Origin of the sequence: Paraburkholderia sediminicola (genome assembly GCF_046027355.1) — a bacterium.
GTDB lineage: Bacteria > Pseudomonadota > Gammaproteobacteria > Burkholderiales > Burkholderiaceae > Paraburkholderia > Paraburkholderia sediminicola_B.
In genome coordinates this window covers 1-114168 of sequence record NZ_JAQQEK010000004.1, presented here as the reverse complement: position 1 = coordinate 114168, position 114168 = coordinate 1, and the positions used below count along the sequence as shown (strand labels likewise).

Annotated in this window: 101 protein-coding genes, 3 pseudogenes and 1 riboswitch (1 of these 105 only partly in view); of the genes and pseudogenes, 60 read left to right on the top strand and 44 right to left on the bottom strand. The window is 61.3% G+C overall.

The annotated features are described in order from the left end of the window. Together PQR42_RS08855 and PQR42_RS08850 are read left to right on the top strand one after the other, a co-directional pair. Positions 1-203, top strand: the final stretch of a protein-coding gene (locus tag PQR42_RS08855) for a glutamate cyclase domain-containing protein (protein WP_408386280.1). It extends 2119 nt beyond the left edge of the window; 203 of the gene's 2322 nt are visible here — the last part of the coding sequence; the start codon falls outside the window, past its left edge; the stop codon is at positions 201-203. 79 nt (positions 204-282) lie between these two features. Next, on the top strand, positions 283-678 hold the full coding sequence (locus PQR42_RS08850) for a CesT family type III secretion system chaperone (RefSeq protein WP_408212550.1): 396 nt from the start codon (positions 283-285) through the stop codon (positions 676-678). 107 nt (positions 679-785) lie between these two features. Here the strand turns inward: PQR42_RS08850 and PQR42_RS08845 are convergent, their stop codons facing one another. Further along, the gene (locus tag PQR42_RS08845; protein WP_408386282.1) at positions 786-1412 is read right to left on the bottom strand and encodes a hypothetical protein; all 627 of its coding nucleotides are present in this window, start codon (positions 1410-1412) and stop codon (positions 786-788) included. 358 nt (positions 1413-1770) lie between these two features. On the opposite strand from PQR42_RS08845, the gene PQR42_RS08840 reads away from it, so the two are divergent. The 5 genes from PQR42_RS08840 (at position 1771) to PQR42_RS08820 (ending at position 6043) form a co-directional block, all read left to right on the top strand. After that, positions 1771-2196: an HrpB1 family type III secretion system apparatus protein gene (locus tag PQR42_RS08840; RefSeq protein ID WP_408212556.1), complete on the top strand. Its 426-nt coding sequence runs from the start codon at positions 1771-1773 to the stop codon at positions 2194-2196. A gap of 289 nt (positions 2197-2485) precedes the next feature. After that, positions 2486-3259 carry a response regulator transcription factor gene (locus PQR42_RS08835; RefSeq protein WP_408212559.1) on the top strand — a complete coding sequence of 258 codons (774 nt, stop codon included), beginning with the start codon at positions 2486-2488 and terminating at the stop codon, positions 3257-3259. Positions 3260-3365: 106 nt separating this feature from the next. After that, positions 3366-4427 carry a cupin-like domain-containing protein gene (locus PQR42_RS08830; RefSeq protein WP_408386284.1) on the top strand — a complete coding sequence of 354 codons (1062 nt, stop codon included), beginning with the start codon at positions 3366-3368 and terminating at the stop codon, positions 4425-4427. Then, positions 4424-5332 (top strand): phosphotransferase family protein, encoded by a 909-nt coding sequence (locus PQR42_RS08825; RefSeq protein WP_408386286.1) that lies wholly within the window; start codon positions 4424-4426, stop codon positions 5330-5332. Before PQR42_RS08830 ends, PQR42_RS08825 begins: the two co-directional genes overlap by 4 nt. Before the next feature lie 54 nt (positions 5333-5386). Next, a complete protein-coding gene (locus PQR42_RS08820; RefSeq protein ID WP_408386288.1) occupies positions 5387-6043 on the top strand; it encodes a class I SAM-dependent methyltransferase in 657 nt (218 codons plus the stop codon). Here PQR42_RS08820 and PQR42_RS08815 read toward each other — a convergent pair. Then, positions 5948-6688: a hypothetical protein gene (locus PQR42_RS08815; protein WP_408386290.1), complete on the bottom strand. Its 741-nt coding sequence runs from the start codon at positions 6686-6688 to the stop codon at positions 5948-5950. The genes PQR42_RS08820 and PQR42_RS08815 overlap by 96 nt on opposite strands. 873 nt (positions 6689-7561) lie before the next feature. Here PQR42_RS08815 and PQR42_RS08810 point away from each other — a divergent pair. Further along, the gene (locus tag PQR42_RS08810) at positions 7562-10516 is read left to right on the top strand and encodes a hypothetical protein (protein WP_408386292.1); all 2955 of its coding nucleotides are present in this window, start codon (positions 7562-7564) and stop codon (positions 10514-10516) included. Positions 10517-10577: 61 nt separating this feature from the next. Here the strand turns inward: PQR42_RS08810 and PQR42_RS08805 are convergent, their stop codons facing one another. Next, a complete protein-coding gene (locus PQR42_RS08805) occupies positions 10578-11510 on the bottom strand; it encodes a LysR family transcriptional regulator (protein WP_408386294.1) in 933 nt (310 codons plus the stop codon). Positions 11511-11856: 346 nt separating this feature from the next. Here PQR42_RS08805 and PQR42_RS08800 point away from each other — a divergent pair, with 346 nt between their 5' ends. From PQR42_RS08800 to gcvA (PQR42_RS08770), 7 genes and pseudogenes are all read left to right on the top strand, one after another. Then, a complete protein-coding gene (locus tag PQR42_RS08800; RefSeq protein WP_408386296.1) occupies positions 11857-12627 on the top strand; it encodes a putative hydro-lyase in 771 nt (256 codons plus the stop codon). A gap of 105 nt (positions 12628-12732) precedes the next feature. Further along, positions 12733-13968: an MFS transporter gene (locus tag PQR42_RS08795; protein ID WP_408386422.1), complete on the top strand. Its 1236-nt coding sequence runs from the start codon at positions 12733-12735 to the stop codon at positions 13966-13968. 24 nt (positions 13969-13992) lie between these two features. Continuing rightward, positions 13993-14193, top strand: a pseudogene (locus PQR42_RS08790) (hydantoinase/oxoprolinase N-terminal domain-containing protein); the annotation flags it as partial. Between the two features lie 191 nt (positions 14194-14384). Beyond that, positions 14385-15233 (top strand): autoinducer binding domain-containing protein, encoded by an 849-nt coding sequence (locus PQR42_RS08785; RefSeq protein ID WP_408212580.1) that lies wholly within the window; start codon positions 14385-14387, stop codon positions 15231-15233. A 33-nt stretch (positions 15234-15266) separates the two neighbouring features. Further along, positions 15267-16163 (top strand): LuxR C-terminal-related transcriptional regulator, encoded by an 897-nt coding sequence (locus PQR42_RS08780; RefSeq protein WP_408386298.1) that lies wholly within the window; start codon positions 15267-15269, stop codon positions 16161-16163. Positions 16164-16398: 235 nt separating this feature from the next. After that, the gene (locus tag PQR42_RS08775) at positions 16399-17145 is read left to right on the top strand and encodes an SDR family oxidoreductase (protein WP_408212586.1); all 747 of its coding nucleotides are present in this window, start codon (positions 16399-16401) and stop codon (positions 17143-17145) included. 238 nt (positions 17146-17383) lie between these two features. Next, the gene (gene gcvA / locus PQR42_RS08770) at positions 17384-18298 is read left to right on the top strand and encodes a transcriptional regulator GcvA (protein ID WP_408386300.1); all 915 of its coding nucleotides are present in this window, start codon (positions 17384-17386) and stop codon (positions 18296-18298) included. A 65-nt stretch (positions 18299-18363) separates the two neighbouring features. Here gcvA (PQR42_RS08770) and catC read toward each other — a convergent pair whose 3' ends face one another. The 3 genes from catC to PQR42_RS08755 form a co-directional block, all read right to left on the bottom strand. After that, positions 18364-18642, bottom strand: coding sequence for a muconolactone Delta-isomerase (catC, locus tag PQR42_RS08765; RefSeq protein ID WP_408212591.1), 279 nt, complete (start codon positions 18640-18642; stop codon positions 18364-18366). 94 nt (positions 18643-18736) lie between these two features. Further along, complete coding sequence (locus PQR42_RS08760; protein WP_408212594.1) at positions 18737-19864, bottom strand: muconate/chloromuconate family cycloisomerase; 1128 nt, start codon at positions 19862-19864, stop codon at positions 18737-18739. A gap of 105 nt (positions 19865-19969) precedes the next feature. Next, the gene (locus PQR42_RS08755) at positions 19970-20893 is read right to left on the bottom strand and encodes a LysR family transcriptional regulator (RefSeq protein ID WP_408386302.1); all 924 of its coding nucleotides are present in this window, start codon (positions 20891-20893) and stop codon (positions 19970-19972) included. Positions 20894-21067: 174 nt separating this feature from the next. On the opposite strand from PQR42_RS08755, the gene catA reads away from it, so the two are divergent. From catA to benD, 5 genes are all read left to right on the top strand, one after another. Further along, on the top strand, positions 21068-22003 hold the full coding sequence (gene catA, locus PQR42_RS08750; protein ID WP_408386304.1) for a catechol 1,2-dioxygenase: 936 nt from the start codon (positions 21068-21070) through the stop codon (positions 22001-22003). A gap of 120 nt (positions 22004-22123) precedes the next feature. After that, a complete protein-coding gene (locus PQR42_RS08745; protein WP_408386306.1) occupies positions 22124-23482 on the top strand; it encodes a Rieske 2Fe-2S domain-containing protein in 1359 nt (452 codons plus the stop codon). Next, on the top strand, positions 23479-23967 hold the full coding sequence (benB, locus tag PQR42_RS08740; RefSeq protein ID WP_408386308.1) for a benzoate 1,2-dioxygenase small subunit: 489 nt from the start codon (positions 23479-23481) through the stop codon (positions 23965-23967). The genes PQR42_RS08745 and benB overlap by 4 nt, the downstream gene beginning before the upstream one ends. Before the next feature lie 39 nt (positions 23968-24006). Further along, positions 24007-25029 (top strand): benzoate 1,2-dioxygenase electron transfer component BenC, encoded by a 1023-nt coding sequence (gene benC / locus PQR42_RS08735; protein WP_408386310.1) that lies wholly within the window; start codon positions 24007-24009, stop codon positions 25027-25029. Continuing rightward, positions 25026-25802, top strand: coding sequence for a benzoate diol dehydrogenase BenD (benD, locus tag PQR42_RS08730; RefSeq protein ID WP_408386312.1), 777 nt, complete (start codon positions 25026-25028; stop codon positions 25800-25802). The genes benC and benD overlap by 4 nt, the downstream gene beginning before the upstream one ends. Before the next feature lie 113 nt (positions 25803-25915). On the opposite strand, the gene PQR42_RS08725 is transcribed toward benD, so the two are convergent. Continuing rightward, on the bottom strand, positions 25916-26812 hold the full coding sequence (locus tag PQR42_RS08725) for a LysR family transcriptional regulator (protein WP_408212611.1): 897 nt from the start codon (positions 26810-26812) through the stop codon (positions 25916-25918). A 108-nt stretch (positions 26813-26920) separates the two neighbouring features. Here PQR42_RS08725 and mdlC point away from each other — a divergent pair, with 108 nt between their 5' ends. The 5 genes from mdlC to PQR42_RS08700 all read left to right on the top strand — a co-directional run bounded on the left by mdlC (position 26921) and on the right by PQR42_RS08700 (position 33752). Next, positions 26921-28501 carry a benzoylformate decarboxylase gene (gene mdlC / locus PQR42_RS08720; RefSeq protein WP_408386314.1) on the top strand — a complete coding sequence of 527 codons (1581 nt, stop codon included), beginning with the start codon at positions 26921-26923 and terminating at the stop codon, positions 28499-28501. A 19-nt stretch (positions 28502-28520) separates the two neighbouring features. Next, complete coding sequence (locus PQR42_RS08715) at positions 28521-29708, top strand: alpha-hydroxy-acid oxidizing protein (RefSeq protein WP_408386316.1); 1188 nt, start codon at positions 28521-28523, stop codon at positions 29706-29708. Next, positions 29705-30784, top strand: coding sequence for an enolase C-terminal domain-like protein (locus tag PQR42_RS08710; RefSeq protein WP_408386318.1), 1080 nt, complete (start codon positions 29705-29707; stop codon positions 30782-30784). The genes PQR42_RS08715 and PQR42_RS08710 overlap by 4 nt, the downstream gene beginning before the upstream one ends. 109 nt (positions 30785-30893) lie before the next feature. Beyond that, complete coding sequence (locus PQR42_RS08705; RefSeq protein WP_408386320.1) at positions 30894-32243, top strand: MFS transporter; 1350 nt, start codon at positions 30894-30896, stop codon at positions 32241-32243. Positions 32244-32288: 45 nt separating this feature from the next. After that, complete coding sequence (locus tag PQR42_RS08700; protein WP_408493617.1) at positions 32289-33752, top strand: benzaldehyde dehydrogenase; 1464 nt, start codon at positions 32289-32291, stop codon at positions 33750-33752. 113 nt (positions 33753-33865) lie between these two features. Here the strand turns inward: PQR42_RS08700 and PQR42_RS08695 are convergent, their stop codons facing one another. After that, the gene (locus PQR42_RS08695; RefSeq protein WP_408212624.1) at positions 33866-34789 is read right to left on the bottom strand and encodes a carbon-nitrogen hydrolase family protein; all 924 of its coding nucleotides are present in this window, start codon (positions 34787-34789) and stop codon (positions 33866-33868) included. 81 nt (positions 34790-34870) lie between these two features. On the opposite strand from PQR42_RS08695, the gene PQR42_RS08690 reads away from it, so the two are divergent. The 3 genes from PQR42_RS08690 (at position 34871) to PQR42_RS08680 (ending at position 37231) form a co-directional block, all read left to right on the top strand. After that, entirely contained in the window at positions 34871-35782 is a 912-nt protein-coding gene (locus PQR42_RS08690; protein WP_408386324.1) for a LysR family transcriptional regulator, read from the top strand. Positions 35783-36192: 410 nt separating this feature from the next. Next, the gene (locus PQR42_RS08685) at positions 36193-36921 is read left to right on the top strand and encodes an SDR family oxidoreductase (protein WP_408212629.1); all 729 of its coding nucleotides are present in this window, start codon (positions 36193-36195) and stop codon (positions 36919-36921) included. Positions 36922-36949: 28 nt separating this feature from the next. After that, the gene (locus PQR42_RS08680; RefSeq protein WP_408386326.1) at positions 36950-37231 is read left to right on the top strand and encodes a hypothetical protein; all 282 of its coding nucleotides are present in this window, start codon (positions 36950-36952) and stop codon (positions 37229-37231) included. 33 nt (positions 37232-37264) lie between these two features. On the opposite strand, the gene PQR42_RS08675 is transcribed toward PQR42_RS08680, so the two are convergent. Continuing rightward, positions 37265-37609: a hypothetical protein gene (locus PQR42_RS08675; RefSeq protein WP_408386328.1), complete on the bottom strand. Its 345-nt coding sequence runs from the start codon at positions 37607-37609 to the stop codon at positions 37265-37267. 283 nt (positions 37610-37892) lie between these two features. After that, the gene (locus tag PQR42_RS08670; protein ID WP_408386330.1) at positions 37893-39884 is read right to left on the bottom strand and encodes an acyl CoA:acetate/3-ketoacid CoA transferase; all 1992 of its coding nucleotides are present in this window, start codon (positions 39882-39884) and stop codon (positions 37893-37895) included. A 605-nt stretch (positions 39885-40489) separates the two neighbouring features. Here PQR42_RS08670 and PQR42_RS08665 point away from each other — a divergent pair. Next, a complete protein-coding gene (locus PQR42_RS08665) occupies positions 40490-40744 on the top strand; it encodes a hypothetical protein (protein ID WP_408386332.1) in 255 nt (84 codons plus the stop codon). 204 nt (positions 40745-40948) lie between these two features. On the opposite strand, the gene PQR42_RS08660 is transcribed toward PQR42_RS08665, so the two are convergent. The 3 genes from PQR42_RS08660 to PQR42_RS08650 form a co-directional block, all read right to left on the bottom strand. Continuing rightward, positions 40949-41233 carry a hypothetical protein gene (locus tag PQR42_RS08660; RefSeq protein ID WP_408386333.1) on the bottom strand — a complete coding sequence of 95 codons (285 nt, stop codon included), beginning with the start codon at positions 41231-41233 and terminating at the stop codon, positions 40949-40951. Positions 41234-41459: 226 nt separating this feature from the next. Next, positions 41460-42014 carry a fasciclin domain-containing protein gene (locus PQR42_RS08655; RefSeq protein WP_408386335.1) on the bottom strand — a complete coding sequence of 185 codons (555 nt, stop codon included), beginning with the start codon at positions 42012-42014 and terminating at the stop codon, positions 41460-41462. Positions 42015-42722: 708 nt separating this feature from the next. Then, entirely contained in the window at positions 42723-42941 is a 219-nt protein-coding gene (locus PQR42_RS08650; protein WP_408212647.1) for a hypothetical protein, read from the bottom strand. 465 nt (positions 42942-43406) lie between these two features. Here PQR42_RS08650 and PQR42_RS08645 point away from each other — a divergent pair, with 465 nt between their 5' ends. From PQR42_RS08645 to PQR42_RS08620, 6 genes are all read left to right on the top strand, one after another. Then, positions 43407-44186 carry an acetoacetate decarboxylase gene (locus PQR42_RS08645; protein ID WP_408212649.1) on the top strand — a complete coding sequence of 260 codons (780 nt, stop codon included), beginning with the start codon at positions 43407-43409 and terminating at the stop codon, positions 44184-44186. 18 nt (positions 44187-44204) lie between these two features. After that, complete coding sequence (locus tag PQR42_RS08640; protein ID WP_408212652.1) at positions 44205-44987, top strand: 3-hydroxybutyrate dehydrogenase; 783 nt, start codon at positions 44205-44207, stop codon at positions 44985-44987. A 10-nt stretch (positions 44988-44997) separates the two neighbouring features. Continuing rightward, entirely contained in the window at positions 44998-46275 is a 1278-nt protein-coding gene (locus tag PQR42_RS08635) for a DUF3734 domain-containing protein (protein ID WP_408386337.1), read from the top strand. A 259-nt stretch (positions 46276-46534) separates the two neighbouring features. After that, a complete protein-coding gene (locus PQR42_RS08630) occupies positions 46535-46816 on the top strand; it encodes a hypothetical protein (RefSeq protein ID WP_408386339.1) in 282 nt (93 codons plus the stop codon). A 163-nt stretch (positions 46817-46979) separates the two neighbouring features. Further along, positions 46980-47651: a DUF429 domain-containing protein gene (locus tag PQR42_RS08625; RefSeq protein ID WP_408386341.1), complete on the top strand. Its 672-nt coding sequence runs from the start codon at positions 46980-46982 to the stop codon at positions 47649-47651. Between the two features lie 1035 nt (positions 47652-48686). Continuing rightward, positions 48687-49736: a LysR family transcriptional regulator gene (locus tag PQR42_RS08620; RefSeq protein ID WP_408212663.1), complete on the top strand. Its 1050-nt coding sequence runs from the start codon at positions 48687-48689 to the stop codon at positions 49734-49736. A 72-nt stretch (positions 49737-49808) separates the two neighbouring features. Here PQR42_RS08620 and PQR42_RS08615 read toward each other — a convergent pair whose 3' ends face one another. The 4 genes from PQR42_RS08615 to PQR42_RS08600 all read right to left on the bottom strand — a co-directional run bounded on the left by PQR42_RS08615 (position 49809) and on the right by PQR42_RS08600 (position 54007). Beyond that, the gene (locus PQR42_RS08615; protein ID WP_408212666.1) at positions 49809-50780 is read right to left on the bottom strand and encodes an ornithine cyclodeaminase family protein; all 972 of its coding nucleotides are present in this window, start codon (positions 50778-50780) and stop codon (positions 49809-49811) included. A gap of 48 nt (positions 50781-50828) precedes the next feature. Beyond that, positions 50829-52172, bottom strand: coding sequence for an MFS transporter (locus PQR42_RS08610; RefSeq protein ID WP_408386343.1), 1344 nt, complete (start codon positions 52170-52172; stop codon positions 50829-50831). Between the two features lie 76 nt (positions 52173-52248). Further along, positions 52249-53805 carry a M81 family metallopeptidase gene (locus PQR42_RS08605; protein ID WP_408386345.1) on the bottom strand — a complete coding sequence of 519 codons (1557 nt, stop codon included), beginning with the start codon at positions 53803-53805 and terminating at the stop codon, positions 52249-52251. 64 nt (positions 53806-53869) lie between these two features. Further along, on the bottom strand, positions 53870-54007 hold the full coding sequence (locus PQR42_RS08600) for a hypothetical protein (protein WP_408386347.1): 138 nt from the start codon (positions 54005-54007) through the stop codon (positions 53870-53872). Between PQR42_RS08600 and PQR42_RS08595 the strand changes: the two genes are divergently transcribed. Next, positions 53973-55061, top strand: coding sequence for a class II aldolase/adducin family protein (locus tag PQR42_RS08595; protein ID WP_408493616.1), 1089 nt, complete (start codon positions 53973-53975; stop codon positions 55059-55061). The two genes, PQR42_RS08600 and PQR42_RS08595, sit on opposite strands and share 35 nt — an antisense overlap. 11 nt (positions 55062-55072) lie before the next feature. Here the strand turns inward: PQR42_RS08595 and PQR42_RS08590 are convergent, their stop codons facing one another. From PQR42_RS08590 to PQR42_RS08575, 4 genes are all read right to left on the bottom strand, one after another. Continuing rightward, on the bottom strand, positions 55073-56020 hold the full coding sequence (locus PQR42_RS08590) for a LysR substrate-binding domain-containing protein (RefSeq protein WP_408386350.1): 948 nt from the start codon (positions 56018-56020) through the stop codon (positions 55073-55075). Between the two features lie 80 nt (positions 56021-56100). Continuing rightward, positions 56101-57393, bottom strand: coding sequence for an MFS transporter (locus tag PQR42_RS08585; RefSeq protein WP_408386352.1), 1293 nt, complete (start codon positions 57391-57393; stop codon positions 56101-56103). 252 nt (positions 57394-57645) lie between these two features. Then, positions 57646-58533: an amidohydrolase family protein gene (locus PQR42_RS08580; RefSeq protein ID WP_408386354.1), complete on the bottom strand. Its 888-nt coding sequence runs from the start codon at positions 58531-58533 to the stop codon at positions 57646-57648. An 11-nt stretch (positions 58534-58544) separates the two neighbouring features. Next, positions 58545-59798 (bottom strand): MFS transporter, encoded by a 1254-nt coding sequence (locus PQR42_RS08575; RefSeq protein WP_408493615.1) that lies wholly within the window; start codon positions 59796-59798, stop codon positions 58545-58547. A 125-nt stretch (positions 59799-59923) separates the two neighbouring features. Here PQR42_RS08575 and PQR42_RS08570 point away from each other — a divergent pair, with 125 nt between their 5' ends. After that, positions 59924-60826, top strand: coding sequence for a LysR family transcriptional regulator (locus tag PQR42_RS08570; protein ID WP_408212691.1), 903 nt, complete (start codon positions 59924-59926; stop codon positions 60824-60826). 33 nt (positions 60827-60859) lie between these two features. Here the strand turns inward: PQR42_RS08570 and PQR42_RS08565 are convergent, their stop codons facing one another. Next, positions 60860-62284 (bottom strand): MFS transporter, encoded by a 1425-nt coding sequence (locus PQR42_RS08565; protein WP_408386358.1) that lies wholly within the window; start codon positions 62282-62284, stop codon positions 60860-60862. A gap of 207 nt (positions 62285-62491) precedes the next feature. Between PQR42_RS08565 and PQR42_RS08560 the strand changes: the two genes are divergently transcribed. Next, positions 62492-63409 (top strand): LysR family transcriptional regulator, encoded by a 918-nt coding sequence (locus PQR42_RS08560; RefSeq protein WP_408386360.1) that lies wholly within the window; start codon positions 62492-62494, stop codon positions 63407-63409. A 182-nt stretch (positions 63410-63591) separates the two neighbouring features. On the opposite strand, the gene PQR42_RS08555 is transcribed toward PQR42_RS08560, so the two are convergent. Both PQR42_RS08555 and PQR42_RS08550 read right to left on the bottom strand, forming a co-directional pair. After that, on the bottom strand, positions 63592-64188 hold the full coding sequence (locus PQR42_RS08555; protein ID WP_408386362.1) for a hypothetical protein: 597 nt from the start codon (positions 64186-64188) through the stop codon (positions 63592-63594). A gap of 440 nt (positions 64189-64628) precedes the next feature. After that, entirely contained in the window at positions 64629-65846 is a 1218-nt protein-coding gene (locus tag PQR42_RS08550; protein ID WP_408386364.1) for an FAD-dependent monooxygenase, read from the bottom strand. A gap of 173 nt (positions 65847-66019) precedes the next feature. On the opposite strand from PQR42_RS08550, the gene PQR42_RS08545 reads away from it, so the two are divergent. Further along, on the top strand, positions 66020-66964 hold the full coding sequence (locus PQR42_RS08545; RefSeq protein WP_408212706.1) for a LysR family transcriptional regulator: 945 nt from the start codon (positions 66020-66022) through the stop codon (positions 66962-66964). Between the two features lie 198 nt (positions 66965-67162). Here the strand turns inward: PQR42_RS08545 and PQR42_RS08540 are convergent. Both PQR42_RS08540 and PQR42_RS08535 read right to left on the bottom strand, forming a co-directional pair. Further along, a pseudogene (locus PQR42_RS08540) lies at positions 67163-68040 on the bottom strand (SDR family oxidoreductase). 73 nt (positions 68041-68113) lie between these two features. Beyond that, entirely contained in the window at positions 68114-68839 is a 726-nt protein-coding gene (locus PQR42_RS08535; protein WP_408386367.1) for a GNAT family N-acetyltransferase, read from the bottom strand. A gap of 149 nt (positions 68840-68988) precedes the next feature. Here PQR42_RS08535 and PQR42_RS08530 point away from each other — a divergent pair, with 149 nt between their 5' ends. Beyond that, complete coding sequence (locus PQR42_RS08530) at positions 68989-69951, top strand: GlxA family transcriptional regulator (RefSeq protein ID WP_408386369.1); 963 nt, start codon at positions 68989-68991, stop codon at positions 69949-69951. A 12-nt stretch (positions 69952-69963) separates the two neighbouring features. On the opposite strand, the gene PQR42_RS08525 is transcribed toward PQR42_RS08530, so the two are convergent. The 5 genes from PQR42_RS08525 to PQR42_RS08505 all read right to left on the bottom strand — a co-directional run bounded on the left by PQR42_RS08525 (position 69964) and on the right by PQR42_RS08505 (position 75219). After that, positions 69964-70785 (bottom strand): TetR/AcrR family transcriptional regulator, encoded by an 822-nt coding sequence (locus PQR42_RS08525; RefSeq protein WP_408386371.1) that lies wholly within the window; start codon positions 70783-70785, stop codon positions 69964-69966. A 145-nt stretch (positions 70786-70930) separates the two neighbouring features. Beyond that, positions 70931-72295: an MFS transporter gene (locus tag PQR42_RS08520; RefSeq protein WP_408386373.1), complete on the bottom strand. Its 1365-nt coding sequence runs from the start codon at positions 72293-72295 to the stop codon at positions 70931-70933. A gap of 166 nt (positions 72296-72461) precedes the next feature. Next, the gene (locus tag PQR42_RS08515) at positions 72462-73727 is read right to left on the bottom strand and encodes a CaiB/BaiF CoA transferase family protein (protein ID WP_408386375.1); all 1266 of its coding nucleotides are present in this window, start codon (positions 73725-73727) and stop codon (positions 72462-72464) included. Between the two features lies 1 nt (position 73728). After that, on the bottom strand, positions 73729-74505 hold the full coding sequence (locus tag PQR42_RS08510; RefSeq protein ID WP_408212725.1) for an enoyl-CoA hydratase/isomerase family protein: 777 nt from the start codon (positions 74503-74505) through the stop codon (positions 73729-73731). Between the two features lie 417 nt (positions 74506-74922). Further along, positions 74923-75219 (bottom strand): DUF1330 domain-containing protein, encoded by a 297-nt coding sequence (locus tag PQR42_RS08505; RefSeq protein WP_408212728.1) that lies wholly within the window; start codon positions 75217-75219, stop codon positions 74923-74925. Between the two features lie 161 nt (positions 75220-75380). On the opposite strand from PQR42_RS08505, the gene PQR42_RS08500 reads away from it, so the two are divergent. The 3 genes from PQR42_RS08500 to PQR42_RS08490 all read left to right on the top strand — a co-directional run bounded on the left by PQR42_RS08500 (position 75381) and on the right by PQR42_RS08490 (position 78551). Then, positions 75381-76787, top strand: coding sequence for an NAD-dependent succinate-semialdehyde dehydrogenase (locus PQR42_RS08500; protein WP_408212730.1), 1407 nt, complete (start codon positions 75381-75383; stop codon positions 76785-76787). A 117-nt stretch (positions 76788-76904) separates the two neighbouring features. Then, positions 76905-77789 carry a beta-keto acid cleavage family enzyme gene (locus PQR42_RS08495; protein WP_408386377.1) on the top strand — a complete coding sequence of 295 codons (885 nt, stop codon included), beginning with the start codon at positions 76905-76907 and terminating at the stop codon, positions 77787-77789. Positions 77790-78119: 330 nt separating this feature from the next. Further along, positions 78120-78551 (top strand): tautomerase family protein, encoded by a 432-nt coding sequence (locus tag PQR42_RS08490; RefSeq protein WP_408212735.1) that lies wholly within the window; start codon positions 78120-78122, stop codon positions 78549-78551. An 86-nt stretch (positions 78552-78637) separates the two neighbouring features. On the opposite strand, the pseudogene PQR42_RS08485 reads toward PQR42_RS08490, so the two are convergent. The 4 genes and pseudogenes from PQR42_RS08485 to PQR42_RS08470 all read right to left on the bottom strand — a co-directional run. After that, positions 78638-78825, bottom strand: a pseudogene (locus PQR42_RS08485) (LysR family transcriptional regulator); the annotation flags it as partial. Between the two features lie 85 nt (positions 78826-78910). Then, on the bottom strand, positions 78911-80263 hold the full coding sequence (locus PQR42_RS08480; protein ID WP_408386379.1) for a dicarboxylate/amino acid:cation symporter: 1353 nt from the start codon (positions 80261-80263) through the stop codon (positions 78911-78913). A gap of 433 nt (positions 80264-80696) precedes the next feature. After that, the gene (locus tag PQR42_RS08475; protein WP_408386381.1) at positions 80697-81218 is read right to left on the bottom strand and encodes a cytochrome b/b6 domain-containing protein; all 522 of its coding nucleotides are present in this window, start codon (positions 81216-81218) and stop codon (positions 80697-80699) included. A gap of 15 nt (positions 81219-81233) precedes the next feature. Continuing rightward, positions 81234-81497: a PepSY domain-containing protein gene (locus PQR42_RS08470; RefSeq protein ID WP_132374980.1), complete on the bottom strand. Its 264-nt coding sequence runs from the start codon at positions 81495-81497 to the stop codon at positions 81234-81236. A gap of 200 nt (positions 81498-81697) precedes the next feature. Here PQR42_RS08470 and PQR42_RS08465 point away from each other — a divergent pair, with 200 nt between their 5' ends. Continuing rightward, positions 81698-82423: a haloacid dehalogenase type II gene (locus PQR42_RS08465; protein ID WP_408212744.1), complete on the top strand. Its 726-nt coding sequence runs from the start codon at positions 81698-81700 to the stop codon at positions 82421-82423. A 161-nt stretch (positions 82424-82584) separates the two neighbouring features. Here PQR42_RS08465 and gcvA (PQR42_RS08460) read toward each other — a convergent pair whose 3' ends face one another. After that, the gene (gcvA, locus tag PQR42_RS08460) at positions 82585-83469 is read right to left on the bottom strand and encodes a transcriptional regulator GcvA (protein WP_408386383.1); all 885 of its coding nucleotides are present in this window, start codon (positions 83467-83469) and stop codon (positions 82585-82587) included. A 300-nt stretch (positions 83470-83769) separates the two neighbouring features. Here gcvA (PQR42_RS08460) and PQR42_RS08455 point away from each other — a divergent pair, with 300 nt between their 5' ends. From PQR42_RS08455 to PQR42_RS08445, 3 genes are all read left to right on the top strand, one after another. Continuing rightward, complete coding sequence (locus tag PQR42_RS08455; RefSeq protein WP_408386385.1) at positions 83770-84894, top strand: aminotransferase class I/II-fold pyridoxal phosphate-dependent enzyme; 1125 nt, start codon at positions 83770-83772, stop codon at positions 84892-84894. Between the two features lie 15 nt (positions 84895-84909). Then, positions 84910-85332 (top strand): tautomerase family protein, encoded by a 423-nt coding sequence (locus tag PQR42_RS08450; protein ID WP_408386387.1) that lies wholly within the window; start codon positions 84910-84912, stop codon positions 85330-85332. A gap of 149 nt (positions 85333-85481) precedes the next feature. After that, a complete protein-coding gene (locus PQR42_RS08445; RefSeq protein WP_408212755.1) occupies positions 85482-86432 on the top strand; it encodes a GGDEF domain-containing protein in 951 nt (316 codons plus the stop codon). Positions 86433-86486: 54 nt separating this feature from the next. Here the strand turns inward: PQR42_RS08445 and crcB are convergent, their stop codons facing one another. Together crcB and PQR42_RS08435 are read right to left on the bottom strand one after the other, a co-directional pair. Further along, positions 86487-86867, bottom strand: coding sequence for a fluoride efflux transporter CrcB (gene crcB, locus PQR42_RS08440; RefSeq protein WP_132374975.1), 381 nt, complete (start codon positions 86865-86867; stop codon positions 86487-86489). A 78-nt stretch (positions 86868-86945) separates the two neighbouring features. Next, positions 86946-87007, bottom strand: a riboswitch (Fluoride riboswitch). Between the two features lie 143 nt (positions 87008-87150). Then, positions 87151-88338, bottom strand: coding sequence for an ammonium transporter (locus tag PQR42_RS08435; RefSeq protein ID WP_408212759.1), 1188 nt, complete (start codon positions 88336-88338; stop codon positions 87151-87153). Between the two features lie 403 nt (positions 88339-88741). Here PQR42_RS08435 and PQR42_RS08430 point away from each other — a divergent pair, with 403 nt between their 5' ends. Further along, positions 88742-90487 (top strand): sensor histidine kinase, encoded by a 1746-nt coding sequence (locus tag PQR42_RS08430; RefSeq protein ID WP_408386389.1) that lies wholly within the window; start codon positions 88742-88744, stop codon positions 90485-90487. A 3-nt stretch (positions 90488-90490) separates the two neighbouring features. Here PQR42_RS08430 and PQR42_RS08425 read toward each other — a convergent pair whose 3' ends face one another. Continuing rightward, complete coding sequence (locus PQR42_RS08425) at positions 90491-90814, bottom strand: hypothetical protein (RefSeq protein WP_408212764.1); 324 nt, start codon at positions 90812-90814, stop codon at positions 90491-90493. 126 nt (positions 90815-90940) lie between these two features. After that, positions 90941-91522: a DJ-1/PfpI family protein gene (locus PQR42_RS08420; protein ID WP_408212767.1), complete on the bottom strand. Its 582-nt coding sequence runs from the start codon at positions 91520-91522 to the stop codon at positions 90941-90943. A gap of 120 nt (positions 91523-91642) precedes the next feature. Here PQR42_RS08420 and PQR42_RS08415 point away from each other — a divergent pair, with 120 nt between their 5' ends. The 5 genes from PQR42_RS08415 to PQR42_RS08395 all read left to right on the top strand — a co-directional run bounded on the left by PQR42_RS08415 (position 91643) and on the right by PQR42_RS08395 (position 96742). Further along, positions 91643-92134, top strand: a complete 492-nt coding sequence (locus tag PQR42_RS08415) for a GNAT family N-acetyltransferase (protein ID WP_408386391.1) — start codon at positions 91643-91645, stop codon at positions 92132-92134. Then, positions 92131-92604, top strand: coding sequence for a BCAL1086 family glycoprotein (locus PQR42_RS08410; RefSeq protein ID WP_408386393.1), 474 nt, complete (start codon positions 92131-92133; stop codon positions 92602-92604). Before PQR42_RS08415 ends, PQR42_RS08410 begins: the two co-directional genes overlap by 4 nt. Before the next feature lie 87 nt (positions 92605-92691). Then, the gene (locus tag PQR42_RS08405) at positions 92692-93147 is read left to right on the top strand and encodes an Rrf2 family transcriptional regulator (RefSeq protein WP_408386395.1); all 456 of its coding nucleotides are present in this window, start codon (positions 92692-92694) and stop codon (positions 93145-93147) included. Positions 93148-93291: 144 nt separating this feature from the next. Then, positions 93292-93939, top strand: a complete 648-nt coding sequence (locus PQR42_RS08400) for an NAD(P)-dependent oxidoreductase (protein WP_408175782.1) — start codon at positions 93292-93294, stop codon at positions 93937-93939. 178 nt (positions 93940-94117) lie between these two features. After that, on the top strand, positions 94118-96742 hold the full coding sequence (locus tag PQR42_RS08395; protein WP_408386397.1) for a mechanosensitive ion channel domain-containing protein: 2625 nt from the start codon (positions 94118-94120) through the stop codon (positions 96740-96742). Between the two features lie 46 nt (positions 96743-96788). Here the strand turns inward: PQR42_RS08395 and PQR42_RS08390 are convergent, their stop codons facing one another. Then, complete coding sequence (locus PQR42_RS08390) at positions 96789-97457, bottom strand: cysteine dioxygenase family protein (protein ID WP_408386399.1); 669 nt, start codon at positions 97455-97457, stop codon at positions 96789-96791. 138 nt (positions 97458-97595) lie between these two features. Here PQR42_RS08390 and PQR42_RS08385 point away from each other — a divergent pair, with 138 nt between their 5' ends. Together PQR42_RS08385 and PQR42_RS08380 are read left to right on the top strand one after the other, a co-directional pair. After that, on the top strand, positions 97596-98069 hold the full coding sequence (locus PQR42_RS08385; RefSeq protein ID WP_408212806.1) for an Lrp/AsnC family transcriptional regulator: 474 nt from the start codon (positions 97596-97598) through the stop codon (positions 98067-98069). Between the two features lie 205 nt (positions 98070-98274). Next, a complete protein-coding gene (locus PQR42_RS08380; RefSeq protein WP_408386401.1) occupies positions 98275-98487 on the top strand; it encodes a hypothetical protein in 213 nt (70 codons plus the stop codon). Positions 98488-98620: 133 nt separating this feature from the next. Here PQR42_RS08380 and PQR42_RS08375 read toward each other — a convergent pair whose 3' ends face one another. After that, positions 98621-101131, bottom strand: a complete 2511-nt coding sequence (locus PQR42_RS08375; protein ID WP_408212809.1) for an FUSC family protein — start codon at positions 101129-101131, stop codon at positions 98621-98623. 203 nt (positions 101132-101334) lie between these two features. Between PQR42_RS08375 and recC the strand changes: the two genes are divergently transcribed. From recC to PQR42_RS08360, 3 genes are read left to right on the top strand one after another with little or no spacing between them, the layout of a single operon-like run. Further along, positions 101335-104709 (top strand): exodeoxyribonuclease V subunit gamma, encoded by a 3375-nt coding sequence (gene recC / locus PQR42_RS08370; protein ID WP_408386403.1) that lies wholly within the window; start codon positions 101335-101337, stop codon positions 104707-104709. After that, positions 104706-108398 (top strand): exodeoxyribonuclease V subunit beta, encoded by a 3693-nt coding sequence (gene recB, locus PQR42_RS08365; RefSeq protein ID WP_408386405.1) that lies wholly within the window; start codon positions 104706-104708, stop codon positions 108396-108398. The genes recC and recB overlap by 4 nt, the downstream gene beginning before the upstream one ends. Continuing rightward, entirely contained in the window at positions 108395-110647 is a 2253-nt protein-coding gene (locus tag PQR42_RS08360) for an AAA family ATPase (protein WP_408386407.1), read from the top strand. Before recB ends, PQR42_RS08360 begins: the two co-directional genes overlap by 4 nt. 184 nt (positions 110648-110831) lie before the next feature. On the opposite strand, the gene PQR42_RS08355 is transcribed toward PQR42_RS08360, so the two are convergent. Next, positions 110832-111473 (bottom strand): VC0807 family protein, encoded by a 642-nt coding sequence (locus tag PQR42_RS08355; protein WP_408386409.1) that lies wholly within the window; start codon positions 111471-111473, stop codon positions 110832-110834. A gap of 153 nt (positions 111474-111626) precedes the next feature. On the opposite strand from PQR42_RS08355, the gene arfB reads away from it, so the two are divergent. Then, positions 111627-112031, top strand: coding sequence for an alternative ribosome rescue aminoacyl-tRNA hydrolase ArfB (gene arfB, locus PQR42_RS08350; RefSeq protein WP_012432640.1), 405 nt, complete (start codon positions 111627-111629; stop codon positions 112029-112031). Here arfB and PQR42_RS08345 read toward each other — a convergent pair. Then, on the bottom strand, positions 112028-113347 hold the full coding sequence (locus PQR42_RS08345; RefSeq protein ID WP_408212798.1) for an EAL domain-containing protein: 1320 nt from the start codon (positions 113345-113347) through the stop codon (positions 112028-112030). The two genes, arfB and PQR42_RS08345, sit on opposite strands and share 4 nt — an antisense overlap. A 518-nt stretch (positions 113348-113865) precedes the next feature. Between PQR42_RS08345 and PQR42_RS08340 the strand changes: the two genes are divergently transcribed. After that, positions 113866-114156: a putative quinol monooxygenase gene (locus PQR42_RS08340; RefSeq protein ID WP_408386411.1), complete on the top strand. Its 291-nt coding sequence runs from the start codon at positions 113866-113868 to the stop codon at positions 114154-114156. The last annotated feature ends 12 nt before the right edge of the window (positions 114157-114168 follow it).

Here is a 114168-nt window from a genome sequence, read left to right as displayed (position 1 = left end):
AATCGGCGAACGCGGTATTGGGTAACGGCGCGAAGGTGTTCCACGTCAACGGGTTTGGCCGGAGATTCAGTCTCCGCGTCCTGCCGCGACTGCGGGAAAGCGAAGAACGCGTAGCACCATCCGTGCGGCAGCCGCGCCGGGCGCCGGCTACGCGGCGCCTGGGCCAGGAGGGCGGTAAAGGTCCGGAAAACCGCCCGCAGTAACGTCTCTTCCCGCTGACCTGACACTCGATGCGCCGCCCCCGGCGGCGCATCGTCAATATATCCATCCTGGTGAACTCCCATGAATATTTCGCAATTCCAACGTGTCGTTGAAGAACTCTGCCAGGTGGTCGGTTTCGAATCGCCAGAGGCGCTGATCGAGGGCGGCTTTCTGCAGGTCGACGACAATTTCGTTTCGATGTTTTATAACGACGCGCTCGATCCCGACGTGATGCAGGTATTTATCGACCTGGGACCGATGCCTGATGCGCATGCCGATGCGTACAAGACGTTCATGAAACTCAATTTCGAACTGAGTGCCGGGCAGCGCGGCGCGCTCAGCCTGCATCCGAATAACGGCAATCTGTTTTATTCGTTTCGCTATCGCCTCGACGAGGAGGCCTCGGGACAGCGGCTACTGGATGCATTGATCCGCTTTGTCGCCGATCTTGGCGTTCAGGCGTTGGCGCTCAGCTAGAACCCGCGGCAGGTTCATCAAGGCCGATTACGCCGCGCGCTTCGTGAGGCGCACGGCCGGCAGGAGAGTTTGTCTGGCGGCGGCGTTCGCCGCCGCCAGCTTAAAGCTTAAACCGACACGTTTGCCTGCAACGGAACTTCGATCGGACCGGTCGTCGGGGGCGTTGACGTACCTAGCTGATCGGGAGGCAGATTACCTGGGCCAACCGTGACCTGGCTTGACGAGAAGGTTTCGTTACCGCCGTCGCCGCCTTTGGGGTGGATGTAGGTAAGCCAGGAATTCGGATGAGAGCCGACAGTCAGTGCGGAGATGTCTTTCGCCGCATCCTTGCCGGAATTAAACGTGACACTGCCGTCGCTATTGACTTCACCAACGGATTTACCGTCCTGGTTGTACAAAAAGCGGCCTTTTTGCAGAAGGTCCACTTCTCCGCCATTCGCCGAGGTGATCTTCACTGACTCTGGTTTTTGCCCGAAACCGAAACTGGAGCCGCAACCGCAGCCTGGCTGTGTGCCTGTCACCCCGCCGGTGCCGGGCAAGCTGCCACCGCTCGACGCACCACCGAAGTATTGTTCCAGCAATTCGAGTAGCTGCTGATCTGAAGTCGAGGAGGATCCCTGCAGGACTGAAGTTCCCGATGAATCCAATGGGCCCGATGAACCCCAAGGTTCCGTACCCAGTGGAGATTCAGTGCTCAGCGACGAAAGGAAATCCGCCGAAATCGTATTTGACATGGTTTTCTCGCAGGTTAGTCATGCAAGTCACAGGAGATCGACCAAGCATTCAAGCCGCATCGATTTCAATCCATAGAGTATGAGTACGCGCTCGTCCATGATCGGCTGGACGCGAAGCGAAGCGGCAAGGAGCGAATCTTCAGTGCATGCCTTCGGGTTCCATTGCGGTTCTTCGCATGTCCGGCACGGCGCGGAGGTTTGCCCTTGAGAATGGAAGCATGTCCATTTTCCCTGATCGAACGTATCGATTGCAGCGGACGTGCATCGTTCGTGGCAGTCGCTTGCGCACCGGGTCTCCGGATTGCCATTTCTTCTGGCCGGCCAGATCGGCACTGCGATCTGGCCGCGAATACGAGTCATGAAAGACACTCATTGCAGTTCGGCAGCGCTCGGCCTGTTGCTATCCATCTTTGCGGTAGGGCTCAGCGTCGGGGCGCTGCCGGAACTCGAGGAGATGCTATTTGCGCTGCGTTTGCTGCATCCGAGCCAGTCGGTGGTCGATATATGCGAGGTCAGGTTGCTGGTCCATTCACGTCAATGGATGGATGCGTTGCGCCTGCTGACGCAGATCGACGAGCAGGGCGGCGGCTCGCCGATCGTGTGGGCAATGCAGGGATGGTGCCTGCGCCTGCTCGGCGACCGCGACTGGCGGCGTTGCGTCAACGCCGTGCTGGGCAGCGGCGATGCCGCGGCGATCGCCATCACCGCGAAATTTCTCGATATCAAAGGCATGGATGCGTTGCCGGCGCGGATCATGGCGATCGTCGGCGATGAGCATTTATGACCGGCTCAGATGCGTGATCGGTAAAAATATCCGACGTCAGTACCGCTAAAAATCCTGCCAACCCTCGTGTCCTTGCGGTCAGGCTACGAATGAATCTCCCCTGTTACTACGGCTTTTTGGAATATCCGAAAAAAATCACGCTTCGTACAATGACCCCGGTGTTGCACGCTCTCTCACCAATATTCATTCGATACGCGGGCGTGACTCTTCGTCGTTTCCGACAGTTCGAGCGCCGGGCGCTAACCAGTGGCGCGATGGTGGCACGGTAAGCGACCACTCGGAGAAGAAAATGAAACTTGCGATATTGACGAGAAACGCCGATCTTTTCAGACTGATTTGCGAGTGTTTTGTCAGCGCAACCTGCACGAAGTTCGCGGATGATCTTACGCTTGCGAGGGCACTGTATCGCGACGAATACAGCGCAATCATTATCGACGCCGATACCGGGGTCAACGCTTTGCGCCCCGTGCTGGCGCGGCGCGCCTGTTATGCGGACCGGCGCGCGCCGCTCATCGTCGTCGGTGCAAAAGAGGATCGCCATAGCATTGCGCAGTTGCTCGATGCAGGCGCGGACGATGTCGTGCTCGCGCCGATCGATACGCGCGAACTCGCGCTGCGAGTGTATCTGGCGTGGCGCCATTTTTCTCCCGCCGAAACCGCCGAGCTAGGCGATCATCTTGAACGCGGCGTTTACCGGTTCGATCGGCACGCCTGTTCGGTTTTCGTCTCGGGCGAGCAGTTGCATCTCACGCCGCGTGAATTCGCCATTGCGTGGCTGCTGTTCCTCCACGCGGGCGAGTACGTGAGCCGTCGCCAGATCGCCAGCAACGTATGGGGCGATCAGGAAGACATTGTTCGGCGCACGCTCGAGCAGCATATTTATAAGCTTCGCAAAAAACTCGGGCTCGACGGGCGGCATGGCGCAACGCTGCGGACCATGTATGCACATGGTTATCGCGTCGAGATCGTCGAGGCCGTGGTGCGTCCGCAGACCGACACGGCTAGTGCGGGCATGCCCCGTTCGATGGCTGGCGACACGTTCGCCGAGTTCGTCGGCATTTAGGCGGGGTGGTCACGGCGCTATGCGAGCGACTGCGTCAGCATCGATAGACCCACTCGACGAATGGCTCAGTCTGCTCGCGAGTCGACTTGCGGAGCACTATGTACCATTGCGTCGAGCGGAAGCGCTCGATCTCGTGATCAGCGACGTCGCGGGTTTACGCTGCCGCTTCGACTTTGCGCAGCGCATCGAAATGGCTACGCGGTGGATCGCGCCGGTCGCCGCCGACGCGACCATCACGCTGCGCACGGACATGTTGATAGCGATACTGAGCAATCCCGGCGGTTTCGATCTGCGCAGCGCCCAAAGCATGCGTTTGGGCGGCGCGCGAATAGAGGGATCGCGCCGGCTTGCGGCCTACTGGTTTCAATTGCTAAAGCGGCCGGACGCAACGCAGCGCGCATCGTTGGCGCGCGCACGGGCCTGCGCGCCAACGTCACTGCCTTGCGTGCCGCAAATGGCTCACGGCGCGGACGCCGCGCAACAAACCGAGAACGTTATCGAAGCGCTTAGGCGCAGCGTTCCTCTGCATCTGCGCGGCGTGCTGAACTGGCCGGAAACCGGCTGGTCGCTTGCCGATTGGCGCAACCGCGAAGGCGCGACCGCGTTATCCTTGCGATCCGCCTCGGGGAGTGCCACGACTATTGGGGAGTTCATCGATACTTTTACTAGCGCCGCCGAATCCCAGTCACCACAGGATCGGACCGAGGCACCCTATACCGACGGATGCCTCTTGCCGGCCGCATGGGACGTACGTTTCCGGATGCCGGTCCTGTCCGCGTCGGCATTTGGCGACGCACAGCTATGGTTCGGCCAGCGTCGCGAATGTGCACTCGTCACGCGGCTGCATTGTGATCTCGCCAATTCGTTTCTCGCGCATATCTGCGGCCGCAAGCGCGTCCGTCTATATGACCCGTCGCAGGAGCATGCGCTATACGCGCTCAACACATTCAACAGTTTCAGGCCTTGCCGCGTCGATGTCGCGGAGCCCGACCTCGTGCGCTTTCCCCGCTTCGCAGAGGCACGAGGTATCGACGTATTGCTCGAACCCGGCGACTTGCTGATCATTCCGACCGGATGGTTTCACTGCGTCTGGGCACTGGACGCCGTGCTGTCGGTCAGCCGTTTTGTCAGCGATGAGACAGTCGCGCAATTGCGATCGACTCCATGAACGAAGCGCTCGCCGATCCCGCCGTCGCTCTCGCGCCGGATGAAGTACCGCTGGGTTCGGGTTGTACGTCGGACGTGTTCGCGTGGTCGGCGGGTTGGGTCGTGAAGCTGTTTCGCGAAAATTATCCGCTGCGGCACATTGAGCACGAAGCGTGCATAGCCGGTCATGTATTTGCGCTATGCAAGGGCGCGAGAGGGTTTCGCGTGCCGGCAGTCGGCCGGATTGTCACCGTCGGGCGGCGCTCGGGTTTGCTCTACGAAAGCGCGAATGGGCAGCCGCTTTTGCGTGTACTGCGCGAACAGAATGGCCCGGCGATGTTGGCACGCTGCGGCCGGCAACTGGCCGAGCTGCACGCAATGGTCCATCGAAGCTGCGCTGACAGTATCGCTCGATGCGGCCAGTTACCCTTGCAGCACGAGACGCTTCGCGTCTCGATCGAAGCCGCGCCAGGTCTTTCCGACCGCATCCGCTGTGCCGCGCTTCGCTCGCTCGACGAGATGCGACCGCGCTGCCAGACGCTCTGTCACGGTGATTTTCATCCGTCGAATGTTTTGCTATCGGGCGACGGCGGTTTCGCCGTGCTGGACTGGGTAGCGGCCGGGCGGGGCGAGGCTATGGGCGATGTCGCGACCACTTCCTTGCTGCTGCGTTTCGGCAGGTTGTCGCCAACACGTGTTTTTACCTGCGAAGAGCAGGCCGCGCGTCTGCAGGTTCACGACGCTTATCTGCAACGCTACTTCGAAACAAACCGGGCGGCGGGCGGAGCCGAACAACTGGGACGTTGGCTGCCGTTAGTGGCCGCGGCCCGTCTCAACGACGCCGCGATCGGCGACGCCGAGCGGCGCGCGCTGATGCGGGTTGCCAACACACTGGACGCGCCGGCTCAGGCGCCTCTTCAACCATGAAAACGGTGGGTCGCCGAATACGAAGGGCCACGCACCGTTTAAGGAGAGAATGTTATGTCTGGGACAGGTGAACACGCGGATTATTATGCTGCGCGCGCCGCCGAGTACGACGCCTCGGTGGGTTATGGGTCGCCGAGGGTGGAGGCGCATCTTGAGCCACTCAAGACGCGGCTGCGGGGCATGGTCGCGGGGCGTGACACGCTCGAAATTGCTTGCGGCACTGGCTACTGGACTGAGGTGGCGTCGGCCAGTGCGCGCTCGATCGTCGCCACCGATCTCGACCCGACGTCGGTCGCGTTAGCACGGGCGAGAGTCGCCTCGCGAGACAGCATTCGCTGTCAGCTTGCCGACGCTTATTCGCTGGAGGGCGTGACCGGCCATTTCGATGCGGCGTTTTCGATGTTCTGGTGGTCGCACATACCGAAGTCGCGATTGCCGTCTTTTCTACGCACCCTTCACGGCAAACTGCAGCCAGGCGCTACCGTCACGTTCGTGGATCAGTTGCCCTACGCATGGAGCGGCAAACGCAGATTCGACGGCGAAGGCAATCTGATCGAGGAACGCATGGTATCCGGCGGCGCACGGTTTGAAATCATCAAGAACTTTCCCACCGAATCAGATCTCGTCGATGCGCTGGCCGGTTCCGCCCAACGGCTGGTCTACGCGGTGTGTCCGGACAAGCGATGGTGGATGATTACTTACCAGACGTGAAACCTCCTGAGGCACACAACTGAGGTCCGCTCCGCCAGAGTTTCCGTTTGGCGTCAAAGTTTTACGGAGGTGCTCGAATTCAGCGATTTCCGCAGGATGAATAACACTATGTGCTCGGGCGAGCGGTGCGGCAGGCAGGTTGCCGTCGCGCATGATTACCGCGAGTTTATTCAGCTTGACTCTGCGCTCCAGATAAAACAGCTTCCTTCTAAGGCGGGGAGCCTGGATATCGTATTTGCGGATAGCCATCGATGCCGGCATACCGTTTTCCACGTCTGCGTGGACCCCTTCCAAAGCGGTAGCTATGGTTGGGTTCTCAGGATCGCGTTCACGACTCACGAGCGCTTTCAGTGTGTTGGCGTCGATTCCGTATAAGGCCGATGCAGTGGCTTCGTCCATATCGCCATGCGTCACGGCGCAGACAGCGCGCGCCTCCAGATCGCGTTGTTTGACAGCGCCCAGAATAGTTTTCATGTCTCTGAAGCGCGGGAGTTCGTACCTCGAGATGACGTCCTCAACTGAATGACCGTTGACGATATCCCGAGCAGCACGTTCGATATCTTGTTCAACACCGAGAGAGTGAACCATTTCCATTTCGTCGTTGGAGATGTCCGTGATCTCCCGCAGCCTTGTGGTCACATCCATCTGGCTCGGGCCGAAAGTCGTGCCACGCGCGATTCTCGCCTCACCAGGTATTTCAGTGCCGCGGGCCGCAAAACTTGTAAGCGCACCTATTAGCCCCGATCCCACTCGCCCGGTAGCCACGACAGGCGAGCGCGTCACGGGACCGCTTTCGTCCGGCTCGTGCCTGACAGTGGGTGTTTCGCCGACACGGTCGGTCCCCCGTGTTGTAGACATAGCGATCCACAGGATAAGAATGATCATCGCGTTTTAGCAGATCGCAATGTCGTCACGCGCTGGCATTGCGAAGAATCCGCCCATGCAGCGAAGTTTCATTAGTGGCGACGCGCTGGAATGGAGCTTGTGAATGCGCGTCCAATCCATGTTTCTTTTCTAAAAATAAATGATTAGAAGTACGACTGTTAGGGGGCGGTAAAATCGCCGAATACGTAGCGGATCCGATTCGCAAAGCGCAACTTCCATCCGGCTGAGAAAATGCCGGAGCACTAACCACCAGGATGACTGATGACTAACGGTATCGAGCGCGCGCATGACGCTGCAGATCGCGGACATGTTCCCGGAATCGAGAGCGAGACGGGAGCGAGGCCGCAGAGCGGTACTCCAACATTTGCGCGGTCTCGCAGCGCCCCGTCAGAGGGACTGCAGACGCTTGCCTCGCGACCGAAAGGCGCCACGCTGGACGGACGGTGCGCGCCGTTGGATCGCGGTGGCGTATCCGCGACAGCACCTGTTATCGATCCGCGCGCGGGTCCCGGCGTGGGTTTGCGCGACCGGTCGCAACGCGTACGACTCACATCGCAGGGCTCCTCACCGGCAAGTTCCAGTAAGCCAGTCGATTCAGGATTATGGCTTCCGCCGCATGCGCTCACGCCGCTCGTGACCCCTGCGAACACCGGCGATATCGTTCAAGGCACGCATCCGGTGTTGCAGGCATTGCTGGATCAGCATATGCCTGGGCAAAAGTTCGACAAGGTACTCCTGGTGTTTGCTCACCCCGACGATGAAACGATGATGCTGAAAACCATCTGGCAGTTGTTGATGCTGGGTGTCAAGGTGCATGTCATCGACGTGACCCAATCGAATGGCGGTACCGGCTTCACCAGCAAGTCGGGGATACAGCGTCCGAAGTTTGCCGCGACAGGGAAGGAGGAATTGTTTTCCAGGCTGTATGGAGCATTGCGCATTGGCCAGACGGAGGGTTTTCTTGGTGATCTGACGCCCAACCTCGACTTGTTGCGAATCGACGTGTTGAGCTACCCGGACAGAAGTCCTTTCAACAAACCGGCGGAGCGCAGTATTCGTTATTACCAGATCGCCGATTGGAATCGCGAAGAGATCGTCGATTTTATCGTGGGACGATTGGTCATCGGCGAGTACGCTGCAGCCATAAGCCTTAGAAATGAACGCGCCGTTCACGCAGCTCACAGGGAATCCTCCAGCTTGTTCGACGATGCTATCGTCGAGTACGAGAACTTGCCCGGCAGTCGCGCACCGCTTCGTATTTCGGCTGTCGAATCGGGTTACTACGATCCGAAGGATTTGCGGCCTATCGATCCGGCTCGCGCGGTTAGAACGAATTTGACTCCCGACGACGTGGTGGCCGCGCGCGAGCTATTGGCGAGATGGTTCGGTCGTGCGCCCGACCACCTTCCGCCGAACGAATGTGAACAGCCGCCGGGCTGCAAGCCGCAGTGGGACGCGGAGCGCGATCACGAAGACATGGAAATGGGGTTGGGCACCGCGCCCAATGCAGTCGCATTTCTCAACGCGGTGGTCAATGCGAAGTTGCCGACCTCGCTCGCGGAATGGCTCGCACCCAGACTGGCGGAAGAGGGCGCCAGCAGGCAACGCCCACTCGCCCTGGTTCACGACCCCAGGATCCCCGCGGGTTCGTCGTCGCAAGGGCGCAGGGCTGAAGGCGTCGAGCCGATGCGGCCTTCCGGATGGACCCGTCACAGCGGACCGCAAACTCCGGCAGCGCTGACGGCGCTACCCAATGAAGTGCTGCGTGCGCGCCGGGGGGACGGACCGCAACCATACGCTATGACCGACGATGATGCGGAAGGGCTCGTCGCATTCAAAGCCCCGCCTAAGTATGTCAGCGCGCACGTTTCGTTGAGGGATCGCGTAGCGAATCTGAAATCGGGTCGGCGCCGTCAGGGACATGGATTCATTGGCGGGCCGAGACGGGATTCGGTCGCTTACGCGGTGTCTCCCGACCAGTCGCCACATCACGTCGTCGGAGACAAGGGGCGCGCTTTGCATCTGAACTCAGGCACCAAGGTCTTCGCGAGTCTCGATAGCGCGAGAGAGTACGCGGTGCAGCTGTTGCGGGAAGATCCAGAAACGGATATAGGCGTTTTTAGGCTTAACGGGCCGGCAAATGAAATACGGGCCGCGATTCGCAAAGACGCGATCGATGAGCAAATTGTCGACCGCGTGGCGATGATTCTCGATGAAAACGGAACCCTGCATCCAGCGACAGTCGCGAACCCTGACGCTAAATACCGCCTGCAACCGGGCGAGCAATATGCCGCGCCGCCTGTCACTGGGATGCCGGTGAAATACAAGCGGCTCGCAGCCGTGCAGAGCGTCGGTAAGATCGCTGCGACGGCGGTCACCAGTTATGTGAGCTTGCGGTTCGGGCTCGGTTTGTCGCACGAAGCCACCATGGAAACGATGCTTCAGACTGGCCGCATCATGTTCGGCGTCCGTGCTTGGATCAATGCAAGCAAGGCGATATTGGAAAAGCGTCTCGCGCGATTGAACGAAGTTGCCGGTTCCGAACGGGCAGAACGTGCTGAGCTTGCCATCGCCCAAAGTACAGAGGCGCAGAAGCCGGCCGGATCTGTCGCAAGTCCCGCGCTCGACAAACTGGAGCGTCGCACGACGGGCATGCGCGGGATCATGCGGGGCTTCACACGACAAAGCCGCGCGGAAATACAGCTGCTTGCCGACGTGCTGCGCCAGGCGCCGACAGATGAGGATGCCTACAGGAAAATCGACGAACTCGTCAGCAATGGCATGTTTGCAAGCGACAGCGTGGTCGAGCGCATGCGCCGTGTGTTGTGGGGACTGAGCTACGCGCCGAGCGATATTGCGGCGGCCGGTATCTGGATGGACCCGGAGATCATGCTGACACCGATCGACTCCTTGCAGCACGCATCGGAGTGGCTTGCCAACTTCTCGACGTTGATGTTCGTTCCAGTCCATCTGATGGGTAATGGCGGACAGCGCCTGGACCGCGCAATTGAAAAGATCGGCAGAAAGCGTGATTTGGACCCAACGGTGCCCGCAGCCGGTGAAAGCCTGCCGGATTACCTGCCTGGCAACGAGCATCGGCTATGGGCAAGGAAGCTTCCGTTCGGCAAGCTTCTCGTCTATCCGCGCATACGTCCAGACACGGGAAGAATGTTCAGGCCGCCGTTATTCCAGCGCTTGCCCGAATTTCAGATGCTCGGCGCGAGCATCGCGTCAGTGCCGTTCGGCGCAGCCAACGCGGTTGCGGCGGCGCATTCCTTCATGACGGGCGACGTGGCGACAGGCGCGCTTCAAGCAGGCCTGGTCGCCGCCGACGCGACGTTCACGCGAGGGTTCTGGCATAGCTACGAAGATACGCACGCACGCAATCACGGCAAGGGCCCCGTCGTGCGAAGAAGCAGATTCATACCTTGGATCAAACCTCCGCTCAAGGGCGCTGAGGCCGAGCCGCGCGACATCACGCAGCCGAAATTGGTGGACGGCGGCGTGTTGCGCGGCCTCGACCCGAACGCCGTGATCGGCGGTGGCATGGTCACGCAGGTGGTGCTGAACCTGTTTCAGCCCAAGTGATTGACTGAAGCCCGTCGTCATGGCGGGATTCGGCAAACCGGACGAGGAGAAGTCGCGACGCCTACAGCGCCTCGATCAGTTCCTTTCTCATAGGCATGCAGTAGTCCGAGCATGCGACGTGCGCAGCGTCCGCCGCTGCGCGCACCATTGGGCTCGCATTGACGGGCAGGCAAAGCGATACGACGATGGGTGGCGGCATCGGCCTTAACGGCAGCTCGACGAATTCGCCACTTTGCAGCGCGTCGGACACGATCAGGCTCGGGATGCCGGCGACGCCATAACCGTCGCGCACGAGCTGAACGATCGCCGCCACCGACGGCGAGCAGGTGATCCGGATCTGCTCTGTTGGCATTCCCGCCTGGCGCGCCAGCATATGAACGATGCTTTGCAGCGCCACTTGCGGAGCGGTGCCGCGTCCGAACGTCAGCACGGGACGCTTCAATACACGTAGCGCAAGATCATGCGCGCGCGGCGATAGCATCCCGCGTTTGGCGATCCACCGGACTGGATAACTGGCGATCGCGCTCGATACGATTTGCGTGCTGTCGATCCCCTCGAGCCGTATCGCAATGTCCAGCTCTCCGCTTAGCAGGCGTCGCTGAAGTACCGAGCTCGAATCGACGGTGAGATCCACTTCGATATGCGGAAACGTCGCGTTCAGATGCGTGACGTAGTGCGCGAGCCAGCTATGCACGACAGTTTCGATGACGCCAAGGCGCAGCTTGCCGCCCACCTCCACTTCGCGCACCGCGGCCTCGCGCAACGCGAGCGCAGCATCCACGACGTTTTTCGCCAGCAGGAGCAGGCTCTGGCCCGCGGGGGTCAAGCGGAATGCTGCCGTGGAACGGTCGACCAGTTCGGTTTTGAGTTCGTCCTCGAGCGAACGGATGCGCAATGAAATCGCCGCTGGCGTCGCATGCAGGGCGCGAGCGGTAGCGCGAAAGCTTTCGAGCTGCGCGAGCGTGACAAATGTCTCCAGAAACCGGATGTTCATACGCGCATGGAAAAGGATTGGCGGTAAAGCAGCGCTGAGGCTTGCCAGGCGGCGCCATCGTTTTTAAACCATATCCTAAAGATATTTCTAATGTCAGCCGAAGTTGACACCGTGCAAACGAAGCGAACGAAGTGACCCGACCTGAGAAATGGGCTAAAACTTGCCGGTCGGCTCCCACAGCCCGTAAACACGGCGTGCAGCGTGTCCTGGGATTTACAAATAACCGTAGAAGCGCACAGATGTCCGTTCAGAAAAACTTGACACATGGGTCCGGAATTACTCGCTGGCGCTGGTATTTATTCGCCTCTAATCTATTTTGAATCGTTCAGATCGGAGCAACCGTTTCATGCCATATCACTTTCGTCAGAGCGTGCGGAATCGTCAATTCAAAGGACCGACCGCGGGTCATTGCGGCGAATATGCTCAGGCTAATCTCGCGATTCTTCCGCGCGCTTACTCGGAAGACTTCCTGCGATTCTGTGTCGGCAATCCTCGTGCATGTCCGCTGCTTGCCGTCGGCGAGGCGGGGCAGTTCCATCTCCCGGCGCTGGGCCGTGAACTCGACGTGCGCGTCGATGTTCCTGGTTATAACGTCTACCGCGACGGAGTGCTAAGCGAACAACCTGCCGACATCCGTGAGCTTTGGCGCGACGACCTGGTGGTCTTCGCGATCGGCTGCTCGTTTTCATTTGAGCAGATGCTCGCACACGAACGCATTCCGCTCCGGCATGTCGATGAGCGCGTCAACGTGCCGATGTTCCGCACCAATTTACCGAATCGCGCCTCCGGTCCTTTCGGCGGCCACATGGTGGTGTCCATGCGACCCATGACCGGCGCGCAGGCGATTCGCGCCGTCCAGGTGACCAGCCGTTTCCCATCGATACACGGCGCGCCGGTGCAGATCGGCTATCCGGCGGCGCTTGGTATCAAGGACTTGTCCAAACCGGATTTCGGCGATGCCGTGTCGATCCGCGAGGACGAGCTACCGGTCTTCTGGGCATGCGGAGTGACCCCGCAAAGCGCTATCGAAAGCGCCCGCCTGCCTTTCGCCATCACGCATCGGCCCGGACACATGCTGATGACGGATATCCGCAATGCCTCGCTGGCCGTGATGTGAGACGGCGGGCGGTACTAATAGAACTAATGGAGAAGACGAATGAAAGTTGAAGGGCAGTATTTGCGAGAGGACCTCGGCGCGAATTCAGAAGGTGAAGTGGGTGGAATGTTCGGCTGGTACCGTTATACGAGTGCGAACGAGCGGCGCGCATTCTGGAGCTGCAAGATCGGCTATGGTCTCGACGCAATGGATACGCAGTTCCTGAGTTTCGTGATTCCGACGCTGATCGCCACTTGGGGTTTGAGCAAGGGGCAGGCCGGCCTGATCGGCACGGTGACATTGCTGACGTCCGCGGTGGGCGGTTGGATTGCGGGGATTCTTTCGGACCGGATCGGCCGGGTCAAGACGTTGCAGATCACCATTATCTGGTTTGCGTTTTTCACGCTCCTTTGTGCATTCGCCCAGAACTACGGTCAGTTGCTGGCTGCGCGCGGTTTGATGGGTTTCGGGTTCGGCGGCGAATGGACCGCTGGCGCCGTGCTGATCGGCGAAGTGATCAGGCCGCGCGATCGCGGCAAGGCGGTCGGCATGGTGCAGGCAGGATGGGCACTGGGTTGGGCGGCTTCGGCGGGGCTTTATACGTTGTTCTTTTCGTTGATGCCCGGCGAGCTGGCATGGCGTGCGCTTTTCGCCATCGGGATTTTGCCGGCGCCGTTCGTGATCCTGATCCGTCGGCTTGTCGATGAACCCGAGATTCACAAGCAGCAGAAACAGCAGCAGCGCGACACTAACGCCGGCTATGGTTTCCTGGAAATCTTCGGACCGGGTGTGTGGTGGACGACGCTTCGAACGGCGATACTCGCTACCGGCGTGCAAGGCGGTTATTACGCCATCACGACGTGGTTGCCGACTTATCTGAAAACGGAACAGCATCTTAGCGTCGTCGGCACCGGAGGCTATCTCGCGGTGGTGATCGCGGGTTCCTATGCGGGTTATCTGTTCGGCGCGTTCTTTAGCGATCGCTTCGGCAGAAAGGTCAGCTTCATTGCATTCTCGCTGGCGTCGATGGCCATTGCGCTGATCTATACGCGCATGCCGTTGACCAACGTGATGCTGCTGGTGCTGGGCTTTCCGCTGGGCTTCTTCGCATCCGGCATATTCGCGGGCATGGGCGCATTCATGACCGAATTGTTTCCTACCCGCATTCGCGGCTCGGGTCAGGGCTTTTGCTACAACTTCGGTCGCGCCGTCGGCGCCACATTCCCGTTTCTCATCGGGTTCGTCGCGCAGAAGATGGCGCTGGGCGCGGCAATCGGCATATTTGCCGCCGCCGCCTACGGCGTCGTCATTCTCGCCGCGCTGACGTTGCCCGAGACGCGCGGCGCGCGCCTCGCTTCCTAACCTCTGGTCAACGGAAATTCGATCATGAAACAAGCAGCCACGAGCCCGGCTCCGCACGATCGGCGCCGGCAATTCTGGATCGAGCGCGGGGGCACGTTGACCGATATCGTCGCGCGTCGGCCAGATGGCCGGATCGTCATGCACAAACTGCTTTCGGAAAATCCAGGCCGCTACGAAGACTCCGCCGTGCACGGTATGCGAGAGCTGCTTGGGGTTGCGGCCGGACGTGTTCGTTATTCAGACGTCTGGCGGTAGTGGCTGTGGGCCCGTGCGCGAGTAACCGGATCGCAGGTGGCGGCTATTCGCATTGAGTCTGGTTGTCCTCGCTCGTTCGGGGGCGGCCGACTCACGCGTAGCCGCCCAGGCGTGTCACGCGCTGATGTCCCGGATTGCCGGGCGCAGAGATTCAACGCGAGGTGAATGTGATCTTCACGATATTGCCGGTCGAGTTTTCTGTTTGCGAGACGCCGGATTCCGGCGAGCTTTCCACCACCGGGCGGGAGCGCATTTCTCGCACGTCAGGCGGCGTCAGCAGGTTGTTCGAACCTTCCGCATTCCGTGACAGCGCGACATGGACCGCCGCGGTGCACGCCGCGGTCCGGCGGATCGGCTTCGATACGCTTTGCTATTGGCGCGTACGACTGGTGGGTAAACGTTTGACGCACGTCGTCTGGTACTCGATGTGTTCACCTCGAGGCTGGGCGACACATTACGAAAGGGAGAGATTGTACGAGATAGATCCGTGTCTCGCGGCCGCGTGCCACTACGACTGGCCTAACGTATGGGATCTCGATTCCATTTTCCGCACACAGGCCGGCTCGTGGAGCGCAGCCCAACGACATCGTTATCTCTCGAGCGCATCGAGCTTCGGGATAGGCTCCGGGGTAACGTTTGGACTGGTCGGAAGGGATCCGTTCGAGCGAGCGGTTGTCTCGCTGTCCAGCACGCGGATGAACCGCGCGTGGATTGTCGATACTGCTGTGGGCAGCGCGTACGCGCTCGCTACAGCAGTCGATGCCCACATCAAGCCATGCGTGGGCGAGTGCTTGCCCCGTCATGCAGGGGGCGATCTGAGCGCGGTTCACGCCAAGTTGCTGCGTTTCATCACGGACGGTCTGAGCAGGCAACAGATGGCGACCCTGCTCAATCTGTCCGCGGACACTGTCGGTTACCACCTGTCTCGGTTGGAGCAGGTCTACGGCGCGAGTAACCGTACGCAATTAGCCTACATGGCGGGCCGAACGGCTCTCACGTGCGCGCCTTGACGTCGATGTCCAACTTGTTTCGAGGGATAATTTATGTCCGGTTTCGATGCGATCGCGCCTCACGAGCTCTCTCTGGTGCAGGCTGCTGAACGCCGCTTGCCGTCTGGCCCAGTCGGCGACAGAGGCGAACACACTGAAATGGTCTATATCGATGAAGATGACATCGAAGACGGCGTGCATGAGGAATTGGGAAACGAAACGGCTATCGCGACCGAACTTGGCGCGGCGCGCACGGCTAAGGAGCGTGTCGCGATCGTGCGCGGCGCGCTGCGAATCGCCGGCTTTAGCAGCTTTGGCTATGCGGCGTTTGCACAGGGCGCTGACGGACTACCGAGTCGTGTCTATCTACTGCGAAACTATTTTTCCAACGCATTGCTGCCGGGCTCGTTGTCATGCGCGCATTTGAGAGGGGACTGGCGGATCAGGAGGGCGTTGCATACCGGTCAGCCGCATATCTGGGATATCGACTCGTTGATCGAGACATCTTGCGGGAACGATTCCGCACATGCGATGCGCCGCCACTTCGAGCACATGCGCAATCGCGGCGTTTGCAGTGGTGTGAGCTTCGGATTGCCGATTCACCGAACGCCGTTGCGGGCAATGTTCGTTTGCGCATCCCCGCTGGAGACCTGTGACTGGATCACTGAAAACGTGCTTGCGCAGGCGATCAGTTTGGGGCTTTCCTTGCATCAACGGTGTTCCGCCTACGTCCGTGCAGTGCATCGGGATACTGTGGCCGGCAATCTATCGGACATGCAGCAACGGCTACTGGATCTGGTTGTGGACGGACTGACGGACAAGGAAATCGCGCAGCGTCTGAACACGACGACGCACAACGTCGATTACCATTTGCGGCAGTTACGCGACAGATGCGGCGCGAAAAATCGGAGTCAGCTCGCCTACATTGCCGGATTGATGCAGGTGGTTTAAAGGGTGGATAGTCAAAGCGGCGCCAGGCGGGGTAGCGGTGTTCGCTAGCGAGCATGGCCAACTGTGCATCAAGCTGCCGCAATCCAATGCCGGCAAGGATTCCCAAACCCCACGCTAGTTTTTCTACTCCGCTTCGCGAGTTCTTCTCATTTGTCCGACGTCGTTCCAAAAGCCATATTGCATCCATCGAGGACGCACAACGGTTCTCGTCACCTAACCCTCGAAGGAGAACGACATGAAGCTGCAAAACAAGGTTGCTTTTATTACTGGTGGCACGTCGGGCATTGGACTGGAAACCGCGAAGCTCTTCCAGGCTGAAGGCGCGAAAGTCATTGTCACGGGTACCAACCCGGAACGCCTTGAAGCGGCAGGAAAGGCTTTGGGCGGCAATGCGCTCGTGCTCTGCGTTGACCTGCGCAAGCCCGCTGAAATCGAGCGTGCGGTCGAAGAGGTGCGTGCCAGATACGGCCGCATCGATGTCGTCTTCGCGAACGCAGGCGCCGGCACGGCCGCGCCGCTGGAATCCGTCACGCCGGAACAGATCGACGAGCAGTTTTCCCTGAATTTCAGTGGGCTCTTTTTCACGATTCAAAAGGCCGTGCCTCTCATTCCGAAGGGAGGCAGCATCGTGGTGACAACGTCGTTCCTGAATGCGGTCGGTACACCGGGGCTGTCGATTCTGTCAGCGACAAAGGCAGCGATTCGCTCCCTCGTTCGCTCCATCGGCGCTGAGCTTGCTCCGCGCGGCATTCGGGTGAACGCTGTTAGCCCGGGCCCGATTGCGACTGCGTTCCACACCAAGCTCGGGCTGACCGAGGCGCAATTGACGGAAACGGCGACAGCTATTCAGGCTCAGGTGCCGCTGCAACGATTCGGCGAAGCCGTCGAAATCGCCAGGACGGCATTGTTCCTCGCGAGCGACGATTCGTCCTTCACGACGGGCGCGGAAGTCGTGGTCGATGGCGGCTTAACGCAATTCTGATGTCACTAAAGCGATAGACTTTGCGAGCCCTCGAAGCTGAAAACGGTGGTGACGAACTGGTGCTGACGCACACTTCCAAAATCGACGAGGCTTGGACTTTTTGCCGACGGGAGCGCATTTTGATACGCCCACGTTCGGGCGGTGGTATCGCACCGCTTTAGTCCAAGCCGCAGCAGTGTTGACGACAAATTGCAGGGCTGGGAAGATAGGCCAACCGGACTTGGGCCCATCCAGCAACATGCGTGCACCGAACAACCTGAATGCACTCCGTGCCTTTGAAGCGGTATCGCGTCATCTGAGCTACCCGTCGGCCGCCGAGGAACTCAACGTCACGCCTGCGGCCGTTGGCCATCTGATACGCGGGCTCGAAGACACCCTAAATGTCGAGCTGTTTCATCGCGCGACATCGGGACCGACCCGGCTGACCTTGACCGACGCCGCACGGTCAGTCCTGCCCGCACTGCAGGCGGGGTTTGATCTGTTGTCCGAAGCCGTTGAGCAATTGAAGGCGAGCAAATCGCGCATAGCCTTCACCGTGACGATACCCGGTGCGTTTGCTGACAAATGGTTGTTGAGACGCGTCGAGCGGTTTCAACAGAGGCATCCGTATTACGACCTTCGCATAGACACCAGTAACCGGATTCTTGACTTCACTGCTGACAGGATTGATGTCGGCATTCGCTATGGCGCGGGCGTATGGCCAGGCCTGGTATCGACCTTTCTCATGCGAGACGAGTTCTTCCCGGTATGCAGTCCCGCTCTTTTGAAGGGTAAATATCCGCTCAGGAATCCCGCCGATCTGAAGCATCATCTGCTCATTCATGATGTGTCGATGCAAACATCCGGTGTCTTCCCGACATGGCGCTCATGGCTGCAAAAAGCCGGCTGTCGCAACGAAGTCGATTGCAATCGCGGCATCCAGATTGACGACTCCGCAGCGGCACTGCAAACAGCCATTTCAGGAAATGGTATTGCGCTGGGCAGGACCACGCTGGTTGAACATGACCTCGCGGAAGGGCGGCTTGTGCGTCCGTTCGAAGAATCACAAAGCTGCGAGCTGGCCTACTACCTCGTCCACAAAAAAGAGCGCGAGAACTCCGCGCCAGTGGTTGCCTTCAAAGAATGGCTGATTTCAGAGGCAGGCGCCCGCTAGCGCTCGCACGCGAACGCCTGCCCAAGGTGGCCGAGTTGCCGCGATTCGTGGCATCCGTTGCGGCTTCAGCGGATGGACGACGGGTGGCGCGCGAGCGCGTCCACCTTCATCGTCATATACGGAAACAGCGGCAGACCTGAGAGGATAGTGTGCAGTTCGTCGTGCGAGTCGACGTCGAAGACGCTGTAGTTCGCATACTCACCGACCACGCGATGTAGTTGCTGCCATTTGCCTTGCCGCTGGAGCTCTTGTGAATACGCCTTTTCTCGTGCCTTGATTTCGTCAGCCTGAGCCACCGGCATATCGTGTGGCAGGTGTACATCCATTCTTACGAGATATAGCATGTGTTTCTCATTCAAAGAAGTAGGGGGTCACTCAGGTCCACCAGCACAATAGTTGGAATGGGGCGATGCGCCTGGTGCTGGATCGACTGCGTGCTCAGCTATTTTTGTCGCGACGATAGAAAGCGAGCTTTTCCTCGTCGATATGCAGGCCCAGGCCTGGCCCTTCCGGTAGATGAAGGTCGAAGTCCCGATACTGGGGGCGAGCAGTGACGATGTCGTCTTTCAACAGGAGTGGTCCGAACAACTCTGTACCCCAGGCAAGTTGCGGGAGAGCGGCGAATCCGTGTGCCGATGCAATCGACCCGATGCTGCCTTCAAGCATCGTGCCGCCATACAGGGACACGCCGGCTGCATCCGCAATGGCGGCTGTGCGCATCATTCCGTAGATTCCGCCGGACTTCGCAATCTTCAGCGCAAAGACGTCCGCACATGCGCCGCGCACAAGTTCAAGGGCATCCTCCGGGCCTGTCACTGCTTCGTCGGCCATGATGGGGACGATGAAACGCGATGCAAGCCTGGCGAGTGCTCCGCGCTGCTCTCGCGGAGTGGGTTGCTCGATGAGGTCAATGCCGGCAGCTTCAAGCGCTTCGATTCCCAGCGCTGCGTCAGCCTCGTTCCAGGCCTGATTCACGTCAACCGTGACTTTGGCGCGGTCGCCGAGCGCGGCTTTGATTGTCGACACGTGCGCTACGTCGTCACGAACACTGCGTCGGCCAATCTTCAGCTTGAAAGTATTGTGGCGACGTTCGGCGAGCAGCGTTTCTGCTTCATCGATGTCGCGTTGGGTATCGCCACTTGCGAGCGTCCACAGGACCGGAAGCGTCTTGCGGACAGCGCCGCCAAGAAGGGTTGAAACAGGAACGCCCAGGCGCTTGCCCTGAGCGTCCAGCAAAGCCGTCTCGATTGCGCACTTGGCAAACCGGTTTCCCCGCGCAACCTTGTTCAGTTTGAGCATTGCGTCGTTGATGTTGGTCGCGTCTTGCCCAACGATTGCAGGTGCAAGATAAGTATCGATGGTCAGCTTGATGCCTTCGGGACTCTCGTCGCCGTACGACAGACCGCCAATCGTAGTCGCTTCGCCAAGACCCTCGATCCCATCGCTCGAGCGCAGACGGACGATGACTAAGGTTTGCTGCTGCATCGTCGCCATGGCTAGCTGATGCGCGCGAATGGTTGGGAGGTCAACCAGAATCGCTTCAACGGAGGTGATTTGGGCGTTCATACCTGGAATGTTGGAGTTGAGGGGTTGCTGAAGTATTGCGTGCCCAATAACCCCCTGTCCAACACCGTCGACGTCTAGTGCCATACCTCCTGGGTATGGCGGATATCACCGCCCAAGATCGTTGCGAGGTGCATGGGGTATCTTTTCCTCGTCGTATAGCCGATAGATGAGTTCAAGCATTTCCCGAAGGTCGCGCGACTCGTCGAGCGCACGCATGCTCATGATGATGGGGGAAACCAGAGTGGGGTCGTCCAGTTCCTTGTAACTCACGTCGTCTCGCTTCAGGCCGTACACACTACTCGGAACGACAGAAATTCCTTCCCCCGCTGCTACGAGGCCGAGCGCGATCTGCAACTCTCGTACTTCATAGATCCGGCGAGGCTTGAGGCCGCGATCTTCGAATGCCGACAGCACCTGGTCCGCGTAACTGGGGCGCGGCGCCTTGGGGAAAATAATCAGCGTCTCGTTGACCAGGTCGCTGAGAGCGAGGACGGGCTTGGCCAGTGAGAGTGGATGGCCCTCCGGGAATGCGACGATCATCTTCTCTTCGCGAAGAATCACCCGGCGGATGTTTGCGTCCTCGTGCCGAATACGGCCGAACCCGACATCGATCTGACCGTCCTTCAGCGCTCGAATCTGATCCATCGTCGACATCTCGTGGAGGCTGAGTTCGACGGTAGTGTTCTCGTCGCGGAAGCGCCGGATGATTTTGGGCAGCATTCCGTACAACGTCGAGCCCACGAAACCGACAGAGAGGCTGCGCTCGATGTTGCCCACGCGCCGCGTCATGGATTCGAGTTCGGACGTTTGAGCCAGCAATTGGACGGCATGGGCATAGAAGAACTTACCCGTCTCGGTGAGCTTCAACGGGCGCGAGTCGCGCTGGAATAGCTGCACCTCAAGAATCTCTTCAAGCTGCTGTATCTGACGGCTCAAAGGCGGTTGGGCCATATTTAGCCGCTGTGCCGCGCGCGTGAAATTGCGTTCCTCGGCTACGGCGACGAAATAGCGAAGATGCCGCAGTTCCATTTCGATACCTCGTGGATATAGACCGATACTAAATCAGTGTTGGACGAGGCCTTCTGGCGTCCATTATTCTGCATTCACACTCTGTTTCAGCACCCATTATACCTCTCAGGCATATTCAAACGGGCGCTAAACCAAGGGTTTACCCCGCCATAAAATAGAGATTCAGGAGCAGACATGAGCGTCAAAGTGTTCGATACGAAAGAAGCGCAGGACCTGCTGAAGGCTGCTGCTAACGTTGGTAGCCAGGACGGTAGCGCTCGCGCAAAGGAGATTGTCAACCGCCTGCTGGGCGACCTGTTCAAGGCCATCGACGACCTCGACATGACGCCTGACGAAATCTGGGCCGGCGTCCACTACTTCAACAAGCTCGGCCAGGACGGCGAAGCTGCGCTGCTTGCTGCCGGTCTCGGTCTGGAAAAATACCTCGACATCCGCATGGACGCGGAAGACAAGGCGGCTGAAATCACCGGCGGCACGCCGCGTACGATCGAAGGTCCGCTATATGTCGCCGGCGTGCCCGTACGCGATGGCGTATCGAAGATTGATATCAATCCGGACGAAGATGCCGGCCCGTTGGTCATCCGCGGCACGGTAACCGGTCCAGATGGCAAGCCCGTTGCAGGGGCGTTGGTCGAATGTTGGCACGCCAACTCGAAGGGCTTCTATTCGCACTTCGACCCGACCGGCGCGCAAAGCGAATTCAACCTTCGCGGCGCGGTCAGCACCGATGCCAACGGCAAGTACGAGTTCCGTACGCTCATGCCGGTCGGCTACGGCTGCCCGCCGCATGGCGCGACCCAGCAACTGTTGAACGTGCTTGCCCGCCATGGCAATCGCCCGGCGCACGTGCACTTCTTCGTCACTACCGACAAGTACCGCAAGCTGACGACGCAGATCAACATCGAGGGCGACCCGTTGATTTGGGACGACTTTGCGTACGCCACCCGTGAGGATTTGATTCCCCATGTGGTCGAAAAGACCGGCGGCGCTGCGCTGGGAATGAAGGCCGATGCGTATAAGGAAATCGAGTTCGACATCGAGTTGACTCCGCTGATTCAGGGCAAGGATAACCAGGTCGTCCATCGCCTGCGTGCGTCTGCCATCGCCTAAACGCTAAACGCCACACGCGGCCGCTACGTCGTACCACTGCTGCCGCTCAATCCTTCGCAAGAATCTTTCGACACCGATGCGCGTGCCCCATAACCTGGAGCACGCGTAGGGAGAGCACTCATGTCCGCAACTTTCGACAAAGCCTCGCAACTGGATGAACTGCTGCACACCGCCGTTCAGGACGACAAGCAAAACGGTGTATTCCGTTGCCGCCGCGACATCTTCACGAACACCGATTTGTTCGAGCTCGAAATGAAGCACATTTTCGAGAGCAACTGGGTATATCTCGCGCATGAAAGCCAGATTCCCAACAACAACGACTACTACACCACCTGGATTGGCCGCCAGCCTGTCGTGATCACGCGCGACAAAAGCGGCGAGCTGCATGCGGTCATCAACGCCTGCGCGCACAAGGGCGCGATGCTGTGCCGTAAAAAGCACGGCAACAAAGGCACCTTCACGTGTCCTTTCCACGGCTGGAGCTTCGCCAACACCGGCAAGCTGCTGAAAGTGAAAGATGTGAAGACCACCGAATACCCGGTGCAATTCAATACGAACGGCTCGCATGACCTGAAAAAAGTCGCACGCTTCCAGAGCTATCGCGGCTTCCTGTTCGGCAGCCTCAACGCGGACGCGATTTCGCTGGAAGATTACCTCGGCGAGACCAAGGTCATCATCGACCAGATCGTCGACCAGGCGCCGGACGGGCTGGAAGTGTTGCGCGGCAATTCCTCGTACATCTATGACGGTAACTGGAAGATGCAGATGGAGAACGGCTGCGACGGCTACCACGTCAGCACCGTGCACTGGAACTACGCTGCGACGATGGACCGGCGCAAGGTCGAGGGCACCAAGGCCGTGGATGCGAACAGCTGGAGCAAGTCGGTAGCCGGCGTGTACGGGTTCGACCACGGCCACATCCTGCTGTGGACCAAGACGATGAACCCGGAAGTGCGGCCCGTCTATCAATACCGCGACGAAATCAAGGCACGCGTTGGCGAGGTGAAGGCGGACTTCATCGTCAACCAGACCCGGAATCTTTGTCTGTATCCGAACGTGTTCCTGATGGACCAGTTCAGCACGCAGATTCGCGTCGTCCGTCCGATCAGCGTGGACAAGACCGAAGTCAGCATCTTCTGTTTCGCTCCGAAGGGCGAGAGCGCAGCCGATCGTGCCACCCGCATCCGCCAGTACGAAGACTTCTTTAACGTCTCGGGCATGGGTACCGCGGATGACCTCGAAGAGTTTCGCGCCTGCCAGGCCGGCTATGCCGGTACCACTGCATTGTGGAACGACCTTTCGCGCGGAGCGCCGCTGTGGGTCGAAGGTCCCGACGCAAACGCGAAAAGTATGGGCCTGAAGCCGCTCATTTCAGGCGAACGTAGCGAAGACGAAGGCCTGTTTGTGTGTCAACACGAATATTGGGTGCACCTGATGCGCGACGCCCTCAAGAAGGAACACGGGGAGGCCCTGGCATGAGCTTCGATTACCAGAAAATTTGCGCCGTGCTGTTCCGCGAAGCACGCCTGCTCGACGACCGTCAATGGGACGACTGGCTTGCCTGCTATACCGAGGACGTCACGTACTGGATGCCGGCGTGGGATGACGACGACCGGCTTACCGACGACCACGAGAGTCAGATTTCGCTCATGTATTACCCGGACCGTGGCGGCCTGGAAGACCGTGTGTTCCGCATCAAGACCGAACGCAGTAGCGCCTCGATGCCTGAACCGCGAACCAGTCACAACGTCACCAATGTGGAAGTGCTGGCCGAGCGCGAGAACGAAGCGGACGTGCGCTACAACTTCAACACGCTCAGCCACCGTTACAAAACCACCGACCAGTTTTTCGGCACGATGTTCGTCACTCTGCGCAAAGTCAACGATGAACTGTTGATTTGCTACAAGCGCATCGTGTTGAAGGACGACTACATCCGCCAGGTGCTCGACGTTTATCACGTTTGAGCGCAAACATCCGCGGAAATGAGAAGTACAGGAGGCAAGATGTCCAGCTACAACATTGCACTGAATTTTGAAGACGGCGTGACCCGCTTCGTCACATGCAAGGCGGGCGAGAAGGTGCTCGATGCCGCCTTTCGCGCAAAAATCAACCTGCCGATGGATTGCTCTGATGGCGTATGCGGCACCTGCAAATGCCGAGCCGAGAGCGGAAGCTACGACCTGGGCGACGACTACATCGAAGATGCACTGACCGAGGATGAGAAGGAAGGCGGTCTCGTACTCACCTGTCAGATGGTGCCGGAAAGCGATTGTGTCATTGCGGTGCCGGCATCTTCCACCGCATGCAAGACTGAGCAAAGCAAGTTCGCCGCGACCGTATCGAAGGTCGAGGCGCACAACGATGCGGCCATCGTGCTCGAACTGGATGTGGACGCGACCGCGCCGGTATTCCTGCCGGGCCAGTATGTCAACATTGATGTTCCTGGCAGCGGTCAGCACCGTTCATATTCTTTTTCGTCGGCACCAGGCGAATCGAAAATCAGCTTTCTGATCAAGAAAATTGCTGGTGGCGTGATGAGCACCTGGCTCGAATCCGCGCAGGCAGGCAACAAGGTGGAACTGACCGGACCGCTCGGCAGCTTCTATCTGCGCGCTGTTGAGCGGCCGTTGCTGTTCCTCGCCGGCGGCACAGGCCTGGCACCGTTCCTGTCGATGCTTGAAGTGCTGGCTCGCACGAATTCGCAGCAGAAAGTCCATCTGATTTACGGCGTAACGCGCGACCTCGACCTCGTGCAGGTCGATGCAATCGAAACCTACCTCGCGAAGTTGCCGAATTTCACTTACAGCACCGTCGTGGCCGACACGGATTCGACCCATCCTCGCAAGGGTTGGGTGACGCAGCACATGCCGGCGGAGGCCGTCAATGATGGGGACGTCGACGTGTACCTGTGCGGGCCACCGCCGATGGTCGATGCAGTGCGTAAGCATTTCGACGACAACGGCGTGAAGCCGAACAGCTTCCACTACGAGAAGTTCACTCCTAACGCAGCACCGAGGACCGCATGAACACGCAACGATTCGCTGGCAAGGTCATGGTGGTCACCGGCGCCGCGCAGGGCATCGGTCGCGCGGTAGCGCTTCGGGCAGCCGCCGAAGGTGGCAAGGTGCTGTTCGTGGACCGCGCCGACTTCGTGTCAGAAGTCGCCGCCGAAGCGCACGGCGCAGACACAGCAGGGTTTGTCGCCGACCTTGAGACGTACGATGGCGCCGCGTCGGCGATGGCCTTCGCCGCGCGCACCTTTGGCGGCATCGACATTCTGGTCAATGGCGTGGGTGGCGCGATTCGCATGCGTCCCTTCGCCGAGTTCGAGCCTGCACAGATCGATGCGGAAATCCGTCGCTCCCTCATGCCGACGCTATACGCCTGCCATGCAGTCTTGCCGTACCTGCTTGAGCGCGGAGGCGGGACTATCGTGAACGTGTCCTCGAATGCCACTCGCGGGATCCGCCGCGTTCCGTATTCGGCGGCGAAGGGCGGTGTCAACGCGATGACGCAGTCGTTGGCGATGGAATACGCAGAGCACAACATCCGCGTGGTCGCCACCGCGCCGGGCGGGACTGACGCGCCGCCGCGACGTGTGCCGCGCAACTCCGTCGGCGACAGCGAGCAGGAAAAAGTCTGGATGGGCGAAGCGGTGAAGCAGGTCACTGAATCGACCTTCTTCAAACGCTACGGCAGCATCGACGAGCAGGCCGCGCCGATTCTGTTCCTCGCTTCGGACGAGGCAGGTTATATCACCGGCACTGTGTTGCCAGTAGCAGGCGGTGACACGGGCTGATTCGGCACGCTCTCCTGTTGAAATCAAGGCGGTCGCTGTAACGCCTGATTAACTTTTGAAGAACCGACTAACGCTTACGGCGGAGGGATGCCCGGCTCGGCAACTGTCGAATATCAAACCCCGCTCAGCGTTCGTGTAATCGTGTCGCAGAACCATTGCTGAGCCGCCGAATCCTCCCTGTGGGGCTGCCAGTAGAGATTGACATCAAACGACGATATAGGAAACGGTAACGGCAGCGTACGCATCCTGCCGTCGCTGGCAAAAGCACGCGCGACGCGAGTGGGAAGCGTCAGGATAAGGTCAGTGGACGCGATGACTGCAACGATATTCGTGAAGTGCGGCACGCGAAGCGCAATTCGTCGGGACAGACCCATCTCCGTCATCACGTCCTCCACCAGGTGGTGTCCTGAGAACGGGGCAACCACCGCATGGTTCGCGGACACATATTCCTGCAGGTTCAGCGTCTCACCAATGGCCGGATGCGTAGCGCTGAGCAGGCAGGAATAGGTCTCGGTGAACATGGTTCGCTTTCTTGCCTGCCCGCCCGTGAGTTGCAGGTTTCCAACCGCAGCGTCAACGCTTCCAGTGGTTAGCCATTCGGTAATCCGCTCGCTCTCGAGCTGCACGATTTCCAGTCCCACCGAGGGCGCGCTTGTCTGCAGTTCCTTGACAAGAAATGGCAGGAAATAAAGCTCCCCGAGGTCGGACAGCGCGAGCCGGAAGCACCGGGTTGACTGCGCCGGGTCAAAGTTGCGCGTGGCCGATATGGCGGTCTCGATGCTGTCCAGCGCGTGCTTGAAGGCTTGAAACAGTTGGGTGGCATTGAACGTCGGAATCATTCCTTCTCGCGTCCGCGTGAAAAGGGGGTCTTGTAGCAGATCCCGCAGCCGGCTCAACGAATGACTGACCGATGGCTGCGTGATGTTAAGGCGCTTCGCTGCCGCACTCACGCTGCCCGTTTCGTAGATAGCGACGAACGCGCGAATGAGATTCAGGTCGGTCGTGGTCACGGTGGTCACCCCTATATAGACGACATCTATTATCGAATCGAAAAATAGATGATTTGATTTATTTTATACCGGGTCCTAGCATCGATCTATCGACTAGGAACACATCTCATGACCACCGTCCATCAAGCATGCTACGAAATCCTTCGCGAGCAAGGATTGACCACTTTCTTCGGTAACCCGGGTTCGAACGAGTTGCCGTTTCTCAAAGACTTCCCTAAGGACTTTCGCTACATCCTCGGCCTGCAGGAAGCCGCTGTTGTGGGGATGGCTGATGGTTACGCGCAAGCGACCGGCCGCCCGGGTTTCGTGAATCTGCACTCCGCGGCGGGAACCGGTAATGCAATGGGCGCGCTCGCGAACGCGTGGAATTCGCATACGCCGCTGGTCGTAACAGCCGGGCAGCAGGTCCGCGCAATGGTCGGCGTCGAAGCCCTGCTGACAAACGTGGACGCGGCGGCGCTCCCTCGTCCGCTGGTGAAGTGGAGCTGCGAGCCGAGCTGCGCGCAAGAGGTCCCGCTCGCGTTGAGCCGCGCCATTCATACGGCCGCTACGCCGGCTGCGGGCCCGGTGTATCTCTCGGTGCCTTACGACGACTGGAAACAGGAGGCGGGGCCCGGCGTCGAGCATCTGGCTAAGCGGCGCGTCGAGCTGGCAGGGCTGCCGTCCGCAGAAGCGCTGGCGGATCTCGTTGCATCGCTGGAGAGTGCTCGGAACCCGGCCATGGTGGTCGGCCCCGACGTTGATGCGAGCCATGCAAACGCCTTCGCAGTCGCGCTTGCGGAGAAACTTTCGATGCCCGTATGGATGGCTCCATCAGCTCCGCGCTGCGCTTTCCCAACTACGCATGCATGCTTCCGCGGATTGTTGCCGGCTGGTATCGCGAGCATCAGCCGTATTCTCGACGGCCATGACCTTGTGCTCGTCGTTGGTGCGCCAGTGTTTCGGTACCACCAGTATGAACCGGGCGAATACCTGCCGAAGGGCACCCGCCTTATCGCAATCACCTGCGACATCAACGAAGCGACTCGCGCGCCGATGGGTGACGCAATCATCGCGGATGTAGGACTGACGCTTCGCGCGCTTAGCGAGAAAGTTTCGCAAAGCGCCCGGCCGTTGCCCGCCGCGACCCGTCGCCCGGAGCCCGCACCTGAAGCGCCCGGTCCGCTCACGCCGGAGCGCGTGTTCGACATCCTCGATGAGATGGCTCCGCGTGATGCTATCTACGTCAACGAGTCGACGTCGACTACGAACATTCTCTGGCAGCGCTTACGCATGACCGAGCAGGGGAGCTATTACTTCGCTGCGGCAGGTGGTCTGGGATTCGCGCTTCCCGCCGCTGTCGGCATTCAACTGGCGAGGCCGGAGCGCCAGGTCATCGGAGTGATTGGCGACGGTTCTGCCAACTACGGCATTCAGGCACTCTGGAGCGCGGCTCAATACGACATCCCGGCGATTTTCATCATCATGAAGAACGGCACGTATGGAGCGCTGCGCTGGTTCGCCGGCGTTCTTCAGGTCGAAGACGTACCTGGACTTGATGTGCCGGGCCTCGACTTCTGTGCTCTTGCCCGTGGATATGGCGTCGATGCTCTACATGCGGATTCGAGTGCAAGTTTGACCTCTGCGCTGCGGCACGCCCTTGCCAGCAAAAAGCCGGTGCTGATCGAAGTCGATATGCGCGCCGCGTGAGCAAACAGAGGAAAGCGACATGAGTAAGCCCGTGAACGTAGCCGACTTTCGTCTCCTGGCGAAGAAGCGCCTGCCGCGAATGGTATTTGATTATCTCGAGGGCGGTGCGGAAGATGAACTCGGTTTGAAGCACAACCGGCAAGTCTTCGAAAGCGTTCGGTTCCAGCCGCGCCGTCTGGTCGACGTCAGCAAGCGGAGCATTGAGACAACCCTCTTCGGCAGGCCGTTAAGCGCGCCGCTTGTCATGGCGCCAACCGGGCTGAACGGCATTCTCTGGCCAGAGGGCGACCTCGTGCTGGCTCGCGCAGCGGAAAAGTTCGGTATTCCATTCGCGCTGTCGACTGCTTCCACGGCTTCAATCGAGGCGGTCGCGAAGGTATCTAAAGGCGAACTGTGGTTCCAGCTCTACGTCGTGCATCGGAAGTTGGCGGAGTTGTTGGTCAAGCGCGCGTTGAACGCTGGATACACAACACTGATTCTGACGACCGACGTCGGCGTGAACGGGAAGCGAGAGCGCGACATCAGGAATGGCTTCGGGCTGCCGATGAGCTATAGCCCCAAAACGATTCTCGATGGCGCTCTTCACCCTCGCTGGTCATTTGACCTCGTGCGTAATGGTGTGCCGCAGCTCGCGAACTTTGCCAGCGATGATGTGCAGGATACCGAACTGCAGGCCGCATTGATGAGTCGGCAGATGGATGCAAGCTTCTCGTGGGACGACCTGGCATGGCTGCGAAATCTGTGGCCACACCAACTCCTCATCAAGGGGATTAGCCGCCCCGACGATGCCGAGCGATGCATAGAACTCGGTGCGGACGGTGTGATTCTCTCGAACCACGGCGGCCGCCAGCTAGATAGCGCCATTGCGCCGCTAGAAGCACTCGAGCCGACCGCCGCTCGACTTCAGGCGCCCATTCTCATCGACAGCGGAATTCGACGGGGTTCGGATGTCGTCAAAGCACTTGCGAAAGGAGCGAGCGCCGTGCTTCTCGGCCGCGCCACCCTTTACGGACTCGCTGCGGATGGTGCGCGGGGTGTGGACGCGGTGCTGGAAATCATGAAGGACGAGATTGACAGGACGCTCGCTCAAATCGGTTGCCCCTCCATTTCGAAACTTGCCAAAGATTATGTCTGGTCCGGCGACAAGCAGGAATCCTTGTGGGTAGCGGCGCCGAACTACGAAACCGAAGTGATGGAGAAGCGATGAGCGACACGAAAATCGTTGGATTGCGCACGCGCGCCGTGAATGTTCCATTGGAATACCCGGTTAAGACGGCTGTCGGGACTGTGGCTAGCTCCCCGCTAGTTCTGCTCGATGTGCAGACGGACAGCGGAGTGACGGGACATGCGTACCTTTTCACCTATACGCCCTTGGCCTTGAAGCCGGTGCAACACATGGTGGATGAGTTGGCGGCAGTCATCGTCGGGCAGCCGCTCGCACCTCGCCATATCGACCAACTGCTGCAGTCGAAATTCAGGCTGCTTGGAAATACGGGCCTCGTCCGGATGGCGACAGCCGGCATTGATATGGCGCTGTGGGACGCAAAGGCCAAAGTGCATGGACTTCCGCTTGTTGAACTCCTCGGCGGCGTTACCCGGCCATTGCCTGCGTACGACAGCCACAGCATGGACGGCGTCGAACTCGCGACGCATCGGGCAAGGGGCGCAGCCGAGGCCGGATTTGCCGCCATCAAGACAAAAATCGGCTATCCCACCCTTCAGGAAGACCTTAAGGTGATTCGGAGCATCCGCGAGATCGTCGACGACAACGTTCAAATCATGGTCGACTACAACCAGGGGCTAACGGTTCCGGAAGCCATCCGTCGCGGCCTGGTGCTGGAGCAGGAAGGCGTGGCGTGGATAGAGGAGCCGACGTTGCAGCAAGACTATGCAGGGCATGCAGCGGTGCGCGATGCACTGAATGTGCCGGTGCAGATGGGGGAAAACTGGTTTGGACCCGACGAAATGGGTCTCGCGCTTGGCGCAGGGGCTTGCGACCTGTGCATGCCCGATTTGATGAAAATCGGCGGAGTGACTGGATGGCTCCGTGCAAGCGCCCTCGCGGAGCAGCATGGATTGCCGATGTCGAGCCACATTTTTCAGGAATTTAGCGCTCATCTTCTGGCGGTCAGCCCTACGTGTCACTGGCTCGAACGGATGGACCTTGCCGGCCCAATCCTTGAGCCCATGCTCATGTTCAAAGATGGCAAAGCGCACTTTGGTGAGCTGCCGGGTGCAGGCATCGTCTGGCGAGAGCAGGAAATCGAGCGGTTCTCCGTTTAAGCGTTACATAAGCGTCGTCAATCTGGACGGCGCAGTGTGCTTCTTTAAGTATTGCTAACCGACAAGCCGACATAAGAGCGGTATCAATTAAACAATTCTGGAGACAAACATGAACACCAACATTATCGACGATGTCGTCGATGGGACGCGCGTCAACTCGTTTCACCTGATGATCATGTTCTGGTGCTCGATGCTGATGCTATTCGACGGATACGATCTGGTCATTTATGGCTCGGTCCTTCCGCAACTGATGGTCGAATGGAAGCTTCCAGCGGTGACGGCGGGGATCATTGGCAGCAGCGCCCTGTTTGGGATGATGATAGGCGCGCTGACACTGGGCAGTTCATCGGACAGATTTGGACGTCGCCGCGTGATTCTCGCGTGCCTGGTCGTCTTCGGACTTGCCGCGTTCGGAAACGGCTTCTGTGAGAATTCCACGCAGTTTGTCATCTGCCGTTTCTTTACCGGAGTTGGTCTGGGTGGCATGGTGCCGAACATCGTAGCCCTCGTGACAGAGATGTCACCGAAGGCGAAGCGCAACATCATGGTAACCGTGATGTTGAGTTTCTTTTCGGTAGGCGGGGTCATCGCCGCGGTGATGGGAAAAGTCATCACCCCCACCTACGGTTGGCGAGCCAACTTTCTGATTGCGGGTTTGCCTCTGCTCACGCTTCCGATTCTGTTCCGCTGGCTGCCGGAGTCGATTGCCTTTCTTCTCGCCAATCGCCGCTTCGTCGAGGCAGACCGCGTTCTACGCAAACTCGCCCCGAGCTATCGAGGTAGCGCCGAGTCGCTCGCGTCCACGCTGTCGACGGCATCGGTAAAGCCGACGCAATCCCGAACTGTACAAATCTTCAAGGACGGTCGAGCAGCAGACACGCTGCTGATTTGGGTTGCATTCGGGATGTGCATGCTGATGGTCTACGGCCTGAACACCTGGCTTCCCAAACTCATGGTGGCTAACGGATATTCGCTCGGTTCAAGCCTTACTTTCCTTATTACGCTGAATGCGGGCGCCATCCTGGGCGGCCTCGCGAGTGGGTGGCTGGCGGATAGGTGGGGTGGCAAGGGCACACTCATCCTGTTCTTTGCGGTTGCCACCGTGTCAATCGGCCTCCTCGGCTATAAGCAGAACGCTTTTGTCCTCAATGTTCTTCTGATGCTTGCCGGCGCAACGACTATCGGGACCCTGTGCATCGTGCACGCGTTTGCTGCGCAGTTTTATCCGGCGAGCGTCCGGTCGACCGGGGTCGGCTGGGCTGCCGCGGCGGGCCGATTCGGCGCAGTCGCCGGTCCCGCATTAGGCGGCTACCTTGTCGGCATGAACCTTCCAATTACTTTCAACTTCATGGTGTTCGCGGTCCCTGGTGTCATCGCGGCTATAGCCATTGCACTCACTTCCCGAGCGAGAAAGCCGTCGGCAGAGAGTGCAAAAATCATCGTGGCCACGGCTGAATGACAGTGTCCATTCCAGAATCTGAACCCGCATCTGAAAGAGGTAGTGATGAGCAGCATCGAGAGCAAAGCCGTGTGGAACAAACGTATCTTTTCCGATGGATGGACAGAGGCCTTCGGTGGCGTCTATCCCGTAACTGAACCGTCCACTGGGGTGGCATTGGCCAGCGTAGGACTGGGCGGCCCGCAGGACATCGACCGCGCAGCAAGGTCGGCAGCGGCCGCGCAGGAGGCGTGGGCATCGACCCCGTTTGATCAGAGAGCCGCAATCCTGCGCGACGCGGCCAGATTGCTCAAGGAACGTGCCCCGGAGATTAACGAATGGAACGTTAGGGAGTGCGGATCCACTTCGGCAAAAGCGCAGTGGGAACTGCATGCCACGTATGAGCAATTGCTGGCTGCAGCCGCAATGCCCATGCAGCCGGAGGGCGCGCTGTACCCGTCGGCGATGCCCGGTCGCATGAACATTTGCCGTCATGTACCGGTTGGCGTTGTCGGCGTCATCGCTCCATGGAATTTCCCCATCCTGCTCTCGATGCGTTCGGTCGCTCCCGCACTTGCCGTTGGCAACGCAGTGGTGTTGAAACCGGACCCGCAGAGCGCGGTTAGCGGAGGATTGCTACTCGCGAGTGTCTTTGAGGACGCTGGCTTGCCCTCGGGCGTTCTGCACGTTATCCCAGGAGCCGCCGAAGCAGGCGATGCCCTTGTGCGTCATCCGCAGGTGGGAATGATTTCGTTCACCGGTTCTACGGCCGTTGGCCGCTCAATTGGCCGAATCTGCGGGGAGATGCTCAAGAAAGTTGCCCTTGAGTTGGGCGGCAATAATGCCATTGTCATTCTCGAAGACGCGGACCTCGATGCTGCCAGTTCGAACGGAGCGTGGGGCTCGTTCCTTCACCAGGGGCAGATTTGCATGCAGACGGGAAGACATCTCGTACATCGGGCTGTCGCCGATGAGTATGCGGACAAGCTCGCTCAGCGCGCCAGAAATCTGCGTGTGGGCAACCCGCATACCGAACAGGTTCACCTCGGGCCGCTCATCAACAAAAAACAACTCGACAGAATCGACGACATTGTGCGCAAGAGCGTGGCGGCCGGGGCAACGCTGCGCGCCGGTGGTGAATTCACAAAGCTCTTCTATTCGCCGACTGTGCTGACAGGAGTGACCGCCGACATGCCTGCATTCCAGGAGGAAATCTTTGGCCCGGTGGCGCCTGTCACCGTGTTCGATACAGACGATGAGGCGGTTCAATTGGTCAACGGGTCGCCATATGGTCTGGCTGCCGCAGTGCATACGAGCTCTCTGGCCCGTGGACTTGCGCTGTCAGCACGTATCAAGGCGGGCATGGTGCATGTCAACGACCAGACGGTGAACAACGAGTTTCATGTGCCGTTCGGGGGAATGGGTGCGTCCGGTAACGGCGGTCGATTCGGGGGGCCAGCTAACTTCCACGAATTCACCCAGACCCAATGGGTGAGCGTGCTCGACAAGCCAATAACTTACCCATTCTAGAGTGCGGATCGACGAAAGCGTAGACGACATACCGTTGTGCCTGGAGTAGACGCAGCGGATGCTGGCTCTGCCCCGCATCTGCTCGAGAATCGGCATACGTGGTGGCATTTCGACTACGACTTGAACTCTACAGTTCGCTTGGCGCGCTCGTCGACGGACAGCGAGAACACGTCGGGCCGCGAGTAATGGCCCACAACGTCGAAGTCATATCGTGCGCGAACGAGCTCATCGGTGTCGATTTCAGCGACCACCAATCCGGTCTCGCCACGGAGCGGACCTGCCAGAACTTCGCCCAAAGGGCCCACGATAACGCTGCCGCCGTTAATGAGTGGCCGGTTTTCGTCCCACCCCGGCACTTCTATGCCGAGTTGTGCCGGCGAAGGTTGTACCTGACATGCGCTGATAACGAAGCACCGACCTTCGTGAGCGATATGCCGCATCGAGCACTGCCAGATGTCACGCTCGTCCACCGTCGGCGCGCACCAAACCTGCACACCCTTCGCATACATCGCCGTACGCAGGAGCGGCATGTGATTTTCCCAGCAGATTGCCGTCCCGGCCACGCCGGCTTCTGTCTTCACGGCAGGCAAGGTCGACCCGTCGCCTTGTCCCCAAATGAGGCGCTCCGTGCCCGTCGGCATCAGCTTGCGGTGTTTGGCCACCAGCCCGTCGTCAGGGTTGAAGAACAACGCAGTGCAGTAGAGCGTGTTGCCGCCTCGCTCGATAACTCCGATGACGATCGAAGCGCCGCACCTGGCCGATAGGTCAGCGAGCGCCTGAGTTTCCTCGCCCGGCACGTCAATGGCGTTGTCGTAGTACCGCGCGAAAGCCTCGCGACCTTCCGGCAACCGATAGCCAAGACGGGTGCCGAAAATTTCACCCTTAGGGTAGCCGCCCAACAACGCCTCAGGCATGACCACGAGCTTGGCGCCGGAGGCGCGAATCTGCTTTTCGAAAGAGAGGATGTGCTGCAGAGTCTGGGCTTTTCCTGCTGCAGAGGAACCGATTTGCAGCGCGGCGACTGTTGACTTGGACATGGCGTTTTCCTCGAGGAGCGTTTGTGCCCGCATCTTTACCCGGATGTAAAATCGTGTGAACGCATATCGCCACTATTTGATATGAACAGAATTGATATCGACGCTGTGGACCTCAACCTCTTCAAGGTCTTTGAAGCTTTGTTCGAGGAAGGGGGAGCAAGCCGAGCGGCAATTCGGCTCAATCTGACCCAGTCTGCAGTGAGTGCGGCGCTCGGACGGCTGCGCGAAGTGTTTTCCGACACCCTGTTCGTACGCACCGGACGGGGCCTTGCGCCGACATCCCGTGCAAAGGAGCTGAAACCGCTGGTGAGCGAAGCGCTCGGCAAGTGCCGTCAGACCGTCGCTATCGCTTGGCCCGATGCGACTTCGTTTCACGGCCGCTCGGTTTCGGTCGGGCTGTCCGATGACTTCGAGATTGCTGTGGGACGACAGCTGATTGAGCGTCTGGCGCAGAGCGCGCCGGGACTGAGGCTCATCTTCCGGCAAACCCATAGTCAGATTGCCGGCGACGCGCTGGCGAATCGCGAAATGGACCTCGCATTGTTTGCGGGTGCATCGTCCGGCCGAGGGCTCAACCATCGGGTTGTGGGCGAAGGAGATTACGCATGCCTCGTGGATGAGAAGCGCCGCGCGGCGTCTACGCTGACGCTCGATGAATACGTGTCTCGAGGGCACATTCTCGTCTCTTCGGGCGGGGTAGTAGGGATCGTGGATGAGGGGCTGTCGGCACTCGGTCGACGGCGTAACGTCATAGCCTCAACGACCCATTTTGCTTCCCTGCCGCATCTGCTGAAGGGCTCCCGTGCGGTCGCGACCATCCCGAGACATGCGGCGCTGGCGATTTCCGGACTGACCGGGCTGATGCTTCTCGAGTGCCCAGTAAAACTTCCGATTTACCCCATCGTACTTGCATGGCGGACTAGCTCAATGCGCGATTCCGCGGTGGTCAAGGTCCAGTCCGCGATTCAGGAAAGTTTTCCTCTCATCATCTGATGGCAAGACGCCTAACGTACAACGGCATGGATTTGGCGGATTGACTGCACAGTGCGGAGCAGTTGATGAGCAGCGCGCCTCCTTCCGCGGGGGCCAACGCACTCTCGGCGACAGACAACCGAACATCGGTCGCCCGCCGGCTGTCGGGGTTTTCCCTCTCGAAATCGCCTTGACAGGGCTAGTCCCGCACATGATTATTTGCTCATCGGCTGAGCAGTTGTTCGTTTATGGTTTTGCTGCGGACGACTCACGCTGGCTGCGACCGCAACGCGGATAGCACCCTTGGCGGCGCAAAGGTGAAAAGATGAAGCCGCGTTCAATGTCGGCTACGCACACAACGGGCGTCTGCTTATCGGGGGAGATTGCTACCGCAGCAAGCCTGCGATGAGCGCCAACAGGAGGATGAGAAAATGGCCGGAGAACTGCAAGGCAAGGTCGCTGTTGTCACCGGGGCTGCTTCAGGCATTGGCTTGGCCAGCACCGAGGCGATGTTGGCGGCGGGTGCTCGCGTGGTGCTGGTCGACCGCGATGAAGTCGCATTGACGGCAATCTGCGGGAAACACGGCGACGCGGCGATTCCGCTTGTCGTGGATTTGCTCGACTCGACTGCGTGCTCAACGCTCGTGCCAAGCGTGCTGGACATCGCGGGGCAAATTGACATCCTGCATGCCAACGCAGGTACCTATGTGGGCGGCGACCTGGTGGATGCGGAGACCGCTGCGATCGACCGGATGCTGAATCTGAACGTTAACGTCGTGATGAAAAATGTTCATGACGTGTTGCCCCACATGATAGCTCGTCGGACCGGCGATATTATCGTCACCAGTTCGCTCGCAGCTCACTTCCCGACGCCGTGGGAACCGGTCTATGCGTCGTCCAAATGGGCGATCAACTGCTTTGTGCAGACGGTGCGGCGTCAGGTTTTCAAACATGGAATACGCGTCGGTTCTGTCTCGCCCGGACCAGTCGCCAGCGCACTGCTCGCCGACTGGCCAGAGGAAAAATTGAAAGAAGCCAAAGAGTCGGGGAGCCTTATCGAGGCCAGTGAGGTAGCCGAGGTCATTATGTTCATGCTGACGCGGCAACGCGGCATGACCATTCGCGACGTAGTTCTAATGCCGACCAATTTCGACCTCTAGGCGCGACGGTGACTCATGGGCACGTGTCATGGACCGCACTGAATTCCTTCAAGCCACGCGACAGCTGGCTGCAGCCGCTGAGATTCTAGCCAGGGCTGGTCCTAAGGACTGGCGATTCGATGCGTCCCGAATGCTCGCATTTTTTCGCCAGTACGACCGTTCTGGTGCCGGGGTGAGTGCCGTCGCGACATCCGACGACGAACTGTTCGTTCGCACGGGTCAAGCCGCACTGACAATGGCTGGACGCAATGAGTTTGCCGCGTCACACGCGCTTCTCAAGCACGCGCAGTCGCTGTTGCTCGCGACCTGAAAGCCGTTGCTACGAGCTTGAACTCAAACGTGCTCAGAGCGCGTCGTGGCACAGCGCCATCATCCTCTGGACCATTGTGCTTGACCCGTTGAGTTCCATCTCGCTGGTGAAGAGAGCGTTCACACTGGACAGCCGGACCGCGACGCCGGCCTCCAGCAAGTCCTTACTGGCAATCTTCAGCGCGAGTTGGCCGATGCGGACCCTGTCCAGCCAGTCCATCTTCAGCCCGTTTTTCTGAAGCCATCGACGGCAGCACTCAACAATATGGTCCGCTCGCCATTCGTTGGTCAGAGCGTAGGAGGCTGCTGCAATCGCCACCAGGAAACACAGCAAGTCGGGCCGTGCGCTTTCGCGTTCGTTAAATTCAGGTTTAGTCATGTCTATCGGCTTGCCCGCTGCGGTTAAGCAAGCCCAACACATGTGGGCGAGGGCGCACGAATCAATATGGTCGTCATTCGACCCTGCTTAAAGGCCGCCGGAATGATTGCGTCAATGGCATTCGCCGTCGAACTTTCCTGCGCGCAATCATCGTTCGACAAAGCCGCGGGGCGGGGCGGTCGTCATCAATGTAGCGCCCCGTGCAGGAGCTTAGGAACGGACACGCCCCCGGATGTCCTCGCTCTGGCGCTCCAAAGCTGCAGGCGCAGGCGCGGCCAGTCGGCTAGCGCGTTTCGTGAGACGACGCCTCTTCCGGGCTTTCATAGATGTACGTAGCGACGCTGCGCCGCTGCAGCGCGTCCCCCAATTTCATCCGCAGGAAACTGCTGGTCGTGTATCGAGTCACGTCCGAGTAATATCGGGCGACCAGGCCAGTCACCATTTCGGAATAGGCATCGATGACTTCGGGCGCTATCGAGAAATTGTCGTAGTTGACGATTGCGTGGGGCCTGACCGAGAGGCCGGACACCGTCCGTTCGACCTCGGCTCTGACTGCTTCGACGTCGTCAACAGTCGTGACCTTGTGCCCTTCGAAGTTGATGAACAACATGTTTTTATCGGCGTCGTAGCTGAACCGCTCACTGAGCGTCAGCCTCAACAGCATTGCTCGCAAACCCATCGGCTTATTGTCGAAAATGCGGGCGTCCATCAGGCGCGGCGGCGATTTGATGACGGGAGCGAAGCCCATCTGGGAAACGATGTCTCGCTGGAGATCGACCCCCGGCGCAATCTCGACGAGTTCGAGTCCGTCAGGCGCCAGGGTAAAGACGCAGCGCTCCGTAATGTAGAGCACGGGCTGCTGCCGTTCGCTGGCGTAACGACCGCCGAAGGTTCGATGTTCCACTGCGTCCACGAACTTTTGACAGACGCCATCCTGAAGAATTTGCAGGCGCCCATCTTTGATATTCACTTCCAGCTTGCCGGCGTTGAACGTTCCGACAAACACAACCTTCTTCGCCGCCTGCGAAATGTTGATGAACCCACCCGCGCCCGCAAGCTTTGGCCCGAACTTGCTCACATTGAGGTTGCCTTCCCGGTCGACTTGCGCGAGTCCGAGAAATGCAATGTCGAGACCACCGCCGTCGTAGAAGTCGAACTGGTAGGGCTGGTCGATGATGGCGTCGGTATTGGTCGCCGCGCCGAAATTCAGGCCCCCGGCCGGGATGCCGCCGATCACGCCCGGCTCGGTTGTCATCGTAAAAAGGTCGCACACCTTCTCTTCATTCGCGACGTTCGCAATCCCTTCGGGCATGCCAATCCCGAGGTTCACCACGCTATTGGCCATCAGTTCGAACGAAGCGCGCCGTGCAATGACTTTTCGCTCGGTCAGAGCCATGGACGGAATCGAACTTGTTGCAATGCGAAGCTCGCTAGCGAAGCCGGGGCTGTACGATTCGGCGAAAGTTTGCCAGTGGTTCTCCGGTTTTGCGACCACGACGCAATCGACCAGAATGCCAGGTATCTTGACCTGTCGTGGATTCAAAGTCCCTGACTCGGCGATACGCTCGACCTGAACTATCACGATGCCACCGGAGTTGCGTGCGGCCATTGCAATGGCAAGGGACTCAAGAGTCAGCGCTTCCTTTTCCATCGTCACATTACCGTTTGCATCGGCAGTGGTGCCACGCACGATGGCTACGTCGACTGGAAATGTCTTATACAGGAGGCAGTCAGCGCCGTTGATCGATATCAGGCTAACCAGGTCCTCTGTTGTGCGGGCGTTGAGCTTGCCGCCGCCGTTGCGCGGGTCGACAAACGTATCGAGTCCGACCGTGGACAAATGACCCGGCCGATGAGCCGCGATATCGCGAAACAGCTGGGAGATGACCCCTTGGGGAAGGTTGTACGCCTCAATGTGGCCTTCGACGGCCAGGCGTTGAAGCCCCGGAACGAGCCCCCAGTGACCACCGATGACCCGCCGAACCAGACCTTGGTGGGCAAAGTGATTCAGGCCCTTGCGGGCGCCGTCGCCCTGACCGCCCGCGTAGACTAGCGTGAGATTTCGAGGTGCGTCGCTATCTCCAGCGGCTGAGTCAAGGAACAGCTGTTCCAGTGCGACGGCGATTTCTTCTGCAAAGCCAATGCCGACGAAGCCGCCCGTTGCCACCGTGTTGCCCGGACGAATCAGTCTGACGGCCTGCTGGGCACTGACGATTTTGCCTCGCCCGACGCTGTTTGCAGTGGCGAGAAACGGGTGTTGAAAGCCTGCGCTCATGATGTCTCCAAACCGCGCCATGGAGCCGGGCTCCGGCGCTTTGTAGTTGTTCGGACCTGCTGCGACTCGACCACGGTTTCCATGCGTTGGTTAGTGCGTAGGCTGTTCATTGCCGGCGGGGAGCCGGCTTCAGGAATGAATTTGTGGTGCAATCGTAAGAGTACACGCCTCGCGCCGTCTGTTTCGAACATTGACGGAGTGGGCTGCGGGATGTACGCGTCAATCGTTGCCATCAAAGTCCTCGATCTCAAACTTATCGTTTAGGAGCCAGCAGAAGCGCTCCTTCATGACGACATCACGCGATTACCGCCGACGCGCTGCGCGGCACAGAGCGGGTGCCTGATTGTTCACATTCGTGCATCCGGCACGCGTAACCGCCCCCTGAAAGAGCCGATAGCATATGCAAAATGGGCAAAAGCTCGAATATTGGTCGTTTGCTCTGCTCGGCATGCAACTTGCCTCTTAATGCCCAGTGTCATCCGTAACCCTGGTTTTCGTCGCCGATTCGACGGGTTGATGCAAACGCCTGGGCCATGTTCGTTTTCTTCGGGAGAGCTGCCACACGAGCATCTGCTTTTAGCAATCAGAAACCGCAGGAGGGCTTTATGTTTCGGTCCACGCCAGTCATTGCCAGCAAAACCGTCGGCGGCGAAAAGATTCACGCTGAATTCCTCAGCGATACGGGACGACTGCGAATTATCGGCGGCGTGACAGTGCGAGCAGAATGGTTTCCGCCGCATTCCTGGTTCGCCATTGCATCTGTTGCGGGATACAGCCGATGGGGTACACGGCCGGACGAGACGGACTTGCTGCGGCTCATCGAAAACTTCATGCGGTTACCGGGACGGTCGGCTCTATGAACGGAGCTGTGAGTGCAATCGGCGATTGCGCCTTCCGACTGGGCTTAGGTAAGGTTCTTCTGGCACCAGCGGTGCCGCGAAATTCCAGTATAGGAAGCAGACAAGGGACGGCGGCCTTCCGTATCGGACGTAGCGAGTACTTGCGAGCATGTTGCCGGGCGCGCAGACCATGAGCGCTTCTGGCGCCGGCAAACTTTCATGCATTTACTGCCCGATTTTTTTAGGCATGGTGCCGTCGTCGGGAGCCATGCCGGGCATATCCCTATGCGCCGTGTCCGCGCTCTTGCTCATGTCGCCAGGAACCCGGTTCCAGGGACTCGAGACGGGCTCGCTGTGGTACGTCATCCCTGCGGTTGCAGCGCCGTGAGCGCCGCCGCTGCCATTCCCACCGTTGCCATTCCCGCCCGCCAGCGCAAGCGTCGCGGCGCACGCGCAGAGTGACGCGACAGCGACACGGGCGAACAGAACTTTCATCGTCAACTTTTCCATGGTATTTCTCCTTTGATGCAGGCGCGTGCGTCAGCCACGCCGAAGTCTCGTCTGCCGCTAAAGGCTGACTGGTTGCGCAGCGGCGAATCGCAAGCAGCCACTCCAATGCAAACCGGGCAGACATTCGCTGCATCCAGATGCGAGGCCTATGAGTGAGTCGTGGCCCGGCACCGAAAATGACAGCGTTACGCTGGATTGGAGCGTCTGACGCTGAGTGCCTGTTCTATTACTTCGGCATCAGAACCTTGTCCACGACCATGATGACGCCGTTGCTCTGGGTGACGTCATAGGTAGAAATGTCGGCGGTGTGGCCACTGGCATCCATTACTACGATGTTGTGCGGACCGTTCTCCGTGAATGTCAGTTCCTCTCCATTGACTGTCTTCAGTTCCGTCTTGCCGCCACCAGCCCTGATTGCCTGATCGAGTTTGCGGAAGTCGTAGCGCCCCGGAATGACGTGGTACGTCAGGATGCCGGTCAGCATTGTCTTGTTTTCCGGCTTGACGAGCGTCTCGACCGTACCGGCCGGCAACGCAGCAAAGGCCTCGTTCGTCGGTGCAAACACCGTGAACGGGCCTGGACTCTTTAACGTCTCGACGAGACCCGCGGCTTTGACCGCCGCAACGAGCGTGGTGTGGTCGGCCGAGTTGACCGCGTTGTCTACGATGTCTTTGCTCGGGTACATGGCCTGACCGCCGACCATGACCGTGTCACTGGCGGCAAAGGCGCCTGATACCGCTGCGGATAGCGCCACAGCGACGAACATAGCCCTGTATTTCATGGTGTACTCCTCCAGAGTCGCCACGCGTAATTGCGTGGGTCTGACCGCATATACGGGGAATACTCGCGACTGGATTCGAAAACGGGATGCTCGCAATGACGCAGCCTGATATGTCCCAGCCTTGATACTGTCAGGAGGTCGGGTTCTGGAACCGGGTATTTCGTCTGCTCTTCGGGGGGAGGCGCTGTTACTTCAACAGACCATGTCCGGTTGCAATCGAGGGCGCGTCGCACCCAGAGCGCTCGCGCGAGCCGTGTCGCATCGTTGACGGGACAACATGACGCATTGTCACATTCAGTTGATATACAGGACGGACAATCCGCGAAGGAGGTTGATTTGGACGTCCGAAAGTCAGCGTTACACCTCGAGAATGCAACGAAGCATCCATTTGAAAGCTGCTTTGTCGACCTTGGTGGATACTCCGCTGAGCGAGCCCTCACTGCGCTTACTGCTGCGGTGCATGCCGCTCAACGTGAAATGAATGCTTTTGACTGGATCACTCACGCACTTCCCGGTGCGACTCTCAAACCAGCCTTGGCATTCGGCACAGTTGGCGAACTGTATCGGTCATACATGAGACCCGCTGAGCTGGGACGCTTGAAAGGCGTGCTGCGCTCCTGACCGCTGTCTGGCATCGACGTCGTGGCAGCCCGCACGGAACGAGCGGTGCATGTCTCCGGCGTGCTCGCCTGTTTTTTGACTGCCAGGTCAGTGCATGGTTGCGACTCGATTCACATAAGCGTCAACTTGCATGTCGATTAACGGTGTCACAGTCACAGCGACGGCAACGTCGCCCGACTCGGGCAGCAACCCGGCAAATGCCGCGATGCCAGTCCCGCAGACCACCGCAACAGAGATAGCAGCGACGGCGACAAGTGAAGACGCACGCGGCGCAATGGAATAAACGAAACCCTGCAAGACGCTCATGATGGCAACCTCCCGTTGACGCAGCCATCGTTGCAACGACCGTGCCGACCGAGGGAGCAGTTGCCGGGCTGCCACCCGAGCCGGGCCTGCCTGCCTTGTTGATCCCCGGCGTGAGCGGCGCAAGGGACGACTGGATGTTGGGTTCAGACAAACGGTTCAGCTTATATGTCGTCCCCAAAGCCAACACTTACGTGAAGCGCGGCACGAGACCAGCGAACCGGCGTGCGACCCCCGGTCGTATGCGCGGGTTCCCTTCGCCGCCGAAATCCGCCCCGCAACAATGTATTGCGAAGTTGGAGCAAGCGGCATCCAGGCAAGCTTGAACACCGCTCAAACCCAAGCAGGATGGGCACTTGACGCCTGACACGTCAGTCATGGAAGCGCCGGCCGGCATGCGCGTTTCACTGAAACCCACTGTGACTTGCCTCTATGATGCAGCCTTCGCTATCCAACGGAAAAATTGTTGTGACACTCGATGAAATCCGCAAAAACGCCTTCGCAATGCCTGTGCACAACCCGGCTTACCCGCGTCCACCATTTCGATTCCTCAACCGCGAATACTTCATCATTTCGTACGAGACCGACATCGATGCGGTTCGCGCGGTCGTGCCGGAGCCTTTGACGGTCGACAATGGCCTGGTCCACTACGAGTTCATCCGGATGCCAGATTCATCCGGCTTTGGCGACTACACAGAGAGTGGACAAGTCATTTCGGTCCTGGATGAAGCAGGCCGGAAAGCCAGCTATACGCACGCGATGTATCTCGATGACGAAGGTCCAATTGCTGGCGGCCGGGAGATTTGGGGCTTCCCGAAAAAGCTCGCTTCACCCCGTTTATCGGTTGACGGAAAGGATACGTTGTTGGGCACGCTCGACTATGGGACGCAACGGGTCGCGGCTGGCACGATGGGCTACAAGTACCGCCCGCTCGATATCGAATCTGAACGCAAGAAACTCGCGGACACACCCAATTATCTGTTGAAGGTCATTCCTCATGTCGATGGCTCACCGCGGATTTGTGAACTCGTACGTTTCTACTTGCGCGACGTTTCTGTGCTCGGTGCATGGGAAGGCCCCGCCGCGCTCGAACTGCACGCACATGCATTGGCGCCGGTCGCTGACCTGCCTGTCAAAAGGGTAGTGGCCGCCAGACACGTCATTGCAAATCTCACCCTCGATGTGGGCGAAGTCGCTTACGACTACCTCGCCCCGGCGGAAGCACTGAAGCTCGCCGTGAACCAATAATTCAATCAGGAGCAACTCATGTCTTTGCAAGGAAAAGTCGCGCTCGTGACGGGCGCCGCAAGTGGTATTGGTGAACAATGCGCACGCAAACTGGCTTCGGACGGCGCGGCCGTCGTCATTGCGGACCTGAATCTGGCAAACGCGCAGCAGGTCGCGGACAGTATCGTCGCCGCGGGTGGGAAAGCACTTGCCGTGTCGATGGACGTCACAAGCGAAGAAGCGGTCAACGCTGGTATCGAAGAGGCAGTCGGCAAACTTGGCAGTATTGACGTGTTGGTGTCGAACGCCGGTATTCAGATCGTCAACCCGATTGAAGACTATGCATACTCCGACTGGAAGAAGATGCTTGCGATTCATCTGGATGGCGCATTTCTGACCACGAAGGCCGCTATCAGGCACATGTATGCATCGGGCAAGGGCGGCTCCATCATCTACATGGGCTCGGTTCATTCACACGAAGCGTCGAAGCTGAAGTCGGCTTACGTCACCGCCAAGCACGGCCTGCTGGGACTTGCGCGCGTCGTCGCGAAGGAAGGTGGCTCGCGCGGCGTGAGAGCGAATGTTGTATGTCCGGGCTTTGTTCGTACGCCATTGGTCGACAAGCAGATTCCAGAACAGGCGAAAGCGCTTGGTATTTCGGAAGCTCAGGTTGTCAAGGACGTGATGTTGAAAGAAACCGTCGACGGCGAATTTACCACCGTAGCCGACGTTGCCAACACGGTCGCGTTCCTGGCAGGATTTGAATCAGCAGCACTGACGGGGCAATCGATTGTGGTCAGCCACGGTTGGTTCATGCAATAAGGAGCCGACGATGCGCCGCAGTCAACGCAATACATTAAAGCAACCGAATCATCTTGAGCTACCTTCCTACGACGAAATCGGTTTGGTCCTGCAGGGCGGTGGCGCGTTGGGTTCCTATCAGGCCGGCGTGTATGAGGGGCTTGCTGAAGTGGGTGTCGAACCCACCTGGATTTCGGGCATCTCGATTGGTGCCCTGAACACCGCCATCATTGCCGGCAATGCACCGGAGGATCGCGTAGAAGCATTGCGCGGCTTCTGGAGCACCATCTGTCAACCAGCGGACTTGCTGGGGCACGTTGGCGCTTTGGTGCCGACAGCGTTCGGGTTTCCAGACGTTGCCCGAAAATGGTCGAGCATGTGGGCGGCCGCTCGTGCTTTGACTGAAGGTCAGAAGGGCTTTTTCTCACCGCGCTTTTCCGCACACATCGCCAGCGTTGCAAAGAAGCCGCCGACCGAAGTGAGCTTTTACGATACGACGGCGTTGCGCGCGACGCTCCTCAAGTACGCCAATTTCGACCGTATCAACGACGGTGACGTTCGCGTCTCGGTCGGAGCGGTCAATGTTCGCACGGGCAATCTGGTGTACTTCGACAACACGCAGACTCGCCTCGAGCCGGAGCACTTCATGGCGTCTGGCGCGTTGCCGCCAGGCTTTCCTGCGGTAGAAATCGACGGAGAATATTACTGGGACGGAGGTCTGGTTTCGAATACGCCGCTTACGGAAATCGTTAGGGAATGCCAGCACAAGGATGCGCTGGTCTTCCAGGTCGACCTTTGGAGCGCAGGAGGAACACAGCCTGGCGACTTCCTCGATGTCGCCGAGAGGGCCAAGGACATTCAATACTCAAGCCGGACCCGCGCCATCACGGCCTTCGTGTCGCAGAGCCAGAAGCATGCTCGCCTGATCAAGGAACTGCTCGAACACATTCCGGAGAAAGTGCGGCGGACTCACCCGCTAGTCAAGCAGGCACAGAAAGTGGCAGACGGTGGTGCGGTCAATGTCGTGCACCTCATCTACAAGAACAAGTTCTTTGAAGGTCACTACAAGGACTACGAATTCAGCAACGACACCATGGGAGAACATTGGGCGAGCGGCCTCGAGGACATTCGCCGCTCGTTTGGCAACCCCGACTGGTTCGAGATTCCAAGCCATGACCTCGGCTTCGTTACGCATGATGTCCATCGCCACGAGACTGGACCGGTTCCAGTTTCCGATGCGTTCCAGTCCGTGCCAAAAACGCCGGAGCTTGTTGACACGGTGACGAACGCGCCGTCAGACGCCCATTAGAGTCGGCAAATGAGCGTCACGGGTGAGGGTGCAGGCGGTTTAAGCTGCTCAACGCGCACCGGGACGCTCCTGTTTACTGCGGATATAGTGGGCGCCGACCCAGGCAAATCCGCAATGGCGATTGTTTTCAGCGAGGTATGGCCGAACATGCCGCAACCCTCCGGGCGCTAGAGGCGGCACTGTGAGATAGACTAGCTGTCGGCGGCTATCGTACCGCCTTCGATTTCAATCAGGTTCGCTGACTCATGAGGCAAGTGTCATGGACCGCGCCAAATTCCTCCAAGCCACGCGACAGCTGGCGGCAGCCGCCGAGATTCTAGCCGGGTCTGGTCCTAAGAACTCGCGATTCGATGCGTCCCAAATGCTCGCATTTTTTCGCCAATACGACCGTCCTGGTCTCGACTTGAGTGTCGTCGCGACATCCGACGACGAGTTGTTCGTGCGCACAGGACAAGCCGCACTGACAATGGCTGGACGCAATGAGTTTGCCGCGTCACACGCTCTGCTTGAACAGGCGAGGGCGCTTTTAACCGTGGCATGAAAGCAATGGCTGCGAACCGGAGGCGGCAATCTGCTTCGAGTGAGTCCGAGTCCAAAGCGACACTATTCTTTGGACTCGAGTGCTGGACTGCTGTGTTTTTCGGCGGAATAAGCATCAGCTATTGCTACCGAGGTAAGCGCGCTCTGTTGAGGGTACGGGAACGATGAGGTCACAACGAGCTGTAGCTGGAATCGATATTGGCGGCGACCGGAAAGGAAATCATCTGGTTATCCTGCGTGACACCCAGATTGTGTGCAACCTCCGGTCGCAGGCGCCGGAACAAATGGTCGAGAAGTGCCTCCAATTCGAGGTAGGCGCGGTGGGCAACGATGCGCCCTGTTTGTGGCGAGTCGGCGAAGCCGGAAGGCAAGCCGAGAAGGAGCTCGCGCAGCGGCGAATCTTTTCGTTCGCCACGCCGACTCGCGCAACAGCCATGACCAGTAAGAGCGGATTCTACGGGTGGATGTTCAACGGCGAGCTTGTCTATCAGGCATTCGCACCGTATTTTCCCCTCTTCAAAAATGGCGGAGAACTCGGTGAGCGAGTCTGCTTTGAGACGTTCCCCCATGCTATAGCCAGCGCTTTTCTAGGGACCGCAGTCGCGTCCGCGAAGCAGAAACGAACTCAGCGCCGAGAAATTCTTCAAGATGCTGGAATTGACGCGGCGTCGCTGAAATCTATCGACGAAGTGGATGCGGCGCTGTGTGCCTTGACTGCACATTGCTTGCTTGACGAGAGATTCGTGGCGTACGGCGATGAGCTGGGCGGGTTCATTGTTGTGCCGACTCCCACTGGCACGCCGAAAGGATTCAGCAAATGCCGTTTTCGCGGTTAGCGTGGCACGCCTCGTGCGACGGCACGATCGGGGTCTCGTGATCCCGTTGTAGGCACATGGGATTTCGCTCACGAGCGACCGCAGTCTTGGCAAAACAACCACGTTCAAGGAGGGCCGGTGCATCTAAAGCGATTTTGGCCAGTGCTGCTGTCAATGGCGGCTTTTGGTTCAACCGGAGCATGGGCAGGCGATATTCAATGTGCCACCACGCGACAACCGGCTGAACGCGTCATCTGCGACCACGCCATCCTGAACAATGAATACGACGATATCTTCGCGCAACAACAGGCTCTCCTGAGCAGTGGAAAGCTCTCACCCGAACGACTCGCTCAGTGGAGGCAATCGCGGAACGCCTGCACCGACGTTCACTGCATTGATACGGTATTCGCCAAGTGGAAGGCGTTGGCCAGGTCCGCCGAAGCCAGTCCTGCCGCTGCACAGACTCCGGCAATGGCTCCATCCACTGACATGGCTCCCGTCGGCCCGATGCCGGGCGCAGTTCCCTCTATTGCATCTCAGGCCTCCCCAACGTCGGAGGCTTCGCTCGTCCGCCAGGGGAGTGCCGCTGGCGTAGCGCTCCCGAAGCCGGTTGAAACGCAGAGCTCTTCACCTGCTGTCGCTTCCGCTACTTCCGGTCCGGTTGACAAGCGCGGCACGACGGGCATGAGCGCCGTTCTGATTGTGGCCTTGCTGGTCGCGATTGGATTCGGTGTACTCTTCCGGCGCCGAACGAAGGGGGGTGGAGGACCGAACAACCAATGAAGAACATTGACCAATGCGCAAATTCCGAGCGGCCCCGACGGCAGGCAAGGAGCGCTGCAGCTCATATTTCTGATGGGGACCGGGCTTACTCTGAGCATCGATTGATTGCCTGACCGCTCGCAATGCTCTGCAAATAGCACCGGACCCCTGGATTCAGTCCTGCGCGGGGGCGTTGGCGTTTAATCTCCGCCACCGTCGTAGGTTCCGCCACCTCCGTTGCGCGTACACGAAGACGGATGGGCAGGAATCGCTCACGTCAGGCGTAAAAAAATAATGGCGATCACTAACGCCACGGAATACCATCGTCGGATCGCCGCGCTCACACCCAAGTCAATGATTTCGACCGAGGACCTGCATTTTTTCATTACGCTTGCGAGCGCTTTGTCGCTAGCGGATGCCGCACGCAAGCTCGATGTCACGCCGCCCGCGGTCACACAGCGGCTTCGTCTTCTGGAAAACCGGTTGGGCATGCGGTTGATCGATCGGTCGGGCCGGCGCATGGTGCTCACCGACGAAGGCGAGTTGCTTGCGGTCCACGCGCGCCGAATCTGCGATGACATTGGCAATTTGTCAGACACGCTGGCATCGCGGCGCGGCACGGTGGCCGGCCATCTGCGCGTGATCGCGCCGCTCGGTTTCGGGCAGCGTTACGTCGCGCCCGTCATTGCGCAATTTCGTGCCCTCTATCCGGAAGTGAGCGCAAGTCTGATGCTGTCCGATCGCCCCGCGCGCATCTCGGATGACATGTGGGACCTGATGGTGCATATCGGCGAATTGCGCGATTCGTCGCTCGTCAGCCGGCGCCTCGCACCTAATCGCCGCATCCTGTGCGCGGCGCCGAGCTATCTGGCGCGTCGCGGTGAACCAAAGCATCCTGATGAACTGCTCACGCATGACTGTATCGCGCTGCGCGAAAACGATGAAGACGTGACCATGTGGCGTTTCACGCCGAGAGACCAGGGCACACCGGCGAACGTCAGAATCGAACCGATGCTAACGAGCAACGACGGCGGCACCGTGCGTGATTGGGCGCTTTCCGGGCTTGGCATAATTTCGCGCTCCGAATGGGACGTGGCCGAACATCTGCACGCGGGGCGGCTCGTCCCGCTTCTCGAAGCGTGGACGCAGCCCGACGCGGATATCGTCGCGCTGATCAGTTCGCGGCATGGACGCTCACTGCGCGCTCAGCGTTTTCTGGATCTTCTGCATGCGTCGACATTGCAACAACCGTGGCTGCCGCGTGACAGCGAACAATCCCCGAGCGGCAAACGTGCACAGGGTTCTGGTGCTGCTGGATTGACGGCTCGAGCGAGCGCCGCCTGAGCGGATGTGGCCGCGAACCCGCACCGATCTGAGCGGAGCGGGCCTGGTCTGACGACCGGTGAACCGGCGATACTACCAGGGCCACGACAGTGAGGTCGCCGTACCCGTTTCGCGGGCACGCTCGTAAAGCAATCGCGCGACTGTCAGATCCTGCAGGGCGATACCGGTCATGTCGAACAGGGTGATGTCGTCAGGATGCCGATCGATCCGAACCTGGCCGGTGATCAGATCGCCGATCTCGATACATGGCGTGTCAGGCGCCCATTGTGTCTCGCCGATTTCACGCGCCTGGGTTCGGTCGTCGACAAAAAGGCGGCCGCGCGGCAGCAAATCCTCAGGAAGTTCGCGTTTGCCCTTGGTGTCCGCGCCGACGCAGTTGAGATGAGTGCCGGGTTGCACTGCGTGCGCGTCGAAGAGTGGCCCCTTGCCCGGCGTGGCCGTGACGACCACATCGCTGTCAGCCACCGCGGCGTTACGGTCGGTCGCATGCAGGACTTCGCAACGTCCGGCGAACCGCGCTTCAAATGAAACGTCGCGTTCACCGTCCACGGTGACATAGCGAACGCAGGAAAGCTGTTCGAGCACACGCATCGCGAATCCGACCTGCACTTGTGCTTGTACGCCCGTGCCAAATACGCATAGACGCGTACTGTCCGTACGCGCGAGGAGCGTCAAACCCAGGCCGCCGGCAGCGCCCGTGCGCATGGTCGTGATTGCATTACCGTCGATGACGCACACAGGCCGGCCGGTTTTCGGATCGATCAAGAGAATGGTGGCCTGGTGAGGTTCGCCACCCAAGCCGCGGTTTGCCGGCCAAAACCCCGCGGCCTTGAATCCGAGCAGGCCTTGCGACTGCACGTCGCCCGATTTGATTCCAAATACGCCTCCAGTCACGAGTGGCTCTCTGACAACGGGAAACACACGGCCCTCGCCCCGGCTGTGAAGGGCGAATGCTTCCCGTACGGCTTCGACTACATCGTCAGGCTTCAGCAAGGCCTCGACCTGGTGTTTGTCGAGCAGGATCAGCTTGGCATCATTACGCATCGTGGTACACCTTGATTCTTGAGAATGGCAAACGCAGTGTGTCGGCCGTCAGGAGGCACTACCTTGCGGGGCGCTCGCTGGCTGCAATGCCGCACGGTTTGCGCGCTCTACGAACAGCACCATCATCGCGGACAGGCACATGAGTCCTGCAACACCGAGCATCGGCACGCGATACGAGCCGGTAACGTCATGCAGCCAGCCGGTCGCGTAGGGGCCGAGGAACCCGGCCAGCGTGCCGATCGTATTGATGAGGCCGATGCCCGATGCGGCCGCGGCGTTGCTGAGATAGCGCGGAGGAAGTTGCCAGAACGATGCATGCGGGGTGTAGACGCCGACCGCGCCGAGCGTAAACGCGGCCATGGCCTCGTATGGCGACGAAAGGAACAGCGCAGCGGCGAACGACAAGCCGCCGATCGCCGTTGGAATCGCAACGTGCCAGGCGCTGAGCGCGGTACGTCGTGCATAGTGTCCCCACAACACGATGGTCACCGCCGACACCGCGAATGGCACAGCGGTAATCAGTCCAACCTGGAAGACCGAATATTTGACAGCGAACAGGTGGGAGAACTCCGCGACCATCTGCGGCAAGAAGAATGACAGTGCGACGACGCCGATATTGATCCCGAAGTAGATCAGTCCGAATGCGAGGACTCGCCGATCGAGCAACGCAAGCCACGCGCTTTTCGGCGACACCCGCTGGGCTTCCTGCCTCTCCACGGCGAGCGCATGGCTCAGTTCGGCGCGCTCGTCGACGGTCAACCACCGGGCGTCGTCGGGCCGGTCTTTCATGACCGTGAATGTGACGATACCTAGCGCGATTGCCGGCAATCCTTCTATGAAGAACATCGAGCGCCAGCCGGACCAGCCGAACAGATGCGTATGCTCCATGACGAAAGTTGAAATCGGCGCACCCAGCATGTTCGACAGCGGGATGGCGAGAAAGAGCAGCGACATCAGCCACACCCGCTCCTGCCGCGGCAGCCAGAACGTGACATACAGGATCATCCCCGGAAAGAATCCTGACTCTGCAATGCCGAGGAGAAAGCGCAGCGCGTACAGCATGTGAGGGCTGTTGACGAATGCGGTCAGCGAAGCGATCAATCCCCACGTGACGAGAATACGCGTCATCCACAGCCGTGCGCCGAATCTCGCCAGCAGCAGATTGCTCGGCACGGCAACGAGAATGTACCCGGCGTAGAAGAGGCCGGCGGCCAACCCGAACTGGGAGACCGACATGCCGAGTTCGCGATTCATCGTCAACGCCGCATAGCCGACGTTCGCCCGGTCCATCTGGTTGACCATGTAAAGCAAAATCAGCAGCGGCGCCAGACGCCAGATGACCTTCCGGGCCGTCTGCGGTCTGATTCGCGTCACGTCTAGCGTATCGTTCATTGGGAATATCCTCTGTTGCAACGGTGCGTGCCTTGCGCGTGCTGCGAAGACAGGAAGTCTTCGCGGGGTAATTCGTTCATCGCGGGTCGCTCCTTGGCAGAACGGTGCGGACCGTCGGAGTCCACCTGGAAATGTCGTCCAGCGGTATGACGGGCCGCGGCAGCTTCTTGAAATCGAATCGCGCGAGGATCGGGGAAGTCAGACCTGGCGCATCGACGCTGACGATCTGTGCGCCGGAAAAGAACTCGTCGAATGCCGCCCTGAAATGGCCGCGCGACTTCAATACGACGACGCGCGCACGCGCAATGTCGATGCCGAACATCTCGAAGAACATCGGCTCGTGACACTGGTGTCGCTTGCTGATGACGATGACCGTGACGCCGCCGATCTGCAGCGCGGCGCACGGTCCAAGGTCGAAGCTGCAGCCCGCCAGCTGTCCGCGTCGGCCGACACCCTTGCCGTTGTGCAGTTTCAACACGCGGGCCGGCGCGTTGAAGGGCTCCGAATACACCGTGGTTTCAGCACGATTGAAGCGCGCAACGAGCGCTTGCCCGGTGCCCACCACGTGGGCGTCCGCCACCAGATCCGGATCGGTGACGACGCCGAGAATCGCACCCTGCACCTCGTGCTGGAGCAGCGCCTTGAGCACGAACGGCGTGTTGCCGCGCCCGCCACCGCCCGGGTTGTCAGCCACGTCGGCGAGTAGCAGGGGCGCTAACGAAGGATCGTCGCTCGTCGCTTTGGAGAGGCGGACCGCGTTGTCGAGGGGCGTCAACGTCGGCGTGAATGCGGCACGCTCTTGCCATGCATACGACACAAGATCGTTGGCCACTTGATGTGCGAGCGATGCATCTCCGCGCGTGGTCACGAGTACCGTCAAGCCGTTCTTCGGCGTGTCCGCAAACGCAAAGCCGCCGACAATCGAGACGTTCACGATCCGCGGGTCGTCCAGTGCTTCCGCGCGCCGGATCATCTCCGCATACGGTCCGGTTCCCGGGGCGGTCAGCAACTGGGTGGGAGGCGCGCAGACGGGCATGCGCACATGCGCGACAGCCGTGCGCATGCCATTCAATAATTCGCTCAGGATGCGGGCAGCCTCGGCGCCGCGCTCGGCCATATCGGTGTGCGGATTGCGGCGGTATGAGACCAACGCGTCGACGGTGTTCACCATCCGGTCGGACACGTTCGCATGCAGGTCGACGGTGGCGACGATCGGTACCGTGGGTCCGACAATATTGCGTACGAGCGTGAAAACCGCGCCGTCGGGGTCGTCTTCTTCTGTCGTGATGGCGGCGCCATGCTCACAGATATAGACAGCGTCGAGCGGCAGTGCCGCACGCAACCGCTGTTCGAATTCGCACAGCGTGTCGGCGAAGAATGCATGTTCGACCGGGCCGCCCGACTCTGCGTTGGCAAAGAGGATCGGGACAGGTGTCCAATCAGAGGTCGCATCCATCGTTCGAACGAATGCGGGAATTTCCGGCGTCATCACCGGCGCTTCCTTGCGTGCGTCGTCCAGCAGCGCGGTAGCTTGCAAGTAAGCGCGCGATACGAAATCGGCGCGCGTGGACACCGGCGCAAACCGGTTCGATTCGATCGCGAAGCCAAGAATGGCAATGCGCGGGTTTTTCATCAGTCACTCCTCATCGCCGGCGTCACCCAGATAGGCATCGCACGCGGGTGGTCCCGGCGGGTCATCAACGCATCATTGCGTTGCTTTCGACGACGCGGCGATTGGCCGCCAGCATGCAAGCGTCGATATCTGAATTCGCATGCTCGTGAAAAGTATTGGTTGCCAAAATGCCATGCGGGTTAACGTCGACTGATTGCTTCATTCACATTGGAGTTAACCGTTACGCACGAAAGCAGTGGACACGGTCGGCGCGCGATCGGTCGCGGGCATGCAAACGGGACGTTCGAAGAGCCGTGGGCGTCGCAAGCGCGAGTGGGGCCGACCTCGGCAAGCCCAGGCGAAGTGGGCCGCGCCTTGTGAGCGCAAGAAGCAAACTTGTGACAAATCGTCGATGGACCATGCCGTCCGTGCGGCCGAGAATGAATGCTTCATTCAGCACGAAGGAGCATGTCATGGGCCACGCGGAAGTCCGCGAGTTGCAGATTCCCAAGCCAATTGGCGGACGCTTGCCGGAGCCGCCGGTATTCGCCAGCCTCGACGATGAGCGGCAACATCGCAAGCTCAAACTCGCTGCGGCCTTTCGCATCTTCGCGCGATTCGGCCTCGCCGAAGGCATAGCCGGACATATCACGGTCCGTGATCCGGAGTTTCACGATCGGTTTTGGGTCAACCCGTACGCACAACATTTTTCGTCGGTCCATCCCGACGATCTTGTCTGCATCGACGAGGATGCCCATGTTTATCACGGGACCGGGCCCGTCAACGCCGCTGCGGCGGCGATTCACTGCGGCATCCACGGCGCGAATCCCGATGTCGTTGCAGCAGCTCATACACACACGCCTTTCGGTCGCGCGTTTTCCGCGCGCGCGCGGCTGCTTGCTCCGCTCAATCAGGAAGCCTGTCTGTTCCACGAGGATCACGTGCTATTTCGTGGCGACGTAGTGGTGCTCGCCACCGAAGAGGGGCGCCGGATCGCGCAGACGATGGGCACCAAGCGCGCCGCGATTCTGCTCAATCATGGCCTGCTGACCGTCGGCTCATCGGTCGACGCCGCGGCGTACCGCTTCATCGCCATGGAGCGCTGCTGCCAGGTGCAGTTACTCGCCGAAGCGGCCGGCCCGATCGAGCCGCTATCCGATGAGGAGGCGCAGGCCACGCGCGCCCAACTGGGATCCGACTATGTCGCATGGCTTGGATTCCAGGGCCTCTATCAGCAACTCCTGCGCGACAACCCTGATCTGCGCGAACTCGCCTGACGCGGATGTCGCTAGTGTGGCGCAAGCGTCGCTTCGATAGCTGCTGCGCGGTCGCGGCAGCCGTCACGATAGTCGCGAACCGCGGTGCCTAGCCATTGATCGAAGCGTTTGAGCGGCTCCCACTCGCGTTTCTGCTCGGGAAACGAGTAGTAGACAGTCTCCGGATTCGGGATCGAATGAGGGTGGATCTGGACGAGCGCACCGCTGCGCAACTCCCGTTCGATCAGGATGTGCGGAAGCAAGGCCACACCCAGTCCGGAAATCGCGGCGTTAATCGCCATGATGAACATATCGTAGTGCTGGTTCGACGTGCTGGGTTCGATGACCTGCGCGCACGCCGTCTCGGACCATGCGAGCCACGCGCGCGGTAGATCGCGGGTGTGGATCCAGGGCAGCGCACTGATCCGTTCGCCGCTCAACGCACCGCGCGTACCGATCAACGAGGGCGCACAGACAGCGAGAATTTCATCGTCGCTGACGAGCGGCTGTCCCGGCATCGCAGGCCACAAGCTCTGCGCAAAATAGATCGCGGCATCGAAGCTCGAATCGTCGAAGAAAGTCGGCTGGTCGCGACCCATGATGTGGAGTTGCAGATCGGGATTGGACTCGTAGAAATCATGCAAACGTGGAATCAGCCATTGAGAGGCAAATGTCACACCGACGGCCAGCTGGAGCTTCACTTCGCTTTGCTTGCGTACCAGCTCGAGCGTATCGCGCCGAATCTGGTCGAGATGGACGCGGATCCGCCGCGCGTACTCCGCGCCCGCCGCGGACAATACCAGCCGCTGACGGACTCGCTCGAAGAGCGTGATGCCCAGATGCGCCTCGAGCTCGTTGACCTTCTTGCAGACCGCGCCATGCGTCTGCGACAGCTCGGCCGCGGCCTTCGAAAAACTTTCATGACGCGCCGCTGCTTCAAAAGCTTGCAGGGCGCTGAGACTGGGAACACCGCGGCGCATCGATAATCCTTGCTGGCGAAAAGGAATGGGCAATGGATACGCCGATGATAGCCCTTCGTACGGCGAGGCGCTGGTAACGCCTAGTCGCTCGCAAGCCGGCGCAGGCCGACCTCGCGCCAGCGCGTCTCGAGCAGCATGACCACGATCGAAGCGAGCACCATCGTCGCTGCAATGCCGACGAACGCGAGCACGAACGTGCCGGTCGTATCCTTGACCCACCCGATAAAATACGGCAGCAAAAATCCGGACGATACCCCGATACTGGTGATCAACGCGATGCCGGCCGCTGCAGCGCGATCCGTGAGGATGCGGCTGGGCAACTGCCAAAAAGTCGTGATGCTGCAAAAGCAGGCCGACGCGCCAATTGAAAGCGCAATGATCGACTGGTAGGGAGACTTCAGCAGTAGCGCCACCGAAAGCGCGGCCGCGCACACCAACAGAGGGCCGGCCACATGCCAGGCGCCGACGTTGTGGCGGCTGACCAGACGGCCCCAGATCAGCATCGCGATGACGGCAACGCCGAATGGAATCGCCGTGATCAGTCCGACGTCCGTGAGGCTGTACTTCACCCCAAACGTGCTTTCAAATGTCTTGATGACTTGCGGCAGAAAATAGAGCAAGCCGATGATGCCGGCGTTGGTGCCGAAGTAGACGACACCGAGTGCCCAGACTTTCGGATTTCGCAGCGCTCGCGAGACGCCGGACGACGAGGTGGCGGCCGCAGCCTGAGCCCGTTCGGCAGCCAGTGCGGCCGCGATTTCGCCCTTTTCAGCAGCGGAAAGCCACCGCGAGCGGGAAGGGCCGTCCGTCAGCCAGAAATAGGCGACCACGCCAAGAATGATCGCGGGCAATCCCTCCAGCAGAATCATCGCGCGCCAGCCGGTCACGCCGAACACGTTCGCGTGTGCCATCAGCCACGTGGACACGGGCGCGCCGAGCACGCCGGTCAGCGGGATGGCGGTCACGAACAGCGACATCATCCAGACGCGATTGCGTGCGGGCATCCACAGCGTGAGGTAGTACACCATGCCCGGAAACAGGCCCGCCTCGAACGCGCCAAGAAAGAAGCGGGCGATATAGAGCCAGCGGGAGTCGGGAACGAAGCTCGTCAGCGAGGAGAGCAGACCCCAGCTGAGTAGGATGCGTGTCATCCACAGCCGGGCGCCAAACCGATGCATGCACAGATTGCTCGGTACTTCGAAGAGAATATAGCCAAGGAAAAACAGGCTTGCCGCGAAACCGTATTGCGCCGCTGTCATGTGCAGTTCAGCGTTCATGGTCAGCGCTGCATAGCCGATGTTTGCGCGGTCAAGCTGGTTCGCGACGTACATCAGGATCATCAGCGGCGCGAGCCGCCAGGCGATTCGTTTCATCAACCGATCGGAAATCGCGGGTTTGAGCGCCTCAAGGTCCATGGTTTTCCCCAGATCTACACGTTGCGGGTTGCTCTCAAGGGAGATTAAGCGCCGTGACCGGTGGTAGGACAATGCACGAAAAATATTGACTTTGTGAGCAAACGTCACAGGGTAGAACCGGCGCCTTTTGCGTTCGCGTTTTCGGCCGGCTGAAAACTCTGCTGTTGTACTGTGCCGCTGCGGCGGATTGGCCGCCGCCAGGCCGAGCGCTTATTCGAATCGATAAAGCGTGCGCGCCGAGCTCGTCAAAATAGACGCGCGCTGCGCCGCGTCCGGAACCCAGTGATCGAGTGCCCGCCGGGTCGCGGTGTAATCGACGAGTTGCTGGTGCTGCGTATGCGGCCAGTCGCTGCCCCAGACCAGTCGCGCGGGCGTGTAGGCGTCGAGAAGCTGGCTCGCGAGAGCGGTGCCCAATGCCATACCGTCATCGTTCTCCGCGCTCCGGTAAGCCGCCGACAACTTCACCCAGACGCGTCCGGTAGCGGCAAGCGACAGCAGATACTTGAAGCCTGGATCGTCAGCAGCAGTGCGCGGATCGGGCCGGCCGAAGTGATCCACGACCACCGTGCAGCCCTGCTCGAGCAGCGGCCCGACAACGGCATGCAAGTCCACGGCTTGACGGTGAACCTCGACATGCCAGCCGAGCGCGTTGACACGCGCGAACAGCCGCCGCCAATCGGGTGCGGTCAGTTGAGGAAGCTTCAAGCCGACGAGATTCAAGCGGATACCCACTACACCTGTGCTATCGAGCAGTGCGAGCTCGTTGTCGGCGACTGCGCAATCCACGACCGCCACGCCACGAAAACGTCGCGGATAGCGCTTCGCCACGTCGAGGAAAAAGGAGTTGTCGGTACCAAGAAAACTGGGTTGCACGAGCACGGCGTGCGAGACACCGTTCGACAGCAAGTGACCGGCGTAGGCCTCCACCGTTGCGTCGTAATCCGGCGCGTGGCGACGCTGTTGCGCAAGCGGCAAGCCGCGTACGAACACGTGGGCGTGCGCGTCGATTGCGGTGATCCGCTGGTCTTTGGTGTGGTACCACTGGTCCGCCACCGCAGTGCCGCGTGTCTGCATCGATTGAATCTGTTCGTCGATCATGTGTTTCCCCGTTAGGCGCGGCTCGCGGCGTTGGCCGCCACCGTCGCGATCCGGCGGTTCTTCGTTTCCGGCAGCATGAGCGCGGCCACGACCACGAGTCCGTAGGCAATGCCGGCATCGATGCCGAGCGCCGAGCCGAGCGGCATCGAGTTGCCCATGTGTCCGACGAGCACCGGAAAACCTGCGGAGACGATCCGTCCGAAGTTGTAGCAAAAGCCCACGCCGGTGCCGCGAATGCCTTGCGGATAGAGTTCGTTGAACAGGGCGCCGAGCGTGGCGGGGATGCCGGCAGCAAAGAGGCCCAGCGGAAAGCTGAGGAACAGCATGGCCGTGTCGCCCATCGGCAGGAAGACGTAGAGATTGACCGTCGCGATGCAGCATACGGCGAAGAGAATCACATTGAGCCGGCGGCCGATGCGGTCCTGGAGCCACGCACTCACGAAGCAGCCGCAGATGAACGCCGTAATGATGACGACAAGATACCCACCGGTGCCGAGCACTGACAGATGCCGCTCGGTCTTGAGGTAAGTCGGCAGCCATGTCGTGATCGCGTGATAGCCGCCGTGCGCCCCGACACCGATCAGCGCGCCCACGATCGTCGTGCGAATCACCGACCGGTCGAAGATATTCCGTGCGGCGGGGAGCGCCTGCCTCGGCGACGCGGCCGGCGCGGCGGCGCGTGGCGGTTCGACCACGTTACGGCGCAGATAATGCACGAGGCCGGCAGGAATCACGCCGATGCCGAACAGCAACCGCCACGCCCAATCCGGCGGCACGAACGAGAAAACCAGCGTGTACAGAAGTACTGCGCCCGCCCAGCCAAACCCCCACGCGCTTTGCACGATGCCCATCGCCTTGCCGCGATGCTCCGCGCGCATGGTCTCGCTCAACAGCACGGCGCCCGCGGTCCATTCGCCGCCAAAGCCCACACCTTGCAAAGCCTTGAGAACAAGCAACTGTTCGAAGTTCTGCGCGAAGGCGCTGAGAAAGGTGAAGAGCGAGAACCAGATCACGGTGATCTGCAACGCGCGCACGCGGCCGTAACGGTCCGACAGCATGCCCGCAAGCAGTCCGCCCAACGCACCGGCAACTAGCGTTGCGCCTCCGATCAAGCCCGCCTGGCCTTTGCCGATGCCCCAGGTCACGAGCAGGGTCGGGATCACGAGGCTGAACAACTGCGTGTCCACGCCGTCGAGCGCCCATCCGGCAAAGCAGCTCCACAGGGTGCGTTTTTCCAGTGTCGATATCTCGCGGTACCAGTTCATCTTTGTCTCCTGACGATGGTTTTTCGTCGCGGCGGTCTATTTTCCGCATCGCATGTGGAGGCATTCTAGTGAGCGATTGGATAAAGATATATGATGCAAATGATCATTTTTCATATCGTTTTAATATGGATACGCGCAACCTGAAGTACTTCCTCTGCGTCGCCGATGCAGGCAGCGTCACGCGCGCCGCTGAACGGCTGAACATCGCGCAACCCGCGCTGAGTCAGGCGCTCACGCGCATGGAGAAGGAGCTGGGCGTCAAGCTGTTCAACCGGACGCGGCGTGGTGCGGACCTTACCGCCGCGGGGCTTGCGATCGTCGAGGATGTGCGGATGAGCGTCGCGAGAATCGACGCCGCCTCGCACCGCGCGCGCGAAATCGGCGCGCAACGGGCAGGGCGTTTGACGGTGGGTTTCGCGTCGGCGGCATTGTTCGAGGTGCTGCCGCGCGCTATTGCGGCATTGCGCGCATCGGTGCCGGATGTCGAGCTGGTGCTGCGCGAGATGAGCAACGCGGAGCAGGCAAGTGCGCTCGAGAAAGGGGAAATCGATATCGGCTTGCTGCATACGCCGGTGGCGGTCGCGGGCAAGATGCGGGAGAAGCTGATCGCGCGGGAGCAATTAATCGCGGTGTTGCCGGCGACGTTTCCGTTGGAGGCCGGCGCGAGTGTGTCGCTACGCGAACTGGCGCAGCACGGGCTCGTGTGGTTCCCGCAGGGCCAGTTACCCAACATTCGCGCGGGCATCCTGAGCGCGTTCCGGCAGGCGGATTGCGCGGTGGAGATCGTGCAGGACGCGAACCGGTCGCTGACCGTGCTCGCCTGCGTCGCCGCGGGGTGCGGTGTGTCGCTGCTGCCGCGTTCGGTGCGGGCATTGCAATTTAGCGGAGTCAGGCTGTGCGAGATCATCGACGGCGCCGCGCTGCCGCGCTTCGAACTCAGCGCGATCTGGCCAGCCCGTGCAAGGCAGACGCTCGCTGACCGTTTCGCGGAATTGATTGAGCCTTACCCTGCAAGCTCACTGGCGTAGAGGACCCGAAGCATCGACCTTGCGCATGGCCGATTACTGCTTTGTTGCTGTCGCGCCGCTCACCGTGTGCCCGGCATCCCGGGCGAGCTTCATATACCCGTACATCGACACGATCATCAGAACACCCACGCACAGGAACGCGAACCGGAAATCGTGGAGCGTGAACTCCTGCGCGCCCGGAGCGCCGTTGACCGTAGACGCCGCGCGCAGTGCCAGCGCGCCAAAAGCGATGCCGAGGCCAATGCCCAACTGGTACGCCACGTTCCAAAGCGTATTGGCCGCACTCGTCTGCTCGGGAGGGACATCGGCATACGCAAGCATCGCCAACATGGCAAATTGCATGGAGCGCGTGATCCCATAGACGAAGACGACGAACAGAATCCACATGAGCGGCGACTCGGGCGTCAGCAGTCCGCATGCGATGGTGAAGACGCCACCTACCACGCAGTCGACGATGGCGACTCGCCTGAAGCCGTAGCGCCGCAAGATCGGCGTTGTCAGGGTTTTCATGCCGAGATTGCCGACTGCGCTGACGATCAACAGCAGTCCGGATTTGAACGCCGACAGTCCAAAGCCGATCTGTAACATCAGCGGCAGCAGATACGGTACGGCACCGATGGCGATGCGCGTCACCGTCCCTGTGACGACCGTCACCGAGAACGTCGGAATGTCGAGCGTGGTCACATCGATCAGCGGATGCCGCTGGCGGCGCGCCTGATAAAACCCAACGCAACCAATAGCGAGGCCGGCCGCGACGATGCCAAGACCCACCAGCGGGTTCGTGCCCGGCTGGCTTGCCATATCCGCGCCATACAGGATAGCCGTCAACGCCAACCCGCTCAGCGCGAGGCCGATCATATCGAAGGGGCGACGTTCGGCGCTGCGCAGGTTCGGTACCCATTTCAGCACGGCGGCCAACGCGGCGAGGCAGACAGGCAGATTGAGCAGAAAGATCCAGCGCCAGGACGCGTAAGTCGTAATGAAACCGCCCAACGCCGGCCCGACCAAAGGCGCGACGACGCCGGGCCACGTGATCGTGTTGATGGCCTGCATGAGTTGCTTCTTGTCGGTGGTGCGCACGACGATCAGGCGTCCGACGGGCACCATCAGCGCACCTCCGAGACCCTGCAGCACCCGTGCGGCGGTGAATTCGACTACATTCCGCGAGATTGCGCACAGCAACGAAGCGACAGTGAACGTGACGATTGCCGAGAAGTACACACTGCGCGATCCGAAGCGATCGGCGACCCAACCGCTCGCCGGAATGAAAATCGCGACCGCGATCATGTAGGCGCTCATCCCGAGACTGAGCGCGTTGAGGCTCGCCCCGAACGAGTGCGTCATCTGCGGCAGCGCAGTCGCGATGACGGTGCTGTCGAGATACTCAATGAAGAAGGTTACGGCCACAACGTAAGGCAGCGGCCCAAGTGAACTGGAGTGTGATGGGGAATTTTTCATAACATTGCTGGTGTGCGTTGCGTAGCGATCTGGACATGCTTCGCTATAGTAGAAAGCGGCTTTGCGAAAGGCGATTGCCGTTTTTTGAATCCGGTGTTGATCTTTTGTCATCGACAGCACTATCCGCAGTGGACACATGGCACCACGCCGAGGGGCGATGAGCTGGTGCGCATCCAGGCGATCGGGAAGACAGTGCAAGGAGGCACAATGACCGGACTAAGCGTCCATACCCTGACCAGGCGAATCGACCTGTTCACGTTGAGGTTGTTTCTGACCGTGGTGGAGGAACGGCAGATCCGCCGCGCCGCGTTGCGGGAGAACATCACGCCATCCGCGGCGACCAGGCGGATTCAGGATCTCGAGGACGTAGCCGGCATTAATCTGTTCGACCGTTTCCCGAATGGGATGGTGGCGAGCCCCGCAGGCGAAGTGCTGGCGCGGCACGTGCGCCTGCTATTTGCGAACCTCGATGTCATGCGCCGCGAGATCAACGAGTTTACCGAGGGCGTGCGCGGCCATATCGGCATCAGTTCCACCAGCACAATCATTGTCCATTTTCTGGCACGGGAAATCGCCGAATTCACGCGAGACTTCCCACTGGTCGACATCGAATTACAGGAAGATGCGAACGTCAACGCGGTGAATGCCGTCGTATCCGGTAACGCCGATGTGGCGGTGTTCTATGACACTGACGATGTCGACAGCGAGAGGCTCGACATCGTCGAATACCGTGCGGACCGTCTGGTTGCCGTTGTGCCGCGCGGACACCCGCTTGGCGATCAAGCGAGCGTAACGACCCGGGATTTGCTCGAAGAGAGCCTGGTTGGCATCTCGCCAACCACGTCGATGATGACGCAGTTGCGCAACGCGGCGACAGCGCTCGGCCGGGAGCTGCGCATGAAATACAAGGTGAGCACGATGGAAGCGGCCCGTGCTCTCGTCAAGGCGAATCTGGGCGTGACGATTCAGCCGGAAAGCATGCTGCCTAAAGAGGATTTCGACAAAGTGACCATCGTGCCGCTGGACGAGCCGTGGGCGCTTCGTCAGGTTTGCGTCGGCACGAAGCGCGGCGAAACGTTGACGGCGGCCACGAAGGCGCTCATCGCGCAGTTGACTGATCGCTAACGATGACAAAGGTTTCGTGCGACCTTTATTCAAACGAATTAACGGAAAAAACGCGGTCCTGGGAGCGCATGGCTGGGCGTCCTGTGCGGCGTCGAATCGAATGATCCGATTTACTCATCGGGCGGCTTCCGGCTGTCGCCGTCGGCGTCGAGCCGGTCCGATCCGGGCGGGCGCTCTTCGTCTCATGCAGGTACTTGCATCACAGTCGCCGGCAGCGCACCACGGAAGATTGGCCGGCCGGAATCGTCGGTGATCAGCAAATACTCATAGGTCGCCGCGGCATGGTGGCGCGAATAATAGTAGGCCCGACGCTGATTCAGCGTGCGCACGGTCAGGCGGCCGGCGCGGCTTGCTGTGAGGTCGTATTCCCGCGTGCTGCCACCGCCAGTAGGAACGGGACTGGTCGTGTGGGCTCCGCGGTCGTGGCCCGGCGCCGCATTGTTGTTTGCGATAAGGTTGAGCACCGCCGCCCGATGAAGTGGGGAAATTTGCCCAATGCGGATGTAGTTGCCCGCGGTACGGCCCCGCCAGGCCAATTTCTGCGCATTGAGTTCGTCATGCGCCGCTGCGCTGCGCGCTATCACTTCGGACAGAAAATCGGTCGTCGACACGAAGGTCATGTTGTCTCTGAAAATCGCATCGACGGCATGGTCGAGGCAAAACCGGTCGAAATAAAAATGCGGGCGGCCCGCACGCTGCGTTGCTGTGAAGCGTTCAATCGTGGCCGTGGCCCTGGCTCGGATTAATGGAATGCTGGTGCCGGTAATCTTGATTGTCATCGGGTGTTCCTCCGCTGGCTTTACGGCGTCATTGCTGACATCTGTTGAAGGGAAAAGCTACGTTCGCCTCTCGGATAACAGATCGGCTGGCTCTTTATTCCGTTTTCGGATCCTCGCCAGCTTGGGTGCGAGTCTGCGCCAGACGCCGGTTCCAACCTCAATATCGAATCTCTGCTCCGTTCTGAGTTGACTTGCCGCAGCGTCGAATTTGCGACGGGCGGCCTGTTCCTGAAAAGCAAGCTGGGCTATGGGTTCACATTCGATCAATGCGGGTTACGGCGGATTTTTCGGACCCAATCACGACGCTCTCGGGTTTTCAACGTTGGCGAACGTCGGGGGCGGATTCGAACTTCCCCTTTCGAGAGACAACGCACAGTCGAAACGCCTACGCGCCGCGTAGCGACTTTGATGCGCGCAGGAATCGCTCAAACAGGGCTTGCTCAAAGCCAGGTGCCACCCTGCCGTTCACTCGGCTCTTCCGTAAGCGCATCGAAATCGTGAATCCAGTCCAGGTGATTCAGCATGCTGTCGCGCGCGCCGAGGCGGGCGTTGCGGGCCTGCGCGGCCGGTCCGTCGGGCAGATGCAGCACGTCCGCGGTGGTTATCGACGCGTACTGCACCTTGCGCGTGCGGCCCCGGCGCAGGCGCTCGTAGGCTTCCTGCGCCTCGCGCCAATTGCCTGGACCCGCCGCGGCCAATTGAGCGGCCAACACCACGGCATCTTCAATCGACTGGTTGGCGCCCTGGCCGTGATGCGGCACAAGCGCATGCGCGGCATCGCCGATCAGCGTCACGCGGCCCTTGCTCCAGCGGCCGAGCGGGGGACGGTGGAACAAGCCCCAGCGCTGACTGATCGGCACAGCCGCAATCATCTGCACGACGGCCGGATGCCAGTCCTTGAACAGGCGTAGTTGCTCGCCCTCGCTGGCGGGCATCACCCAGTCGCGTAACGGCCACGGCGACGGATGACGCTCGACCAGAAGGAAATTCTGGTCACCCTTGTCGCCGATGGGATAGTGCAGCAGATGGCCGCCGGGCCCGACCCAGAACTGGATGGTCTCGGGATCGGGCAGCAGGTCCATGCGTTCAGCCGGCACCACGCCGCGAAAGCCTGAACAACCCGAATACAGGGCGTCGTCATAGCCAAGCATCCAACGCCGCGTGATCGAGCGCGCCCCGTCGGCGCCGATCACGAGGTCGGCGTCGATGCGCTGACCGTTATCGAACGCCAGACACACGCGATCCGGGTGCTGCACGAGATCGACCAGCCGATGGCTGAGCTTGATGCGTTCAAGGCCGACGGCTCTGGACAGCACCGCCTGCAGATCAGCACGATGAATGCCCCAGTACGAGCCGCCGAACTGCTCGCGATAGCTGGGCGTGCCGCGATGATGGCCGATCACCGCACCGCTGCGTCCGTCGCGATAGATGAGGCCCGGCACCTCCGCGCACACCTTTTCGAAGTCCGGACGCAGTCCCATGCGCTCGTAGAAGCGCGTCGCGTTGGCCGAGAGCGCGACGGCCGCGCCCACTTCGCGCAGCTCTTCGGTCTGCTCGTAGAGTTGCGCATCGATTCCATGCTCGCGCAGCGCGAGCGCAAGCGTAAGACCGCCGACGCCGGCGCCCACGATCGCAATCTTTAGATCCATCCGTTTCATGACTGTGTCTCCGATATCCAGATATAGGGGTTTGGGCCGCCATGGCATGTCCCGGCGCCATGTCGAATGCGGGTGCCGTGTCAGTATTTTCAGCACTAGACGTTCATTCCTCAATAAGATGGAATGAATCTTCTTCATCACTGGATTGAATGAGAACCGGCTATGCGTGAGTCATGGAACTAAGCGAAATCGACCTCAACCTGCTGCTGCTCTTTCAGCGACTGATGCAGGAACGGCGCGTGGCGACCGTCGCCGAGCAGATGAACATGAGCCAGCCCGGCGTCAGCAACGCGCTCGCCAAGCTGCGTCGCCGGCTTGGCGATCCCCTGTTCGTGCGCGGGCCGGGCGGAGTGGTGCCCACGCCATTCGCGCTGCGCCTGGCGGAACCGGTCTCGCAGGCGCTCTCCACCCTGCACGCCGCACTGAATCCGGTGACTGGTTTCGATCCGCTGCGCGCGATGCGCACCATGACGATCGGCATGACCGATATCGGCGAAGTCGTTTTTCTGCCCGCGCTGCTCGAACGACTGTCGCGCGTCGCGCCGGGCGTCGCACTCAATACCGTCCGCGATACAAGCGTCAATCTGAGCAACGAGATGGCCGACGGCCGGGTCGATCTGGCCATTGGCTTGCTGCCGCAACTCAAGGGTGGCTTCTATCAGCGCCGCCTGTTTGATCAGCGCTATGTCTGCCTGTTCAGGCGCGGTCATCCGCTGGAGGACGTGCCGCTCACGCTCGCTGCATGGCGCGAGGCCGAGCATCTCGTGGTCGTGTCGGCCGGCACCGGCCACGGGCAGGTGGAGGAATGGCTGAAACGGCGCAGCATACGGCGTCAGGTGCGCCTGACGGTGCCGCACTTCATGAGCGTGGGCTACATCCTGCAACGCACCGATCTGATCGCCACGGTGCCGGAGCGACTTGCCCTGCAACTGGCAACCCCTTTCTCGCTCAACCTGTGCGCGTTGCCCATGACGCTGCCCGCCGCGCCGATCCATCTGCTCTGGCACACACGAGTCCACCAGGACGAAGACAATCGCTGGCTGCGCGGGGTAGTGATCGATCTGTTTGCGGACACGGCAACGCATGTGCGCAAAGAAGGGGTGCTGCAAAAGAAATAGCACTCAACGTCGAAAGGCCCGGTGGCCTCGATCACGGCCGATCGAGACCGCGTGGGTGTCAACCCAAGGGCATGGCCGCGCTCGCGGTCTTCGACTAAGGCGGCCGGCCCGGCTGGCAGACCTGCGTCGGTTAGCCAGCATGAAACGGACGGTAACAGGCCGGTTGGACCGGCATTGGCTCCGGCCCGAGTCATATTTTCAAGCTGCCGCCGGGCCCATTCGCGCTTCCGTGAGCTGTCCGAGACCGAGACCCTCGATCAACTGGGCCTGGATCGACACTGCTTGAGCGTTGATCGCGTCGGCGCCGAATGACTGCCCCACGACCAAACGTGCGGGACGCGTGCCGTTTGGTTGCGCAACTATCCGGACAATTGCTTCGGCTACGTCGTGAGGGTTCGGAGCGTCGTCGCTTTCGAACAACGCCATCAGCGTCTCCACCATCCTGTCCGGAATCGCGCCGATTTCGCCGTAGCCAAGGCCCCGCCCGGCGTCGCCGGGCCGTTGGGCGCTGGCGAAAATATTCGTCGGATAGTTGCTGGGTTGGACGAGAACCACATCGATGCCCAACTTCGACAACTCATAGCGGTAGCTGTCGGTCAGTGCTTCGATTGCGAACTTCGACGCGCCATATAGGCCGAAAAAAGGGAAGGTCACCCGGCCGAGGATCGATCCGATATTGATAACCAGGCCGTCACCCTGTTCCCTGAAAGCCGGCAAGACGCCCTCAGTGTCCGTTGGATGCCGAATACGTGCACATCGAAAAGCGCGCGTAGCTGCTCTGTCGTGAACGCTTCGGAGATGCCCGCCGAGCCGATGCCCGCATTGTTGACGAGGACGTCGAGGCGTCCCGCCTTTTCGAGCACTGAATTCACGCCGCGCTCGACGGAAGTGTCGTCTGTCACGTCAAGCTCGATGACATGGATTCCCTTGGCTTGCAAGGCCTCGGCGTGCGGCCGATTACGCTCGGCGACGTCGCGCATGGACGCGAATACCTGATGTCCGGCGTGTGCGAGCGTCTCTGCGGTGTCGCGGCCGAAGCCGCTGCTGGCCCCGGTAATGAGGATGTTCTTGAGCATGATGAGTTCCATTCGCTGGCTGGGGAGGAGGGGGAAGGAGCAGGAAAATGGTTAGCCCCATTTCGACCTTTCCCTAAATGGGCTTAGGAACTGCAGTCGAAAGCGAATCAGCATGTCCGACGCGGGTAAGGTGGAACGTGCGGCGCAATTCAAAGCCGAGACGCTCATACAATCCAATCGCAGAGAGGTTGTCACTGAACACGTGGAGAAACGGCGTTTCCCCTCGCTGCTCAATTTCTCTACGCAGGACTTTTACGAGCCGGCCAGCAAGGCCTTTCCCCCGATAGTCCACGTCTACGCAAACGGCACTGATCTCAACGTATCCGTCGACGCGCATCCGCTCGCCGGCCATCGCAATAAGACGCCCCCGCTCGCGAATCCCAATGTAGTTGCCCATCTCGCGAGTTCGTTTGCCGAAAGGGCCGGGCTTGGTCTTTTGGACCAGATCGAGCATGTCTTTCGCATCCGCGTCACTCATCCGGCTCACCTCGTCGTCGTGCGTGCTCGCTACTTCGCGGTGCCGGGCGATCATTTGATGGATCACGCCCACGTGCGTCATTTGAAGCCCGTCGATTGGACCGGCCGGTTCATCGGATAGAAGGGCTGCCTGCTCGTGAGGCAACAGAAGCTGAAGGAGCGCCTGGTATGCCGCGGGCGTTTCGAATGCCAGGGCAGCAAAGGGCGCCACATCGGGGTGGTATCGACGGGCCGACGCATCTCCATATCCAAGGTGCGCCTGCTTCGTGGTGAGGGCCGCCCAGATCGGGCGGTCGAGGTCAGCTTCTTTCGAACCGCTCATGCTTTCTCCTTTTGCAAGCGCAGCCGTGAGTTAGCGGATTGACTGAAGGTTCAGCCAGCGCATGATCTCGGCCGCATTGCTGTGCAGTCTAGACGTCCGACCGGAGCGGGGCTATAGTCGTAAATGACATTAATGGAGTTATTTGCGACATGAGACTGGTCATCTTCGCGCTTGACGGCCTATTCGACACCGGGCTCACGGTACTGCTGGATACTTTTGCGACGGCCAACGAACTGGCTGCTGCCCAAGGGTTCGCCGCACCGCCCTTCGATGTAAGGCTCGTTGGCGTACGCAGACGCATTCGTACCGCGCATGGATTGTCGACCCCAGTCGAACCGGCAAACACCGTTCCCCGCCCGGATTGGGTGGTGGTGCCCGCGCCGAATGTCAGACAGCCGGAGCGCCTGATCGAGGCACTGGAGCGTCCAGACGTGCGCGACGCGATGGCGTACCTTCGTGCCTGGCATGCTGACGGCGTCGGCGTCGCGGCCGCCTGCATCGGCACGTTCCTGCTGGCCGAAGCCGGGCTTCTGGATAATCGCGAGGCGACGACCACGTGGTCACTGGCACCTTTCTTCCGCCAACGCTATCCGGCCGTCAATCTGGATGATTCACGCATGGTCGTCGCCTCGGATCGCGTCGTGACGGCGGGTTCCGCGATGGGTCATCTCGACCTTGCGCTATGGCTGTTGCGTCAGGCAAGTCCCGAACTTGCGACGCTCGTTGCCCGCTTCATGCTCATTGACAAGCGTTCGTCCCAGGCCGACTACATCATTCCCGATCACCTTGCGCACGCCGATCCATTGGTCGCGCGATTCGAGCGATGGGCTCGCGACAATCTTTCCTTGGGGTTTTCGCTTCACGCGGCAGCGGCTGCATTGTCCGTCGGACCCCGCACGTTGCAACGCCGTACCGAGGCAGTGCTGGGTAAGTCGCCGCTGGCGTTCTTCCAGGACCTGCGAATCGAACGGGCGCAGAACCTCGTCTCGATTGGCTACGACCTCGACACAATCGCGAGCGAGGTTGGCTACGCCGACACGGCGACATTGCGGACTTTGCTGCGTCGCAGGCTCGGCCGCGGAGTGCGGGAACTTCGCGCCGAAATGCGCTAGCTGTTGCGACGACTACGCTTTGGCGCGCTTTCGAGCGGTGCGCGTAACCGCTGGCTTCTGCAAGAGGGCGCATTGCTGAATCACGCTCTGGAGATGATCCGGACCCGCCGTGATGGCGCCAAGTAGCGTCATCACGACAAAGTCGATCAACTTTGGTATCGCCACTTTCGTGTCCGCGCGCGGCGCGCGGTTCGCCAGGATCAGCGTGGCGAGACCATGCTCCATACTCCACGCGGTATGAGTCACGAGCTTGAGATCGGAGTGGGCCCAACCACTCTCGATAGCCAGCGCCTCGATCGTCTCGGAAAACAACCCAAAAGACCTGTTACTTTCCTCGATGAGTTCTGGATACGCTTGATGCGCCACGATGCGAGGCCCGATCATCAGACTGAACAGCCCATTGTGGTGCTGCGCGAACTCAACATACACCCGCATCATCCGGTACGCTTTGGCAAGCGCCGTATCCTCGCTGTCACGGATCGCAACGCGCAGCGCAGCGAGGTCACGATAACCGCTCGCCGCGATCGTGGCCAGCAGTTCGTCGATACCCGCGAAATGTCGCGAGGGCGCGGCTTCTGATACGCCCACCATGCGCGCGAGGTAACGCAGGCTCAAGTCTTGTGCCGATACCTCCATGAGCGCGCTGCGCCCCGCTTCGATGAGCGCGTTGCGCAGATTGCCATGGTGGTAATCCGCATTCTTCGCGATAGATGACTTGGGACTCACGTGACCTTCGTTCGAGGAGCAAAACAAGGAAATGATTATAAATTCTGCGCGGAGAGGCACGCAATATCGCGGCTCACGCGCTAAACAAGCGTATGCCGCTACACGCATTCTAGCGGCTCAGTTGCGCGGCTGGGCGTCGGGATGCATCGCATGCCGGGCCGCTCAGAGGTGCGCAGCGCCCGGAGCGGCATTTCGGTGCACAAAGCGGGCACTTGCCGCGAGCACCTGCCGCGCCCACGTCGGCATCGACTAATCACGTTGCGCTTTGAACCGATATGTCGCCAACGCGCGATCGCCTCCTGACAATGCGCTGCACGCCGAACAGAAGAACAACGACGCCAAGTGCCTGGACACAGGCCACCATGATGAATCCACTCGCATAAGTTCCCGTTGCGTCGCGAACATACCCGATCACAAAGGGCGTGACGAAGCCCGCGACGTTGGCGACGGAACTGATTAACGGCACGCCAACCACCAGCGACTTACCGCTGAGCAGGCCGACAGACATCTGCCAGAAGAGCGTTATACCAGCCCCCGTTCCGGCGAAGCCAAGAACAAGCAGGAAGAAAGTCGCGGTGGTACTACTGTGCCAAACAAAAACGAGCGCCGAGAGGCTGGCCGCAGTGAAGACCGACGCCAGCGCACAGAAGATCCGGCGGCGATGCGGGGCGCCCCCGATGCTGCAGATGAGCACATTGCCCAGTGCCCCCAGAATGCAGGCACCGGCAACTGCACGGCCAATCTCTTTGTACCCGCCGAATCCCGCCTCACGAAGTATCGTCGGCGAGAAGAAAAACAGTGCCGCCGTGGCGGCAAGGAGGCAGAAGTAGGCGGCGCTCAGGATCCAGACAGCGGGGTTGAGTAACAGCGGACGCTCGTCTTCGCCGATGTCGTCCATCGTTTCGGCATTCTTCCTGAGATCGTCCTCGATGAGCTTACGCTGTCGCGCCGAAAGCCACTTCGCGCCGCCGGGCAGATCGGGAAGTATCATGAACGCGACGCACGCCAACACGATCGTAGGGATGGCCTGAGTGAAGAACATCCATCGCCAGCCCTGAAAGCCGGCCAGTCCGTTTAAGTGCTCGAGCACGAATCCCCCTGCCAAGCCAATCGTGACCGGCGAGAAGAGCGACCCTGAGTGGAAGATGCTGAAATTGCGGGTACGCCGTTTGCCCGGGAACCACGCATTGAAGTACAACACAACACCTGGGTAGAAACCGGCCTCGAACACACCGAGCAGGAACCTCAACGCGTAGAACGTCGGTGCGCTATTGACGAACGTCATCGCAACACTCGTCATGCCCCAGCCGCCGGCGACACCGGCAAGCACGGCGCGTGCACCGAACTTCTTTTGCAACATGGTCGTCGGCACGCCGAACAGCACATAGCCGACGAAGAAAAGCCCGGCGCCCAATCCATATACCGTTTCGCTGAATCGTAGATCCACGACCATCTGCAACTTCGCAAAAGCAACGTTCGAACGACCGACCCACGCCAGCATCCATAAGCCAAACAGTATCGGCAGTATCCTCCATTGCGCCGAAGCGTAGGCCTTCCGCAGGAGGGCGTTGTCATCTGACGATGACCCGTCTACACAGGCTTGCTTCACCACTTCCATTCGGTCCTCCGACGTGTTGTGTTGATACCGGTAATACAAGGCGGACCGCAGCTATCAAAGGTCGCCGGTCACTTCTGCGACATACGCTCCGAGGCCGATCGTCCTGAAACCCGCACGCCGGCATCGACCGGAGAAGGAGACGGCGCGCCCCGACCCGTGGTTGCGTCTAGTCGGACCGTGCTTCCGCAAGAACAGCGGCGTCGATCTCCTTCGCGCACGGTGGTGGCCCGCCGACCAGGATGCCCGCGTCAATCGCCTTGCGAACCTCGCCTTCCGACAAGCCCGCGCCGCGGAACACCTGCTCGTTGTGTTCGCCGCGAAACGCCGGCGCGCTGCGCATTCCAAGCTCGTCATCGGAAAAGCGCCATGGATAGCCATGGATGAGATACGAGCCGCCGCGGCGATCCGGGATCTCGTGCACAGCACCCCACTGCTTCGCCCAATCGGTCTCGGCCAATTCCTTCAGCGTACGGATCTGGCCTATCGCGATCTTGGCCTCGTCGAGCTGCGCATCGAGCGTCCTGAGATCGCGGAACGACAGCATCCACGTCTGGATCACTGCGTGCAGTGCCTTGTAGTTCTGCAGGCGGCGCTCAGCGGTGCTGAAGCGTGGATCCCGCGCAAGGTCCATACGGCGCATGGCACGCAAATAGTTCGGAAACGTGTTGCTGCCGATGATGCTTTGCGCCGCCACGAACTCTTCGCCGCCGGGGCCGACGAAATGTGGGCCGTCGGCGGCGCCGAGGATGCCCGGCTCGGCGCCCGTATCGACGCCTGCGAGATCAAGGTGAGCGCGTTCGTTGATCGACAGCATCACGGCCGCCATCGCGACGTCGATGTATTGGCCGCGTCCGGTTACTTCACGTTTGCGCACTGCCGCGAGCACGGCGATCGTCGCTTGCAGGCCCGCATAGACGTCCGCGTGCGATAGGGGATCGGTCCACCTGCGGCCGTCGCCCGCGCTGTCGAAATGGCGCAATGTGTTGTGCGTGAACCCCGTTTCAGCCTGCACGGTCGGCGCGTAGGCCATGCGCGACGCCCAGGGGCCGCGCTGGCCGTAGCCGGTGATCGATACGTAGACCAGCTTTGAATTGCGCCTCGCGAGCGTCTCGTAGTCGAGTCCGAACCCCTTGAGCGTGCCGGCCCGAAAATTCTCGACGATGATGTCCGCCTCGTCGCACAGGCGTAGCACAAGCTCGCGTGCATGCGGCGCGTTCAGATCGATGCTGACGTTGCGCTTGCCGCTATTCTGCTGCGCGTAGTAGCCGGACATGCCGTCGCGATTCGGGAACGCAGCTCGCGACACATCGGGCCGCGGCGGCTCGATCTTGATAACGTCGGCGCCGAGATCGGCCAGCGTGCGTGCGCACAGCGGACCGGCCAGCACGCGCGAAAAATCGACGACCTTGAGTCCTTCGAGCGGTCCGCCCATGTCAATTCCCTTCGAAAGTGGCGGTACCCGGGCCGGCCTTATCGAAGGCCTCCAGTCCACGCTTGAGATCCTGCGATGCCCAGATCGGCTTTTGCAGTTCGAACATCGCTTCGTCGGCGGCAGCGACACCCTCGTTGACCGCGACTCGCACGAGCTGCTTGGTCGCGGCATGCGCGATGGTCGGCCCGGCCGCCAGTTCCTGCGCAACCGATAGCGCGACTTCATCGAGTTTGTCGTCGGGCACAACGAGATTGATCAAGCCCCAGCGTTCGAGCGTCGCCGCGTCGTAGCGGCGGCCGAGCATCGCGAGCTCTTTTGCACGCGCCGGGCCGGCCCGCATCACCTGACGCTGGATGCCACCGAGCAGCGGATGCAAGCCGAGCGCAACCTCGACTGAGCCGATCTTGGCCGATTCGGCGACCACGCTGAAGTCGCAGGCGAGCGCCACTTCGAAGCCACCGCCGAGGCATGTACCGTTCACCGCGACGACGATCGGGATCGGTAGTGTCTCGAAGCCGCGAAGCACTTCAAGCGGATCCATCAGCGCCTTGCCTTGCTTGGCGATGCGGTCCGGAAAAAGCGCCACTTCGGCACCGGCCGAGAAGTGCCGCAGACCGCTGCGCAGCAGGATCGCGCGCGAGCCGCGTTTCACTGCCTCGTCGAATTCATCGAGTAGCGCGCGATACAGCGTCGGACCCATCAGGTTGTGTGGGCGACGGTTCATCGTAAGAACCGTCACATGACCTTTGAGTTCGCTCAGAACAATTGCTTCGTCCATTTTTGCTCCATTTCGTCAGGTTCAGATGTTTTTCGATTTATATGTTAACAAGCATAACATGTGAGTGAGGTACTGATACCAGCGTTTTCCCTGGCTGAAAAAAGTAACAACGGGAGAGGTTCGTTTCTCTGTCGTAGCAAAGACAATCAGACTACGCAGAGCGCGGTAGGGAACTCCGCGCATGGACAGCCTGGACATCGGGCGTGGGCGGGTCGCTGAAAGCCATTGCCAAGCGGCGAAAGATCACCACCCGAACATCAAAACTGAGCGGGGAGGGGCGGCCTGCTGCCTCGACGTTCCTGGCCGCCAGGTTCTGAAGGGAAGTCACACCGATGGAATACCGACTGCTCCGTAGTGAACAGCGCCCGCGCCGTCATGCAGTGCGGGCGGCGGCCTCGGTAGCCTGCTGGGAGTGTCTCAGTCGTCGACACCCGCGACGACGCGCGCGTCCCTTTCGGCTCCGTTCCCCAGTACGACTAACGCTTTCTGATAAGCCTCACTCTGAAACGTGGCGAGAGCCTGTTCGAAACTCGGGAATTCGACCACGACGGTCCGTTCCTTGAGACCCGCCTGGAACGCAACGACCTCGCCGCCTCGCACCAGGAATTTTCCGCCGGCCGCTTTCACCACCTGCGTCGCGAGGACGCCGTACGCCGCGAGCTTGCTTGCGTCATGGACCGCCCGATACGCTGCCACCCAATATCCCTTTGCCATTTCGCTTCCTCAGTTGAAAAATACCTGACTATAGTAACGCCGTTAACATCAATATCAATGAGGGTTATTCCTGGGCTAAAAAATGTGGCCGGAGGAGGAGATAACGGTGTTAACATGAATCAATGCGATGACTCAATGCCAACCTTTTCGCGGAGAACCTCATGCCGTACACGACTGTCAATCCTGCTACCGGCGAACTGCTCGCCACCTATGACGACATATCCGACCCATTGCTCGAAGCGAAGCTCGCTGCCGCGCAGCGCGCTTTTGAAACCGACTGGCGCCGCCGTCCCGTCAGCGACCGGGCGCGCATTGTGTCGCGCGCGGCTGCGCTGTTGCGGGAAAAGGCCGACGAATACGCAGGCTATCTGACGCTGGAAATGGGCAAGCGCGTCGGCGAAGCGCGCAAGGAAGTGGAATCGTCGGCGAGTATTCTCGACTACTACGCCAAGCATGCGCATGCGTATCTGCAACCACGCCCGCTTGCGGAAGCGCCCGGCGCAGCCGTGCACATCGAGCCAATCGGCGTGCTCTTCGGCATCGAGCCGTGGAATTTTCCGTACTACCAGATTGCGCGTGTAGCCGGGCCGCAACTGATGGTGGGCAACGTCCTGCTGCTCAAGCATGCGGAAAGCGTGCCGCAATCGGCGTTGGCCTTCGCTCGACTGTTCGAGGAGGCAGGCGCGCCCGAAGGCGTATATACGAATCTGTTCATCTCGATCGAGCAGGCGGGCCGTGTCATCGACGACCCGCGCGTCCAAGGCGTGACCCTGACGGGCAGCGAGCGCGCCGGCGCCGCCGTCGCCGAGCGTGCCGGCCGCAATCTGAAAAAGGTCGTGCTCGAACTGGGCGGCAGCGACCCGTTCATCGTGCTCGACGATGCGCCGCTCGACTGGGCGATCCAAAGCGCGGTCGCGGGCCGCATGCTCAATGCGGGTCAATGCTGCGTGGGTTCCAAGCGCATCATCGTGGTTGGCAAGGCGCGCGGGGACGCTTTCCTTGAAGGCTTCGCGAAGCGAATGGCGGCGCTCGAGACGGGCGACCCAGCCGATCCGGCGACCGCCGTCGCCCCGCTTTCGTCCGAGCGCGCGTTGACGCTGCTGCTTGAGCAGATCGATCGCGCGGCTTCGCACGGCGCACGCATCGTGTGTGGCGGCACGCGCGTCGAGCGCCCGGGCTTCTACTTGCAACCGACCGTTCTGACCGACATCTCGCCGCAAAATCCGGTGTTCGCCGAAGAACTGTTCGGCCCGGTCGCCGCCTTCCACGTCGTCGAGGACGAAGCCGCCGCGATTGCGCTCGCCAATGGCACGCCGTACGGTCTCGGTGCGTCGGTGTTCACCGCGGATACCGAACGCGGCGAGCGGGTCGCCGCACAGATCGACAGCGGCATGGTGTTCATCAATCAGCCGTTCGGCACGTCGGCGGAACTTCCGTTCGGCGGCGTCAAGCGTTCAGGTTTCGGCCGGGAGCTTTCTCAGCTGGGCTTCGACGAATTCGTCAACAAAAAGCTGATCAGGGTTGCGCCCGTCGGGGCTGCACCGTTCGGCCCCGCGCGGGCCGCCTGAACGTACCCCGGCGCGCCGTCCGCTCATTGTCATGTCCGTCGACGGGCGCCCGACGCCGGTCACATGGCGAGGCGCGGAATTGTGGCGCTTCATTCTTTTTTCCTTTGAACGAACACTATGACAAGCAAGACGATTATCAGTTGTGCACTCACTGGAAGCGACGATACGCCGCGGCTGAGCCCTGCAGTGCCCGTGACGCCCGAGCAAATCGCCAATGAGGCGATTGCTGCATGTGAAGCCGGTGCGAGCATCGCCCACATTCATGTTCGTGACCCCAGGACTGGCGTTCCAAGCACTGAGTTGTCGCTCTACAGAGAAGTCGTTTCTCGTATCCGCGATAGCGGGTGCCCGATATTGATCAATCTGACGACGGGCCCGGGTGCGCGTTTCGTTCCCAGCGACGAAGACCCGAACCGGGGAAGTGAATTGAGTACGATGATGACGCCTGAGGCCCGCGTCCAGCATGTGCTCGAGTTGCGTCCGGAAATCTGCACTCTGGACGTAGCGACCATGAACTTCGGCAGTCGCGCATTCGTGAACGTGCCCGACCATCTGGTCAAGATGGCAACCTTGATCGAGGAAGCAGGCGTGAAGCCGGAAATCGAGGTATTCGATCTGGGGCACGTGCGCCTCGCGCGCCACCTGATCGAAACGCAGGGGATTCTGCAGGCTCCCCTGTTCCAGTTGTGTCTTGGTGTGCCATGGGGCGCGGCCGCCGACACCGAGAGCCTTCTTCAGATGAAGCGCTATCTGCCTGAGAACGCCCGTTGGTCGGCATTTGGTATCTCGCGCGCGCAATTTCCGATCGTGGCTCAAAGCGTGATTCTTGGCGGACATGTCCGCGTCGGCCTCGAGGACAATCTTTATCTTGCCAAAGGCGAACTGGCGCCAGGCAACGCAGCGCTGGTCAAACGTGCGGTCAGTATCGTCAAAAGCATCGGCGCGGACGTGGCAACGCCCGACGAGGCTCGCAGCATACTTGGCCTTCCCCGTCGCCAATAGAACGGCTTGAGAGCGTGCTACGGTCCGGATCATCGGCGCAGTTCAGGATCGAGGACGCCGGTGTTGGAGCGACGATGTGACTGCGCGCTTCTGTCCGATGAGTCGCAGTCGATGGTTAGGAATCCGGCCTGGTTCCAACGGGAGCCGATGGACAGCGGGGCCGCCTTCCCTAAGAGCGCTACGTTGCGAAGCGCATTGGTTTTGACCGGTAGCCTATCCCTGGGCTACCCATACCGCCGCCTCACTCATGTCTGGTTCATCCTTTTCCTGCAAGAGACCTGGATGTTCCGACATAAGAAACGCGGCATCTATTGATGCATGGAGACAAAAATGCCTTTGTGGAATATCTATCATCCGGTCGGCGCCTACACGGCAGAGGAAAAGCAGGAGATGGCCAGTCGAATCGCCGATATTTACATCATTCCTCGCTTCTACGTAGGCGTTCTGTTTCATGAACAGCCGAAAGACTCCTTTTTCATGGGGGGTGAGTCGCGAGGCGACTTTGTCAGAATCAGATTAGACCAATTCGCCAGACACATCTCCAAGGACGTCGAGTGGACGGCGTCCTGGCTCCGCAAAGCGAACGCTGCGATTGCGCCATTTGTCCAGGATCGAGGCTACCACTACGAGTTGCATGTCGGCGAAACGCCGCGAGAACTGTGGTTGATCGACGGCATTCGACCACCTCGGCCTGATACGGATGCCGAGAAGAAATGGAAGCTTGAAAACCGGGCGTCGCCATATGAGCCGAGCGAAGGTTGAATCGATCAGTCACGTCTGAAACGACTCGGAGGCTGAACTCAATCGACTACGGTGAAAGCCGGGCTTTCACCGTAGTCTGTCCCGACCCGGCGGCCAGGACAGTAGAGAAACACGCCTGGTATCATCGGCGCGAACGGTTCCAGCACGTGCACCAGTTTCCCCGTTCGCAACCTTTCCGCGGCCATCGGCTCAGGGAGTTGGGCAAGGCCTATGGCTTCGACTGCTGCGCCAGGCAAGTGGGAAAATCGTGGGCGATGAACGGTCGATCGCATGCGCGGCAGCGCGCACATTCGAACATAGGCTGAGCTCAGGCACCGGACATCCGGGCACAGACCCTTGGCGGCAAGTTGTCGAACTCCCTAGATGTTATGCGATCGCGGTCCCGCCGTAGCGATGGGCATCCTTTCGTCCGTACGGTCAAACACCTTTTCCGGCTCGTCCGCTTCTTCCGGCGTCTCGCTATCCAGGACCCGGCGCATTCTCGGTTGGTCTAGTTCGTTGGTCCACTTGGCGACCACCAGCGTAGCCACAGCATTGCCGATGAAATTCGTCAGCGCGCGCGCTTCGGACATGAAGCGGTCGATGCCGAGGATAAGCGCAAGACCCGCAACCGGTACATGTCCGACGGCGGACAGCGTTGCCGCCAGCACGATGAACCCGCTGCCCGTCACACCCGCAGCGCCTTTAGAGGTCAGCAGCAATACGGCGAGCAAAGTAATCTGATGCGTGAGGTCCAGCGGCGTATTGGTCGCCTGCGCGATAAAGATGGCCGCCAGTGTGAGGTAGATCGACGTGCCATCGAGATTGAATGAGTATCCGGTTGGAATGACGAGTCCGACCACGGATTTCTTCGCGCCAAGATTCTCCAGCTTCACCATGACGCGAGGCAGGGCTGCTTCGGACGAGGAGGTCCCAAGAACGATAAACAGTTCTTCCTTGAGGTACTTGATCAACTTCCACACGCTGAAACCATGGAAGCGGGCAATCAGTCCTAGCACGACGAAGATGAAGAACAGGCAGGTCGCATAGAACGTGAGCATCAGCATCCCAAGCGAGAGCATGCTGCCGATGCCGTATTTGCCGATGGTAAAGGCCATCGCGCCAAAGGCGCCGATCGGCGCCGCCTTCATGATGAAGCCGACGATGCGGAAGAACACATGGGAGATCTTCTCGACAAAGTCGAATATCAATGTGCCTCTACCGCCGAACGAGTGCAACGCGAAGCCGAACATGAGCGCGAACAACAGAACCTGAAGTATCTCGCCCTTGGCGAACGCGTCCACCACGGTCGAGGGGATGATGTTCATCAGGAAGTCGGTCGTGCTCTCCATCTTCCGCCCACTGGTGACCGTAGCCACTGCCTTCGCGTCCAGCGTCTTCGGGTCGACGTTCATGCCGGCGCCGGGCTGTACCAGGTTGACGATCACCAATCCGACCAGCAGCGCGAGAGCGCTGACGATCTCAAAGTAGAGCAGCGCCAATCCCCCGGTCTTGCCCACCTTCTTCATGTCTTCCATGCCGGCGATGCCGACGACCACGGTGCAGAAGATGATGGGGGCGATGATCATCTTGATCAGTTTGATGAAGGCGTCGCCGAGCGGCTTCATCGCCTCGCCAGTGTGCGGGGCGAAAATTCCCAACACAACGCCCGCGATGATCGCGACGATTACCTGAAAATAAAGTGATCGGTAAAGCGGTTTGTGCGAAGCCATTTGAGCTCCCAAACAATCACTTCAGTCGTCGTGACCCAGATGACGGCGGGCAAGCATCCCAGCGCCGAACTGTGCGGCGTAGTCGGGATACCTGTGCATCCTGCGCAGATCGCGAGAACGGCTGGGCTTACCCGGCAGCCTGCGAAAACTCTTACCAAAGCATTACAAAGACTATGCTTCGCATCCGTCCGCGACAACCGGGCAAACCCGAGCGTGCACCGCAGCAAACCGTTTTGTGACCAAATGTTGTGTCGGCGCGGCGTTCGATTCCGCGTGATTTGCGAACCCGTGCATTCGCGATTCAGCGCGCCACCTGAACGGGCCGGGAGTGAATGACCGCTGCACCCTGGAATCGCACGATTGAGTAAGGCTTGGCCCGACGTCCATAGTGGGTCCGAAAGCAGTCGTTAGCATCGGGCCGCGCTCGCAGCCGTCAGCGCTTGTCGACGGGCTCGCGTTTGAAGCCGGTCAGCATCGAGCCGATCAGATTGTCACGTGTCCAGATGCTCATGGCGACGGCCGCGAGGATATGAACGCACACGCAGACTTGCAGTGCGATCGACAGACACGTGTGAAGGTTATGCGGCCAGTCTTCGCCCCAGAAGGCGTCGAGGCGCATCAGCCAGCCGCTTGCCGCCAGCGCGAGAATCAGCAGCCAGAGTGCGATCGCCATCAGGCCGCCGAGCGGATTGTGCGACAGATGATGCAGCGGTTTGCCGGCGGCCAGTGAGCGCACGTAGGCTTTCAGATACGCCGGCGTCGGCCACCAGGCGGAGAATCGCGCGTACGGCGTACCGATAAACCCCCACACGATGCGCCACGCAACGAGACCCGCAGCGATATATCCCAGTACCCGATGCGTCTGATCAGTCGGCCCGAACAGATTCCACACGACGATGCCCGCGACGGTCCAGTGCGTGAACCGCACGCCCATGTCCCAGGTTTTGACGGGCATCGCGCGCGCCAGGCGTTAGTCGATCTCGGACTTCACGACGGCAAGCGTCTTGGTGTCGTAATAGATCTCGACCTTCTTGCCCTCTTTGTTGTGGCCGTAGATTTCGTAGCAGTTGCCGTCGACCTTGAACTTCTTGATCTTATAGCCCTCTGCTTCAAGTTGAGCGCGCGCATCCGATTCCTTCATCCACTCGCTCTTCGGATGGGCCGGGCAATCGGCTTTAGCGAACGCCGTGCCGGAAACACCCAATGCGACACATAACGCCAGGAATTTAAGCATCCATCACCTCATAGGCTGGTTTGTCGAGCGCCCACTTTACGTGCAGCCGGATTGGACTGCAAGCGTATTGTAGGCTTTGAGCGGAAGCAGACTAGCGTGGTGGATCAAGGAAGAGTGGGGGTAGCGAGCAACATCAGTAACGGTTGCTGGGCATGCCCGATAGACTGAGTCTTGCTCACCAGGCAACAGGAGGATTTACCATGAAACTGACCGACTTCGATACGCTGACTTTCGACTGCTACGGCACGCTGATCGATTGGGAAACGGGCATCTTCGAGGGCTTGCGTCCTCTGCTCGAACGCGTCAATCCGCCGCTGACGCGGGATCAGGTTCTCGAAGCACACGCACGTCACGAGTCGTCGCAGCAGGCCTATACGCCCGCCAGGCGTTACCAGGAACTGCTTCCTATCGTGTACAAGCGACTGGCCGAAGAATGGCAGGTGCCTTTCACGCACGAGGAGTGCCTCGCCTACGGCAAGTCCATACGTAACTGGCCGGCATTTGAGGACTCGGCGGCCGCGCTGCAGTACCTGAAGAAGTACTACAAGCTGGTGATCCTGTCGAACATCGACAATGAGAGCTTCACGCACAGTAACGCGAAACTCCAGGTCGAATTCGACGCGATTATCACCGCAGAGGACGTCGGCTCCTATAAGCCGTCGCCGCGCAACTTCGAGTACATGCTGGACAAACTGAGTGCCCGCGGTATCGGGAAGGAGACGATTCTCCATACTGCGGAAAGTCTGTTTCACGACCACAAGCCCGCGAACGCGCTTGGGCTTGCATCGTGCTGGATCTATCGGCGCCATTCGCAAACCGGTTTCGGCGCGACGATGAACCCGGGCGAACAACCTGCCGTGAACTTCCGCTTCAACAGCATGGCAGAACTCGTGAAGGCTCACCAGGAAGCGCTGCTGCAGAAGTAGCGACCTGCGTCATGCACCGGCGTTCGTGTCGGTTTGGTGCGCCGCGCCGGTAGCGCGATCTTCATTGTTCGCGATTTCGCACTCGAAGAGATTCAGGACGCCGCTTCGACGTTTGACGCGGCGTGGAGCGTTTTACGCAGCTGGCGATGCCCCGATGTCCTCTATGAGTTGGCAATCTCTCCGATTATCCATTCGCGAAAAGCACTCGCCAAGGGTCCATAGTCTCCGTCGGGCAAGACCAGATGATAGGCATAGTCCTCTGGCCAATCAAAATCCCAAAGCTTGACCAGCCTGTTGTCGCCGAGGGCAGGCGCTGCCATTGCTGCAGGGACGAGGCCGGCCCCTTGTCCCGCAACAATCGCGGTTAGCATCATGCCGCAGTCATCGAACGCAGTTCCGCTCGGCAGGCTCATACCTTGTACCAATTGCGACTGAAACCAAAGATGCCAGTTCATTCGCTCGACCTCATGGAGAAGCGGCCAGCGCGTCAGATCCGAAGCCGTCTTGGGCATTCCGAACTGCGCGATCAAGGTCGGACTGGCGACCGGAATGAGATCCACCGCGCACAGTCGTTCGCGGTAGAACTTCCCGTGCTGCGCAGTGCCATGGCGGATCGCTACGTCCATCGCGTCGTGGGTAAAGTCGACGGGTTCCTTGCCGGTCATCACCCGAAGGTCGATGTCCCGATGTTTATCGTGAAAGCTTTGGAGACGAGGAATTAGCCAGTAGGAGGCGAACGACGGTGTCACGCTGACTGTGAGCGTCCCCGTTTCCGCAATTTTGGCGATGCGGCGAGTTGCATCGCCAATCTGTTTGAACGCGTTTCGAATCGCCGGTAGATATTCGACACCCGCCTGGGTCAAACGAATACCCCGGTTGGCACGGATAAACAGCGCGACTCCAAGATAGCTCTCGAGACCCTTCACCAGTTGACTGACCGCTGCGGGAGTCACACACAGTTCGTCAGCTGCCAGCTTGAGTGACAGATTACGCGCTGCTGCCTCAAACGCCCGGAGCCCGTTCAATGGCGGTAACCGCTTTTCCATAGATAAGATTTTCTAATCAATGACGTTCAGAAATGGTAACTCGTGACGGTATCTGTCGCGAGTAGAATTTCACCAGGAAATCGCGAAATTTTTTGCTTCAAAAGCGTGATGAGACACACATGCCATTGCATTGGCGTTGGATAAGTTTTTCTATTGAAAAATGGCGGTTTGCCGACACCACTTGCGGAGTCGATCACCAATGCAAATGAGGGTGCCGATGAGCGAGTGCGGACGCCGCAAATCCACGCGGCTTAACTGAAGAGGTAGGCGCACCGTTTAGTGCTGGAGGTTGAAATTTCCATGTCATTGAGAGTGATACAAAGTCCCATATCGGGGTGTGCCCAGATAGATGGTAAGAAGGTCATCGTGCTCGGCTCTAACAACTACCGGGGTTTGGCAAACCACCCCGTTGTGCTGGCCGCGTTTCATGAGGGCTTACGGCAATATGGCGCCGGCACCGGGATGAATCCGCCGCTTGCAACTACGAACGCGCATCGGCGACTCGAGGAAGCCTTGGTCGAATTTCATCAGGCCGATGCGGCGATGGTCTTCAGTTCCTGTACCGCAGCGAATCTCGCGCTACTCGACACCGTGACAACTGCGGGTGATTTAATTTTCAGTGACGAGTTGAATCACGCGAGCATCATCGATGGGTGTCGATTAAGTCGCGCGCGAGTCGTGAGAGTGAAGCACCGTAGCGTGGCGAGTTTTTTGCAGGAATTGGAGCAATCGTCTTCGGGTGAGCAGCAGCAACGCAAGCTGTTCATTACCGATGGTGTTTTTAGCATGGAGGGATACACCGCGCCGCTACCTGAACTTCTTGAGGCGACGACCCGTTCCGACACCATGTTCGCCCTCGATGAGAGTCATGCGGCGGGAGTGGTAGGAAACACAGGCAGAGGCAGTGCCGAACTCCATGACTGCATGGAGAAAATCGACTATGTCACGGGGACGCTCTCGAAGGCGTTTGGCGCCGTTGGAGGAGGATATATCTGCGCGAGCAACGAGCGCATCGCGGAGCTCAAAGGGAAAGCACGCCTGGCGCTTTTCAGCAGTTCGATCAGTCCGGCAGCGGCAGCCGCCGCGGCGGCCGCTGTTTCGCTGGCACGCTCGGATCTGGAGTCGCTGGAACGTATGCGCTACGTTGCCGCGAAATTTCGCAGCGGCGTAGCGCAGCTCGGATTCACCACGGTGAACAGCGAAAGCCCGATTACTCCAGTGCTGATCGGAGACGCCGAGAAGACACAGGTGTTCTCACAGTTGCTTGAGGAACGTGGAGTCTACGTTCCGGCTTTGGCGTTTCCCGTCGTGCCCGAGGGTACGGCTCGCCTGCGCGTCCAGACATCCGCAGTGCACACGGATGACGATATCGACTTTGCGCTGAGCGTTTTCGAGCGCGTCGGCCGCGATCTGCGCCTTATCTAGCAGTAGAGGAATACGATGCCCATTCAGACCATATCTCTATACAAAGGCCGTACCCCAAGGGAAAAGCGGCTTATTGCTGACTGCATTCAGGACGCGCTTTGTTTCGCGGGTTACCCCAGCAATGATCGCTTTCAGAAAATCCAGGAGTACGAAGATGACGACTTCATTGTTGATCCCGTTTTCCCAAACTACTCCGCGGCGCCGCGGACTCGCGACTTCGTGTTGGTGCAAATCTGGATTAGCACGGGTCGCCCTGATTCGATGAAGCACGACATGATCGAACAAATTCGGCACAACCTCGGCACTCGCGTTGGCTTGAACGCGGCCGACGTCATGGTCGTTCTCCAGGAAACGGCACGGGAGAATTCATCGCTCTATCGAGGAGTACCGCAGGATCTGTTGCCGCCTATCACGCCGAGGGCCGGTAACGCGCAGTAGTGGACTCGCGCGAATGCACGGTACGACGAAACGTGCGCGGTTATTCGTACGACGCAATACTCAATCATCATATTAAGAAAGCGCGCATTCGATTCAAGTGCGACATGTTTCGTGCTATTTTTTGTTAAAACCCGCACAAAACACGAGACATGAAACCGATTCCGGACCTTGCCGGCAATCCCGCCGGTTTGCAGGCGCTGTTCGGAGCGCTCGACGGTCCGCATGTCCTCGTCGGCGTGTATGACCCGGCAGATCGTCTCGACTTCGCCAACGGCACGTTCCGGGCAGCGTTTCAGCTCGACACAGCCGCGCGCGACATGACCTTCGCCGATGTCATTCTGCACGGCGTGCTCAGGCAGTGCGGAGCGCGCGTCGATCGCGGCGACGCGCTGGAGTTCATCGCCGAGACCCAGACGCGGCGGCGCAACCAGCCCGGCCAGCGCGCTTTCGCCACCGATCTGGTCGACGGGCGCTGGTTCTGGATGACCGAGACGCTGCTGGAATCGGGCTGGCTTGTGGTGATCGGTACGGAAATCTCCACCTTGCGTCACGGCGAGCAGGCGCTGATCGCGTCGCGCGACCGCGCCATCCAGGAGGCGCGCACCGACGCGCTGACAGGCCTCGCCAACCGCCGGCACTCGTTGTCCTATCTGGAATTGGCGATTTCGGCGTTCGTGCGCACCGCCGTGCCGCTCGCCATCGCGCTGGTCGATCTCGATCATTTCAAGAAAATCAACGACACCTACGGTCACGCCGCCGGCGACGCCGTACTGCGCGACTTCGCCGAGGTCGCCCGCAAGGCGATGCGGCAATCGGACCTGATCGGACGGATTGGCGGAGAAGAGTTTCTGATGGTGTTTCCAGGCACCTCCGTCGACGATGCCGCGGCGGCGGTCGAGCGCATCCGCTGCAGTCTGATCGGCCGGCGCGTGGCGATTTCCGGCGTGGCGTCGATCGACTACTCGTTCTCGTCGGGCGTGTGCTGCGTGGAGTTGACCGACGACATCAATACGGCGCTCGAACGCGCGGATCGCGCGCTGTATACGGCGAAACGCGGCGGCAGGAACCGCGTCGTGTCGCGCCGGCAGGGGCATGCTTGAGCTTCACCAAGCGAGGCGGCGTGTGCGCCTCGAGTGCCGCGGCTCGCCGCGATTTCAGCGCGACAGCAGCGACACCGTTGCGATGCCGAGAATGGTCATCAGAAGCGACGCGGCCACGTGAATCACGATCTCGCCCGCAGCCCAACCGAGCCGGCCGTCCTGCAGGCGTTGCACCACTTCGGCTGAAAAAGTCGAGAAAGTCGACAGGCCGCCCATCAGGCCGGTGATGACGAAGAGCCGCCATTCGGGCGCGATCTGCGGCGCCCGCGCGAAGCCCGCGACCGCGACGCCGATGACGTAGCCGGCAATGACATTGGCGGCGAAAGTGCCGAGCGGCAAGCCGCTGAAGATGCCGTTCAGGCGGATGCCCAGAAACCAGCGGAATAACGAACCGAGCGCGCCGCCGATGCCGACAGCGAGAATGGACCAATACATGGGAGGAGGCCTGGCAAAACCGGCATGTCGACAAACCGGGCAGAGCGAGGAGCGCGATGCCGCCTCCGCGTTCATCCGGACGAAGCAGGCATCATCAGCCACGAGGGCGGTTAAGGGAGAATGCCATCTCCAGCGCAGAAGTCTAACATCGGCGCGTGCATGTGGGGACAGGTCGGCGCGGTCACGGGCGGGGTGCCGGCATGTGCTGTCCGATGGGATGCCGCGTGTTCGGCGCCGGCGAGATTCAGCACCGCAAGCGTCGGCCGGCGCTCCCCGTCGGACCTCACTCCGACGTCGCCGAAATCTTGTGAATCGACAGATCGGCGCCGTTGTACTCGTCTTCCTGATCGAGCCTCAGCCCGACCGTCAGCCGGATCGCGCCGTACACGAGCGTGCCACCGAGCGTCGCCACCACGATTCCGCCCAGCGTGCCCACCAGTTGCGCGCCGAACGAAACGCCGCCCAGGCCGCCGAGCGCGCGCAGTCCGAAGATGCCTGCCGCGATACCACCCCACGCGCCGCACAAACCGTGCAGCGGCCACACGCCCAGCACGTCGTCGATGCGCCAGCGGTTTTGCACGCAGGTGAACATATAAACAAACAGCACCCCGGCAATGCCGCCCGTCACCAGCGCGCCGAGCGGATGCATCACGTCGGAGCCGGCGCAGACCGCCACCAGTCCGGCAAGCGGCCCGTTGTACGTGAACCCGGGGTCGTTGCGGCCCGCGAGCCACGCGGTCAGCGTGCCGCCGACCATCGCCATCAGCGAATTGACGGCGACGAGGCCGCTGATCTTGTCGATGGTCTGCGCGCTCATCACGTTAAAGCCGAACCAGCCGACTGCCAGCACCCAGGCGCCCAACGCGAGGAACGGAATATTCGACGGCGGATGCGCGGCAATGCCGCCGTCGCGGTGATAACGCCCGTGGCGCGCGCCCAGCAGCAGCACGGCCGGCAACGCGACCCAGCCGCCGAACGCATGCACCACGACCGAGCCGGCGAAGTCGTGGAACGGCGCGCCGAATACGTGGGCGAGCCAGTCCTGGATGCCGAACCGGTCGTTCCACGCGATCCCTTCGAAGAACGGATAGATGAAGCCGACCAGCACGAACGTCGCGAAGAGCTGCGGGTTGAACTTTGAGCGCTCGGCGATACCGCCGGACACGATCGCCGGAATCGCGGCGGCGAACGTCAGCAGGAAGAAGAATCGCACCAACGCGTAGCCATTGTGGGCTGCCAGCGACTCGGCGCTGCCAAGGAACTGCACGCCGTACGCAATCGTGTAGCCGATAAAGAAATACGCGATCGTCGAGACCGAGAAGTCCACCAGAATCTTGACCAGCGCATTGACCTGATTCTTTTTGCGTACCGTGCCGAGTTCGAGGAACGCGAACCCTGCATGCATGGCCAGGACCATCGCGGCGCCGAGTAAAAGGAAGAGGGTATCGGTGCCGGTTTTCAGACTTTCCATCGATGTGTCCTGCGTATGCCAAAAAAGCGGGCAGTGAATGCAAGAAGTGGGCCAAACTTGTGCCGAAACGCGTCGACACGGTGCAAATCGGCACCGGGATGGGATTCGACGTGTATTTTGAGCAACGAGTTGCCGGCGCCGTCTGCACCGGAAATCGCACTAAAACGCACAAGTAATGTGCATTCGGTTTTGCGTGGCGAACAACGCGACCCAAAGCGGGGCGAATTATTCGATTTAATTTACGTTTAATTCAAAAGCCTGACGTTTTGCGTGCGCCCGTTGTGCACTTTGGCGGCGCATGCCTGGTCGATGGCGTGCACTCTTTGTTTTCCTGCACAATCGCCGACATAATGTCCCGTCCCCGAGCATGACCCGCCGGGCCACCGACCTCCAATGCGCACGCATGAGACTGACCACAAAAGGGCTGTTGCTGATCGCGATCCCGGCCCTCTTCGAGTTGGCGCTATTGTCCGGACTGGTCAAGGCGCAATCGGATGCGACAGAGGCGGAGCGCTGGGCCATCCATAGCCAGGAAGTGCTGCGCCAGACCACCGCGATCCTCGAGCCGGTGCTGGGCGAGTCGGTGGCGCTGCGCGGCGCGGTGCTCGCCAACGACGCCCGTTTCGCCACGCCGGTGTCGGTGTGGATGGACGTCGACCGGCGCATCGATCAACTGGCCGAACTGGTCGCTGACAATCCGGCGCAAGTCGAACGCGTGGTGCAGGTGCGCCAGGCGGTGCAGGCTTACCGGCAATGGTCGGATCGCATCCAGGACATGCTGCATTCGGGCCGGCGGCGCGACGTGCTCGCGCGCTTCCGCGATCTCGCGCCGGCCGATGTGCTCGACCGCTTTCGTCAGCAACTCGCGGCGTTCCAGGCGGAAGAGCGGCGTCTCGACACACTGCGTTCGAATGCCGCCGACGCCGCCCGCGAGCAGCAGCAGACCCTGGTGGTCGCGGCCGTGTTCGGCTCCCTGCTGTTCGTCGCGCTGGCTGTCTGGTTGTTCACGCGCGGCGTGCGCGGGCGGCTCGCGGTCCTCGCCGACAACGCCGGGCGCCTCGCGGGCAATGAACCGCTGGCGCCGATCGGCCTCGGCCGCGACGAAATCGCGCGCCTCGATCTGACCTTGCACGAGACCAGCCGGCGCCTGCTCGAAGCCGAGCGCATCCAGGCGCGCTTCCGGGCCGACCTTGCGCGCCGGACCGGCGAACTGGCGCGGATCAACGAGACCTTGCGTCAGCAGACCCAGGAAAACGAAATGTTCATCTACAGCGTGTCGCACGATCTGCGTGCGCCGCTGGTGAACCTGCAAGGCTTCTCGAAGGAACTGATTCGCTCGTGCGACGAACTGCGCGCCGCGGTGCGCGAGTCGTCGCTCGCGCCCGAGACGCGGCAGCGCATCGAACGGGTGGTCGACGAGGACATCGGCGAAGCGCTGCACTATCTGCAGACGGCGGTGCTGCGCGCTTCGCACATCATCGACGCGCTGTTGCGGCTGTCGCGCGTGGGCCGGGTCGAGTATCGGCAGCAGAAGGTCGAGGTGCGCGATATCGTGCCGCGCGTAGTCGACGCGATGCAAGGCTCGATCCGCGCGCGCCGTGCTCACGTCAGCGTGGATGAATTGCCCGCCGTGTGGGGCGACCCCACCGCGCTGGAACAGGTGTTCGCGAACCTGATCGGCAACGCGGTGAATTACCTGGACCCGCAGCGGGAAGGCAGGATCGAGATCGGTACGACGCCGGCGCCGCCGGGTGTGCACTCGCTGCGGATTTTCTACGTGAGGGACAACGGCCTGGGCATTCCGGCGGTCGCCTTGCCGCGGCTATTCAACGCGTTTCAGCGCTTGCACGGCAATGTGGCCGCGGGCGAGGGCATCGGTCTCGCGCTCGTGCGCCGCGTGGTGGAGCGGCATGGCGGACGTGTGTGGGCGGAGTCGAGAGAAGGCGTGGGCACGACGTTCTATCTGTCGCTGCCTGAAGCTGAAGCGCGGATCGCGCAACAGGCTGTCGGCACGCAAGCGCCACTGGCGGTGGCGAGTATTCAAACCATTCGCGATGCCCGTCCGGGGGTGGAAGTTCGCGATCGACAGAGTGGAAGTGGCGGCGCTGCGCATACAGCCGATGCCCAGCCCGGCATCAGTACGCTGTAGCCGTTACGCGGTAAAGAGACGGCGCGGTTTGAGCATTTTGCTGCCGCGAATCGACCAGTAGCAGCCGCAGGCTATCAGGATCACGACGCCCGTCAGGGCTTCCAGCGGCGCCGGGCGCAGACCGAGCAAGCCGTCCAGCGCAAAGAGGCCGCGCGCGGCGATCAGCAGCGCAGCCCATACCGAACACGCGGCCTGAACCAGCATGCGCGTGCCTGCCAGACGACGCGCGCGGTTTTCGCGCGACCAGTTGGCCGGCGTGCGTCCGCAGAAAAAGGCAATTGCCATCAACACGACGGCGAGAATGACGATCCAGTCGGTCAGTTTCATTGAAAAACACTCCCAAGTCAGCCGGCGACTATAGGAAAGCCTTCCGCTACGAACTATCGGACTAGTCTCAAATTGGGGGAGCGTCGGCGAGCGCGAAGGCGCCCGCCGATGGATCAGGCAGACGGATCAGAGTTCAATGCGCGTGCCGAGCAGCACGAGGAATTGGCGCAGCCACTCGGGATGCGCGGGCCACGCCGGCGCGGTGACGAAGTTGGCGTCGGTGATCGCGGCGTCGACGGGAATGTCGGCGTATTCACCGCCCGCCAGCTTCACTTCGGGCGCGCAGGCCGGGTAGGCGGAAATGCGCTTGCCGCGGATCACGTCGGCGGCGGCCAGCAGTTGCGCGGCGTGACAGATTGCCGCGATCGGCTTGCCGGCTTCGGCGAATTGCCGCACGAGCTCGATCACCTTGTGATTGAGCCGCAGATACTCCGGCGCGCGGCCGCCGGCGATCGCGAGCGCGTCGTATTGGCGCGGGTCGGCGTCGTCGAAGGTGGCGTTGAGCGTGAATTGATGGCCGGGCTTTTCCGTGTAGGTCTGATCGCCCTCGAAATCGTGAATCGCGGTCTTGATCCGGTCGCCGGCCTTCTTGTTCGGACAGACGGCGTCGACCACATGGCCGATTGCCTGCAGCGCCTGAAACGGCACCATCGTTTCATAATCCTCGGCGAAGTCGCCGGTCAGAAACAGAATCTTCTTTGCCGCCATCGTATGCCTCCAATTGATCAACGGAACACAGCGAATGCTCTTTGACGCTCACGTCATTGACGTTCATAAGCTCAGGCAGTCTACTCCACTACGTTTGACAGAACCGCGACGGATCACGCAATGGACACATTCGAATGGCGCGCGTTTCGCGCCGAAGATGAGGCAGCGCTCGCCGTGCTGTTTCGCGCTGCGATCAGCGCGCTTGCCGCGCCTGACTACGACGCGGCGGCGCGCGACGCATGGGCGTCGGCCGCCGACGACGTGCCGGCTTTTGCCGCGAGGCTCGCGCGCGGCGTGACGCTGGTGGCTTGGCGCGAAGGCAGTCCCGCTGCGTTCGCACAGCTTTATCCCGCCGACCACGTCGAGATGCTGTATGTGGCGCCCGCTCATGCGCGGCAAGGCCTCGCGGCAGGCTTGCTGATGCGTCTCGAAGCCGCGGCGCGCGCGTCCGGCGCAACGAAACTCAGCGCCGACGTAAGCGTTAGCGCGCGCCGCAGCTTCGAGCGAGCGGGCTTCGAGATGCTCGTTGAGGAGCGCGTGCAGCGCAACGGCGTATCATTGGCGCGTTTTCGCATGCGGAAGCCGCTCGACGCGGCTCACACTCAATCATGATTTCATCGATACGTTCATCCTTGCTGCGCCGTGCCGCCTTCGTGGCCGTCGTGTTCGGCGGCCTCGCTGCCTGTCAGAAGAACGACGCGTCCGCCGGACAGGTTGCCGGCAAGCTCAACGACGCAGCCCAGGTCGCCGGCCAGAAGCTCGATCAGGCGGCCAGCTACGTCGGCCAGCAGGTCGACGCGACCAAGTCCGCCGCGCAGCAGAATCTCGACTCCGCGTCGGCGCCCACGATCAATATCGACCCCAACGCGCTGGCTTCGACTGCGCAAGCCAATCTGCAGGGCGCGGCGAGCGCCACCAATGCGCAACTCGGCAAGGCCGCGTCGCTGACCGGGCAAAGCCTCGAATCGGCGGGGCGCAAGCTCCAGGAATGGTCGGCGCAAAGCTCGGCGTCGTCGACGAATGCGGCGGCTTCGTCGTCATCCGGCGATTCGGGCGACGCACAGAAGCAGATGGACAAGTGACATGCCGGCCGGATCGCCTTGTCGTTTGACAGTCGGATTAAATGTAATTACTATGGTTACACATTGTCGTCGCCGGGCGGGTTTGCTGTGAACACGAGTAGCCGGTTTGCATTCGCGGTGCATGTGCTCGCGCTGCTGTCGTTGCAGGAGGGCGCGCCGCTTTCGTCGGACACGATCGCGGGCAGCGTGAATACCAATCCCGCGCTGATCCGGCGGCTTCTGAGCATGCTGGCGGAGGCGGGCCTGACCACCTCGCAGCTCGGCGCGGGCGGCGGCGCGCTGCTGGCCCGGGCGCCTGAGCAGATCACGCTGCTCGAGGTGTATCGTGCGGTAGACGACGCGCAGCTATTCGCGTTGCATCGCGAGGAGCCGAATCCGGCGTGCATGGTCGGGCGCAATATTCAGGGTGTTCTGCGCGGGATCATCGACGAAGCGCAGCAGGCCATGGAGGCCTCGCTCGGCGCGCGCACACTGGCCGACGCCACGGCTGACGTGGTGCGTGCCGAGAAACTGCGCGAACGCAAGAAGCGCTCGCACGGGTGACGTAGCAAAAAAGCAGTACGGAAGGGCGCGTGGTGGTCGATCGCAACACGCGCCTCTCAACGAACGGGGGCTCAAGCCCCTCTTTTTTCCGCGTTATATGTAATCGATATGGTTACATATATGCTAACGACAGGAGCAGTGAAAATGAGCAAACAGTTGAAGATCGCGTTGTTCGGCGCCACCGGCATGATTGGTTCGCGGATCGCCGCCGAAGCAGCCCGCCGCGGGCATCAGGTGACGGCGCTGGCGCGCAATCCGGCGCGCGTGCCGACCGACGTGGCGAACCTGAAAGCGGCGCAAGCCGATCTGCTCGACGCCGCGAGCGTCGGCGCCGCGGTGCGCGGCCACGACGTGGTGGCAAGCGCCTATGCGCCGCCGCAAGACGATCTCGCGGCGCTCGACAAGGCGACTCACGCGCTCGTCGAAGGCGTACGCGCGGCGGGCCTGAAGCGCCTCGTCGTGGTGGGCGGCGCGGGTTCGCTCGAAGTGGCGCCGGGCAAGCAACTGGTCGATACGGAAGGCTTTCCGGACGCCTACAAGCCGATCGCGCTCGCGCATCGGAAGGTATTCGACTACTACCGCGGCGTGACCGACCTCGACTGGACTTGCTTCGCGCCGGCCGCGATCATCGCGCCGGGCGAACGCACCGGCAAATTTCGCACGGGCGCGAACACGCTGCTGGCCGACGCGGAGGGCAATAGCCGCATTTCCGCCGAAGATTACGCCATTGCCTTCGTCGATGAACTGGAGCAGGGCCATTTCATCCGTCAGATCGCCACGGTCGCTTATTGAGCGTGAAACGAGGCTGAACGCACTGCGGGCGGGAGCTGCAAGCGCGGCGTCAGGACCCGCGCGCGGTCCTCACAACGCTTGAGCCCGCGCAAGCGTCCTAACATTCGGTTACGCAAGTTCGGTCGCTCCCGATAAAACTGCGGATACACTGGCGTCTCCCGTTTTCTTACGGATTGCCATGCAGTCATGCCCGTTGCGGCGTGAGTCCGAGGCTGCGCCGTCCAACGGCGGGCAGCCGGCGACCCACGCCGCCTTTCGTTTTTCTTCCGACCGTGCCGCATGCGACACCCGTCGCGCCGCGCGCCCGCAACTCGCCGCGCGGTTCGGCGCATGGGCGGCCGCGGTCTTTGTCGCGCTGATCCTGTGTGTCGGCTTATTGCCTGCGAACGCGCGTGCAGCCGGCGCGGCCACTGGCACGCCGGTCATCCCGGCCCTGCAGAGCCTGATCAACAGCGCGACGGTGACGGCGACGCCCGCGTCTTCGGCCTCGGGCGCTTCGGCGGCGGAGGCGGCGTCCGCGCCGTCGCCGGCGAGTCAGGCGGAACTGGCGCGCTCGCTCGACAGTGTGATCTCCACGCTCGACAACGACCGCCAGCGCACCGCGCTCGTCGCCCAGCTCAAAAAATTGCGCGACGTCTCGCAAAACGTCGCGCCGCCCGCACCCGCGCAGCCGAGCCCCGGCTTGCTCGGCGCGATCGCGTCGGGTATCGCGTCGTTCGAATCCGACGTGCATCAGGGCCGCACGCCGGTCCGCTATTGGGGCGGCCGCTTCAACGCGGCCGGCAATGAGCTCTACACGATCATTTCGGGGCAGGGGCACGAGAGCTTCGGCCGCATTCTGTTCTCCATGTTCGCGATGCTGGCCGGCTGGGGTGCGTGCGCCGGCGCGCTGATCTATGTGCAGCACCGGCTGTACCGGCGCTTTGGCATCGTCATGGGACTCCAGCCGAATCCCACCACGCGCGAACTGCTGATCTTCGCGCTGCGCCGCGTCGGACCCTGGATCATCGCCTTCCTCGCCGCGCTATTGTTCGTGCGCGCGATGCCCGACGCGCTCGGCCGCACGCTCGGCATGGTGGTCGCGTATGCGATCGTTGCGGGCGCGGTGTTTTCGGCGATCTGTCTGATCATGTTTTCGCTGTTCGGCTCGGGGCATCGGCGGATTGCGGTGCGCCTGCTGATCGATCATGCGCGGCGCGTGCTGTTCGTGGTCGGCGTGTGCGGCGCGCTCGGCGACGCCGCCGTCAATTACGACGTCGCGCATCAACTCGGCTCGAACCTCGCCGCGCTGATTTCGACCGCGGCCAATATGACGGCCGCCGTCCTCACCGGCTATTTCGCGCTCGCGTTTCGCCGGCCGGTCGCGCATCTGATCCGCAACCGGCCTTACGAGCAGCGCACCAATCACAAGGCCGCGACCGACGCCTTCGACGTGCTCGCCGCCCTGTGGCACGTGCCCGTGCTGGTGCTGGCCACCGCCTCGGTGGTCGCCACGCTCGGCGGTTCGGGCTCGAGCGAAAACGTGCTGCAGATTTCGGTGGTGACCGCGGCCCTGCTGGTGCTGGCGTTCTTCCTGTCGGCCATCGTGTTGCGCCTGACGCGTCCGCGCAGTGCGCGCGCGCGTCGCCGCTCGCCGTATCTCACGCGCTTGCTGCGCTTTTTCGGCACGCTGGTGACGCTTTTCATCTGGCTGTTCTTCTTCGAGCTTGCGGCGCGTTTGTGGGGCGTGTCGCTCGCCGCGGTGATCGAGGAAAACGTGGCGGCGCGCGGTATCGCGCATGCGGTGACGGCGATCGTCGCCACTGTATTCATTGCCTGGTTGCTGTGGATTCTGGTCGATACAGCGATCACCGAGGCGCTCAATCCGGCCGGGCCGCGCAACAAGGCGCGCGCGCCGAGCATGCGCGCCCGCACGATGCTGCCGCTGGTGCGCAATGTGCTGCTGGTCTCGATCATGACGATTGCCGGCATCGTCACGGCGGCCAATCTCGGCATCAATGTCACGCCGCTGCTGGCCGGCGCCGGCGTGATCGGCCTCGCGATCGGCTTCGGCGCGCAGTCGCTCGTGACGGACCTGATCACGGGGCTGTTCATCATCATTGAAGATACGATTTCGGTGGGCGACTGGATCGACGTGGACGGCGGCCATGCGGGCACGGTCGAGCATCTGTCGATCCGCACCGTGCGGCTGCGCGACGGTCAGGGCGCGATTCACGCGATTCCGTTTTCGCAGATCAAGATCGTCAAGAACCTGTCGCGCGACTTCGCCTATGCGGTGTTCGAAGTGCGCATGTCGTTCTCCACCGACGTCGATCAGATCACGCAACTGATCCGCGAAGTCGGCGCCGATCTGATGGCCGACTTCCGTTACCGCCGCGAGATGCTCGGACCGATCGAGGTGTGGGGGTTGGACCGTTTCGATCCGAACTGGATGGTCGTGAAAGGGCAGATCAAGACGCGGCCGTTGCAGCAGTGGAGCGTGGCGCGCGCCTTCAATCTGCGTCTGAAGCGCAAGATGGACGAAGCGGGCATCGAGATTCCGGTGCCGCAGATGCGTGTGTACACGTCGTCGAAGGACAGCGACGGGCAGCCTTTGCAGGACGACGAGGTGTCGGAATTCGCTCCGCACCCGCATGAGCATGCGCAGACCGGGGCGGCGTCGGCGGCGCGGGCGGTGCATGCGCCGCTCGCCGTGGCGCGCGATGTGTCGCATGAACCGCGGCCGGCGCCGCCGCCGACCGGGCAAACCGCGCCGATTCCACCGCAGATTCCGACGGCAGGCGAGGCGGGCGGGAAGAGTTGATCGCTGCCGGGCGCGGGTGCGCCGGACGCCCGCGCCGCGTGTCGCTTCAGGCCAGCGCCTGGGCATCCGCCGTGTGCACGATGTCGTTGACGTGCGTCGCGATCCGCGCGCCCGTGACACCGTAAATATGCAGCGAGACGGCAGGTGCATCGCTGCGATTACCCAACTGATGAATCCCGCCGCGGCCGCCTCGCACGAACGACACCGCGCCCGCCTTGCGCGCTTGCGTGCGCATGGCGCTCGCACAATGCTGCGCGCCGTTCCATTCGAATACCGTCTCGCTCAGCGCGCCATCCACCACCGCGTAGCCGCACCACGTGTGATGCGCGTGCACGGGGCTCGCCTGTTGCGGTAGCCACACCAGCGCGGCGATCGCATAACGGCCGTGCGGATCGGCAGCCAGCAGATGGCGCCGGTACGTCTGCACCGAGCCCTCGCGCTGCGCCGCCGTCAGCAAATCGGGGTTCGCCGCGGCGTCGGCGAGCGCAATGCGCATGCTGCGGGCAAAGAAGGTCGAATTCGACGGTTCTGGGAAATGGGCGCAGGCTTCGAATATCGCATCCAGGGCATCGCACAGGCGCGTGAGCGGCGTGTTGCGACCGGCATGCAACAGCATGTCCGCCTGTTCGTGCAAGGCCGCCTGGACCGTTCTGGCGGGCTGTACGTGTTGGACCGCGAGACGTTCGAGAGAAGCTGGACGGAGGTCTTGACTCATGATCGTTGGGCAGCGGCAGCGCCGCTTATCGGTTATTTTCGGATAGCGATATTTATACCGGTTTGCCTGGAGAAAGAGTTTCCATATAATTCCCCGTGGAATCTGAAAAGTAGAATAATTTCCTATGGGGGTGTCATGATGGGAATGGATATCATCGACCGGAAGCTGCTGGAGTTGCTGCAGGAGGACGCGACCATGCCGATCGCCGAACTGGCGCAACGCGTGAATCTGTCGCAAACGCCTTGCTGGAAGCGGCTGCAGCGCCTGAAAGAGGCGGGCGTGATCCGCGCGCAGGTCGCGCTTTGCGACGCGCGCAAACTCGGCGTGGGCACGACGGTGTTCGTCGCGGTACGCACCAACCAGCACACGGAGGAGTGGGCGCGAACCTTTACGCGCGCGGTGCAGGAGATTCCGGAGGTGGTGGAGGTGTACCGGATGAGCGGCGAAACCGATTACCTGCTGCGTGTGGTGGTATCCGATATCGACGACTACGACCGCGTCTACAAGCTGTTGATCGCCGCCGTGCCGCTGTACGACGTGAGTTCGAGTTTTGCGATGGAGCAGATCAAGTATTCGACGGCGCTGCCGGTCAGGCCGGCTGTGATCAGGTAGGTGGAAAGGCGGCGGGTGCGTCGTTTGTTGTTCTTCAGACAGCGAACCGTACGGCGCGCCCTGGTCAGCCGTTGAAGCTTTCCGGCAAGCTCGCGCGTCCATGCCAGTGAGCGCGCCCATTGCAAGCCGTGTGCAAGCTCAGTGGGCGTAGAATGCCGCGTTCCCAGACACCATCCGCGACTGCCTCGCGAACCGAGCCCGCCTCATGAACAAACCGCCGCGCAAGAAGAACCCGACCTTTGGCATTGCTGTCTTCATCGTGGTCGCGGTACTGCTGGTGATCGCCACGCTCTTCTATAACGCCATCAAGGAAAAGCACGATTTCGACAGCCAGAATGCGCCGGCGCCGTCGATTTCGTCCGATGCGGCGGCGGCAGCGGCCACTGCCGCGAAGCCGGCTAGCGGCGTGGCTCAGTAAGACAGCGCGCACGTCAGTTCGAGCATCGCGCTTGATGTGCCGGCGAGACGCTCGCCGCAATGCTGAAGGCCAATACATCCAGAAAGCTAAAGGCACACCGACCGCGCCAGACGCAATGTCGGCCCACGCCGTTTCACTCGTCCGGCAGGCGAATCACGCTCGCATCCTTGCGAATCTGCGCCGCCGCCGACAGCATCTGCTTGCATTGATGCGCAAGCAATTTCATGTCATGCACGGCATCCGCCGAATAGTCCGGCGACTTCTCCGTTTCGACCACCATCGCATCGAGTTCGCGGCCCAGCAGTTTGATCTGCTCGCTCTGATCGGCGGCCGGCGCGGTGCCGGTCTCAGCTTCGGTGAGATTGTCGCGCACGACGCTCAGCGCGCGTTGCAGCGGCTGTAGCGAGACGCCGTCGATCTGCTGTTGCGCCGAAGTGCGCAAGAGCGGCGCGGCCGCGGTGATCTGCGAGGCGAGCACATGGCTGCGCACCAGCAGGCCGTTCAGTTCCGGCACGAACTTCTGCGCTGACTTCGGTTCGAGCATCATGCGCTGAAATGCCTGGCCCAGATTGGCGAACGCCACGTGTACATTTTTGCGGGCGAGCCGGTAGCGGTAATCACGATCGAGCGCAGTCGCCGCCGCTGCGGCGGCAGCGGAGGCGCCCGAGGCCGGCTTGGCGGTCGGGTTGCCGACCGTGGTCGTGCCCGCGCTTGCGCCTGCGTCGGCAAGGGGTTTCGTTGTTGCGCCGGTGGCCAGGGGGGGCGCGGCGTTTGCGCTGCCGCTCGCAACGCTGCTTGCACTACCACCTGCACCCCCATTGACCGTCGCCAACACCGGCTTGGCAAAGTCGATCGCCGGATCAGCCATCGCGGCCGCCGGGGCACGCGCGCCGGCCTCGGTCACGGTGGCCACCACCGCTGCGGCCGGCTTGCCGCTCCACCACCAGCTTGCTTCCAGATACTGGCGCGTCGCGTTGATCATGTTGTTGACGAGCTTGCCCATCAAACGATATTCCCAGTACGGGAACAGGTGGCTTGCCGCGATCGCGATCGCGCAGCCCACCACGGTATCGATCGCGCGTTCGCCGATGATGCGCATGCTGCCCGGCGCGAGCAGATGGAACATCAGCAGCACATACGACGAGGTGAACACCACGCTCGCCGTGTAATTGAACAGCAGCAGGCTGTAGCTCATGACCATCGACGCGAACATCACCACCAGCAGGATGTGCGGTTCCTTGACGAAGATCATCAGCGCGATACTCGCCGCGCAGCCGATCAGCGTGCCCACGATCCGCTGCCCGTTGCGCTGTTTGGTGAGCGAGTAGCCGGGCTTCAGAATGATGACCGTGGTCATCACGATCCAGTAGGCGTTGGTGAGCGGCAGCAGGCGCCCGAGCCAGAAGCCCACGGCGACAGCGATCGTCACGCGCAACGCATGACGGAAGCTCGGCGAGGCCATCGTCAGGTTCGAGAAGATCTGCCCGAACGGCACGCGCCGGCTCGACACGAAGCGCGTGAGCGCCTGGTCGAGGCGCAATTCGGTCTCGCTCGTGCTCGGTTCGCTCGAGAGACTCTTGCGCATCTTGTCGATCAGGCGTGTGGCGCTCCAGACGCGCCGGAAAGTCGACGAGATTGCCGAATAAGCCTCGTGGTTTTTTGCGGGCAGATCCTGCTTGCGCATCAGCTCGATTTCGAACTCGATGGCGCGCAATTCCGCCTTGACGTTCACGCGCCCACGCGGCGCATGGTTTTGCAGCACCGCAAGCCCGATCTCCTCGAGATCGGCGGCCGCCTTGCGAATCAGATCGCGGTAGAACACCAGCAGATCGGAGCCGCCAAACGTGTTGCGCACCAGCGGGTAATCGGTATGCGCGCCGACGAACAGTTCATGCAGATCGACCGTGTTGATGAACAGATTGAACAGCATGGCGCGGCGCGGTTCGAGCTTGCCGCTCTTGAACTTGGGCAGATTGCGCAGCACGATGTCGCGCGCGGCGTCCTGCCGATCCACCGCGGTGATCTGCTTGTCGACCAGATTGCGATAACACTCGTCGAGATCGTTGTCGAGGTCGTAGAACTCGGCGCGCGCCAGCAGATAGTCGGCGCACGCGAACACGCTCTCGGCCAGCGCCTGCTGTTCGATGCGATGCATCATCCAGCGGCTCACGAAGGTCGACCAGTAGGTGTACCAGAGGCCGCCCACCAGAATCCACGACGCGTTGACGAGCGCCTGCATCGGCGTGAAGCGCTCTTCCAGCGTCATGATCATCATGAACAGCGTGGCAAAGCTGATCTGCGGCCAGCGGTTGCCGTACACGACGATCAAGGACAGCAGGAAGGTGAGCGGCACGACCGTGCACCACAGCGCCACCGCATTCACCGTGGCGAGCCCGGTGGCGAGCGCGGACAGGAAGCCGATCACCGTGCACGCCAGCATTTCGTTGTGCTTGTACTTGAGCGGGCCCGGCATATCCACGACGCACGCGCCGAGCGCGCCGGTCGCGATCGTGAAGCCGAGCTCGCGATCGTGAAACACGATCAGACACAGTACCGCCGGTAACGACACGCCGACTGCGATGCGCAGGCCGCCATAAAAGTACTGGCTGTAGAGGAATTTTTTTATTTCAACCGAATAGCGCATCGACTGCCTGGATTCCATTCACTGAGAAAACCGCGGTTGAAGGGGCAGACCCGAACTGCCGTCGAGTCTAACTGATTTTATGGCTGATCTGACCTCGTCCGTTCGGCCAGGTTCTGCCCTGGGGATGCGTTTGTTATGCTGTCGCTTCAATGTCTGTCGCGGCCTGGGCGTTCCGCCCGCGCCGCCCGCAAGCTCCAGGATCCATGCTCCAGCTCTTCTACTCGAATCGCTACGAAACCCTTGTCGGCGCGCTGCTCGACGATCTGGCACAAGCGCCGTCCGATCCCTGGACCGCGCAGCCCGTGATCGTCCCGAGCGCGGCGGTGCGGCGCCGGCTCGAGCTCGATATCGCCGCGCGCCAGGGCATCTGCGCGAATGTCAACTTTGGTTACCTCGCGCAATGGTTGTGGGCTCAGATTGGCGGCGTGATCAAGGTGCCGAAGCATTCACCATTCGCGCCGGACCGGCTCGTGTGGCGTTGCTACCGGCTGCTGGGTGAGGCGGACGAAGCGCTGCCCTGGAATGCGTCGCCGCGTCTGCGCACGTATCTCGATGCAGCGGACGCTTCGATGCGTTACGAACTCGCGCGGCGCGTGGCGACCGTGCTCGACCACTATCTGACCTATCGCCCGGAATGGCTGCTGCAATGGCAGAAGGGCGGCTCGATCTTCGCGAGCGGTGCCTCCGACGACACCGGTCCGCGCCTTGTCGGCTCGAGCGAAGCGGCGCGCGAGGACGAGCGCTGGCAAGCGGCGTTGTGGCGCGCGGTGCTCACGGAACTGTCGGGCGACGCGCAAACGCCCGCGGCCGCGTTGCCGCCTGCTTACCGTTTTCTCGACGAAATCGGCACGCTCGATCTCGAGGCGATCTCGAACGCACAGTGGCCCGAAGCGGTCAGCGTGTTTGCTCTGCCGACCATGCCGCCGTTGCACGTGGCGTTGCTGCGCGCGCTCTCGCGCTGGGTCGACGTGCGGCTGTACGTGATGAATCCGTGCCGCGAGTTCTGGTTCGACGTCGTCAGCGCGGGGCGCGTCGAAGCGCTCGACGCCGCCGGCCAGCTCGACTATCAGGAAGTCGGCCATCCGCTGCTTGCCGAGTGGGGCCGACAGACCCAGGCGCAGTTGCACATGCTGCATGAATTGACCGAGAGCGCGGCTTCAGGCGAGACCGGCGATTTCACCGAGAATCCGGAGCCGAGCTGGCTTGCCGCCGTGCAGAACGGCATCCTCAATCTGCATGACGAGACCGAGGCCGACGAACTGCCGATCGAGCGCGGCATTGAAGTGCACGTCTGCCACAGTCTGTCGCGGCAACTCGAAGTGCTGCACGATCGCCTGCTCGGCTGGTTCGATGAGTTCGACGATCTGCAGCCGTCCGACGTGCTGGTCGCCGTGTCGGATCTCGCGGCGGCCGGACCTTTGATCGACGCCGTATTCGGCACCACGCCGCCCGGCGACACGCGCCGCATTCCGTATCGGATCACCGGCTTGCCGCCGTCGCAGGCCAATCCGGTTGCGCGTCTGTTGCTCGATTGGCTGGCTTTGCCCGAGCGCAGCGTGGGCGCGCCGGATCTGATCGAATGGCTGCGCGTCGACGCGATTGCCGTGCGTTATGGCATCGACGCGAGCTCGCTCGAAGCCGCGCAGGAATGGCTGGCAGCGGCCGGCGCGCGTCGCGGGCTCGCGCCGGTCGAGCCGACCGGCGAACACGTGCCGATCGCCCGTCATACGTTTGCCGATGCGCTCACGCGTCTCTATCTCGGTTACGCGATGCCGGACGGCGGCGAGCCGGTCGATGCGTGGCTGCCGGTCGAAGGCGCCAACGGCTCGGATGCGGAATTGCTCGGCCGCCTCTCTCGTTTCGTCGACGACATCGACAGCTTCGCGGCGAATTGCGCGATCGAGCGCACGCCCGCCGAGTGGACGCAACTGCTGCTCGAAACGCTCGCACAATGTTTCGACGGCGGCGTCGAGTTCGCCGATTCGCTCGCCGCCGTACGCGACGCGATCGACAAGATGGGCGACGCGATGCAAGCCGGCGCGCAAGAAGTCGCGATGCCCGCCGCGGTGGTGCGCGGCGCGCTCACCGAAGCGCTCGACGACCCCGCGCGCGGCGGCGTGCCCTGGGGCAGCGTGACGTTTTCGTCGCTGACTAGTTTGCGTGGCTTGCCGTATCGCGTCGTCTGCCTGCTCGGCATGGACGACGGCGTGTTGCCGAGTCTCGCGCGTGCCGACGAGTTCGATCTGATGGCCGCGTTCGGCAAAGCAGGCGACCGTCAGCGGCGCGACGACGAACGCAATCTATTCCTCGATCTGCTGCTCGCGGCGCGCGATCGTCTCTTCATCGCTTATACGGGCCGCAGCATTCGGGACAACGCGCCGTTGCCGCCGGCCGCGCTGGTCGATGAACTGCTCGACCACCTCGCGCAGGTGTCGGCGGGCGAGGGCGCGAGTCCCGCCGAAGTCGAGAGCGCGCGGCATGCGTTTATCGTCGATCATCCGTTGCAGGCGTTTGCGTCGGACTATTTCTCGTCGCAATCCCAGCTGTTCAGCTATGACGCGGACCGCGCCGAGCTGGCCACGTTGCTGGCCGCGCCCACGCATCCGGCTGCGGCTCCGTTCTTCGATCGACCTTTGCCGCCGGAAGATCCGGCGCCGATTGCCTTCGACGAATTCGTGCGTTTCTGGCGTCATCCGGCGCGGGCGCTGTTGCGCGACCGTCTGGGCATCGTGTTGTCGGAAGCACAAGGTGAATTGCTGGACACCGAGCCGTTCGACCTCGATTACGCGGGGCGCGATGCATTGGCGGACCGTCTTTTGCCCGTGCTGCTCGACGTCGATACGGACGACGACGTCGTGTTCGAACGCGTGCGCCGCGTGGCGGCAGCGAGCCCGGAATTGCCGGGCGGCGCGACCGGCGCGGTGTGGCGCGCGCGTGAACTCGGCGCGTTGCGTCAGCTCGCCGACAGCGTGCGCCGCGAGGTGGCGTCGGGTGTCGAGCGTTTGCCGTTCGTGCTCGACATCGCGCCGCGCTGGCCCGAGAGCGAGGAACTCGCCGGTGCGCTGTTCGGCGCGCATGACGCGCTGCTTCGGCAAGCCGCCGAAACGCCGCTGCATCTGCACGGCAGTCTGAACCTGCTCACCGAAACAGGACAAGTGATTTTCCGCTACGCCAAACCTACCGCACGCGACTATCTGTCGGCGTGGCTCGCACATCTGGTCTATTGCGCCGCGCAGCCGAACGGTCCGCGCCGCACCGTTTGGCATGGCAGCGGTGAGAGTTTCGAACTCGCGCCGGTCGCCGCGCCACTTAACGAACTGGCGCCGCTTGCCGCGTTGTTCAAGGCAGGCCGCATGCTGCCGCTGCGCTTCTTCCCGAAGAGCGCATGGACCAAAGTCAGCGAAAGCGATTCCGCCGCGCAGGGCGTCTGGATTAATGACCGAGTGCGTGGCGAGTCCGACGATCCCGCCTTGCGCATCGCATTGCGCGGCACGCCGCTTACGCTCGACGAGCCGTTCGGCAGCCTCGCCGCGATCGTATTCAAACCACTCATGCAACATCTGCGGAGCGCGTCATGAGCGGCGCCATGAAGCATCACGCGCTGGTCGCCGAAGAACTCGACGTCTTCGCCTGTTCGCTCGACGGCGTGAATCAGATCGAGGCGTCGGCGGGCACCGGCAAGACCTGGAATATCTGCGCGTTGTACGTGCGCCTGCTGCTCGAAAAGAACCTGAACGCGGACCAGATTCTCGTCGTCACGTTCACGAAGGCGGCGACCGCGGAATTGCACGAACGCATACGCGGGCGCCTCGCCGAACTGCACCGCGCCATCGAAATGGATGACGACGGCGGCGATCCGTTTATCAGCCGTCTCTTTGAAACGACGCTGGCGCCGGAGCGGGGCATCGAGCGCGAGGACGCTTTGAAAGTGGTGCGGCGCGCGCTGCGCACCTTCGACCAGGCGGCGATCCACACCATTCACGCGTTCTGTCAGCGCGCGTTGCAGGAGGCGCCGTTCGCCGCGGCCATGCCGTTCGCCTTCGAAATGGAAGCGGACGACGCGGCGTTGCGCTTCGAGATGGCGGCTGACTTCTGGCGTGAGCAGGTGGAACCGGTGGCACATGCGCATCCGGCGTTCGCCGCGTGGCTGGTAGCCAAACGCGCCGGCCCCGCTTCACTCGATGAACAACTCGCGCGGCGTCTGAAGAAACCGTTGGCGCAGTTGCGCTGGGGCAAAGTCGACGCAAGTGGCACTGGCGCCGATCCGCAAGCTGGTTTCGACGCCGCGTGCGACCTCTGGTATGCGGAGCGCGACGCGATCGTCAGCTTGTTGGGCGAGGCGCAAGACCGTCTGAGCAAGACGTCGCATAAACCCGATCATGTGAGCGCCGCCATCGCCGCATGGACTGAGTATTTCGCGCAAGGCGACTGTCATGCGCCGCCGCCGAAGGCCGCGTTGAAGCTCACGGCTTCGGCGTTGAAGAAGGCTACCAAGGTCAAGTTCGAGCCGCCCGAACATGCGTTCTTCGAACACGCCGAAGCGCTCGCGGCAGCATTGGTCGCAGCCGAGGCCGCGCAACGCGCGCGCTGGCTCTCGCTCGTGCAGACCTGGCTCGACTACGCGCCCGCCGAGCTGGTGGCGCGCAAGCGCACGCGCCGCGTGGTGTCGTTCGACGATCTGCTGTCCAACTTGTACCGCGCGCTCGCCGCGCATCCCTGGCTTGCCGATGCGTTGCGCACGCGTTATCCCGCGGCGCTGATCGACGAGTTTCAGGACACCGATCCGCTGCAGTTCGCAATCTTCAGCCGCATCTTCGCGCCGGCCGGTCCGCTGTTCCTGGTTGGCGATCCGAAGCAGGCGATCTACAGTTTTCGCGCGGCCGATTTGCATACCTATCTGGCGGCGCGTGAGGCGGCATCCGCGTGTTACACGCTGGCCGTCAATCAGCGCTCGACCGCGCCCATCGTCGAGGCTTGCAACCGGCTCTTCGAAGCCAACCGCCAGGCGTTCGTGCTGGATGGTCTCGACTATCAGCCGGTGCGGGCTGGCGAACGGCGCAGACTGCCGTTCTCCGATCCGGACGCGAGCGCCGGCGACTTCCGTATCTGGACCTTGCCGCAAGGCGACGCCGCGTTGACCAAACGCGAGGCTCAGCGCGAAGCGAGCGAAGCGTGTGCCGCCGAGATCGTGCGGCTGCTGCGCGGCGCGCGCGAAGGTGCGGTGACGATCGGCGATGCGCCGCTCGCGCCGGGCAACATCGCGGTGCTGGTGCAAACGCATAAGCAGGGCAGTCTGATCAAGCGCGTGCTGGCCGCGTGGGGTGTCGGCAGCGTGGAGCTGGCGCAGGCGTCGGTGTTCGCGACGCTCGACGCCGAGCAGATCGAGCGTGTGCTGGCCGCCGTCGATACGCCCGGCGATCTGCGCCGTCTGCGCGCCGCGCTGGCCACCGACTGGCTGGGTCTCGACGCCGCGGCGTTGTGGCGACTCGAGCAGCTCGCCGACGCGCCATCGGTCGCCGACGATCCCGCGCACGCCGCCGACGCAATGGGTTGGGTCGAACGTTTTTCGCGTTATCGCACGCTGTGGCATGAGCGCGGCTTCGCGGTGATGTGGCGCACGCTGATGCGTGAGCTGCGCGTCGCGCAACGGCTGGTTGCCGGAGTGGACGGCGAGCGGCGTCTAACGAACGTGAACCACCTGGCCGAACTCGTGCAGGCTCGCGCCGCGACGCAACCCGGTATCGCGCCGACCTTGCGCTGGCTCGCCGCACAACGCACCCAGGGCGGTGGCGAAGACGCGCAATTGCGGCTCGAATCGGATCGCAACCTCGTGCAGATCGTCACGGTCCACAAATCGAAAGGGCTCGAATATGCGGTGGTGTTCTGTCCGTTCCTGAACGACGGCGGGTTGCGCGAGCCGCCGTCGTCCGGTTTGCCGGATGCACGCGAGTATCACGACGAAACCGGCGATGCGGTGCTGCATTACGGTTGCGACGACGAGGAGGCCGAGCATGCGTCGCGTTACGCGGTGCGTGAACAGGCGGCGGAACGGGCGCGGCTCGTCTACGTGGCGTTGACGCGCGCGGTGTACCGCTGCTATCTGGTCGCCGGCACGTATCTGTCGTCGCGCTCCAGCAAGGAGTCGCGCCGCAGCGTGTTGAACTGGCTCGTGGCCGGCGAGGGTCATGATTTCGGCGACTGGCTCGCCGAGCCGCCCGACGAAGCCGCGTTGTCGGCCCGCTGGCAGGCGCTGGCGGGTGGCCCGATCACGCTGCAGCCGCTGCCCAGGCCGGCGCGCCGCGTGCCGCTCGAAAGCCTTCAGGACCGCAGCGCGCGCATGCAGGCGCGAGCCAATCGCAGGCCGTTGCGCGATCAGTGGCGCATGGCGAGTTTCAGCGGCCTGATCGCCGCCGGCAGTAAAGCGGAAGAGATGCACGCGCCGGCGGAAGAGGTGCGTCCCGATCACGACGAGATTGCCGATGCGCTCGTCGTCACGCCCACTCCCGCGCCGCAGGCGCCGGCCTACGCAGAAGACGACATCCTCGCGTTTCCGCGCGGCGCCGCTGCGGGCGATTGTCTGCATCGCATGTTCGAACTCGCTGATTTCACCGAGCCGCATACCTGGCCCGACGCCATCCGCGGGGCGTTGCGCGAGCGTCCGGCGCCGGCTGTGCCTGAACTCGCCGCACGCCTGCCAGCGATGATGCACAACCTGCTCAGAGACGTGGTCACTGCCGAACTGCAGCCCGGCATGGCGCTCGCCAAACTGAACCCGCATCGGCGCCTCAATGAACTCGAGTTTCTGTTCGCCGCGCCGTCGCTGGATTTCCCCGCATTGCGCGAACTGCTGATCGAACACGGCTATCCCGACGTGGCACTGGAGCCCGGCGTGTTGCGCGGGTTCGTCAAAGGATTTATCGACATGATCGTCGAGCACGACGGACGTTTCTGGATCGTCGACTGGAAGTCGAACCATCTGGGCGACACCGCCGCCGACTACGCCGCCGCGCCGCTCGAAGCGGCCATGGCGAGCCATGCGTATCACCTGCAGGCGCTGCTTTATACGGTCGCGCTGCATCGTTATCTGAAAACGCGGGTGCGCGATTATTCGTACGACACGCACATCGGCGGCTACCTGTATCTGTTCGTGCGCGGCGTGCGTCCGCATTGGCGCGACGCCGACGGACCGGCGGGCGTGCATATGCGGCGGCCTGCATTCGAATTGGTCGCGCTGCTCGATGCGGCCATGATCGGGGGTGTCGCATGAGCACGTTCGAACAGAGCGCATCGGCGCCGCCCGAGTTTGACGACATCGGCGTGAGTTTGCCCGCGCCTGCGGATTTCAGCATCGCGCTCGCCGAAGGTTTCGCGCGCCGCATCGGCACGCTGGCGCGGCGTGGCGGCGCTTCGGCGGAAGCGGTCAAGTGGGCGGCGCGGGGCGCATTTGCCGCGAGCCGCGCGACGGCGGAAGGGCACGTGTGCGTGCCGCTTGCGTTGCTGGCACGACGCTTCGAGGTGTCGAGCGCCGAAGTGCGCGCGGCATTGTTCGCTAGCGGCATGGCGAGCGATGGTTCGCAAAGCGCGGCGGCGTTGCGGCCGCTGGTGGTCGATGGGCAAGGGCGCTTGTATCTGGCGCGCTATTACGACTACGAGCGGCGGCTTGCGCGCGCGCTGGTGGCGCATGCGGGGGTGAGTGTCGCGCGATCGGTCGACGCTCAGGCTCGTGGGCGTGATGCCGGCGGGAGCGGTGCTGACGCGGGATCTCTTGCTGGAACCGACGCTAACGCCGACGCGCGCGCTGGCGCGGCTGCGAACGCTAGCGCGAACACCGGTCCGAATTCCAACGCCAGCGTGAGCGCCGGCGCCGGCTATTTCGCCAGCGCAGACGGCGCCATGAATGCGAACGCCCAAACACTGCACGAGCGTCTCGTGCGTTACTTCGGTCCACCGAAGGACGACGAAGTCGACTGGCAGCGCGTCGCGGCAGTCATGGCGCTGTCGGGGCAACTCACCATCGTCAGCGGCGGACCTGGCACCGGCAAGACCACCACCGTGGTCGGTGTGCTTGCCTGCCTCCTCGATGCACGCGCGGATTTGCGCATCGCACTTGCGGCGCCTACCGGTAAAGCCGCGCAGCGCATGCAGGAGGCCTTGCTCGCGCGCGCCGGCGATTTACCGCCTGAACTCGCCGCGCGTTTGCCGCAGACGTCGTACACCCTGCATCGTTTGCTTGGCTCCGGGCCGGGAGGACGCTTCCGGCATCATCGGGACAATCCGCTGCCTTACGACGTCGTGGTGATCGACGAGGCGTCGATGATCGACGTCGCCATGGCCGCGCATCTGCTCGACGCCATCGCCCCGCAGACGCGTCTCGTGATGCTCGGCGACAAGGACCAGCTCGCCGCCGTCGAGGCCGGCGCGGTGTTCGCCGAACTCAGCGCGCGTCCGGCTTTTACACAAAGTGGTTTGCGGCGGATCGCCGGGGCGCTCGGCATCGACGAAACGCGGCTTACGCAGGCACTGCCGGGCGCATCGCGGGGCTTCGGCGCGGAGCCTGGCGATTTGTTCGCGCCGGACGACGATCTGTTTGCATATGCAGGTTCGCCGGATGCTTTCGATGAACCGCCGGTGAGTGACCTTTTCGAAAGCACAGCATCACCGACGACGTCCGCTTCCTCCACGCAAAGCCCGCTCGCCGATTGCGTCGTCTGGCTCGAGCGCAACTACCGGTTCGGCCTGGAGTCGCCGATCGGCCGACTGTCGCTCGCGATTCGCAACGGCTCGGCGAGCGCCGCGCTGGATGTCCTACGCACCGATCCCACGGAAACTTGCGCTGCGGCGCTTCACGAAGACACGCACGCGACGCTTGCCGAGCGCACCGTCACACGGCTCGCCGCGGGTTTCGCGCCCTACGCCGACGCGCTTGCCGCAGCGCTAGCAGCCGAAACGCCTGACCCGTTGCCGCTGTTCGACACGCTGAACCGTTTCCGCATTCTGTGCGCGACCCGCTCCGGGCCACGCGGCGTCGATCAGGTGAATGCGGCGATGGCGGCGCAGGTGCGGCGCGCGGCGGGTGTGACATTGGCAGTGGGCGCACAGTGGTTCGCCGGGCGTCCGGTGATGGTGACGCGCAACGACTACGCGCTTGGTCTCTTCAACGGCGATATCGGCATTGCGCTGCCGGGCGCGAGCGGCGCGTTGCGCGTGTATTTCCGGACCGGCGACGGCGGTTTGCGAGCGGTATCGCCGGCGGCGCTTCCACCGCACGACACCGCGTTCGCGCTCACGGTTCATAAGTCGCAAGGCTCGGAGTTCGAGCACGCGGTGCTGATGCTGCCTTCGGTATTCAGCCGGGTGTTGTCGCGTGAACTGGTGTACACGGCGATTACCCGCGCGCGTGAACGGGTGGAAGTGATCGGCGGGCGCGCGGTGTTGGCGCAGGCCATTGCGACGCCGACACAGCGCGACTCCGGGTTAGCCGCGCGGATAGCGGAAGTGTGGCGTGGCGCTGAATAGCAGGTGCGGCTGGCGGGGCTGCTTCGCGGTCAGATCACGCGAATATTGAACTGCAGAAAGGCAGAAAGGCAGAAAGGCGGAAAGGCGGAAAGGCGGAAAGGCGGAAAGGCGGAAAGGCGGAAAGGCGGAAAGGCGGAAAGGCGGAAAGGCGGAAAGGCCCGAGCGCATTTTGCGCCGAAGCCACTCAACTAGCAGCGCCTCCCGACTGCACGCGCGCCTCCACGCGGCCACGCATGGTCTTTCGATACCAGAACGTCCACAGCGTGAGGCCGCCGTAAATGCCGTAGCCGATAAACGGCGAGACCACCAGGAAGCGCTCGATCGGCCACGTCAGCGCCATCCACGCACGCAGCGCAGTTTCGCCGGTCAGGCCGACGCCCCACACCAGCGTCATCAACCGCATGGCGGAAACGAGAGCGGGCCGCTCCCGCCAAAGCGCTTCGAAGCGCGCCGCGCCGCCTTCCATTTCGCGGGCAACGGTGGCGCGCGCGAGATAGAAGATCAGCGGGCGGCGCATCGGCAACGAGAGTAGAAACACCACGCCGACCGCGCCGGACACCAGCGACTCGCGCAACAGCAGCATGCGCGGACTGCCACCGAGCGCCATCGCCGCGACCGAGAGCACGATGCCGGCCACCACCAGCACGCTGAGCGCGTCGACGCGCCGAAAACGCACGAGTTCGATCAGACTCCAGACGATCGGCGGCACGGCAGAAGCGATCAACGCGCCGGTCTCGCCGAGGTGCGGCAGCGCAAGCCGGTACGCGAGCCACGGCAACAGAAAGTTGACGGCCAGTTCCAGCACAAAACCTGGACGGAGTTTCATGTGAATTTACGCTGTAAGCGAAAAACGCAGTATCGATGAACTGGCCGCGCGGACGCAAATAGTTTTTCGCATCGGCGGGCGCGCTCGATAGTCCGTAGTCGGTGATCGGTCGCGCGCTGTGTACACTCATGTTTCCCGATTCAAGCTCGCGTCATGACATCCCGCTATCCAATCCCGCCGAACGAAATCGAACTGACCGCAGTGCGCGCGCAAGGAGCGGGCGGTCAGAACGTCAACAAGGTCTCGAGCGCCATTCATCTGCGCTTCGATGTGCAGGCTTCGTCGTTGCCCGAAGTGTTGAAAATGCGTCTACTCGCGTTGTCCGATCATCGGCTCACGCGCGACGGCGTCGTGATCATCAAGGCGCAGGAGCATCGGACCCAGGAGATGAACCGCGCGGCTGCGCTGGCGCGGCTCGATGAACTGATCGAAAGCGTCAGCGTGACGCGCAAGCCGCGCGTCGCCACCCGGCCGACGCGCGCGTCGAACCTGCGGCGCCTCGACGGCAAGGCCAAACGCAGTGAGATCAAATCCGGCCGCGGCCGGGTGGACGATTAGCGCTTGCTGCCGCGTCCTGAAGGGCGCGCATCCGTGGCCGTCGCGGCCGGCACGAAGTCGACGCACAGCACATGCGTGCCGTCATGTTCGAAGGCGAGAGCCGCGGTGTAGCAGTCCTGACCGTCGGCTAGCGAATAATGCGGGCCCATCATCGCGACGCGCCCCGGCGCGGCGAGCGCATGCTTGAAATAGGCCCGCCGGGACCAGTTGCTGTGCGTATCGGTATAGAGCGGCGCGAGCCGCAGCGGAGGCGGCGGCACCGAGGCGGCCGTGACCGAGGGCTGGGTCTGTTCGCCCTGTCCGTCGGTGATGAACACACGGCGTGCTTCGCGCAGATGCCAGACCTTTTGTGCCGCCTGGCGCAAATCGCCGGTGGCCTTGTAGGTCTCGGCGGCGGCCAGCACCGCTTCAGCAAAACCTTCGAAACCGAGCCGCTGATGGCCGGCATGTTCGCGTTCGTAGTCGGCGAACTTGCCCCACATCGATTCGATCAGCGCCGGCACCTTCGCGCAGGCCGCCTGCACGGAACTCTTCGGTTGACCGAGCCAGAAACCCTGGACGAAATCGACGTCGGCTTCCATCAGGATCATCAGCTCTTCGTCGGTTTCGACGCCTTCAGCGAGCACCAGCGTGCCGGATTGATGCAGCATCGAGACCAGATGGCCGATCATCGAGTCGTCGCCTTCGCGCTTGCCGGCGCGCGCGACCAGCGAGCGGTCGAGTTTGACGATGTCGGGGCGGAAGCGCCACACGCGATCGAAGTTCGAGAAGCCGGTGCCGAAGTCGTCGATCGCGATCAGGAAGTCACGCGGCTGCGACGCGGCGAGCATGCTGGCGACGGCGGATTCGTCGTCGGCGGGCTGCTCGAGCACCTCGATCACGATGCGCTCCTGCGGCAGACCGAAGTGCGCCGACAGCTCATCGATGAACGCGCGTTGCGGCCAGCCGGTTTCGAACACCTGCGGGCGCGTATTCAGAAACAGCCACCCGGTGCTGATGCCTTGCTCCATGAAATTCGCCACATGCAGGCAGCGCGCGATGCGGTCGAGCTCGCGGGCGTCGGCGGCCGAGCGGGTGCCGGAAAAGAGCACGTCGGGCGAGACCGGCAAACCGACTGGATCGAACGCGCGCAGCAACCCCTCGTAGCCGACCACGCGCTGGTGCGTCACCGACAGCACCGGCTGGAACACGCTGTGCAAAGTCAGCGCGCGCCACGTCGCGGTCCAGCCGGACTCGTCCCGGACCAGATGCGGGAGCAGGCCGCTCAGGGTCAATTCGCTGACGGATGGCATAAAGGCAGGCAAGAGAGCGGACATGGCGACATCGCGGCAAGCGGGTGACAGGACGCGCCAGGCGATTCGGCGCGCAACGGATGCACGGCCCACGCGTGCGCTGGGCAGGTCGGATAAAGCCCGGGAACGCGGAGAGCGATGCCAGCCATGCTGGACTCCGGCGAATTAGTCAAAACCAGTCTAACAGTTTGCAATTCGCGTGAATGTGCGGGTTATCACAGACGCGGGGTCATATCCGCGGTGGTGCCGATCTCCACGCCAATCGGCCGTCCGGCGTGAGTTTTGCGCCCGTTTGCCGCGCGCAAAACCGCTTGCGCCTGGCGCTATCAATCGCCTGTATGAAACCGAGCGTAACAGGGCGGCAAGCGGGCACCCGCCAAACTCCAGGCAAGGACGGTACTCGGACGTATGGAGGCTCGAACGGATGATCCGGTCAGCGCGGACGAAACCTGAACAGGCACGCCGCTGGCTTGCGCGCAGGCCGCCTGCAGGTTTGGCGAGCGCCGGGTATGCTGCTGCTTTTCGTGAAAGGGAGGTCAGGCATGTCGGAAATCGCGGTGGTCGCAATCTCGGTGGCGAAGCCGGGCTATGAAGAGCAATTGCGCCAGGCGCTCGAAGGGCTGGTCGGGCCGACGCGCAAGGAGCAGGGCGCGCTTCAGTACGATTTGCACCGCGACGTGCAGGAGCCGCGCCGGTTCGTGTTTGTCGAGCGTTGGGAAAGTCACGAAGCGCTGGTGGTGCATGCCAGATCGGCACACATCGAGGCGTACAAGCAAGCGGTGGCGGATTGGGTGGAACACGCGGAAATTCGCGTCGTGTCGAAAATCGCCTGAACCTTCAGACGA

Excerpts from the sequence above, each read along its gene's own strand:
- PQR42_RS08355 (WP_408386409.1), bottom strand. The coding sequence starts at position 111,473 with ATGAAACTCCGTCCAGGTTTTGTGCTGGAACTGGCCGTCAACTTTCTG.
- PQR42_RS08570 (WP_408212691.1), top strand. The coding sequence starts at position 59,924 with ATGGATACGCGCAACCTGAAGTACTTCCTCTGCGTCGCCGATGCAGGC.
- PQR42_RS08760 (WP_408212594.1), bottom strand. The coding sequence starts at position 19,864 with ATGAACGCCCAAATCACCTCCGTTGAAGCGATTCTGGTTGACCTCCCA.
- PQR42_RS08495 (WP_408386377.1), top strand. The coding sequence starts at position 76,905 with ATGACAAGCAAGACGATTATCAGTTGTGCACTCACTGGAAGCGACGAT.
- PQR42_RS08800 (WP_408386296.1), top strand. The coding sequence starts at position 11,857 with ATGCCATATCACTTTCGTCAGAGCGTGCGGAATCGTCAATTCAAAGGA.
- PQR42_RS08550 (WP_408386364.1), bottom strand. The coding sequence starts at position 65,846 with ATGAAACGGATGGATCTAAAGATTGCGATCGTGGGCGCCGGCGTCGGC.
- recB (WP_408386405.1), top strand. The coding sequence starts at position 104,706 with ATGAGCGGCGCCATGAAGCATCACGCGCTGGTCGCCGAAGAACTCGAC.
- recC (WP_408386403.1), top strand. The coding sequence starts at position 101,335 with ATGCTCCAGCTCTTCTACTCGAATCGCTACGAAACCCTTGTCGGCGCG.
- PQR42_RS08480 (WP_408386379.1), bottom strand. The coding sequence starts at position 80,263 with ATGGCTTCGCACAAACCGCTTTACCGATCACTTTATTTTCAGGTAATC.
- catA (WP_408386304.1), top strand. The coding sequence starts at position 21,068 with ATGAGCGTCAAAGTGTTCGATACGAAAGAAGCGCAGGACCTGCTGAAG.
- PQR42_RS08710 (WP_408386318.1), top strand. The coding sequence starts at position 29,705 with ATGAGCGACACGAAAATCGTTGGATTGCGCACGCGCGCCGTGAATGTT.
- PQR42_RS08605 (WP_408386345.1), bottom strand. The coding sequence starts at position 53,805 with ATGAAAAACCCGCGCATTGCCATTCTTGGCTTCGCGATCGAATCGAAC.
- PQR42_RS08375 (WP_408212809.1), bottom strand. The coding sequence starts at position 101,131 with ATGCGCTATTCGGTTGAAATAAAAAAATTCCTCTACAGCCAGTACTTT.
- PQR42_RS08340 (WP_408386411.1), top strand. The coding sequence starts at position 113,866 with ATGTCGGAAATCGCGGTGGTCGCAATCTCGGTGGCGAAGCCGGGCTAT.
- PQR42_RS08450 (WP_408386387.1), top strand. The coding sequence starts at position 84,910 with ATGCCCATTCAGACCATATCTCTATACAAAGGCCGTACCCCAAGGGAA.
- PQR42_RS08615 (WP_408212666.1), bottom strand. The coding sequence starts at position 50,780 with ATGCGTAATGATGCCAAGCTGATCCTGCTCGACAAACACCAGGTCGAG.
- crcB (WP_132374975.1), bottom strand. The coding sequence starts at position 86,867 with ATGTATTGGTCCATTCTCGCTGTCGGCATCGGCGGCGCGCTCGGTTCG.
- PQR42_RS08445 (WP_408212755.1), top strand. The coding sequence starts at position 85,482 with ATGAAACCGATTCCGGACCTTGCCGGCAATCCCGCCGGTTTGCAGGCG.
- mdlC (WP_408386314.1), top strand. The coding sequence starts at position 26,921 with ATGACCACCGTCCATCAAGCATGCTACGAAATCCTTCGCGAGCAAGGA.
- PQR42_RS08610 (WP_408386343.1), bottom strand. The coding sequence starts at position 52,172 with ATGAACGATACGCTAGACGTGACGCGAATCAGACCGCAGACGGCCCGG.
- PQR42_RS08545 (WP_408212706.1), top strand. The coding sequence starts at position 66,020 with ATGGAACTAAGCGAAATCGACCTCAACCTGCTGCTGCTCTTTCAGCGA.
- PQR42_RS08455 (WP_408386385.1), top strand. The coding sequence starts at position 83,770 with ATGTCATTGAGAGTGATACAAAGTCCCATATCGGGGTGTGCCCAGATA.
- PQR42_RS08820 (WP_408386288.1), top strand. The coding sequence starts at position 5,387 with ATGTCTGGGACAGGTGAACACGCGGATTATTATGCTGCGCGCGCCGCC.
- PQR42_RS08600 (WP_408386347.1), bottom strand. The coding sequence starts at position 54,007 with ATGAAGCAATCAGTCGACGTTAACCCGCATGGCATTTTGGCAACCAAT.
- PQR42_RS08700 (WP_408493617.1), top strand. The coding sequence starts at position 32,289 with ATGAGCAGCATCGAGAGCAAAGCCGTGTGGAACAAACGTATCTTTTCC.
- PQR42_RS08395 (WP_408386397.1), top strand. The coding sequence starts at position 94,118 with ATGCAGTCATGCCCGTTGCGGCGTGAGTCCGAGGCTGCGCCGTCCAAC.
- PQR42_RS08470 (WP_132374980.1), bottom strand. The coding sequence starts at position 81,497 with ATGCTTAAATTCCTGGCGTTATGTGTCGCATTGGGTGTTTCCGGCACG.
- PQR42_RS08425 (WP_408212764.1), bottom strand. The coding sequence starts at position 90,814 with ATGAAACTGACCGACTGGATCGTCATTCTCGCCGTCGTGTTGATGGCA.
- PQR42_RS08825 (WP_408386286.1), top strand. The coding sequence starts at position 4,424 with ATGAACGAAGCGCTCGCCGATCCCGCCGTCGCTCTCGCGCCGGATGAA.
- PQR42_RS08580 (WP_408386354.1), bottom strand. The coding sequence starts at position 58,533 with ATGATCGACGAACAGATTCAATCGATGCAGACACGCGGCACTGCGGTG.
- benD (WP_408386312.1), top strand. The coding sequence starts at position 25,026 with ATGAACACGCAACGATTCGCTGGCAAGGTCATGGTGGTCACCGGCGCC.
- benC (WP_408386310.1), top strand. The coding sequence starts at position 24,007 with ATGTCCAGCTACAACATTGCACTGAATTTTGAAGACGGCGTGACCCGC.
- PQR42_RS08695 (WP_408212624.1), bottom strand. The coding sequence starts at position 34,789 with ATGTCCAAGTCAACAGTCGCCGCGCTGCAAATCGGTTCCTCTGCAGCA.
- PQR42_RS08410 (WP_408386393.1), top strand. The coding sequence starts at position 92,131 with ATGATTTCATCGATACGTTCATCCTTGCTGCGCCGTGCCGCCTTCGTG.
- PQR42_RS08560 (WP_408386360.1), top strand. The coding sequence starts at position 62,492 with ATGACCGGACTAAGCGTCCATACCCTGACCAGGCGAATCGACCTGTTC.
- PQR42_RS08755 (WP_408386302.1), bottom strand. The coding sequence starts at position 20,893 with ATGGAACTGCGGCATCTTCGCTATTTCGTCGCCGTAGCCGAGGAACGC.
- PQR42_RS08415 (WP_408386391.1), top strand. The coding sequence starts at position 91,643 with ATGGACACATTCGAATGGCGCGCGTTTCGCGCCGAAGATGAGGCAGCG.
- PQR42_RS08845 (WP_408386282.1), bottom strand. The coding sequence starts at position 1,412 with ATGTCAAATACGATTTCGGCGGATTTCCTTTCGTCGCTGAGCACTGAA.
- PQR42_RS08515 (WP_408386375.1), bottom strand. The coding sequence starts at position 73,727 with ATGGGCGGACCGCTCGAAGGACTCAAGGTCGTCGATTTTTCGCGCGTG.
- PQR42_RS08420 (WP_408212767.1), bottom strand. The coding sequence starts at position 91,522 with ATGGCGGCAAAGAAGATTCTGTTTCTGACCGGCGACTTCGCCGAGGAT.
- PQR42_RS08585 (WP_408386352.1), bottom strand. The coding sequence starts at position 57,393 with ATGAAACGAATCGCCTGGCGGCTCGCGCCGCTGATGATCCTGATGTAC.
- PQR42_RS08400 (WP_408175782.1), top strand. The coding sequence starts at position 93,292 with ATGAGCAAACAGTTGAAGATCGCGTTGTTCGGCGCCACCGGCATGATT.
- PQR42_RS08745 (WP_408386306.1), top strand. The coding sequence starts at position 22,124 with ATGTCCGCAACTTTCGACAAAGCCTCGCAACTGGATGAACTGCTGCAC.
- PQR42_RS08655 (WP_408386335.1), bottom strand. The coding sequence starts at position 42,014 with ATGAAATACAGGGCTATGTTCGTCGCTGTGGCGCTATCCGCAGCGGTA.
- PQR42_RS08650 (WP_408212647.1), bottom strand. The coding sequence starts at position 42,941 with ATGAGCGTCTTGCAGGGTTTCGTTTATTCCATTGCGCCGCGTGCGTCT.
- PQR42_RS08625 (WP_408386341.1), top strand. The coding sequence starts at position 46,980 with ATGAGGTCACAACGAGCTGTAGCTGGAATCGATATTGGCGGCGACCGG.
- PQR42_RS08595 (WP_408493616.1), top strand. The coding sequence starts at position 53,973 with ATGCCATGCGGGTTAACGTCGACTGATTGCTTCATTCACATTGGAGTT.
- PQR42_RS08430 (WP_408386389.1), top strand. The coding sequence starts at position 88,742 with ATGAGACTGACCACAAAAGGGCTGTTGCTGATCGCGATCCCGGCCCTC.
- PQR42_RS08840 (WP_408212556.1), top strand. The coding sequence starts at position 1,771 with ATGAAAGACACTCATTGCAGTTCGGCAGCGCTCGGCCTGTTGCTATCC.
- PQR42_RS08555 (WP_408386362.1), bottom strand. The coding sequence starts at position 64,188 with ATGACAATCAAGATTACCGGCACCAGCATTCCATTAATCCGAGCCAGG.
- PQR42_RS08360 (WP_408386407.1), top strand. The coding sequence starts at position 108,395 with ATGAGCACGTTCGAACAGAGCGCATCGGCGCCGCCCGAGTTTGACGAC.
- PQR42_RS08640 (WP_408212652.1), top strand. The coding sequence starts at position 44,205 with ATGTCTTTGCAAGGAAAAGTCGCGCTCGTGACGGGCGCCGCAAGTGGT.
- PQR42_RS08630 (WP_408386339.1), top strand. The coding sequence starts at position 46,535 with ATGGACCGCGCCAAATTCCTCCAAGCCACGCGACAGCTGGCGGCAGCC.
- PQR42_RS08675 (WP_408386328.1), bottom strand. The coding sequence starts at position 37,609 with ATGACTAAACCTGAATTTAACGAACGCGAAAGCGCACGGCCCGACTTG.
- PQR42_RS08665 (WP_408386332.1), top strand. The coding sequence starts at position 40,490 with ATGTTTCGGTCCACGCCAGTCATTGCCAGCAAAACCGTCGGCGGCGAA.
- PQR42_RS08680 (WP_408386326.1), top strand. The coding sequence starts at position 36,950 with ATGGACCGCACTGAATTCCTTCAAGCCACGCGACAGCTGGCTGCAGCC.
- PQR42_RS08525 (WP_408386371.1), bottom strand. The coding sequence starts at position 70,785 with ATGCGTGTAGCGGCATACGCTTGTTTAGCGCGTGAGCCGCGATATTGC.
- catC (WP_408212591.1), bottom strand. The coding sequence starts at position 18,642 with ATGCTATATCTCGTAAGAATGGATGTACACCTGCCACACGATATGCCG.
- PQR42_RS08815 (WP_408386290.1), bottom strand. The coding sequence starts at position 6,688 with ATGGATGTGACCACAAGGCTGCGGGAGATCACGGACATCTCCAACGAC.
- PQR42_RS08805 (WP_408386294.1), bottom strand. The coding sequence starts at position 11,510 with ATGAACATCCGGTTTCTGGAGACATTTGTCACGCTCGCGCAGCTCGAA.
- PQR42_RS08850 (WP_408212550.1), top strand. The coding sequence starts at position 283 with ATGAATATTTCGCAATTCCAACGTGTCGTTGAAGAACTCTGCCAGGTG.
- PQR42_RS08795 (WP_408386422.1), top strand. The coding sequence starts at position 12,733 with ATGTTCGGCTGGTACCGTTATACGAGTGCGAACGAGCGGCGCGCATTC.
- PQR42_RS08435 (WP_408212759.1), bottom strand. The coding sequence starts at position 88,338 with ATGGAAAGTCTGAAAACCGGCACCGATACCCTCTTCCTTTTACTCGGC.
- PQR42_RS08775 (WP_408212586.1), top strand. The coding sequence starts at position 16,399 with ATGAAGCTGCAAAACAAGGTTGCTTTTATTACTGGTGGCACGTCGGGC.
- PQR42_RS08575 (WP_408493615.1), bottom strand. The coding sequence starts at position 59,798 with ATGAACTGGTACCGCGAGATATCGACACTGGAAAAACGCACCCTGTGG.
- PQR42_RS08685 (WP_408212629.1), top strand. The coding sequence starts at position 36,193 with ATGGCCGGAGAACTGCAAGGCAAGGTCGCTGTTGTCACCGGGGCTGCT.
- PQR42_RS08530 (WP_408386369.1), top strand. The coding sequence starts at position 68,989 with ATGAGACTGGTCATCTTCGCGCTTGACGGCCTATTCGACACCGGGCTC.
- benB (WP_408386308.1), top strand. The coding sequence starts at position 23,479 with ATGAGCTTCGATTACCAGAAAATTTGCGCCGTGCTGTTCCGCGAAGCA.
- PQR42_RS08620 (WP_408212663.1), top strand. The coding sequence starts at position 48,687 with ATGGCGATCACTAACGCCACGGAATACCATCGTCGGATCGCCGCGCTC.
- PQR42_RS08390 (WP_408386399.1), bottom strand. The coding sequence starts at position 97,457 with ATGAGTCAAGACCTCCGTCCAGCTTCTCTCGAACGTCTCGCGGTCCAA.
- PQR42_RS08520 (WP_408386373.1), bottom strand. The coding sequence starts at position 72,295 with ATGGAAGTGGTGAAGCAAGCCTGTGTAGACGGGTCATCGTCAGATGAC.
- PQR42_RS08690 (WP_408386324.1), top strand. The coding sequence starts at position 34,871 with ATGAACAGAATTGATATCGACGCTGTGGACCTCAACCTCTTCAAGGTC.
- gcvA (WP_408386383.1), bottom strand. The coding sequence starts at position 83,469 with ATGGAAAAGCGGTTACCGCCATTGAACGGGCTCCGGGCGTTTGAGGCA.
- PQR42_RS08635 (WP_408386337.1), top strand. The coding sequence starts at position 44,998 with ATGCGCCGCAGTCAACGCAATACATTAAAGCAACCGAATCATCTTGAG.
- PQR42_RS08670 (WP_408386330.1), bottom strand. The coding sequence starts at position 39,884 with ATGAGCGCAGGCTTTCAACACCCGTTTCTCGCCACTGCAAACAGCGTC.
- PQR42_RS08465 (WP_408212744.1), top strand. The coding sequence starts at position 81,698 with ATGAAACTGACCGACTTCGATACGCTGACTTTCGACTGCTACGGCACG.
- PQR42_RS08835 (WP_408212559.1), top strand. The coding sequence starts at position 2,486 with ATGAAACTTGCGATATTGACGAGAAACGCCGATCTTTTCAGACTGATT.
- arfB (WP_012432640.1), top strand. The coding sequence starts at position 111,627 with ATGACATCCCGCTATCCAATCCCGCCGAACGAAATCGAACTGACCGCA.
- PQR42_RS08475 (WP_408386381.1), bottom strand. The coding sequence starts at position 81,218 with ATGCCCGTCAAAACCTGGGACATGGGCGTGCGGTTCACGCACTGGACC.
- PQR42_RS08590 (WP_408386350.1), bottom strand. The coding sequence starts at position 56,020 with ATGCGCCGCGGTGTTCCCAGTCTCAGCGCCCTGCAAGCTTTTGAAGCA.
- gcvA (WP_408386300.1), top strand. The coding sequence starts at position 17,384 with ATGCGTGCACCGAACAACCTGAATGCACTCCGTGCCTTTGAAGCGGTA.
- PQR42_RS08380 (WP_408386401.1), top strand. The coding sequence starts at position 98,275 with ATGAACAAACCGCCGCGCAAGAAGAACCCGACCTTTGGCATTGCTGTC.
- PQR42_RS08345 (WP_408212798.1), bottom strand. The coding sequence starts at position 113,347 with ATGTCCGCTCTCTTGCCTGCCTTTATGCCATCCGTCAGCGAATTGACC.
- PQR42_RS08505 (WP_408212728.1), bottom strand. The coding sequence starts at position 75,219 with ATGGCAAAGGGATATTGGGTGGCAGCGTATCGGGCGGTCCATGACGCA.
- PQR42_RS08565 (WP_408386358.1), bottom strand. The coding sequence starts at position 62,284 with ATGAAAAATTCCCCATCACACTCCAGTTCACTTGGGCCGCTGCCTTAC.
- PQR42_RS08535 (WP_408386367.1), bottom strand. The coding sequence starts at position 68,839 with ATGAGCGGTTCGAAAGAAGCTGACCTCGACCGCCCGATCTGGGCGGCC.
- PQR42_RS08660 (WP_408386333.1), bottom strand. The coding sequence starts at position 41,233 with ATGGAAAAGTTGACGATGAAAGTTCTGTTCGCCCGTGTCGCTGTCGCG.
- PQR42_RS08510 (WP_408212725.1), bottom strand. The coding sequence starts at position 74,505 with ATGGACGAAGCAATTGTTCTGAGCGAACTCAAAGGTCATGTGACGGTT.
- PQR42_RS08715 (WP_408386316.1), top strand. The coding sequence starts at position 28,521 with ATGAGTAAGCCCGTGAACGTAGCCGACTTTCGTCTCCTGGCGAAGAAG.
- PQR42_RS08705 (WP_408386320.1), top strand. The coding sequence starts at position 30,894 with ATGAACACCAACATTATCGACGATGTCGTCGATGGGACGCGCGTCAAC.
- PQR42_RS08500 (WP_408212730.1), top strand. The coding sequence starts at position 75,381 with ATGCCGTACACGACTGTCAATCCTGCTACCGGCGAACTGCTCGCCACC.
- PQR42_RS08490 (WP_408212735.1), top strand. The coding sequence starts at position 78,120 with ATGCCTTTGTGGAATATCTATCATCCGGTCGGCGCCTACACGGCAGAG.
- PQR42_RS08385 (WP_408212806.1), top strand. The coding sequence starts at position 97,596 with ATGGGAATGGATATCATCGACCGGAAGCTGCTGGAGTTGCTGCAGGAG.
- PQR42_RS08780 (WP_408386298.1), top strand. The coding sequence starts at position 15,267 with ATGTCCGGTTTCGATGCGATCGCGCCTCACGAGCTCTCTCTGGTGCAG.